Genomic DNA, 97,294 nt, shown 5'->3' with positions numbered 1-97,294 from the left:
ATTGGTCAAAAAGTGGTACTCATTGCCAGTGGTGCTGTCCCAAAAGTGGACTAGGCGTAGCGGCTTGCCGTTGTATTTATTGCAGGCAGCACCGGATAGCTCAATGAGCTCATCCTTAAGGATCCCCTTTTCCATGAGTGCTTCACTCTGATAGGACTTGATAACCTTGTACTTCATATTAACTTTACTCCTGGTAACGAAGTAACACCCCCTGCTGTCCAAATCCCCAAGCCAGCTGTAATCCACGTAGCCACGGTCCACTACCACCACGCTTCCCTTGGAAAAACTGTAACTACCGGCTCGCTGGCTCTCATGTACTTTTCCATCGGTAATCTGCATAAAAACAGGTAGGCAGCCATCATAATCCAAGACAGTGTGCAGCTTTACGGCACCTTTGGTGCTGCGAAACTTTGCCCAGTCAAATACAGATAGACATAAGGGGATGATGCTTGCATCCATCAGATATACTTTACGCTTTAGCTGACCAAGATCTTTGCGAAAATGGGTGTCCTTTTACCAGTGGTACTGCGTAGACCGTTACTAATATCACGAACCGAATCTGCCGAGGAAAAATGACAGAAAAGCATACTGACTAGATGCGTCCAGCTGTTGATCCCTTTCTGATGTTTGTCACTTTTGTGCTTTGAAACCAAATCTTTGAATAATTCGCGGTCGATAAGAGATAAAATCTGACTAAAAACATTTAAATTTATCATGGCGGTGTGTTATAATTTTGCAATTTAAATATAGCAACTTTGCTATATCCAAACACCGCCACTTTTTAAACGTTTAGGACGCAAGTGATGTAAAATATTACTTTTTTTAACCGTTTATGTCAATGCTGCTATAATATATGATTTTTCAGATTCCCTTTTTCCGCTTATGGTTACGACAACAATCTCTGTTCGGGAGAAATGGAAGCAATCAGCAAAAGCGGCGCTACATTCTTGGCTAAGATGAGTCGATGATGAAGTCGAGACATAAAAAAAATACCGAAGCAATATACACTTCGGTATTTTTCGTGAAAAAGAAAAATTACTATTTCAATCTTAGAGGGTTTTGCTATCGCGCAGCATTTTAATGATATTATGCGCTTCAAGCTGTTTGCTGAGCTGTGTATTGATTAAGCTATGAACATTTTGCGAAAGTTCTTCCGATCCTTCAGCCAAAGCTGTTTGATAAGTTGATTTGAAGGCATCTTCTCCCTGCTCACAGGTTTCGAGCAGGCTTCTTTCGTCATCTCCCGTAATATTCACTTTTATCCCCATCCAGGCGCGGAAAAGCTTGCCGCTAAGCATGGTGCTATCCGTCGCCTCTTTGCCTTCAAGCTCAACATAAGGTGTCAACTCGGCAATAAATTCTTCCGATTGTCCGATAAATTTTTGAAATGTTGGTATAAGTTTATCTAAACCATGACTTGTCGCCAGATCAATAGCTTTTTTATAACCCTCGATGCGGTCGTTGTTGATCTTAATAATGTCATTGATGATCTCTGGATTGTTGATGTTGTTTTCCATAATATTGTTATTTGTTATCATTTTGTTTATTCGAAAAACAGCAGGTACCTGGTGATCGTTTGCAGAATCCGAGATTCAGGTATTTAAATCGTGGCCCGTATTTATCCCGTTTTTTATTGTCCGGGAATAAATGGGCCTAAAACTTTCTGCAATTTACCCTTGTTCTTAGAACCGAATACTGTCCTTTAGGCAGCGCAACGAAAACTATGCAACAAAACATTCATGTAGCCATTATCGGGGGTGGACCCAGTGGCCTGTTTATGTACAAGAGATTGGTCGAAAAGAATATAGCCGGTCTCAAAGTATCTATTTTCGAGTCCCGCAAGCAATTGGGGGCAGGGATGCCTTATAGCTACGAAGGTGCTACATCGGAGCATCTAACTAATGTCTCGGATCATGAAATTCCCGCACTGGTTTCGACGATTGAGGATTATGTTCAATCCTTATCGGAGACCACGCTCCGAAGCTATGGCATCGATGTTGACGATTTTAATCGCTACAAAGTGGTACCACGGCTGCTCCTTGGCCGCTATCTGTCGGAGCAGTTTATGCTATTGAAACGGATGGCGGATGGAAAGGGGATAGAAACACAGATTCATCTCGGCAGCCAGGTCAGTGATATCATTGATCTCGATAGCCAGATGCAGGTTAAAATCATGGTGGGCAGCACCGATACCTATATCGTAGACAAGGTTATCATCTGTACCGGACATAAATGGCCAACCAGGTATGAGGGCAATGTAGAACATTATTTTGAATCACCCTATCCGCCGTCAAAGCTCGCCTTAAAAACAGACCATGCAGTAGGCTTACGTGGCGCTTCGCTCACGGCAATCGATGCTATCCGTACACTGGCACGCCACAATGGGTCTTTTGAGGCGCTGGAGACAGGTGAGTTAAGATATCAGATCGACCCGGGAAGTGAAAATTTTAAGTTATTGATGCATACCCGCAGTGGTCTTCTGCCTGCGATCCGATTCCATCAGGAAGAACCTTTCCTAGCCAACAAGCTCTTGATCTCCGAAGAGGAACTCATGCTTAACAGACTTGAAAATGAAGGTTTCGTGTCGTTGGATTTTCTGTTCGATCGTAATTTTAAAGCGCAGTTTAAAGAAAAGGATCCCGACTTTTATGCGATCGTGGAAAAGCTCAGCCTGGAAGACTTTGTAGAAGCAGTACTCAGTTTAAGGGAACAGAAAGATGCCTTCGAGGGATTTCGCCAAGAGCACGAACAAGCGCTGAAATCTATCAGAAGGCGTCAGTCTATCTATTGGAAAGAAGTGCTTTCTGCCTTGAGCTTTACCCTGAATTACCCGGCCAAATATATGTCTGCCGAAGATATGCTGCGTCTAAAAAAAGTACTGATGCCGTTGATTTCCATTGTCATCGCTTTTGTGCCGCAGAGTTCCAGTCGTGAGCTCCTCGCACTACACGATGCTGGTCGGCTGGAAGTGGTCAATGTTGGTACGGACAGTCGGGTTGAACCTGCGAGCGACCGCGGCGCTAACTATTTTTATACCGATGAATCTGGGATAGAAGTAAAAACCTATTATAAGACATTTGTGGACTGTGTAGGACAGCGCCCCTTGAACTTTGAAGAATTTCCTTTCAAGAGTTTAGTCGACAATGGCAATGTCAGTCCAGCTTACCTGCGATTTCGTTCAGTGGAACAGGCCAAAGAACAAATGCTGGCAGGCAACGACCATATGTTTGTAGCTCCGGATGGCGCCATTTTTTTGCAGGTGCCCGGGGTAAAGATAGACGACAGCTTCCGGCTGGTAGACCACAGCGGCAACGCCAGTCAACGTCTTTTCATGATGGCTGTACCTTACATGGGCGGCTATAATCCGGATTATTCGGGCCTAGATTTTTGCGCCGCTACCTCGGCTATTATTGCCAGCAAGATTGCTGAAGGGGGATAAATACGTAAGTTTTTGTTAAAATACGGTAAGATAGTTGGGGCCGGGCGACACGGGATTTAATTTAAGCTCCCTATTGCTATATTTGGCGGCCATCTAAATCATCAGTTGGCATTGTCTTAACTCAATTGTTGAAAAGCATGCCTAAAACTATTTTAAGAAACCTGCAGGTAGGTTTTGGAATTTCACTGTTGATCCTGTTAGCGAGTTCAACGGCTTCTTATGTGAGTATCCGTAAGCAGATCCATAATAGTGCGATGGTCGATCACAGTCGCCGTGTCATGAGCCGTGTCAATAAAATTTTGCAGGATTTACAGAATGCAGAAACGGGCCAGCGCGGCTTCCTGCTGACGGGGATGGATAAGTTTCTCGATCCCTACAAAAATGGTCTTCAGTCTTTGCCTCAATCGCTGAGCCGCGCGCACGATCTTACGGCTGATAACCCAGCGCAGCAGAAGGTGATTGATACCCTGTCAACACTTGTTCAGTCTCGACTAAATCGATTAGAGAATTTGGTGAACATCAAAAAACGAGGTGGTATGATCTCTGTTGCCCAGCTTGAAGAAGGAAAAACCTATATGGACAGTTGCCGTTTGTTGATCAGCAAAATCATAGATAAAGAAGAATCGCTGCTCAATCGACGTTCAGATGAACTTACACGCTCTTCGGGATACACCTCCATATTTGTTTTATTGGCTGCGGCAGTTTCGTTGCTGATTACGCTGTTTTTTTACTTCCGCCTCAGGGCAGATTTCTTTAAGCGTGAGGAGTTGCAGAATGACCTGAAACGAAAAGATGAGGAGATCCAGCGCCGACTGAGTATTACTCAGCGTATAGCACGCGAGATTGCTGCCGGCAATTATGAAATGCAGATTCAGGATGCCGAACAGGACGATCTGGGCAGCTTGACAGGATCCCTCAACGAAATGGCTAGGTCGCTCAAAACATCTTTTGATGAACTCAGTGATAACAATTGGCATCAGGCCGGACTAACCCAGCTGAGCAACCTCTTGATGGGTAATAAACAGCAGGAAGAGCTCACAGCCGTTACGCTCGGCCATCTGACAAAATATGGCAACTGTGTCAATGGTGCCATTTACCTGATGGAACAGGATGAACTTGTCTTAAGGGGGTCCTATGGACTCGAAAATCCCGACCATAATCGCTTCGCTCCAGGAGAAGGCATGGTCGGTCAGGTCTTTAAAGACGAGAAAGAAAAGTTATTTGAAAACCTCGAAAATAGCAGCTATGTTATCAGTTTTGCCAACGGAAAGGTGCAGGTGAACAACCTTTTTATCTTGCCTATTTTTGAGGATAACCAATGTATCGGTGTGATGGAGCTGGGGGCATTACAGCCTTTTTCTTCCATACAGTTGACATTTTTTAGAGATGCAGTGCAAAAGGTAGGTACTACACTTGCGGCGGCGCAGGCCAGACTGGTGGTGCAGAATCTATTGGAAGAAACCCAGGCACAGACCGAAGAGCTGCAGGCACAGCATACCGAATTGGAATCCCTTAATTCGAGCCTCGAAATGCATACGCATAAATTGCAGGCATCGGAGGAGGAACTCCGTGTGCAGCAGGAAGAACTGGTGCAGTCTAACCGTGAATTGGAGGAACGCTCCAAACTGTTGGAAGATAAAAATGTTGAAATTGCCGAACGAAATCAGGAAATTCAGAAAAAGGCGGCAGAGCTTGAGCAAAGTACACGCTATAAGTCTGAGTTTTTGGCCAATATGTCGCATGAACTACGTACACCGCTCAATTCAATTCTGTTACTTTCCCGTTTGATGGCCGAAAATTCGGATGGTAACCTGAATGAAGAGCAGATGGAATCGGCAGCTGTGATCCAAAGTTCGGGAAAGAGCCTGCTGACCTTGATAGATGAGATTCTGGATCTTTCCAAAATAGAGTCCGGAAAAATGGATCTGGATGTACAGCCTGTATATTTTGCCGATATACTGAATGGACTGACGGCTATGTTCGGACCAATCGCCGCGGATAAGCAGCTCGGATTAGAAATGAGCGCCGCGGAGGGTTTGCCGATTCAGCTCGAAACAGACAAGCAGCGCCTGGATCAGATTTTACGTAATCTATTGTCGAATGCCATCAAATTCACAGCCTCGGGTAAGGTTACCTTGCATATTGACCGCGAACAGTCGCAGAGACACCGTATCGTATTTGAAGTGCGCGATACGGGAATAGGAATACCAAAAGACAAGCAGCATCTGATTTTTGAAGCTTTTCAACAGGCTGATGGTTCGACGCGCCGCAAATTTGGGGGCACTGGACTGGGGCTCTCGATCAGTCGGGAACTGGCACGTCTGCTCGGAGGCGAAATCTTGTTGGATAGTGAAGAAAACAAAGGCAGTGTATTCCGCCTTATCCTTCCGGAGCAGATTTCGGGCAACATGCCATCCGTATTTGCTGCGGATTTGCAGCGACCAACGATCGGAGAAACAGACGTTGAAACGCTGGAGCCCGCTGTAGTGGAACAAGATTCACAAGTGGCAGTGCAGGCCGTGGAAAGGATGCCTGAGATTCCTATTCCAGCCGATATTCCTGATGATCGCGATAGCATCGTCGCAGGCGACCGCTTTATCCTGATTGTTGAAGATGATATTGAGTTCGCAAAGATCCTGCTGAAATATACGCGTCAGCAAAACTACAAAGGTATCGTGGTCGTCCGTGGTGATATCGCGGCGGAGATGGTGGCACGTTATATGCCGTTGGCGGTCCTATTGGATATTCAGCTTCCACTTAAAGATGGATGGCAGGTAATGGCTGAGATCAAGGAAAACCCCAAGACTCGTCATATACCCGTGCATATTATGTCTTCTTTACAGGTTAAAAGAGAAAGCCTGCTTCAGGGCGCCATAGACTTTATCAATAAACCGATGGCATTGGAACAGATGGGTGATATGTTCCGTAAAATAGAGGCTGCCCTCACGCGGCATCCCAAAAAAGTACTGATCGTTGAAGAAAATCCCAAACATGCGGCGGCGCTGTCGCTCTTCCTTGAAAGTTTTGACATTGCCTCGGAGATTAAGAGCAATGTAGAAGATAGCATTGTGGCGCTGAGCTCAGACACTGCCGACTGTGTGATCCTTGATATGGGGGTTCCAGACCGTGTTGGCTACGAGACATTGGAGGCTGTGAAACGAAACCAAGGCCTTGAAAATTTGCCGATTATTGTATTTACCGGTAAGAACCTCTCGCAGGTAGAGGAAATGAAATTAAAACGGTATGCGGATTCTATCATTGTAAAAACGGCTAATTCCTATCAGCGTATTTTGGACGAAGTGGGTTTATTTCTACATCTCGTAGAGGAAAATAATGGTCCTTCTACCAAATCGCCGGGTGGACTTGGCTTTTTGCAGGATGTTCTGCAGGGAAAAAAAGTACTTGTAGCGGATGACGACATTCGAAATATTTTCTCGCTAACCAAAGCGCTCGAAAAATATCAGATGACCGTGGTGCCGGCAACGGACGGAAAAGATGCGCTGAAACAGCTGGAAGATAATCCGGATGTGGCGGTGATCCTGATGGACATGATGATGCCCGAAATGGATGGTTACGAAACGATTGCTTCGATACGAAAAGATCAGCGATACGAAAACATGCCCATTATTGCTGTTACAGCCAAATCAATGATGGGGGATAGGGAAAAATGTATTGCCGCAGGAGCGTCTGATTATATATCCAAACCGGTGGATATCGATCAGCTATTGTCTCTCTTGCGCGTATGGCTGTATGAATAATAACGCAATAAATAAGGAGCATGGATAAAAACAAAACCATATTGATCATCGACGATGATCAGAACAATATATTTGCGTTGAAATTGGCTTTGAAGTCAAGAGGTTTTCAGGCGATAGGCAGTCTGTCTGCAGAAGAAGGACTTGCTCAGTTACGGGATCATGGCGGCATAGGTGTTGTGCTCATGGATATGATGATGCCCGAGATAGACGGCTATGAAGCTACCAAGCTGATCCGTGATTCATGGAATGCAAGTGAATTGCCTATCATCGCCGTAACGGCACAAGCTATGACCGGTGATCGTGAAAAATGCCTGTCTGCAGGAGCAAATGGCTATATCTCGAAACCGATCGACATTGAACTGCTTGTGCAGATGATAAGAGAAATAGCAGGATGACCACAGGGAAAAAAATTGTCAGCCAAGAGCAGGTCATGATCCTGATGGAGGATGTGGAGCGTCTCTATGGTTACGACTTTACCCACTATACGAAAGCATCCTTATCGCGGCGGATCAACCAGCTTTGCCTGCTGGATAATTTTGCGAGTTTCGCCGAGCTACGTTATCGTGTTGTCCACGATCCGGAATACGTGCAGCGATTTGTCGAAAAGATGACCGTGAACGTAACCGAAATGTTTCGTGATCCAAGCTTTTTCGCAAATCTTCGCCATGAAATCCTTCCAAAATTGCGTACTTCGCCCTTTATCCGCATCTGGATAGCGGGCTGTGCAACAGGTGAGGAAGCGTACTCGCTGGCAATTTTATTGCAAGAAGAAAATCTATTGCACAAATCATTGATCTATGGCACCGATATCAACCCCTCGGTGCTCGAGCAGGCAAAGAAGGCCGTCATCCCGATGGCAAATCTAAAATCCTATGTCGAAAATTATCAGCTTTCGGGCGGTAAAGCTGATTTTTCAGCGTACTACAGCGCGAATTATAATTGGGTAAAACTCAATTCCACCTTGCGGGAACGTATTGTTTTTGCATCTCACAATCTGGTGAGTGATGCTTCTTTTAATGCTTTTCAGCTGATTCTATGCCGCAATGTGCTGATTTATTTTGATACGCAGCTTCAGGCCAGGGTATTGTCCCTTTTTGATGAAAGCCTCGAAACATTCGGATACCTCGCCTTGGGCAGTCAGGAGACACTGCGCTTTTCTGCGTTGGCACACCGCTATAATCAGGTGGGCAATGAAAAGATATGGCGAAAGGTGAAGTAGACTTGTAGGGGATTTTTACTTGAACTAAATTTAAAAAATAGCCTATTAAAAAAAATAAAGTATCTTAGTAGGATTGGAGGAAAAATGACTAAAATTCTTTTAGTTGATGACCATCGACTTGTGCGAAATGGGATACGCTTGATCATTGATACCCACGACAAGCTCTCGGTGGTAGGTGAGGTCGACAGTGCAGAGGATGCATTGATCTATCTTGAACAAAATGTATTGCCGGATCTGGTTTTAACGGACCTGAATATGCAGGGCATGGATGGTGTAAGTTTCATCCGGATGGCCAAAAAAATATATCCTGATCTTAGGTTTGCTGTGCTTTCCATGATTGAAGATCCGGTTGATGTAGCCGAAGCTTTTCGGAGTGGCGCAGACGGGTATCTATCTAAAGGGGGGGATTATGATGAAATCTTATTTGGATTGTTACGTTTATCTCATGGGCATAAATATCTGATGACCAATTTCGGTCTACGGTTTATGGAAAATTTTGATGTTGAGAATAGCGCGAATGTTGATGTTACTTCACGGCTGTCGCAGTATGAAATCACAGAAAGGGAATTTGCCGTACTGGAACTCATTGCGCAGGGTTTTACCGCTGTGGAAATTGCGGATAAGATCTTTTTGAGCAAACGGACTGTCGAAGGGCACCGTCAGAATCTGATGGACAAAACCAAAAGCAAAAATACAGCCGATCTGATCCGTTTTGCATTTCAGCAAAAACTGCTGAGCTAAATAGCACTGTGAAAAAATAGCCTTTGTTTTGAATCGGGCTTCCATGTAAATGAAAGCCCGATTTTTTTGCGTCTTATGATCGCTTGTGTTTCTAGCATGGAGGCTGGCGAAGATATAGGCCATGTTTTAGTAGGCTGTTGTCTGGATTCTTTTCTACTTCAGCTTTTTCAATTTTACTGTTTTTGTTGATAGGGGTATTACATAGCGATTCAATGGATCTTGGTTTATTCCTTCCACCTCATAATGGCTTTCGGGATTTACATTGAGCAGAATATTTGTGCTGTTATGTTTTGCTTCATTATTGAAGATCAGGGTGACGCTGCGGTCTTTTTGATCGTAATGTAATTCGGCAATTTCTCCGGCATCTGTGGTCAACCAAAGATTTTCTTTTGCCAGGAAGACACGTCCTTTGGAAGCTGTAGTCAGGGCAACCTTGACCTGTTGTTTTTCGGTTTTTAGATTTCCGCTGAAAGCCAGCCAGCCAAATTCGGAATGTTCGACAATGTAGGTTCCCGAATTGACGGCATAACCATAAAAGCCGGTTCCATAATCGCCCGAGATGCCGTCATTGGCCAGTGTGGATGGGTAGGAGTGGAATGCTCCCGGGCCAAAGCCGTCGGCTGTGACATTGGCCAATGCACCCATCATACCTGCATGTCCGATACGGAGCAGGTAGAAATCGTCTGGATGGTCGCGGTAGGCCGTAAGGACGGGAATGGCATTGAGGGCCGAACCATAATGATGCAGCTGCCGCTCGATACGGGAGAGCTTGCCGCCATAGACAAAATCCCAATAACGGCGTGCACTGCCATTGTAACCCCAGTGCGGCACGGTAGGCATGTAAGCAATGATGGCATTGAGCGTCACTTGAGCTTTTTCGTCGAAGCCGAAAAAGCGCGACCAGAGGTATACCTCTTCCTGACCTGTAGAATCCCATGGCATCTCACTCCCGAATGGATAATTGAGGGTTTTCCAATGCTCTGCTCGCTTGCGCATGGCGGCTTCAAGCTTGTCGGCCATCGTTGTTAATCCTTCCTTACGGAGATCATTGAGGACGATAAGGAAGATACTGCCTTCCATTTGACCGAACTGCGCGTAATAAGGCGCTTTTTCGACCATGGCGATACTGGTCTGGTAAGCCCGTTCGAGGTACTTGTCCCAGGTTTCCTCATTGACCAGATTGTTGTAGTTGCGGGCGAGCCTGTACATCACCCAGTGTGCTGCCGCAACATGTGGATAATTGTAGGACCGTCCTATGTCATCGGCTTCCTTTTTGGGCCAGGCAGACCAGGTTTTCCAGTTGATATCCGAACGGTAGGTACCTGCGGGCATTGAATCTGGTTCATAATAAAAAAGGCTTTTGACAACACCATATTTCTTGTCGCCTTCTTTATGCTGGATATGACCGTATAGGGTCTCATTGACAAAACGTTTCAATTTGGCTATTTCCTGTTGATCAGGCTGCAGTACTTGTTTCATCAGGGCGGCAAGCCAGCTTGCTGCTCCGGCTTCATCGCTGAGGCCTGCAAACCAGGCGCTCCTATTTTGGGTGATGGGCTGCTGTTCTTCATAGTCATAGGATATGACAGACGGTGAACGGCCAAAGAGATCCTTGTCATTTTCATACCACTGCTTGGTGGTGAGGAAATGGCCCAGATCCTGTACAACTTCTTTTTCGGATTTGATTACTTTATAGTGGATCGTCTGCGTAATGCCATCCCTGTAGTTGATGGTAAGCCGTGCACGTCCCCAACGGTTGCCCTTCACTTCGTATTCGGTCCATTGCTGAGCTGTGCTTCCTTTTTTTGTCAGGGTCAATGCACCTTTGGGATAGACACTGACACTTTTGACCGCTTTGTTGTGCTTAACAAAAAGTTTGGCGGGATTGTCCATGGGGACAACATATCCGGGAAGTCCAATAGCAACAGGCCTATTGTTTTTCAATAACTCCGATTCAATTTGCCGGATACTTGGCGCGAGGACAAATTTTAAGGCAAAGGTCTTTGAATCATGTGGTTTCAAGAGGGTAGAAGTCGGTGTATTCCATTGTTCTACGCCTTTCCAGTCGGTCTCGGCATAGGCCTTACTGTGGATCATCCATTCATGAAATCCCTCAAAGGTAATACTTCGGGGGGTAGGGTCTGTATTGAGCGGATTGTAGGCTTCAAAACCAGCATTTTTGTAAGGTAATACCAGTAGACTCGGCCCATTGCCATGTAGGCGGTTGACCTGTAGATAACCCGCATCTTGGCCGATATAGGGATCGAAAAAGACATTCTGTGCATGTGCCTGATCGAGGTTTTTCCAATCCATGTTGTTGTTGAAGGGAAGTGGGATACCCAGCGCGCCGATTTCGATGGGATAATCGTTGGGATTTGAAACCTCAAAACTCAGGATCAGATCGCCTCCGTCATCTCGCCAGCTGCGTACAACCTTCAACGGAATATTGTTGAGCGTAGGGCTGATGTCTGCGCTTGCAAGATCGTTTTTTGCCGGATTTATTGGGATGACATGCTTACGGTCTGCCGCCGATGAGTAGGAAGTCCAGGGGGTATCACCCTGACGGCGCAAACTGATATTGATATCACCGATATGAAAAAACTTATTGCGGTCTCTTTTGCTCAGGAGCTCAACAGGCGTATAGTCAAAATCTTTTTCGCCGCCGTTGGGGCGAAAAGAAGATAGCGTCTGCGATGCATTGAGGATAGCTACATGGAGGTTTTTGAGGGTAAAGCTTTTGGCGCCCTCTTCTACACCTAAAGTGGCTTGCTGTGCTTTGACTGCTTTCCATACGGGGTGTTCGTCCTGTTGGCTATATACGCTGCTTGGCAACTGTGTGCATACGAGCGCAAATAGGATCCAATAGCTTTTTTTAAGATTCATTTTTGACATGTTATTGCTCATTTAATACGCCGAAGATCATTGTTCTTACAAAGATGAAGGATTGTACCCTCGATTTATGGGTAGATTTTAACCTTCAATAGCCCATTTTTAACCTATTAGCCCTCAAAATTTGTAATGCGATGATCGAAGTTATAAATTTAATGTTAAATAGACATTTATCGTAGATTTTATTTGTTGTAAAGTTAGTTGAATGGCGATATCGTTTTTTATGTACCAGTAAACTTTGTGTTATCATGAAACATCATTTTTCTTTCGCTATTTTGGTTGCACTGGTTATGTCGCTTACAGGGCTGGTGGCACAGCCGTTGAAACCCTACCAACAGCCTAATGTATTGAATCCACTGTTGCCTGGGTATTTTGCGGACCCGAGCATCAAGAAAATTGCAGATACGTATTATATCTATGCGACCACCGATGGTAATGGTTGGGGAGCAGGGCCATCACAGGTATGGACATCCAGGGATTTTAAGAACTGGACCATTCAACCCATGAACTGGCCCAATACACACTGGTACTGGGCTCCTGATATGACGCAGGGATACGACGGAAGATATTACCTCTATTATAGTCAGCCTGTAGAAATTTTTGGGGCAGTGGCCGACAGCCCCACAGGCCCCTGGGAACCTTTGGTAGCCGGTGGCAAATCGATGATCCCGAACTATATGGTTCCAGGTGTAATTACTCTGGACGGGCAAACCTTTCGGGATGATGATGGTCGCATCTATCTATTTTGGGGAACCTGGGGAATCTACCCCGATCATGGATGTGGGGTGGGGATACTCAACAGGGATATGAAAACGTTCGAAAAAACAGCATTGATTCCTAATACTGTGGCAAAGGACTTTTTTGAGGCGCCCTATATGTTTAAGCGTAAGGGCATCTATTACCTGATGTACTCCTCGGGGCATTGTGAAGATGGTACTTATCGTGTGCAATATGTTAAAAGTAAAATCGGTCCCATGGGACCTTTTGAATATCCATCGGCCAATCCGATATTGATTACAAACGAGGATGGTAGTATTCATGGTCCGGGACATCATAGTATTCTTGAACAGGATAATCGTTATTTCATCGTCTATCACAGGCATAATAACCCACATGCTGGGGGCGGCTTCCACCGTCAGGTTGCCATGGACGAGCTATTCTTTAGGCCTGACGGCGATATTGAGCCGGTGCGGCCCACACATGCTGGTGTGACAGATTTGCTTCCAACAGTTACAGGGCCGGTCGATTTGGCTTTTGGGAAAACGGTGAAGGCCTCCTCTTACTACAATACAGATTTTAGGCCTGCATTCTTAGTCGACAACAACAATGGAACACTATGGCGGGCCAAAAATAATCAAGGACCGGCCTGGGTAGCTATTGACCTGGGTAAGAAGCTGGATATACAGACCATATCCATTCAGTTTGAATACCCGACTTATGCCTATCAATACCGACTCGAAACTTCTGTGGATGGTCTTGCCTGGAAAAGCTTTGTAGATCGCTCGAATAATGACCGTTGGGCAAGTCCTATTGTTGAACATGGCAAAGCTATGGCAAGATATGTTAGATTACATGTATTGAACACGCAAGTGAATGGACTTCCTCGTGGCGTTTGGAACATGAAAGTGTATGCACAAAAGCTTGCGCAACAGACGCTGTGGTCTGCAGCACAAACGATGCCCGTCAAGGAAATAACATTGGGTAATTTAATCCATATCGATGCGGCCAATTACCAGGAGGGGCAACAGGTAAAAGGTATTCAGAATAAAGGGCTACTCGGGGGGATGTTCAGTACAGAACATGCCTTGGCCGTTAAAAATTATCAGGGTAAAAAGGCATTCTTCTTTGATGGAGCTACCGCATTGCGCTCGACTTTCACTGTGCCACAGTCGTTGGCTACAAATAGTTCTTATAGTATTGCGCTATGGGTTAATAATCCGGACATCGCCCGGTTTGAACAGTTGGTTGCCTGGTCGTCGGGGCAGCAGGATCTCAGTAAAGCGATTTTTGGTTATGGTACTGATCCCGGACGTGGGGCCATCACGCATGGCTCCTGGCCTGATTTGGGATATGCATCGGTTCCAGGCGCAAATATATGGCATCATATTGTATTTTCTTTTGACGGCTATCAGGAATCTATTTATGTGGACGGAAAGCTGCAACGCAGGGAAAATAGGATGCTGTTTGTCAGGCCCGGGGATGTTTTTGTCCTGGGAGCTTCGGATGTGCTGGATCAGCATTTTTCGGGCTATGTATCCAGTTTGCAGGTATATAATACGAGCTTGGATGAGGAGGAAGTGGCCAGTTTGGCCAATGAAGTCCCGAAATCGGATTTCTTTGGGCTGCAAACTGACGATTTAAATCTCGGAAAGCTCAGTACTTTGCGGAACCAGGGAACAGCAAAGGATACCTTAGTGGCGCTTGACGATGCGGAGGTGGTGGTAGCGGGAAATAGATTGGCATTGAAAGGTAAGGCTTTTGAAAGTGCGGCGCTAACGGACATTCTTCGTCAGCAGCAGTATACGCTGGATTTTGACTGGTACGACGGCGCTGCCTGGCAGCATGCTTTGTTTGTGCATGATAAAGGAAAAAAGCGCTTTTATCGCAATGGGAAGGCTGAAAAGCGGGTGTTTTCTGAAAAACTGCTGGGGGTAAATAAGACTAGCATTGAACTGGCTTATCCATTTCATTTCTTTCGCGCCTATTCTGGCACCTTAACATCGGATGAGATAAACGCAAAGTTCAGTCAGTGGAAAGCAGGCTTGGCCAATGGGCTGGACGGGTATGTTCCGCAGGTGCTTTCTCCGCCGCACCTGATCAATGCGGATCAGGTATTTGTACAGGTCGAAAAGCAAGCGGGAATGTGGTATCTCTTCCGTTCTGAGGGCGAAAGTTCAGGCTGGAAGCAACAGTCTTACCATCTCTTTAAATCATTCGAACCTGGAAAATCCATCGAAGTTCTGGCAAAGGATGCCTTTGGCCATGTCAGTAAGCCGGTAGTGGAAGGGGTTTCGGCGAAAAGGCCGCAATTGGTACAGCCAGCACACGATGAAAGCTATTCCGCCAAGGATCAGAAAATTCCTTTCTGGGATGGTTATCAATACAGTGAAAGAACCGACAGTACACAGACAGCGCTTTCCTACTTGAATGGAACCTGGAAAATCCAGTCCAAAAATACAAAATGGGGTGATGCAGACCTTCTGGCCCCCTTTGTTTATAAAGAGCTGGAGGGAGATTTCACGCTAGAGGTTAAGATAAGCGATGTGGCAGGCTTGGCCCGCAAAGCACGTACATCAAGTGAAGCCGGTATCATGATTCAACGCGTGGATAGTAAGGATGCCTACATCACCAATTGTATTTTGACGGGATGGAACCTGGGCAATCTTTCGCGGAGCATCGGCCCACAGATTTTTCAGGAAGAGAATACAGGAACCGGCCTAAATTTTTCGCCCTACCTTCAGGTTCAGAAGATCGGTAATTATTTCTTTTTGCGTTGCTCGGGAGATGGCATGGACTGGAAGGATCTTCCCGGAACACCGTTTCTACGCCCCGATCTGAACGGCAAAAGACTGCGCGTCGGACTTTATCAGATTGCCGGTAACAACCAGTTAGGTTATGGTGAATTTGAAAGACTTCGTATCTGGAAGTAAAAATGATATGTCCATAAAAAACGGTATTGAACATTGTTCAATACCGTTTTTTATCGAAAGTTTACTGAAGAAGGATCACTTGGAGTCATTTAGCGCTAAAGAGCTGATCAATGAGTCAGCTTCTTTTTTTTCGATCTGTTTACTGTATGATGCGGTCAGCACTTTATAGCGGATATCCAACACTTTCTCCTGTAAATCATAATCTGTCGTCACTTCCAATACCTTGGTATATTGTCTTTTTTCGGCATCATATCCGAAAGAAAAAAGATCGAGTTCTTTTTTGATACTGCAGCCTTTAAATTAGATGTTTTTCCAGCGATGCCCTATATTGCCGCTCGGATTATACCAGATGATGCAGGAATCAAGGTTCCTTCTGCCCCAGCTAGCTGGAATGGGATGCAGCCCCAGCTTTTTGCGTTGCTCGTTGTAATTGACTCCATATTTTTCGGTAATACATGTTTTGCTGAAATACGACCGCATAGATGGGTAAATGGGCAAGAGTATCACAACGAATGATAATACAATAAATAGGTTCCGAAAAAGGGTTTTGTTCATAAATGGTCTTTTGATGTTGCTAGGCTCGTATATTTTGCACCCGCATTGTATCTGTATACAATGGGTTCCTGTTTTCATTTTAAATATATTAAAAAAATATGGAGTGATCGACCTGTTGTGCGGATTTTCAAAAAAATATAGGGCCTTCTTTTTGTTTTCCAAAAAAGTAAATAGGTGGGGCAAAAACATTCTGAAAAGGTTATTGTTGTAAAAATTAAGGCATAACCTCAGGTAATGAAAATACTTCTTCTAACGATCAGATCTTTTCTCTTTTTGTCCATATTGCTGTTGACAGCCTGTTCGACCTTGATCAACAATGTTCAGGTACATACGTTGACAACAAACTACTGTGCGCCAAATGTGGCCTATACATCAATTCCAATACAGGAAATCGCTGCCTCGGATAGTATCCAGATAAGGAAAATTTTTTCTTACCATGATTTTGTGCTGATCAAATACCTCAATCTTGCAGAACCCATTATCCAGTATTTGGGGACTGCGAATAGTGCTACACTGAAATTGGCGGCAAGGCAAAAGATGACTGAAAGGTACATGCTGTTTGAGACAGAACTGAATGCCATTGCAGCGGAGTTGGACTGTAACGGTGAGCGTATCGATAAGCTCGCAGGATATATAGACGAACTGAATGCGAAAACGCAGACCCGTTTGACGGTGGCTTCTATACTTCTGGGAGCGGTGACAGCGGTTACTGCAACAACGGTCAAAAATGATGGCCTCAACAATGGGTTGAGCATCGCTGGCGGGGTCGGTACCGCCGTATTGGGATTTATGACACTGAACCCAAAAGGCAAAAAGGTCAAGATGCAGCTGCAACGTAATATGCTTGAAAGTATTTGGTATCAAAATAATAAGGCGCAGATCTACCCAAGCTCAGTTTGGGGAATTTTATCCGAGAAAAAATTTAGCAACGCTGAAAACTCGTCACTGATAGAAACAATGCGGCAGCGTTGGCTGCAATATGGTTTGGACGATGAACCGGATAGTCCCCTGCAGCAGCTTTATTTTAAGAATGGTGGAACTTTTGCAGCCGAGGAACTACATGATCTAGCCAATATGCACAATGAATTGCAGGCGACCATACGTTCTATTCAGCAGGATATGCGAAGTTTAATACTGGCCATTCATACACTGGAATGAGGGTAAGGGTTCAATTGGTTAATATTGTACTATTTTCGGCCGTTAAGCAAATTCTTTTTATCTAGGAATACGATTATTCCGTTATTCGTTTATACGGGAATCTCTTCCTCAATAGTGACAGATTGTGATTTTTTAATATTTTTGATGCCTTTCCTATGGAGCCATTCGGTAAAATGATCCGGGTCGTCCGGTATAAAATGGATCACCTTACCATTTTTGAGGAGTAAGGAAAATATACCGCAATTAGCGATGAATTTGATGATTTCATCGGAATGGTGTTTCAATAGCGAAAAATATTCCATTAAGTTTGGTTTTTCTTTAAAAAATAGGTCGGATAAACTATCCAAAATATGCGTTAAATGGCCAATTCAATCGATTGCATAAGTCAATTCAAAGATGTGAAATATTTTTAATATTTCTTCAAAAGATTATAAATTAATGTTGCTTTTTTTTGTTAAACTGTTTTCGCTTGGCTACTTAATCACCGCATTTCTATAGATCTCTCAAAATGATATCTCCAGTAGGTTTCCTGTTTTGATCTCAAGATAGGTTCTGGATCGATATCCAAAAGTAATGGCAATGGTCTTCGATAACAGCTTTTAAACATTTTTACCCTTCTTTTAAATATTCGTTGCAAAGCGATTTTGTTGAAAGCAATAGCTTTGCTTTGTAACCAATTGGCGAAAAGCCAGTTCATTTTAAATAAATGATCCAGTAAATGCAATAGTGAATTTTTAAGGGATGCCACCTGTTAAAGCGAGCTTATTATGTGACCAGATAGCACATAGCGGTGAGCAGATACAGTTAGCATATAAGTAATAAATAACCAATTTGTATAAATAAATAACCAAGTACTCGCCTCAAGGGGCAAAAAGACATTTATCTCAAATAAAGATTATGAACAGAAATTATGTGTCTTCTTTCTTTTGTTTTCCCAAAGAAAGGAATAGGAAAGTGAAATGGTTGTTAATGGCTTCCATTTTAATGGGCATTGGACGACTGTCTGCTCAGGAAAAAGTGATTCATGGAAAGATCATCAGTGATCAAGGAAAACCAATTATTGGGGCATCGATCAAAGTGAAGGATAAAACCCTCAGTACTTCAACAAACGAGAAAGGCGAATTTGTACTCAAACTCAATCCGGGAGAAGTCCTTATTGTATCCAATGTGGGTTATAATCAGGCAGAATATGTAATCGGTAATTCTTCGGAAATCAGTATTCCACTTGTTGCCGCAGAAATTGCAGTGGACGAAGTTGTGGTGGTGGGCTATGGTAAACAGAAGAAGGTCGATCTGACCTCTTCCATCGCTGTTGTGGACACCAAAGATCTGGTGAAAGTACCTGGTGGTACAATTGCTACGCTTCAGAGCGCCGTGCCTGGAGTGCAGGTAACCAATGGCGCTATCCGTATCCGTGGCGTTGGATCCATTAACGGAACCGATCCGCTCTATGTCGTGGATGGGATGATCGGCGGAGCTATGCCGGATGAAAATAATATTGCCAGCATTCAGGTTTTGAAAGATGCCGCATCAAGTGCCATCTATGGTTCCCGTGGGGCCAATGGCGTTATTTTGGTCACCACAAAACGGGGTAAAGCCGGAGAGGTGAAGCTCGATTATAATGCCTTCGCCGGCATCAAAAATATTTCCCATAATATACCTCTGCTGAACGGACAGCAACTGGCCGAATTGATTAATGAGGAAATGTACAATAAGGATCCTTCGCGCAAAGATTATCTGGCCGCGCTGTCTAAACCCTCCGACATCGGGCACGGGTATAATATGATGGACGAATTGCTGCAGACGGGCAATTATCAACGGCATAATCTCTCGGTTTCCGGCGGATCTCAAAACGCCAATTTTCGGCTTAGCGGTATCTATGCGACAGACAAATCCATTATTATTCAAGATAAAAATAAGTATTATGGCGCCCAATTTATCTCTGATTTTACCAAAGGAAAACTCAAGATAGGCGAAACCCTTTCCTTAGGTTACACCCGCCGCAACTGGAGCGACAAAAATATCATCGATGCGCAAAAGTGGTCCTCGACATTACCGCTCTACGATGCCAACAGCAGCACTGGTTTTGCCGGAGCTGGCAATGGAACGGATGTTCAGAGTGCATTGGCAAATGCATACCTCAATAAAAACGTCAATGACAACTTTTCGGTAAACGGCAATGCCTGGGCTACTTATGAGATTATAAAAGGCCTGGTTTACAAATTTAATATGGGGATCGACCTTAGCCGGGTGCGGAATGAGGGGTATATAGGTAACTACTCTGTCGGACAATATCAGAACCATAATCCGGATGAACTCAATATTTCCAGCAGTCAGAATAACCGCTGGTTATTTGAAAACACGCTGACTTATGAAAATAACTTTGGTAAGCATGCGATTTCGGCTTTGGCGGGAATCACTTCAGAAGAATCCCGGTATAATGCTGTCAATGCTGGGGCCCGTGGTTTGCCGAGTCCGGATGTTTTGATCCTTAATTCGGCATCCCTGGCGAGTTCCCGTCTTGTGGGGTCAGGTGTGGGACAGTCTGCCATGTATTCCATGCTGGGACGTGTCAACTATAATTATGATAACCGCTACTTGTTGACATTTAATATGCGACGGGATGGATCGGCCAACTTTAGCAATCAATACCGCTATGGAAACTTTCCTTCGGTATCAGCGGGATGGCGGATCAGTCAGGAATCTTTCATGAAAGCATTTCCTGCGATCAGCGAATTGAAGCTCCGAGCTAGTTACGGGCTTTTGGGTAATTCGGATATTGCACAATATCAGTATCAACGGACAGTTAGTTTCGACCATGTCTGGTATTACCTGAACAATGTGATGGTCACGGGGGCCCTGCCACAGACTCCCTCGAATCCGAATGTAAAATGGGAAAGTCAGTATTCAACTGATCTTGGTCTCGATCTGGAGCTTTTTGATCATAAATTGGCTTTGACAGTTGATTACTATAATAAAAAGACCGAGGACATGCTGATCAATGTACCCATTTCGTTTACCGCAGGCTATGGTAACAACTTTCCCGTGCTGAATGCCGGTAGCATACGGAATCGGGGCTGGGATATCCTGGCTTCCTACAAAGATCAGGTCGGTAATTTTGGCTATCGTATCGGCGCCAATATTTCTTTTGTGAAAAACCGCGTGCTGAGTCTGGGCAACAATAATGAAATTTTATGGGGAAGTATCTCTCCTGGGGGTGAAAACGTCACAAGAACAGCAGTTGGTCGTTCGGTAGGGGAATTTTGGGGCTACACCACCAACGGTTTATATACCAGTCAGGCACAATTGGATGCCGATAAAGCTTTTGCACCCCACGCAGCATTGGGCGATGTACGCTTCAATGACCGAAATGGCGACAAGGTCTTAAATGATCAGGATAAGGATTTTTTGGGAAGCCCAATACCTGATTTTAGTTACGGCTTCAATGCTGATGTAAACTACAACAGTTCGATTGGCACATTTGATCTGTCGATGATGTGGCAGGGAAGTAAAGGAAACGACATCTACAACAATAGCCGCTATTGGGGCGAGGGAATGTACCATTACTACAATAATTTTGCATCGACTCTGGATCGTTATCGTGCGGAGGAGCTTGTCTTCAAAAATCCGGTATCTGGTGAAACTACGGTCTATCCAAAAAATACAGATACTACTATTCCACGCGCTGTACTCGGCGACCCGAATCAAAATTTAAGGGCATCCAACAGGTTTGTGGAGGATGGTTCTTATTTGCGGCTTAAAGTCCTCAACATTGGTTACAGTTTTTCAAGTCCTAGACTTGAACGTTGGAAGATCGACCGACTGCGGTTTTACATAGGCGCAAAAAACCTACTGACCTTTACCAAGTATTCAGGTTATGATCCTGAAGTGGGCTCGGGCGATACACGCTCCAATCTAAGCCGTGGTATCGATGGGCAAACGCCTTGGGGGTTGAGCTTTCCAAATTCAAGAGAGTATTTTATGGGTATTCAATTTACATTCTAATCCCTTATTGACATCATGAATAGAAAATATATAAAACTCGCAGCTGCTGCATTGCTGATACAGTTTTCAAGCTGCAAACCGAATCTGGATCTCTCCAACCCGCAGGAATTGTCGACAGACACCTATTATAAAACAGCAGATCAATTGGAAAATTCGGTCATACCGGCCTACCAAGCGTTAATCGGCCGCACACAGGGTGGATATGCGCGCAGTTTGTATTTCGAGCTTTTGGCTCCTGGGGATGATTACAATCATACCTTCAAATGGGAACCCATGTATCAGGATACCTACAATACCCCTGCGAGCGATGGGATGGCCGCCCAGACCTGGAGAGATTTTTGGAACGGGGTGTTTGCGGCTAATTTAGCCATCGATCGGATTCAGAAGTTTGAAGGCGAAATAGATCAAAATAGAAAGAATAGACTCTTGGGGGAAGCGTATTTTTTGAGAGCACTGAACTATTTGCACCTGAGCATGTTGTTTGGCGAAACCATTCCGCTGATCAATAAACCTGTCGAGACCAACGAAGATTATTATCCGGGCAACGCAGCGGCGGGTGCCGTGTATGCGCTGATCGTGGATGATTTTAAGAAAGCATCGGAATTGTTGCCAACGCGGGCAGCACTCTATGCCGACAGTAAAATGATCGGTCGGGCAACCAAAGGTGCAGCACAGGCTTACCTGGCCAAAACTTATTTGTATAAACCCATCCTCGCAAAAGGACAGGCAGCGGATTTTGCCAATGCTGAGATCCAGTTGAAAAGCGTGATTGATAGCAAGGAGTATCAATTGATGTCTTCCTATAGCGACAATTTTTTGGAGGCGAAAGAAAATAATCAAGAATCTGTGTTCGAGGTACAACTCTACAATGGGCCGGGCTGGCTAGGGGACGATATATCAAGTTCGTGGCGATGGCAGGAAATAGGCATGTTTGATGGTACCGGTGGGGCCTGGTGGAACCTGGCTCCGAATAAAATGGCGCATGATGAATTTGAAGAGGGGGACCCTAGAAAGTTTATGACGCTGTGGTGCGAAAACGGTGCAAAGTTTACACAACTGGACGGTAAGGTGAGCACCTATACAGACTGGATGAAAAACCTGGCAACCAATAAAGATCTCTATGGTACGAGAAAATATTGCCCCGATGTTCAGATTGCGGATTTCGACAATGGCAACAATGACCGGTAAAGATTCCAAAACAGGAAATCTCATCAATTCCGATATGAGCTTTGGTACAATTCATAATCAACGCAATTGTTATTTAAATCTTGATGCCATTTATAAATGAAAGCAATAAAAATAGTGAAAGAGGGACGTGTGGAAATCATGGATATTCCGCAACCGACTGTTAAGGATGGACATGTCCTCGTAAAGGTAGACTATGTTGGATTCTGCGGTTCAGATCTGAATACCTTTCGGGGGTTGAATCCATTGGTCAATTTGCCGGTCATACCAGGGCATGAAATTGGGGCAACGGTCGTGGAATTGGGGACTAATGTGACAACTGATCTTAAGGTTGGTACAAAAGTTACCGTAAATCCGTATTCCAACTGTGGTGTTTGTACCGCATGTAAGAATAATAGGCCCAACGCTTGCCGTTACAACGAGACTATGGGTGTACAGCGCGATGGCGCCATGACCGAATATCTTGTCTTACCTGTTGAAAAGATCATCGCTGGGGGACAGCTTTCATCCAAAGAATTGGCTCTTGTGGAACCTATGAGTGTGGGCTTCCACGCCGTTGACCGAGCATCGGTAACAGACAGCGATATTGTATTGGTATTTGGATGTGGTATGATCGGAGTGGGGGCGATCATTCGGTCAGCATTACGGGGAGCTACAGTCATTGCTGTCGATGTGAGTACTGAAAAGCTCGAACTAGCGAAAAAACTAGGTGCAAAGTATACGATTAATAGCGCTACGGAAGATCTGCTTGCGAGGTTGGATGTGTTGACTCAGTCCATGGGAGCTGATGTTGTTATAGAAGCCGTTGGCCGAAAGGAAACATACCTGGCGGCCATTGCTGCCGCTGCATATACAGGCAGAGTGCTGTATATCGGGTATGCAAAGGAAGCGATTCCTTTTGATACACAGTTTTTTGTCAAAAAGGAACTGGATATCAGCGGGTCGCGCAATGCCACGGCAAAGGATTTTGCTGCGGTAATGAATTACTTGAAAATGAAAACCTGCCCGATCGAAGAACTGATAACGGCTATTTATCGGGCGGAGGATGCACAATTGGCCTTGGAATCATGGTTGAATGATCCCGGACGTGTTTTTAGGCTACTGATCGCGTTTTGACCGAAGCGGCTTTGGTTTTGTGAAAGATCGAATTGAGGGGAGGGTAACTATAAAATATCTTGCTGTTAAATGAAGGATGATGAAACAATATTAAAGCAATATATGTACATTTAGGTGTTCATAGTACAATTTAAATACCTAAAGGAAAAAAATAAACTTCAATGGCAATGCGCAGGAAATTTTTAGCATGTTTCTTCATCATATTGTTTTCACGGGGGCTGTTTGGTAATCCCCAAGATTCTGTTCAGCAGGGATTTGTAGACAAGACGGAACGATTTTTTTAAGAATCGGCTAAAAGGAGTGTCCGGGATTTGGTAATGGACCGTGCAGCCATCCGCCAAAATCGGGTATTGGAGGATATTAAGTTATTGGCGAGCCAATCGCGTTCCTTTCTGCGCAAAGGTTTCGATTCGTTGAACGTGGACCAGGAGCTGAAGGAGCTGATCGTCTTACATGATATTGCAAAAGATGGTGTCTTTGAAAACAAGGGTTCTGCGCAATCATCGCGCAACCTTACAGTGACCTTCAACATCTTGAACGCACTTTCCATAGAGGTAAGGAGTTTAAAACGCGATATGGACCGTTATCAGGATAGGCTCACAAATTATCAGTTGGATCTCGACTCGTTGAGCAATGACCCCGCACTTTTTGTCATCTTTAAGGATTATGAGCTTTAAAAAAGCCTATCAGGCTGGATCACTGGATGATGCCAAAGTTTTGCTTAAGGATGCTGTAGGCAAAGCAAAAGAAGCTTCTGCTTACAGTATAATTCCAGATTGCAATTGTGCGAATGCCAAAAATTACGCACTTAATGCGGTAATCTTTGGAAATAAGGCGTTAAAAACAGCTGATTTGGACAATCTAAAAAAGTGGGCCAAGAAAGCGATGGATATGTCACTGGATGAGATGACAGCCATACCCAATTGCAAATAATTTTGAGCATATTCAATAAACTTTAGGCAGGCTTTGGAAATTTAGGAAATCTTTGCTGAGAGTGCAGCATCGCCGAAATGGATTTAAAAATAGCTAAGTTTATTTGGCGAATAAACAAAAATAAAATACTTAAAACTATTTTACTGAGCTATTGTTCATTAAACCAAAGGTATATAAGGTATACGTCTATTAGAGGATAGTTTTTTGTAAAGGCTAGGTCAATATTGATCTAGCCTTTTTTTTGAATGAGTTAAGAAAGAATCGAGGTAAGTGTAGTTTTTTTTAAGGTAAATTTTTTAATTAGCATGTGATTGTTTAGCTTTGGTATTCCATTAGTCATTATTGTTAATTTATTACCTAAAAATTGTGCAAAGCCAAACTATTATTACTCTACTTATTGTTGGAATAGTCATCAGTAAAACGCTGATAGGCGTACTGATCTACTTTTTAATCCGAAAAAATCGGTTGTTAAAGGTCGAGCAGCTCAAATTGACGACCGCAAACAGTATCCTCAGTGAACAGGCAATTCGTATTCACCATTATAATGAGGAATTAAAAATTGCCGAGAGTTTCAAGACTAAAGTTTTATCGATTGCCTCACATGATCTCAGAGCACCATTTGCATCGGTCGAAATTTTGTTGGCGATTGATGATATTTCTCTAGTTGATAAGGAGGAGCTTAAACTCATCTTTTTAAATCTAAAAGGACAGGTGGTCAGATCGCGTACGATGTTGGAAGAGGTCTTACTATGGACAGAGTCACAACTCCGGGATAAACTTGAAAATACCGAGAACTGTAATATTCGCGATCAAATTGATGCGGTATTGGGGATCTATACGCTAGAAATCCAACGTTTCAATATACAGATCATAAATTCGGTGAATCCGGATTTTTGCGCGGATACACATAAAGGAATTCTCGCTTTTGTGCTAAGAAATGTGATTAGCAACGCCATTAAATATGGACGAGTCGGCGGTAGCATTGTGTTGCAACTGATAGATGATCCGAGCGATCGGTGGGAACTCATCGTCAGCAACGAAGGGGAAGAACTTACGTCGGAAGTCCTCCATAATCTAAATTTTGTCAATAGCTGGGATCGTAAAAAATCTGAGAGCAAAAATGGTGCAGGGTTGGGGATCTCCCTCTGTAAGGATTTGATCAAAAGGATTGATGGAAAAATGCAGTTCGAGAATCAGCATGGTACAGGTGTTTCTGTTCGGATCTCGTTTCCGCGGAAGGCTTATCAGGCTGTCTCTTAATAACAATCTATCTATTGTAAAAGCCCGATATAGATCGGGCTTTTTTTGATGAAAATTTAAATGACAAACTTAGTTTTTCATGAAAGATCGGTTGGTATGAAAGATCCGAAAACCAATTATTTTGCGACTTTTCCAAACGAAACACACATCAAGGGTGTTGAACAAATTTTACTTTTTGATAGCCTCTAGCATAAAAAGTCCTTCAGTCTCGAAAGGGAGTTCAAGAATACGATTTTGTGCATCCATATCGACTTCAATAGAACCAAATCCAACTGCTTCCAATAGTTCGACGTCTTTAGCAGGACGTGGATGTGCACTGATGTCCAATGCCGATTTGATGGCATTGATCTGATCGATAGCGCCCGATGGGCATTCATCGTGCCTTTCGGTACTAAAGACCGTTTTCCCAAAATCGGCATCCAGGTTGATCAGTTTTCCGCCCGGCTTGAGTACACGTTCCATCTCGCGGTAGCATTTTTCAAGATCGGGGATGGTCCACGTCATCAACCTGGTGAAGACGAAGTCAAAGGTGTTGGCTTCAAATTGTAGTACTTGTGCATCCATGACCCGATAGTCTACGCGAAGTTCTAGTTCTTGGCTGACGAGTTTTGCATATTCAATCATCTGCGGGGAGAGGTCAACGGCAGTAACTTCAAAACCGGCAAGGGTCATAATGTTGGCGAAATATCCGGTAGCAGTACCAACCTCAAGTACTTTATTGCCCGCAGTTTGGCTACGGATGGACTTGAAAAACGCTAGCCAGCGTTCGGTCTCCGGCCGGGACCAAGCTTCATCCCTTTCCTTGCGCCAGGAGCTACTACGGTCATTCCAATATGCTGTTATTCTTTTAATCATCGTAATAATGTTAACGGGTACAAATTTATCCATTTTATCAGCAACAATTGCTGGAATTTATGTCATATCTCCGATCAGCTTATTTTGGATTTTTATTCTGCTTGCCTCAGCTGCGAACATAAATATCACCCAGCCGTTGCACCAACGTAGTAATAAATAATAAGCAATACCTGTTGAATATTACACGATGACGTGGGTGATTTTGCTCAGGAAAACAAATTTTTGCTGTTTTTTGATTGTTTCAGTTCATCAATCGTCCGGTTGTATCGATCATAAATGACTTTTTCAGGCTCAAAATTTGGATTAGGTTTCCAATATTCTTCGATCTGAACCGTATTTTCCCTTAAGGTGGTCTTTGAGCTCAGTAGTGTTCCTTTTCCATGGACTTCGTTTATGTCAACAGGGGTGATGGAGGAAAAATGTTTTTCTAGCATTTTCGGGATTTTTCGAAAATTGATGCAATTTTCGAAAATAACGACCTTTTTGCTTGTTTTTATCAAGGGTAAGAGAACTTTCGCTATCCATCCTGGCTTTTCTGACGCGATTTGAAATGCCGGTTGTGTCAGATAAAAGTTGAACTGCGCCTGGTCGTCGCTGTGGTAGTTGCTGTAGATAATGGTCTCGATAATTTCCCAGGAGATAAATTGGGTTGTTTTTAGCAAGGGGATTTGATAGTATAGGCCTTTATGATCGGATGTTACACTTTCCTGTTGGGCAATCTGTCGTGTTATGGTTTTTTCGGATACTCGAAATCCAACGGTCATACCGTACAGGATAATACCTGGAAATAGTATGAAAAGTCCGGAAACGACATAAGCTCCCACAACTTTGCTGTTATGAACCATCATCAATATGATTAAAGCTATTCCGATGCAGATAAACAGCCCAAGTAATAATTTAATGACTAAAAGAGGGTTAAACTTCATTTGCTCAAAGCGCGTGATTTTTAGCTAAATGTACTAAAACTTCTTGATGTTTTAGAAAACGTTTGAGCGTTTTGAAAAGAGGCAGTTCGTTGCTGGTATGTCAATAATTAGTATATTTGCTGCACTAGCGATACATGAAAGCGAAACAATTGATATGGATTCTACTGCCGCTGATGCTCCTGCAGAGCTTCTCGTCGGTATGGCTATGGACTGTTTTTGAATTTAACAGAGATTATATCGCTAAGAATGAGTGTATAAATCGATTCAACGAAAAGGCACTTTCCTGTAGAGGACAATGTATCTTGATGAAGAAAATGCGTGAACATGAGGATAAGGAACAAAAGAACCTGGAATCTCGTATAATCGACGTTGTATTTATCAATAATCAGCAATGTTTTAACCTTGATATCGCTTTTTTTGAAGAAGCGGCTGCGGAGACCTTACTTCCAGCATATCAGGCAAACTATAGCTATAGACCAATTTTCACTATTTTTCACCCACCTTTGGTTTAAGTCATTTTGCTTTTCGTACGGGCTGTCGGCATGTTGACTGATGGCAGGTACTGTCTATTTTCAAAAGATTTAAATCAATACATATGAATTTATATTCCCGTGTCGGGACTGTCGGGGGCGTAATCTTACTGCTACTCGCGTTTTCAGTTACTTTTTCAACTTCATCCTGTACTGCCGACCATTCAAAAAAGAACGGTAAGAATGCTACGGATTTTATCCTGCCTGAGGAGTCCGATCTGGTCTTTATAGCGGATACTGTTTGGGATGTTACCAATTATACCGTATATGCGGATGCCAAACTCAACAATAAATATCATACCATTTATCTGCGTTTAAGAGATACCTCGGGAATTCCGATCAATGACAAATCCCTTGATTTTTATCCAGAAATGAGTATGGGACGTATGAAGCATGGTGGCCCCTTTGAGCATCCCGTCGCGCTCGGCGACGGCTGGTATAGAGGCCCAATGGTTTTTATTATGGCAGATATCCCGCAGATGGGAAAGGGTTGGCAATTACATACGATACGTAGTCACAATCGCATAAAAGATACACTTGCCATCAAGATTCCGGTTACTGCAGTAGCAACCATGCGAACAATGAGCTCAGGAACCAGAGATGATAGTCGCGTATTTATTTCCTGCCTATTGCCTGATAGCGTAAAGCAGGGAAAGCACCCGATCCGATTTTTAATGAATAAAATGGATGGTCATCATTTTCCGGTATTAGATCATTATGTCATTAAACTAAAGACCAATAGGTCTACTACGGAAACGGGGGCTTCGGAAAATTTTGCTGCTGAAAGTACAGGTAATGGTTACTATGAAGGCACTGTTAATTTTTCTATGCCTGGTCGTTGGGAAGTCATTGTCGAACTATGGAAAGAGGGCAAAAAATCAAATCAGGATGATATAAAATATCTAGTGCAGGTCATTTAATACAAACAGAATTTATTTTACCAATATACTTAAACAATAAAAGTGAAAAAGAGAATCAACGTAATTCTAGGCTGTTTCGGTTTTGTAGCTATACTGGCGTGTAGCGGAAATGAGGGTACAAAAGTCAAGAAAGAAGATCGTGCCGAGCAACCTTCCGTAGCTGAGCCTGCGGCCATGCTCGATTATAAAACAGCGGGATCCAAAGGTGTAGGAACCATTACGTCCTTTGAACACAAACCCTTTGATGCGCAGCTTGCAAATAGGGGTGTAGAACTATTTGTGTCGAAATGTGAATGTGCCATAGTTTTGACCGCACATTAGTAGGGCCATCATTGGATGCTGTCATCAAACGTCGTACCCCGGAGTGGATTATGAACATGATGTTAGATCCGGCAACCATGCTGGAGAAAGATGCCGACGCAAAAGTACTTAGCAAGGAATATGGTTCACCAATGATTAGTTTGGGCTTGAAGCAAGAAGAGGCACGTGCCATTTTAGAATATTTGCGTGAACGTAATAGCACAACAAAATAGATCGGATCAATGAAGTTTCAGCGCTGTAGATGGTGGTTTTGTATGACAATGGCTTGGGCAATATGTGTGCAGGCAACCAATCTATTGTGGGCATTTATTGAATTTGAGTGCAATCGCACGTATATCGAGCAAAATCTCTGCGTCAATCGTTTTGAACCGGCAGTGAGCTGCAAAGGTTTCTGTTTCCTCAGCGAAAAGACGGTTGAACAAAAGGATGTGAACAATGTGCTTGCCAAAATGAAGGGGGTGGAAATATTGGTCTTTGTGCAGTATGTGAAGGAAATCTTGCTGTGCTATCCAATAGTACCTGCTGTGAAGACTGTCTATCCGAAAGACTTTGTCTCTGATACCTTCGGAGGTATACTACCTAAAATTTTTAGACCGCCTATCATTTGATTATTCTACAAATATTTTTTTACAGAATAATCATAAAGAAATGGTAATACGAAAAGAGAAACTAGATTTTCTAAAATTAGAAGATATTGATTCCACTTCGAAGGGAATCGTTATTATGCCTATAGCAGCTTTTTTACAAGCTAAAGCAAATCAAAATACGCTCCATCTAAGATCTTTTTATACCCTTTTGTTTATCAAGAGTGGTGAACTGTCTATGGTAGCGGATCAGAGCGTACAGATTATAGCTGCCCATGATATAATCAGCATAAATTCAAATTGTGTGTGTAGTTTTCAGGCAGGTTCGTCTGTAGAAGGATACAGTGTCTTATTTACAGAATCTTTTTTCATGGAAAGGCAGAACACTGCCGTAAGAAACTTCTTTCATTTTTTAAGGAGTAGATGTAAGCACGCTTTTGTGCTCTCGAAAGAAGATATGATCAGTTGTCTACATATAGTAAGTTTGATGGAAACTGCTTATAATTCAGTTAAATTGAGTGCTCACGGTGTATTGAGCCGCTACTTAACCATGTTGCTCCAGATTTTGGGACGGCAAATCGTGGTCGATCATGTAGTTGTAAAGCAGGAGGATGATGACGATAAAATCCGAAGTTTCGAATCTTTGGTTGATAGTCATTATGCGCAGCAGCGTTATCCGTCATTTTATGCAGCGCAATTGAATATATCGATCAACTATCTTAATCGGATTTGTCGAAAAAAAAGATCGACGAGCTGCGGTACTATTATCCGTGGACGCATACTATTGGAGGCCGAGCGATTGCTTTATCATACTTTTAAAACGGTAAAAGAAATTGCCTTTGAACTTGGTTTTGAAAATGTACCATATTTCAGTACATTTTTTAAAGCAAATAAAGGAATGAGTCCTGAGGAGTTTAGGAAAAATTGTTGATGTAAATATCACTAAAAGCCTTTTTCATGTAGTTGAAAAAGGCTTTATGTTTATTTTTTCTTTTCTGATTTTTTCTTACCATCAACAGGTAAATCCAATATAGCCATTAATAATAGATAATAACCTTTTTCCAATCCTATTTTTTGTGCTTTTTGGTGTATAGTGTCCATATCTTTAGTCAATTATTGTTTAAATTCTATTTTGCTATTTGGGTAAACAGAATCAAATGCTGTACCCAAAAGCTTCCCTTGGCCAGTTAACCGTATTTTTAGGGTGTAAATAACGTAGCGCATTCACTTTGTGAAAAAAAAATACGGACTGCTCAAGTATTTAATGCAGTGAACGTATCGGACGTATCCGCAGTGAGATGTAAAAAGTACATGAACGTCATTGCTGTAAAACATTTTCAAGGCCAGTATTGTCATACTTCCAATTAATAATTAAAACAGGTATTTATGAAAAAGATAATTCCATTTGCGCTCATGTCGAGTTTATTGGTGCTCGTGTCGAGCTGTGCAGCAATTGAAGGTATATTTAAAGCTGGTGTATGGTCGGGCATCTTATTGGTTGTTGTCGTAGTCGCTATTGTCATTTGGTTGGTGAGCAAGCTGTTTGGCGGATCAAAATAATGATATGAAATAGGATTTTCACTAATTAGGGACTTATTGTTTTTCGACGAGATATTTCCAGTAACGTTTGGGAACATGTCTTAAGTGAAGCTTCAGGTTTTTGCGTGATTCAATAGAGGTATTCTTAAAATAAGTCTTCCAGAGATGCTGATAATCTTTTTCTTGAGGATCGAGATCCACTTCTAGCTGATATGGATCTTGAACCTCATGTGTATTGTTGTTGGATACCTCCAAGATATTTTTGCGATCATAATGGAAGCCATAGTTTCGCCGTATATCATAAATTAACCAGCACTGGTCGGCAAATCGGTTTTTAAAGAAGTCTACAACCAGGGGAATCACATTGAAATCGGGTTCAACGATGGCTGTGTAGAGATTATCGTTAGACTTGACAAATCGGATAAAAGCCTTCATGCGGTGTCGTTCGCGGCTGATCTTTTTGATCGTCTGATGGATACGGAGTACAGGTGGGTATCCATAATTGCGTATATCCAATTTTCCCCTTCGAAAAAGTTCGATGATCAACCGAAATCCATTGAGCCATTCAGATTGATTATCGGACAAAAAGTTATGATAAAAAATTTTTGTTTCTTGTGCTCCGAGTATCTTTTCCATTCCCACTAAAATGCGCATGGCTTTTTTTACATCAGTATGAACCTGTCGCTTCTCCGAAAAAATATTAATTTCCATAGACTTTTCTGTTGTGGGAATGCTATCAAATTCTTTCCGTTCAAAGGCTTCAAATACACAACAGAGGTATCCGGAATAACTTCCGTCAAAAATATAGTCCATTAGAAAAGTGTTAGCTGTGTATTGGAAGCCGTGACCAGTGTACGCGGGTTACTTTCAAGAATAGATTTTCTGATTTTTTCGGGATAATGGAAGCCTCCTGCTATGCATGTATCTTGGCAAACCATAAAATATTTGGCGCGATTATAGGCAATTCCTATTTTTCGAAGTTGATATTCCTTTAATTTTCCATATTTGCGCGACTGTACAATTTTGTTTGCGGATTGCCTGCCAATACCGGGGATTCGGATAATCCACTCATACGTAGCGCTGTTGATGTCGATGGGAAAGAATTGTGGGTTGCGTAGCGCCCAAGCAAGCTTAGGGTCTATTTCTAGATCGAGATGTTGATGCGTGCTGTTGAGTATTTCATGAAGCGAAAAACCATAAAACCGAAGTAGCCAATCCGTCTGATAAAGTCTGTTTTCACGTACAAGAGGTGGTGATGTCCCAATTTGGGGAAGGTTGGAATCGGTCGCGTTGATGGGAATATAACCCGAATAATAAACCCGTTTGAGATCGTAATCTTTATAGAATGTATTGGCGGCCTGCATAATCTGTAGGTCGCTCTCTGGAGTTGCTCCAATAACCAGCTGTGTACTTTGGCCTGCTGGTACAAACAAGGGTGTTTTCTTCTCTTTTTTTCGATCCTGCCGAAGGTTGAGGATTTCATTTTTAATAATCGCTAGAGGCTCGCGAACGGATTGATGATCCTTTTCGGGAGCAACTAGCTTGAGTCCCTCCTCAGTGGGAATTTCGAGGTTCACACTCATCCGGTCAACATATAGACCTGCTTCTTTTAATAACGATTCACTCGCACCCGGAATGGCCTTGAGATGGATATAACCATTAAACCGTTCTTCCGTCCGAAGTTTCTTGACGACCAACATTAAGCGTTCCATGGTATAGTCGGCAGATTTGAAAATACCCGAACTTAAAAAAAGACCCTCAATATAATTACGACGGTAGAAGTTCATGGTCAATTCGACAATTTCCTTTACCGAAAATGCTGCCCGTTGTACGTCATTGCTTCGTCGGCTCACACAAAATGAACAGTCGTAGATGCAATAATTGGTCATTAAAATTTTTAGCAGGGAGACGCAGCGACCATCTTCGGTGTAGGTATGACAAATGCCACTAGTCGATGAATCACCTATACCACCACTATTTTTTCGTTTACTTCCGCTTGAACTGCAACTTACGTCATATTTAGCGGCATCAGCTAATATTTGCAATTTATCATCAAAACCAAACATGATTTATTCTCTAATATTTTGATGTAAAATTACTAATATTATTAGCATTAAGAGTGCGTAAAATTACTTGATTTGCCTTTTTTTATTCGTACTTTTCCCCTTTCACTACCCAAGATAGCCTGAATTTGCTGAAAAAATAAACGATTTTCTACAGGATACTGTTCCTTAATAAACGACATATTATGGCAGAGAATAATTTAAATAACAAAGAAGCTTTAGATAAGCTTAAAGCAATTGTAGATCAAATCGATGTGGGAACAGTCTGTTCATTCCCAGCTGAATCGGAGTACCCGCATGGGGTTCCAATGAGTAGACAAGAAGTAGACGAAGATGGAGATATTTGGTTTATTTGTTCTGCTGAGAGTGATACCTTTAAGAATATTGCACAGAACCCAAAAGCTTCCTTATTTTATGCGGACCCAAAACACTACACCTTTCTAAGTATAAATGGTAAAGCGAGTCTTTCGCGAGATCAGGAAAGGATAGATCGTTACTGGAACAAAATGATGGAAGGATGGTTTGAGAAAGGTAAGGAGGATCCCAATATCCGATTGTTGCGTGTTACGCCTAAAGATGCTCATTATTGGGATTCAGACTCCAATATGATTGTCAACCTGTTTAAGATGCTAAAAGTTAGACTAACAGGTGAAACGGAAGATATAGGTAAAGAAGGAGATCTGAATATTTAAGTTTCTTAACTGAAGAATTTACAGCAAATACAAGCTCCTCAGCGTTAAAATGAGGAGCTTTTTATCGTAATCAATAAACTGCTTACAGTCTTTACGCGTTTCCTTTAATTACACGCAGAAGCACTGCAATGATAGCGATAACCAAAAGAATATGAATTAGCCCTCCGCCAACAAATCCGCCAAAAAAACTGATTGCCCATATCAGGACCAAAATAATAGCGATAGTATATAATAGATTTCCCATAGTAATGATTATATGTGTTTATTGAATAACAATATTTATCCAGCGATGGTTTACTATTTTTTTTCTTTTTTCCACTTACGGATTCTCCCGACGGCATTTTGATAAGGCGAAGCGGTGTTAAATTGAATCATTCTGCCTAAGGTCCATTTTTCATACCAATTTACACCATAAAGCTGCATGTTTGTCTTTTGCTCAAGGAGTTCCATAATTGTTAAAACAGTTTGATCTAGTTTTGCGCACAAAGTCGTAAAATCGAGGTCGGCATAATCCTGGTAAAATTTTTGAGCAAGTTTGCCTAGCTCATTCCATTTAAAACCAGTCTCCGGAAAATCAACCTCTTTGTCATCTTCACTTTTTTTATTCCATTTGAGAACCAGCTCACCCCAGCCAATTAAATAGGAAATTAGGTTATTTATACTCATTACTGTTCCTTTAGCATGACCCTGGAGTATAAGAAGATTAGTTTGACCGATTGGAATATCGGAAAGTTCACAGACAAGCTTGCTGTAATTTGTACGTATAGCTTGAAGGAGTTCGTCTTTTGTGGTTGGTATAGCCATGGCATAAATGTGAATCATGCATAAGATACAGATTATTATGTAAAATTGAATCGCTCGGGATGGAGTTGTAGAGCAGAACGCGTTCAGAAGCTCGCAATAGACAATGTTTGACAATGCCCTTTGTTTTAGTCTGATAGCTTTTTTGAATATATTACTGGAATTGAAAAAACTAAGCCTTTAAAAGTGTAAAAAATATGGTTTAAGTAGTTTTTTTTGATAAAATTTATTGTTTTATTGTGATCATGTTGTGTTTTATTCTGTTTATAGCGAATATTGTTGTAAGCATTTAAGTGGTGTTTTTCAAGGAAAAAATACTGTATGAAATGTGCTGCCGATGAAATAATAAACTGAAAAATTGATACAAACATGAAAAAGATTTTATTGTTAGTGACTGTGGTTATGTTCGCCGTTACGGGCGCATTCGCTCAGATTCATAAACCTGTAAAATGGACTGTAGCCAGCAAAAAATTGAACAACAAGGAAGCTATGGTTTACGTGAAGGCTACCATTCAAGATGGTTGGCACATTTACTCTCAAAATGTAAAAGACGGAGGACCAATTCCAACATCCTTCAATTTTGGTAAAGCCGCAGATTATGCGTTAGTAGGTAAGACTGCTGAACCAAAACCAAAGATTAAACACGAAGAGGTTTTCAAAATGGATGTGGGATACTTCACAAATGAAGTGATCTTTCAGCAAAAGGTTTCGCTCAACAAAGGAACTGCAACAGTAAAAGGGACAGTGGAATGGCAAGCTTGTGACGCATCACAATGTCTTCCTCCAGATGAATATGCTTTTGCTGTAACGATCAAATAATGTCATAAATAACAGCAATTAACCATCTAAAGCGATTTGGTGCTTGGGATAATTGATAGAAAAAGGAAAAATTAAGAATAAAGGCTAGGTGTGATTACCTGGCCTTTTTGTTTAAAGGGCCTTTTGGTATAAAAAATAGACCCTTTGGTATAATATGTTAAATCTATTTTTTACGGAATTTTAGTTTTGCTTAAATGGATTACACAAATTTACTTCAGCAGGCAGACCTTTTTTTAGTGCAGAGTTATCGCGATAACCACAATCCACAGCTGTGTTTTCACACCATTGATAGGGTTCGTGATATTGTAGATGCAGTAACGACCATAAGTGAAAAATATATCCTGACGGCCGAAGATAAATTCGTCGTAAATTGTGCCGCTTATTTCCAGGATATTGGTTATCTATTTGAAGGGGTAAAAGGAACCCGGCAAAAGAGTATATCGTTAGCGCGTTGTTTTCTACAGGAGCATTTTGTTGTAGAGTCGGTAATAAAAAAAGTTGAAATGTGTATTCTCGCAACAAGGCCCTCGAAAAAACCGGAAAACCTGCTGGAAGAAATAGTTGTGGATGCAGTTTCTTTTCATTTAGGAAGTAAAAGTTTTGTTGATCTTAACCAAAGGATGTATCTGGAGGTAAATTATAGAAAGAATCAGGTGATTGATGAACGTATCTGGTGTGCACTGACCCTTGCCTTCTTGCGAACCCACACGTACTTTACGAAGGAAGCGCGCATATTGAAGGAAAGTATAAAGAAAAATAATATAGCCTATTTTGTGAAGTTGCAAATTACAGGAAAACAGTTATTGGTCTAATGTAATGGTGTGTTTTATGGTAAAAATGATAAAGATAGATCGATTAAAGTTGAAGCATTGTACACTAGTTTGTTTTTTGATCATGGGATTGTTCGGTTTCAAGACCGCATGTTACGGACAAATGGGATTTGGACTTCGGGGTGGTGGTAATATTTCGCGTGCAAGTGGGAATGCGTTTGGCGCCAATAGAATGGGATATCAATTGGGTGGAGATTTGATATTTGGGCTTAATAGCAAGATGGATATTCAAGTTGAACCTAGCTATAATTTAACCCGAATTCGTGTCAATGACAACACAGCCTCCCTTCCTGGAGGTTTGTCCAAAGGGACCCGTTCGCTGAAATATCTCAACACTCCGGTGTACCTTAAAGTTAATTTTACAAGAAAATTTTCCATCCTGGGCGGTCTAGACCTTAATATGTTGCTCAATGACGATGCTTATAAACTTAATGATGGAAAACCAGCGTTCAACAGTCGTACACGGATTGGTTACGCATTAGGGATAGACCTTGGCGCGCTGTATTTTAGATACCGACAGTTCAAAAAGAATAATAAAATCGTAGACAACTGGGATGCACATATTGACCAGTATCAACTGGGATTTAAAGTGCGTTTGTTTTAAGCGAATAGATCCACTGGTAGGTAACCTTTACAGACTTTCCTGTGCTGTAAGCTGAGCCGCTCTGATTTTGCTACATCAGGCGGCTTTAACTTTTTTATTGATTAACCATTTGTTGTGGAGATGTTTATTGCTGGATATCAAGGATATTTCAATATCTTGTGTAGACAAACCAATAGTTCCTTCCGCTAAATTCGGGACGGCAATAAATTATAAACGAATGGATAGAAGAAGTTTTTTTAAGAAAGCCAGTTTAGTTGGCCTGGGCGTATTGGTCAGCAAATTTCCTGTATGGTCAAATACCGTATTTGCCTGGGATAAACCTGTTCACAACATTCCAGAGGAAAAAGGTCTCAGCAGGCAATGGTTTGATTCGCTGTATGAAAAGGGTAAAAAAATTACTTATCGAAAAAGTAAAAATGAGCTTCGGTACATTGGAATGCCTGTGGGTGGTTTACATTCGGGTACGGTCTATATAGGAGGTGATGGTCGGCTATGGTTGTGGCAGATATTTAATACGGCTTACGATGGTGAGCGTGAGGGGATAGAGCCCAAAAATGTACAATGGAACAATGGAAAAGAATTGGTCACTGTGCGGCCGAGGGATGGATCTGCTTATATTGAGCCTGCTATAGCAGACAACCTGCGGACTATGGAACAGGGCTTTGCGATTTCGACCTTAGTCGATGGAAAGCAGGTTATCAAGGAGCTTAGGGAAAACCACTGGGATGAGGTTGCATTTGAAGCAACATATCCAACATGTCGAATAACCTATAGCAGTATCGATTTTCCATTGGATGTGGTGTTGGTCGCCTATTCGCCATTTATTCCTTTAGATCAGGACAATTCTTCGTTGCCACTTACCACAATACATATCGAATTGCAGAACAAGGGCGGCGCGCCAGTCGATGTAACGGTTACGGGCTGGATGGAAAATGGCGTACATAAAGGACGGAAAGATTTTGATACTGTAAACAAACGCTCTTTCCTAGCGGAACATGCCGATACTCAAGTGTTGCTTTTTAGTTGCGATCAGGTTCCTACTCAAGCCATGGAAGCTGGCGACCATGGATCAATGGCTTTTACCTGTATTGATATCGAAGCGCAACCCACGACGAGGTTACAGGAATGGCCTGTAAAACCGCAGGAGGTAAAGGCGGATAGGGTGGATTCGACCGTCGATTTTTCGGATTTGCAAGTAGGTGCCTTTACGGTAAAACGGACAATAAAAGCGAAGGCGACAAGCCAAATTTCTTATGCAATATCTTGGTATTTTAACAATCCACACCCTAAACTGAAACTTCACCTCAAGGATGCGCAATCGGGTTATTGGTATGGTGCCAGGTTTAATAATGCGGCCGAAGTAATCAATTATTATTTGAACAATCGTGAAAAACTCGAGAGCGAAACCATGGCATGGCAGCAAACCTGGAATGATACAACACTGCCTTACTGGTTTATGGATCGCACTTTTGTCAATATAGGCACACTGGCCACAGCAAACACCATGCGTTTTGCTTCGGGAAGATTTTGGGGCTGGGAAGGAGTAGGGGCATGTGCCGGTACCTGTACGCACGTTTGGCAATATGGGCAATCCATGGGCAGGATATTTCCGGATCTTGAACGTAATTTACGTGAAGTGACGGATTTAGGTGTTGGCTTTCAGTCTGATACCGGTGCCATCATCTTTCGTGCTGAATATGAAAAAAGACCAGCTATTGATGGGCAGGCTGGTGTTATTCTACGCTTCTATCGCGATCATCAGATGAGCAGCGATAGCGAATTCCTTAAGCGAAACTGGCCTAAACTTAAGAAGGCAGTTCAATTTGTTCTTGATCAGGATAAAAACAAGGATGGTATGACCGATACGCCAATGGAAAATACACTCGATGCGGTCTGGGAAGGTGAAATTGCCTGGATTGTCGGGTTATGTCTCGCAGCAATACAGGCTGCTGCATTGATGGCGAAGGAAGTAGGTGATAAAACCTTTCAAAAATTGTGTTTGGAATACGTTAGGAAGGGATCTGAAAATATGGATAGCAAACTCTTTAATGGAGAGTATTATATTCATCGTCCCGATATGCTGCAGGGGCGAAAGATGCTAGGCTCTTATAATACCTGTCATATTGACCAGGTGTATGGTCAGGCCTGGTGCAGACAAGTGGACATGCCGGGGGTCAATCGTCAGGAGAATGTTGTGTCTGCATTGAAAGCACTCTGGAAATATAACTTTACCATGGATGTTGGTCCCTATATAAAAACACATCTTGGCGGAAGGCCTTATGCCTTGGCTGGGGAGGGGGGCATGGTCATGAACACTAATCCAAAGAATGAAGACAAGGCTTATGGGGACAATACTACCTGGCAATTAGGTTATTTCCATGAATGCATGAGTGGCTTTGAACATCAGGTCGCGGCACATATGATGGCTGAAGGCATGGTTGACGAAAGTTTAACATTGACAAGGGTGATCCACGATCGCCATCATGCTGCCAAGAGAAATCCTTTTAATGAGATTGAATGCAGCGATCATTATGCACGTGCCATGGCAAGTTATGGAACCTTTATCAGCGCCTGCGGTTTTAGTTATCATGGGCCGAAAGGGCAGATTGGATTTGCCCCTAAGTTAGGAAAAGCAGATTTCAAGGCGCCTTTCACAACAGCAAAAGGATGGGGGACATATGCCCAGAAGCGAAAAACTAAAGGGGTATGTCAGTGTACACTGACCTTGAAATATGGTCAATTGACGCTCAATGAATTTCATCTAGGTGATGCGGATGACCTATCGCTCAATAAAAAACAACTCATTGTAAAGCAAAATGAAAGGTCGATTGAACTGGTTGAGCTGAAACGCACCGATGGGCGTCTGATCCTTAGTTTTAAAAAGCAAGTCATGCTAAAAAATGGAGATACACTAACAATACAATGGCTATGAAAAAATGGATAAATAATTTGCTTCTTTTCATGATGTTTGCTGTGATGGTCGCTTGTGAATCATCGCCACGTCATTTGGGTGATCCGCCGTTAAAACCAGACTGGAAGGATTTATTTTCGCAGCAATTACCTTTGTTAGGTCACCGCAATTGGATATTGATTGTTGATGATGCACGAAGAAGTATTTGCGAAAATGGATAAAGCAGCACAGCTTTTTGGTGTTGTCGTACTGAAGACCGAGTCAACTCTGCCTTACAGTTCCTTGTTTATCGAACTGGACTGCAAGTATTGGGATGCTGATCGTGAACGTATCTTGAGGCAACGTCTTGCTGATCAGGTGAAATGAAACTTATCTTAATCATTGATAAGTTTTTAATGGCATTTGGAAGACTTTTGGTTTAGTGCTTACAATAATAAAGCAACAGTGTTGCATTTAAGTGTTATTGTTTTTACATTTGTGAAAACGAAATTACTATGAGCAGCATTTCCCAAAAAACTAAATTGCCTGTCACCGTTTTAAGTGGATTTTTAGGCGCAGGAAAAACAACACTATTGAATCATATTTTACACAATAAGGAGGGTAAGAAAGTGGCCGTCATTGTGAATGATATGAGTGAAGTGAACATCGATGCACAGGCTGTTGAGCGCGAAAATGTACTTTCGCGAACGGAAGAAAAATTAGTAGAGATGAGCAATGGATGTATTTGTTGTACATTACGGGAGGATTTGATGGTGGAGGTGGAGCGACTAGCGAAAGAAAACCGCTTTGATTATCTTCTTATCGAAAGTACTGGTATTTCGGAGCCTATCCCTGTTGCCCAGACATTCAGTTATGTTGGTAATGATAATGCGATTGACCTGTCTACATTCAGTTATATTGACACCATGGTAACAGTTGTGGACTGTTTCAACTTTGCCAAAGATTTTGGAAGCGCCGACACCTTATTAGATCGGAAATTAACGGATGACGACTATGATAATAGGGCGATCGTAAATCTGTTGACTGATCAGATCGAGTTTGCGAATGTTATCATTCTGAATAAGGCCGATCTGGTATCTGAGGAAACTTTGGGTACCCTGGAGGCTGCAATTGGGCGGCTCAATCCAGGTGCAAAGCGTATCCGTACACAATTTGGACGCGTTGATCCCTGGGAAATTATGGGTACGGGCTCCTTTAATTTTGATGAAGCTTCATCTTCGGCAGGGTGGATCAGGGAACTTGAAAATGAACATACACCCGAAACAGCAGAGTACGGTATTTCATCTTTTGTCTTTCGATCGCAACGGCCCTTCCATCCACAACGACTGCACCATTACCTCAACGAGCGCTATCCGCACAATATCATACGAGCTAAAGGTCTCCTGTGGTTGGCCTCCCGCCCGCATTTGGCCATTAGCTTTAGTCAGGCAGGCGGTAGCGTAAGGTTGGAAAGTGCAGGCTCATGGTGGAGTAGCATGCCCGAAGAGCAGCGTTATCAGTATCCCAGTTATGCCGAAATCAGACCTGAACTTCTTAAACGTTGGCATCCCGAGTGGGAAGATCGAAAAAATGAATTGGTATTTATAGGTCAGGATCTGGATAAAGAAAAATATCTGGCGGAGCTGGAAGAATGCCTGTTGACCGAAGAAGAAGGCGATGACTGGCGTTTTACTTGGTGGAAAGACGAATTTCCTAAAAATATTTAAAACTATTTGCGATCTGCACCGGTTAAAAAAGTAAGTAATGTAGGTTAGATATTGTATTTTTCAAAGGTCAGGGGTTGATTTCCTGGCCTTTTTTATGCTGAATTGTGAGATCTTACCAGGAAACTATGCTGAACCTTTATCAACCCGAACATCTAAAAAAAACAAACTTTTTTTGTGTTATGGTTGTGTTAAGATAGAAAGTTAGCTACGATTAAAAACAGGCGTATGGGTTTGTCAAAATATCGCGAAAAGCGTTCCGCAGGAAAAACACCGGAACCCTTTGGAGGAAGATCAAGCGGAAAGGAGTTGCGTTTCGTCGTGCAGATGCATGATGCTTCGCATCTGCATTATGATTTTCGGCTTGAAATGAACGGGGTGCTCAAAAGTTGGGCGGTTCCCAAGGGGCCATCTATGGACCCATCTATCAAACGCTTGGCCATGATGGTTGAAGATCATCCTTACGATTACCGGAATTTTGAAGGTATCATACCAAAAGGACAGTATGGTGGTGGCACAGTGATCGTGTGGGATGAAGGGAGCTATGAAGCTTTAGCTCCTGAGACAAATGATATTGTAAAAATGGATAAGAATCTTCGACATCAGCTTTATAGCGGAAAGCTCAAATTCAGATTGTTTGGAGAAAAATTGAAGGGAGAATTTGCTTTGGTAAAAGCATATGGAAGAGGGGGGAATGAATGGCTACTGATGAAGTTGGAAGATCAATATGCAACACGCAAGGATGTCATAGCAAAGGATAAATCCGTATTGTCGGGAAAGACGATAACGGAAATTGAAAAATCGCCCGATAAAGTCTATGGACAGCCTGTTGTTAAAAAGAATAGCATATCAAAAAATAAAAGCAAAAAAAGTAGGAATGCTGCTGAAATAATCAGCAACCAGTTGGAAGAAGTGCCTAAAAAGAAAAAGGCTGAGACGCAGAAACAAGCGTATAATATCACCGACTTGCTAAAGAAATTACCGAAGCAGGTCTTTTATACTACGGTGCAGCCCATGCTGGCGACGCTGATCGACAAGCCTTTTGATGATCAAAACTGGGTATACGAGGTGAAATGGGACGGTTATCGTGCTTTGGCCTTTATGAAAAATGGCAAAATAGAACTAAAATCCAGAAATGACAAAAGCTTCAATGAAAAGTTTTATCCAGTATATGATACCCTGAAAAGCATCGCGATCAATGCCATACTCGATGGTGAGATCGTTGTATTGGAAAAAAATGGAACGGCCAATTTTGCGGCCCTACAAAACTGGAGAAGTGAGGCGGATGGCGATTTGGTATATTATGTATTTGATATCCTTTGGTACGATGGAAAAGATCTAAAAGGTCTTTCGCTATTGGACAGAAAAGCGATTTTAAAGGAGGTAATGCCGCAAAACGATTTGATTTTATTGAGTGAACATTTCGATACATCGGGCGTTGGATTTTTGAATGAAGCCAAAAAACTCGGTATAGAGGGGATTATGGCCAAACGCAAGGAAAGCGTTTACCATATACATGAGCGTTCATCTGACTGGTTGAAAATCAAGGCTAATAGGCGTCAGGAGGTTGTTATTGGCGGTTTTACAAAGAACGAAGGCTCCAGCAAACTGTTTAGTAGCCTATTGGTAGGCCTATATGAAGGTAAAAAGCTTATTTATACCGGAAAGGTCGGAACAGGATTCAGTGCAAAATTACAACAAGAGCTGATGGCGCAGTTCAAACCCTTGGTCACAAAAAATAGCCCGTTTGATGACGAACCCGATATCAACAAATCCTCACGATTTAGACCCAGCCCTCCTCATGCCGCTGTCACCTGGCTACATCCCAACCTGGTTTGCGAAGTGAGCTTTACAGAAATGACCGTTGACGGCGTTATGCGACATCCCTCATTTGACGGCATGCGTAACGATAAAAATGCCAAAAAAGTGATTCTGGAAGAAGAACAGTCCGCTATTGATATTCTCGACGAACAATCAAAAGAGGGAGATGGGATGCGAAAAAATAGTAAGAAAGGCAGTTCGGATAAGAAAAACTATAAAACAATGCTAAACCCCAAAGACAAAACCCAGGTTCAGAAGGTAAATGGACATGAGTTAAAATTTACCAACCTCGATAAACTATTTTGGCCTGACGAAAAGATCACCAAGCGCGATTTAATTAATTACTATGAGCAGGCTGCACCTTTTATTTTACCATACCTTAAAGATCGACCACAAAGCATGAATCGATATCCAAATGGTATCAAAGAAGAAGGGTTCTATTTCAAGGATGTTACTGATACAGCACCGGAATGGGCAGAAACCTATCTTTACCAAAGCGAGGCCGATGGCCGTGATCGGCATTATCTGGTCGGAAAAGACGAGGCTACATTGTTATATATGGCTAATCTTGGCTGTATTGAAATGAATCCCTGGAGTAGTACCGTCGGAAAACCGGATAATCCGACCTTTTGTATCATTGATCTGGATCCGGATAAAAATACATTTGATCAGGTTATTGAAACCGCCCAGCTCACCAAACAACTTTTAGATGATATGGCGGTACCTTCGTATTGTAAAACAAGTGGTTCCACTGGACTTCACATATATATACCATTAGGAAATAAATATAATTACGATCAGTCCAAGGAGTTTGCGCATATTATTGTCACCCTGATTCATGCGGAGCTACCCGACTATACCAGCTTAGAGCGAACTGTTCGTGCTCGGAAAGGTAAAATGTATCTTGATTTTCTTCAAAATAGACCACATGCTACCATTGCTGCAGCATATTCAGTACGTCCCAAGCCTGGAGCGACAGTGTCCATGCCATTATATTGGGATGAAGTTAAAAAAGGGTTGAAAATTAGTGATTTCACTTTGTTTAATGCGATTGAAAGAATGCATGAGCTGGGGGATATCTTTAAACCTGTATTGGGGAAAGGGATCGATCTGAAAAAAGTAATTGATACACTCTCAAAAAAATAGTATTGATATAACCTGAATATAGAAACTCATTGACCGATCTATTCGGTGAAATATAAGTAACGAGATTGTCAGAATAATCATTAGTTATTTAGAATAGTTTTAAATAGATAACTTTGGATGTATATTTGGAATGCAGAAAAGCTATACCTTTTAACTGCATACTGATTTTATATTGAACGATTATTGTTAGCTAGATGAATAAAGTAGAACTGTTTGAAAATGAGCGCGCAAGTGGCTATGACCAATTTGTTGAGAGCTGGATTCCTAATTACCATTATTTTTTAGATCAGCTGCCAAAGCTCCTCCGAGAAACTGAAAATAAGGATTTATTGGTGGTAGGATGTGGCACAGGAAATGAAATAGAACGTTTTGTTGACACAGCAGAATCTTGGACAATAACCGGGGTAGATCCGTCGCCTGAGATGATTAGTCAGGCCCTGGAAAAATTTGAAGCGGACGAGAATGTTCATCTTGTCGAAGGTGTGGTAAGTGATTTGGACGAAGAGAAACAATATGGTGCTGCGACGCTTTTGCTTGTATTACACTTTTTAGAAGACAATGGCGAAAAATTAGTTCTGCTCCAAGATATTTCTAAGAGAATGATGTCGCAAGCACCCTTGTTATTATTAGATATTACGGGCAATAAGGAGCAGATTCAACAAAACTTGCAGTTGTTGAGACTTCTTCTGCCCAAGGGGATAGATGAAATACAGGTCGCTCAAAGATTGCGAAGAATCGAGCATGAATTGTTGCATGTCTCGGAAGAACGATTAGCCGAGCTCTGTGAGGAAGCCGGATTTGAACCTCCTGTTCGATTCTTTCAATCATCGATTTATATGGGGTGGATAACCCGAAAAAAAGATATTATTTCCTTTTCTTAGCAAAGGGATTGAAGGAAAGCCCTGCATTAATATAAAACGAAGGATCGGGACTTGCTTCCCATACATAATCGCGCTGGGTTTTGTTTTTTTCAAATACGCGTGCACGAGGTATGGTTTTTAGTCCTGATTTAAGGGTAGCAATAAAAGATCGGCCTAGGTTATGTTCATAAGTCAGACCCGAATTGATCTCCATCTGACTGAAGGTATATACTTTTTCAGCGCCCTGAAAGTTATAGAGGTAGAAGATCGTACTATTTAAATCGGAACCTATTGAAACGCGGCCATTCCGTAAGACCTCTTTTCGAAGGTAGGCTCCTTTAGGTAAGATGACATCAAGTATCATCCCATTGGCAAATTGTTGCTTGTAGGCAAAGGTTGGGAAAACCGGAATAATGGCTGCCGGATCTATAAAGCCGATGAGGCCCACCGCCATTTGAATCTCCCGCGTAGCTTTTAGTACCACAGTAGCAGATAATATCCCATTAATGCGTTCTATTGCTTTTTCACTTCCATTGGCAGCAATCGTTGCGGTATAAAATGCTACTTTGCCCCATAAACGTGAATAACGGGTAAGATTAAGTGATTCGTAATGATAATGATATTGATGGGTTGACTGTATGGTGGATTGTGCGATGGGGTCTAAACGATTGGAGTTGACAGAAGTGAACTGATAGCCAATATTGGTACCCAAGTTCCAGGTTCTGCTCTTTAAAAAATTAATGTTGATACTACCTCCGGCTTGGTACATCGATTCTACTTTTGTTTTAGGTAAATCCTGACCTTGGAGTTTTGATGAATAACTGTATCCTGTATTGGATTCATAGGTCAAATTGAGAACCCGTGTTATGGGGAATTTGTCGGTAACAACAGCCCTCACTTTTTGCTGTACGCTATCTTTAGTCTGTGCGATTGAAGTGGATATACGAAACAATAGTACAAACACTAAAAGTATTTTTTGCATAAATGTATGATTAAAATCATTGTAAGGATAGCCGAAATTTGTAGGTGGGATTTTTTTTTTAGACCAACAGGTCTTGTTTTTATACAAAAGTCCAATTTAGGGGAACAGTGAAAAGGAACGTTAAAAATCATCTCCCAGTTTTTGTATAAAAAAAACAGGTCTTCGTATAAGAGATCGGATTCCTGCCAAGAAAAGCTTTATTTTTGTTATTTAGGTTAAAATCATTCTAATGCATGCAAGACTTCAATAATAGCATTGTTTTAAGGTATTTTACAGAAAATAAATTCAGGCCACTGCGACATGTGTTTTTTCTGATCGGTTTACTGTTGCTCTTTGCAAATGCAAATTCGAGTTCTCATTTTCAAGGGAGTTACCGGTTTTATTTTTCTATTATCCTATGGTTTGTATTCGTCTGCATGTTTTACGCCAATATGTATGTACTGATCCCAAAGTTTTTCTTTAAGGCCAAATATGAGTTATATGTCTTAGCACTGATATTGCTGGTAACAGCCAGTTTGCTGGTAGTCATGTACATTGCAAATTACATCTATTCCATTCATATTCCCGCTATAAAAAAACCGGAGTCGGACTCTATGGGGCTAATCGCCGCATTATTTATCTGTATTCCGATTATTCTGACCACCACGACATTTAAGCTTTTTAAACGTTGGTTGGAAGACAATAAGCGTATTTCTGAACTGAAAAACCTGGCTTTGACCACAGAGCTTGTTTCCTTAAAAAATCAGATTCAGCCACATTTTTTATTCAACATGCTGAACAACGTTAAAGCTTTAATTCGAAAAGATCCGAATATGGCTACCGAGGTCATCATGAAGTTATCAGATTTTCTAAGATATCAGTTGTATGAAAATAACGATGATAAGACACTTCTGAAGTCCGAAATCAACTTTATAAGCAATTTCCTGAAATTGGAGGAAATACGCCGCGATAACTTAAAAACGCGTATATCTTGCCCAATAGAATTGGAAAAAAAAGGTGTATTTCTACCGCCGCATCTATTTACGGCCTTTGTTGAAAACGCGATTAAACATAGTCTCAGCGCCGGTGATGCTGATACTTTCATCACAATCCATTTTTCTGAGACGGATCAGCAGCTTTGTTTTGAATGTGAAAATTCGAAAGATCCCGACAACTCATTTGTCCGAAGCAAATATAGCGGACTGGGATTGGCTAATGCCAAAAGACGACTGGATCTGCTGTATAGAAATGATTATGAACTTTCGGTGTCAACAACTGAGACATTATATAGCGTTAAACTTACTATTCCCTTATGAATTGCATTATTGTAGACGACGAACCCCTGGCTAGGGAGGAAATGAAAAATTTAATCGAAGAAATTTCGTCTATTCAGATAGTCGGTACATTTTCCAATGCGATATCGGCATTGGAATGTATTAAGACAAACCCGGTGGACTTGCTTTTTTTGGATATCGAGATGCCGACGGTCAATGGACTCGATTTTGCACAGTCTCTTCCAAATGACAAGCTGGTTATCCTGACGACTGCCTATGCGCAATATGCACTGAAAAGTTACGAATTGGATGCAATAGATTATCTGCTGAAACCGATTAATAAAGACCGCTTAGCCAAAGCGATCGATAAAGCAATGGCCTATAAAAAATTACTAGCGTTAAAAGAAAACCAAAGTACGGTTGAGAAGGCCAGTGAGGATGCACTTTTTATTAAATCGGATAGGAAATACTATAAAATTGCATTTACTGATATTCGCTTTATAGAAGCACTCAAAGATTATGTGGTTATCTATACCCGGAATAATAAACTGATTACTGCAATGAATTTGAAGACAATTCACCAGAAACTTCCGGTGAGCCTGTTTGCGCGTACCAGCAAATCCTATCTGATTAATTTATCGTTTATTGATTCTTTTGATAACCATACTGTTTACATCGATAAGTTTGAAATCCCGATTGGTGAGATTTATCGAGAATCTTTCTTTAAACAATATACCGGAGGGCTACTTTGATCGAATAGTTATCCTAGGCAACCACAAAGCGATCCAGAAAATCAACTTGGATACCATAACTACGTAGGAAATTTGTCAGATAGTCGACACAACACTCTTCTGTTTCGAACCGGAAAATAGCATCCTCATCATCAAGATCAACCGTGGCATCTTGTACTTGTGGAAGATGAGTTTTGACCAATTGCATCAAAAAATTTTTCTTGTCTTTGGTCTTCACAGAACTTTTAAAAATCAACACTTGCCTAACTTTCATCGCTACTAATTTATTTGCGTTCAAAATCATTTGATTCCCCAATCACCTGAGGTATCCTTACAAATTTATGTTCCTGGTGACACCGGGAAATCGATATTATACGAAAGCATTTAATTTTTATACAAAACAAGATTGAGCAGGCAGTGTACGCATGATGTACATCAAAAATAAATACCAGCGGCTATCAATTCTAAATTTCTACAGAAAGGGGAGGCATCTTTGTCAGGTGTTACAGTTAAGTAGCTTTTTAGTTTTTGAAATATGATTGCAAATTTAGTTATCCTATTTTTAAGCACGATAGTCGCTTTTTGGATCAGCGCTATCTGTGGAGGAGGGGCAAGTCTTATCCTTATACCTCTCTTGAATTTTATGTTACCTTCATCGGTCATTCCTTTCTCGTTGACTATCGGTACATTTACAAGTTCAGTCTCAAGAATAGTCGTTTTTAAACGGCATATCAACTGGAAAATCTTTTTATGGTTTGTGCCGTTTTCCATTCCAGCTGTACTATTGGGGGGATATCTGATTAAATATATCGAACCCTCTTATTTGCAGTTGATTGTCGCGTTTTTCCTTATTGGAAATATCCCCCAATTATTTGGATCAAAAAATGCGGATTTGCCATCGGAAAATAAGTATTCGAAATCTTTTTTGGCAATTATTGGTTTTCTTTCCGGCTTTATTTCGGGAATAACAGGTGCGATTGGGTTGCTGTTTAATCGGTTCTATCTGAGAATGGGCCTTTCCAAAGAAGAGATTATAGCCACCCGTGCCGCAAATGAAGTGTTTTTACATCTCGTAAAGCTTATTATTTATATTATTTTAGGTCTGTATTCTAAGGCAGCCTTGGGACTGGGTTTGGCTATTGCCATAGCAACAATAGTCTCTTCAGTGACAGTCAAATTTATATTGCCCTATGTCAGTGATAAGCTCTTTAAAAAAATAGGTTATGGCGCTATGGTGGTTTCGGGAGCAGTATTGTTGGTCGGTAGTTCGCGTAAGATTGTCGATCAGGATAGTTTGCTGATTAGCTTGGCTCATTCGCCAAATAAAACCGAGCTTACTTTGAGCTGGAGAGAAACAAATCTTGTCTTGGAATATAGTAAAGCTCATGGTCTGGAATTCGAACGATCTATTCACTGGACTGGTCTGCCGCTTCAGCTCCGGCAAAAATACTTTACCCTCAGCAAAAACCATAGGAGTATCCATATCGAAAAGGTTATGCAGTTTAGAAAAGGAGCCAGCTATGAATTTTACGCCCATAAAGAAGGTGTATTGACACGATTAGATTAGTGTTTTTTACGAGCAACATGTTTATTTTTAACGCTAATCCTCCATTATAATTAATACTAATTCTTGGTTAAAATATATAATCCACCTATTTAGTAGTTTATTGAAAAATATTCCTATATTTGAGCCGTAGAAATATTTAGTAGGAAGGATATGGCATTGGAATATTTAGCACAACAGGCACACGAACAACATTTAGATCAGGCTTTTTCGCGTAAAGAACAAATGATGATGCGTGCGTTATGTAGGCTTAAAATGTCTGATCGTGTTTTATATATCGGTGCTCATCCGGACGACGAGAACAATAAATTGTTGACCTTTTTGGCTCAGCATCAGTTGGTCGATACGGCCTATCTTTCCGTGACGCGTGGTGAGGGTGGACAGAATTTTATAGGCACAGAAAAGGGACTGGATCTAGGTGTACTTCGGGTGCAGGAATCACTTGCAGCCCGTGCAATTGAGGGAACAAAACAGTTTTTTACACGTGCTAAGGATTTTGGATTTGCAAAATCTGTCGATGAAACGCTGGCACGATGGGATGAAAACGGTGTACTTGCCGATATGGTTTGGACCATCCGTTATTTTCGCCCTACTGTAATTGTAACACGTTTTTCACCGGGTGTCCCGGACTCACATGGACATCATCAGGCTTCAGCAATTCTAGCGGCAAAGGCTTTTGATCTGGCCGCTGATCCATCAGCTTATATAGAACAGCTCTCCGAATTGGAGCCTTGGAAGGCTCGGCAGCTGTTGTGGAATGTGTATCAGGACAGTGGTGTGAAGGATATCGGTGGAGAAGTAAGGCCTTTGCCAGCATATTTTTCGCTGGATATTCCAGTGAGACACGGCTCTTTGGACTTTCATTATGGTGAGATTGCTGCAGAAAGCCGTAATAGGCATCGTTCTCAGGCCATGGGAAGTCTTGTTCGGCATCAGCCTAGCACCGAATATTTTGAATTATTAAAAGGTACACCGATCAGTTCGGAGAGACAGCCCGCTATTTTTACGCAATATACTGCTCAAGATTCTTATTCACTCGTATTTAATCGCTTGGTGGACGACCTCATTGCAAAATGTGAGTCAGATACAGCAGAACTTGTCTTGGAGCTTGGAACGATTTTATTTTGGATGAGGATTGTTCCCGATGGTCATGTTATCCATGAAAAGCGAGCTGAGGTAGAGCGTCTTCTGCTCGACTTTGCTGGTGTTTCTTTGGAAGTACAGGCTATTGAGGAACTGTGGGTACCAGGGACCGAGGTTAACATGGTCCTGAATGCGCATATCCCATCGGAATCCAATCTACAGCTGACCACGGTGAAAGTTCCATTTATTCGTAACGGAGAGCAAAAAGACTTTACTTTGTCACCTTCGAAGACGATCCATTTAAATGGTCAGCTTCTGGATACGATTTTACCTACTTTTCCAACTTGGCTTAGTGCTGAGGGCGATGCACATAACTATGCGCCGGCGTCGCCTGCTGATGTTGTATTGACACAATTTGGGACTGAATTGTCTGTTCATTTGGAACTGCAGTTTGCCGGCTTACCGATTGCGGTTAAGCTACCTGTAAAACATGCTGCTGGTCCTGTTGCAGTTGCCCCTCCGGTGACAGCAACTTTTGAGTCGGATATCGTGGTGCTCTCTAATGCAACCAAACGTTCAATTGCTTTAGAGCTGCAATCTAATACCCCCGAAGCCTTAGCCATAAAGGTTAAGCTTACGCTACCGGATGGGCTCGATGTATTTCCGAAAGAAATTGAACTCAATATAGCGGGTAATGCAACCGAGAAGCTTAGCTTTGAGTTGAGTTCGCCTGCGCAGCAAGAATATATTCAAGAGATCGGCTTTGAGATTGAGACGGCTACAGGGCGGTATCCGTTCACATCCAGAAGTATTGTTTATCCACATGTTAATCAAGTAACTTACTTTCCCAAGGGCATATTGCGGGTGCTAAATTTACCCGTGAATATTACGGCCCAGAAAGTTGCTTATATTTCGGGGATGAACGATGAACTTGCAGGGAGCTTACGCCAGCTTGTTGGTCATTTGGAGATTATTCCATTTGAGTCAATTGGGGAAATGGATCTCTCAGGCTTTGATGCAGTGGTTTTGGGAATACGAATATACAATAGCCATCCGCTAATTTCGGGATTTCATCAGCTTTTTCGTGACTATGTTGAGCAGGGCGGTGTATTGATAGGGCAGTATAATACGCCGTATGATTTGCATTTGACGGAGGTTGGAGCTTATCCTTTAGTGGTTTCCCCGGAAAGAATTACAGATACGGAAAGCCATATATCATTTTTGAACCCTTCCCATCGCATATTGAACTACCCTAATGTAATCGGACAGTATGATTTTCAAAATTGGGTGCAGGACCGGGCACTTTTTTTACCTCAAAAATGGGCTTCGGATTTTGAACCGATACTGCGTGGGCAAAATGGAGATAATCGTACGGAAGATGGGTTATTGCTACTGCACAAAAAAGGAAAAGGTTATTATATCTATAACAGTCTGTCGCTCTTTCGACAACTGCCAGCAGGAGTAGCAGGGGCATATCGTCTTTTTGCGAATATGTTATCCCTAGCTTCGCGTTAGACCAGAAGCTTGTCGGATAAAAAAATCCCCAGTGCCTATTGACTGCACTGGGGATGGTATCACTGCTATTTTATGTCGATTTTTTTTAATCCTTTTTATGGAAAAAAGACGCTTTGGGAATATCGATCACTTTTGAATCATTGACATTGTACTGAAGTTTTAAAGTGAAACCTCCTCCAGCTTCAAGGAAATCTACAGCAATTGGGTGGTAGCCTGTTTCTAGCGCAATCTGTCCGCTTTTCATAATCGGTGCATGCTGCCCGTCATTATCAACGACAAGCTGATCATGGATCCGCAGGACACCACCATCATCACAAGTAAAATAGAAATTATAGATTCCTTTTTCTTTGACGTAGAGGTATCCTCTTATTTTTGCACCAAAAGAAGGCATTTTGATGGTATCGCTTAGCGCTACATTGTTAATCACTTCCTGACGCACTTCGGGACCCGAAATGGCAGAAGTATTGGTAAAAGTTCCATTGAAAAATGTTGCCGTAAGACCCGGAACCACCGTGCTTTCATCAACTTTTATACCCTTTTTCCAAGTATCATTTTTAAAATCAACCTGATAGAGCTCACTTTTTGCACCCGAAGGCGAGATTGTCGCAAAACGAATAGGGCCTTCTTTTTTAACGACAAGAGAGCCGTTCAGCACTGCGCTTTGCTTTGTTGGAAGACTACCATCGGTGGTATAATGTATTGGATTTTGGGGAAGTTCATTCGAGACTTTTAGTGTAGATTGTCCGTCGACAATTACCTGTGTTTCGGCGAAACCGTTGAGGTCTGGCATACGATACCGTAAACCCATTTTGTTCCAGAGTCCAAAGTGTGCAATCACTCGATTTCTATAGCTATCATACAGGGATTTGTTGGTCCATACGCGTTCCGATAAAGCACTTAAACGTGGGAGGATCATAAACTCTAACCGCGCGGTTGAGGGGATCATTTCTGTCCAGATATTGGCTTGTGCACCTTGGATCAAATGTGCTTTTTGGCTGGATATATCCGAAGGTACCACGCTCATATTGTACACGGCATCTAGGCTGCTTCTATTTGGAAGGTAATCAAAATAAAGCGGATTTGTAGGTGTCATAACGACCCTGTGACCACGGTTAACAGCTTCCATAGGTGCATTTTTTACCCAACCACGCCAGTACATGACCATCATGCTGGTATCGGAACTGCCGTCCAATATTTCATCCCAGCCGATACTCTGTTTATTTTTTGAACGGATAAAATTGTTCACTCTTTTGACGAAATAACCTTGCAGATCATGTAAGTTAGGTATTTGCTTTTCTTTCATAAAAGCCTGCGCAGCTGCTGATTTTGACCAGGAGTCTTTTTCTACCTCGTCGGCACCAATGTGAATATAATGTGATGGGAATAGCTCAATGATTTCGCTTAGTACATTCTCAACAAAAGTATAACTGCTTTCTTTCCAGGGGCTGATCGGTACAGAAAATTGTTTTCCCCAGCCCGCGGACTGACTGTCCAATAGGAGTTCGGGATAGGCCTTTGTAGCTACCATCATATGCCCTGGCATATCTATTTCCGGAATGATTTCTATTTGTCGGCTGCCCGCATAAGCTACAATGTCCCTGATATCCTGTTGTGTATAATAACCGCCATATTCTTCCTCTCCGTTTGTTGTGCGGATCAATTCCTTAGGCAGATTAAAGTCGGGATTTTCCTTGGCTTTCACAAAGCAGGCAGAATCCTGATTGTTATACGTCCGCCAAGCCCCTTGTTCGGTTAGTTTGGGGTATTTTTTGATTTCTATGCGCCAACCTTGATCGTCTGTCAGGTGCAGGTGAAATTTGTTAAACTTGTAGGTTGCAAGTAGATCGATAAATTTATAAATATAATCTTTTGGAAAAAAATGACGGGCTACATCGAGTTCGACACCTCGCCATTGGAAAGCTGGCTCGTCTTTGACCGTTACATAGGGGAGAGCAAGCTTAGCTGTTGTTCCTGAGAGTAAATATAATTGCTGGATTGTCTGTAATCCATAAAATGCACCCTTTTCAGATGCGGCGATGATCTGGATACCTTTTTGATCTATGATCAATTCATACCCCTCATTTGAGAGGCCTTGATTTTTAATCAATTGCAACGTAGCGCTGGCTTTCGTTACGTTTTTTTTGTTCAGTTTCCCGAATAGGGAATGGTCGATCCATCCCGATAATGATTTAGAAGATAGGGCTGGATCAATATAGTAACCCAATTCTTGACCCTTTAGCTGAAAAAGGCCTGGCTTAGCCTCCAATTGCTGCGGAAATGGAATGAGTTGAGGAAGTGCATTTTTTTGTTGCGCAAAATTTAGTGTCGGCAGGTACAGGGCACAGGATAGGAGTAAGGTTGAGAAGATTTTATTCATGAACGTGTTTTTTGTGATTCACAAGTGTTATTAGATTTTGTTGCAATATACCAATATTTCAGGTATTGGTAGGTAATTTTAGTTGATCAATATTCCGTGAGATTATGCACGATATTCCTCTTGGCACTATTATAAATGTTTATTTGACATTTATATATTTATTCTTATCTTTAACTTGAAAATAACCTTTATTTGAATGGACCTATGTTGTGTTTATATCCTGAATATTTTCATTGTATAGTTGTTGTGGTGCTCAATAATTTTGCAAAAAGTTGCAAATGGATTGGGGCGAATGATAGTCGGCAAAGGATCCCATTCAAGAGAACAGGTTGGTGTTGTTAACTTATTTGGTGGTGGCGGAGCTATGAAAAATTTTCTCATTATTATTGTTTTTCTTTGGCAGTTGGCCTATGTTTATGGACAGCCCAACAATGCCCATTTTTTTTCCCTTCAAGATGGCTTAAGCAATCAGCAGGTACTGGATATCGTGCATGACGATGAAGGATTTATGTGGGTAGCCACAGAGCTAGGGCTGAACCGTTATGCGGGTAAGTCTTTTAAATCGTATTATGCCGCCGATAAGCAGGACGGTCAATCGATCAATAGCAATGAAATTAATACGTTGCTGTATGCAGACAGGAAAGTGTATATCGGAACAAGGTCCAATGGGCTGAATGTGCTTGACCTAGGCACAAATAGATTCAGTTATTATACACATGATGCAGCTAATCCAAAATCCATAGCCACGAATGATATTACGGATATGATTGAAGGCAAGGATGGGAAATTGTGGTTAGCGACCTACCATCAAGGGGTGCAGCATTTTGATCCGGTAACGGGAGAATTTAGTCATTTCAATAAAAAGAATTTTCCGGGTCTTCCCGAAAATAGCATTTGGTCTCTGGCCGAAGATCAAAAAAGAATGCTTTACATCGGGCATGTTAACGAAGGTTTAACAATAATGGATCCCATTAGCCATTCTTTGAAAAGACTAACTAATCACAATACCTCCGGACAATTACCAGATAATGAAATTAAAGTTTTGTTTTGTGATCAAGCCGGCAATATGTGGATAGGGACCCGAAAGGGGCTGGCTGTGTATCATCCAGCTTCCGGTAAACTACAGCAGATTTCTTTGGCAGGATTGGCAAAAAATGGAAATGAACCTTTTGTATATGCGATTAAGGAAATTGGCCATACATTGTGGATAGGCGCCGAATCGTCGCAACTCTTTTTATTGCAGCCGAGCTATGGTTATGATAAGCGTATTGAAGCCGTACAGCATGTAGAGCGTTTTGATCTGGGGAAAGGCAATAATACGATGGTTCAGCATATTACTCCCGATCGGTTTGGAAACGTTTGGCTAGCGTTATATGGTGGTGGCTTGGGAGTTGTGAGTCATATAGCCCCCTTCTTTAGTTTCTTTCCATCAGACAATATGCTGCCGGATCGACTGGCAACAGTGAGCAATGTATTGGTGGGGGAAAATCGGACAATACGTTTGGCGACTGAAGGTTCAGGTCTGGTCGAAATGAATGCGGAAGGGCGTTTATTGAGACAGATTACCAAAAAGAATGGTGGGGCAGACGATTTCCTGCTAACAGCTTTTAAGGACCAGCATCAACATGTTTGGCTCGGATTACGTAAAGGTGGAATTGCCGTTCAATATGCTGGATCGTCCGTTTGGAAAACCATTGATTTAGGTGAGCCTGTGACGGAGGTACGCGCGATTTATGAGGACCATTTGGGACAGATCTGGTTTGCAGCACATCAAGGGGTATTTATATATGATGAAGGAAAGGGGCATGTCCAGAAGCTTTTGATCAACAAACCAATGCTTGGCGATTATGCGCCCCGAACGTTGATGGAAGATGGCCAACACAACATGTGGGTCGGAACTTATGGGCAAGGACTCTATGTTTACGATCCTCAGCATAAACTGCTTCGAAAAATGGACAAGGGTAATGGCTTGCAAAATAACACGATTAATCATTTGTTGCGGGATAGAAATAACAATATCTGGGTGGCTACAAATCAAGGACTGGCTGTACAGGAAGCGGGTAAGAAGATTGGTGATCTGTCTCTATTGATGCCTCCGGGAGGGAATGCATGGCTTTTTGTCAATGGACTCGCAGAAGATCAGACCGGAAATATTTGGTGTTCGACCAAATCGGGGATGTTACGCTATGTCCCGAAAGAAAGACGTTTTCTACAATATGACCAGTCTTTCGGTTTGCCTTTGGGAGGTTTTATCAATGCAAGTGTAGGAAAAGACAGTGAAGGTCGACTGTATTTTGGGATGCAGGAAGGAATGTGTTATTTCAACCCAGCCACAATCCCGTCCAATTTACCAACCTCGTCCCTAAGTATTAGCCGATTTATTGTTTTTCGATCCGGAGAGTCCGGTACGCAGGTCGATAAATATCCCTCGCCGACAAAGGCGATTGAACTCAATTATGATGAAAATAGCTTTCGTATCGAACTTGCTGTCATGGACTTTGCTCTAGACGGTTTGGTCGAGTTTGGCTATAAATTGCAAGGGCTTAATAATGACTGGATCTTTCTGGGAAACGAGACCAACCTCGATTTTCGTAATATACCCTACGGTGAACATGAGCTACTGATTCGTACCCGGATGAAAAATGGGCAATGGTCGCAGGACTACCAGCATCTATTGATCAACATTGCGCCACCTTTTTATCTCAGTTTATCCGCCAAGATCGTGTATCTGCTCCTTGTGCTGCTAATTGGATATATTATCATTTCTTTCTATTTCAAAAAAATGAAAGCTGAATCCGAACTAAAACTGAAAGAGCGGCAACATGTGCAGGACGAACAGTTACATGCAGAGCGCCTAAATTTCTATACGCATATAACACACGAGCTACGGACACCTTTGACGTTGATTCTAGGCCCCCTTGACGACCTGTCCCAAGAGCAGCAGCTTACTGAAAAACATCGCGAACTGGTTCAGACGGTACAGAAAAGCGCTAATAGACTCTTCACATTGGTCAACCAGTTGTTGGAATTTAGGAAGGTAGAATCGCAGTTTAAACCCTTTGTACCTGAAGCTGGGTCTTTGGGAGAAATGCTCGTAGATCTTGCCCATAAATATAAAACATTGAATCACAAACCTGGTCTTCGGGTGTTGTCTGAACTCCCTGTGAAGGATTCACGTACGCTATTTGATGCCGAAATCGTACAATTGATCGTCGATAATTTATTGTCGAATGCCTATAAATATACCGAGTCAGGTTATATTAAACTAAGCTTGCATTACGAAGAATCGGATTTGGACCATTGGGCGGTGTTGTCCGTAGAAGATACAGGAGTAGGTATTGACAAAGAAGATATCGGTAGGATTTTTGAAAAGTATTATCAGGTTGCGGGTACAGGTACTCAGGGTACGGGTATTGGTCTGGCCTTGGTGAAAGAACTTGTGGCGATCCATCATGGAAAGATTGATGTGAATAGTACATTTGGTCTTGGTACCACCTTTACAGTAAAATTGAAAACCGATCGATTACCTGTTGAGAATGGCGAGCTGCCTGTTTCTTCGCAACGTCCGCTAGTGCTATTGGTTGAGGATGATCTGGAACTTCGTGAATATCTGGGAAGTACCTTGCAAAGACAGTATGATGTAGTGCTCGCCGAAAATGGAACTGTAGGCTATCAAATGGCGATGGCTAGAGTGCCCGATTTGGTGATCAGTGATATTATGATGCCCGATATGGATGGTTTTCAGCTTGTACAGCAATTGAAACAGGAACGTAGCACAAGTCATATCCCACTGTTGCTATTGACAGCAAAAAACACCGATGCAGACCGACAACGGGGCTATGATCTGGGGATAGACTCCTACCTGATCAAACCAGTTACAGCAGCTTTACTTTTCAAACGTATTGACAATCTATTGAGCCGACAGAAACAGATCAATGAACTGATTTTGGAAAGTTTAAATACAAAATCATCTTTTTCAACTACCAATATAGAACTAGAACAAAAGCCTACGGAGGAACTCTGGCGTGAAAATGAATTTGTTCAGGATTTTATGCAGATCGTCGAACAGCATATGCAGGATGAGGTATTGGATGCTGCTACCCTCGCTGATCGCATGAATATGAGTCAGTCTACCCTTTATCGGAAATTGAAAGGCATCACAGGGAAAAATATCAATCAGCTCGTACGTAAGATACGTATCCATAAGGCGGCAGATCTACTTCGGACCGGGAAGTATAACGTGACTGAAGTGTCATTTATGGTCGGAATCAATAGTGCGATTTATTTTCGGCAATGTTTTAAAGAGGAGTTTGGCCAGCTACCTTCCGAATATCAACGATCCGACAATAAAGCTCGCGTAGTGTATTAAAACAATCCACATCAGATAAGTATGCCCCTACTATTTAAACATAGCTAGGGGCATAGTTTTTTCGTAGATCAGTTTGAAAAAAAACATAAAATATGCCTTAAATATATTTAAAAAACTGTTTTTGACTAAAAAATATATGTTTTTTGACGGATTTGTGTACGATAGAATGCTGCAAAATCGGCTAAGTTTGAGGTATTAATCCAATTATAAATCTAGGTAGGGGTGGCAACGATGCAAAAGAAATAACCAAAGTAGACCGTAGTTTACCATCATATTGTCTTGTCCGGCTAGATTGTATTATTTACTGTTTAATTCGTATTGAAATTTATGAAAAACTTAAAGATTGCTTCTTTTTACACCATGTTGAGCGTGATGCCAACATTGCTGTATGCGCAGGAGAAGGTTACGGGACAAGTTTTCAACAAAGCAAACGAGCCTATCGTTGGTGCGAGTGTACTCCTCCTGGAAGGGGGGAAGGGAACCTCAACAGACAAATCGGGGAAATTTGAGCTGAATGCTAACAAAGGAACGCTCGTCGTGTCATTTGTTGGGTATAAGACTCGTCGAGTTCCATTGGATGGAACAACAAATTTAAAAATCCAGCTCGAGGCAGATGAAAATGTATTGGAGGATGTCGTCGTTGTTGGTTATGGTAAACAGTCCAAACGTAATATTACAGGGGCGGTAAGCAATATTAAATCAGAGGATATTGTACGGTCGTCATCGACGACGACTGCTGGGGCTTTGGCAGGAAAGGTACAGGGGATCTCAGTGCGTGCCAAAGACGCGCGTCCCGGTCGTGGTGCAGCGATCGAAATCCGGAATATGGGCTCGCCTTTATATGTAATTGATGGTGTTGCTTATGGAGGTCAGGAAGGTACTGATTGGGTTGGTACACAGAATGGCTCCGGCGCAGATATCTTCAATTCGCTGAATCTAGAAGATATTGAGAGTATCTCTATTTTGAAAGATGCCGCCGCAGCAGTATATGGATTCCGTGCTTCCAGAGGTGTTGTATTGATTACCACCAAAAAAGGTGCAAAAGGAGAAAGTGCAAAAATCAATATTAATGGCTACCAAGGCTGGCAAAATTTGACACGTTTTCCGACCATGGCAAACGCTAAACAATACACACGTGGATTGGTTGAGGCCGCACAGAATGAAAACCGCGACCCGAGGACGGTATATACGCCCGAGGAGTTGGCGAAATGGCAGGCAGGGACAGAGCCCGGCTACCAAGGCTATGATTATTATGACATGGTGATCCGTAAGAATATTCCACAGCGATACATCAATGCCAATGTTACCGGTGGAAATGAAAAATCCAATTACTTCCTGTCATTGGGCCACCTCAATCAGGATGCAATGATCAAGGATTTCAATTATAAGCGAACCAATTTCCAGGCCAATATGGAAGCTGAGGTACTCAAAGGACTTACTGTCGGGACGCAGATTTCAGGAAGACATGAGGGCACACAGGATGTTGGCTTACCAGGTGGGGATGGATACTTCTCGTCTATTTTGGCTATTATGAAAAATAGGCCGACTGTAGGTCCCTACGCAAATGACAATCCGGAATATATCAATCATACCAATGATTTTCCCTATAACCCGGCTCTCTTTAGTCGCGATATTGCCGGCTATAAAGACAATAAATACCTTGCTGGAAATGTGAATCTCTTTGCGGCCTATAAGACAAATTTTGGTTTGTCGGCAAAAGGAACTGTTTCTTACAACTATACCAACAATAAATTTGAAGGCTTCCAATATACCTATGATGTATATCGGTACGAAAATAATGCCTATAAGCGTACTGGTGGAAGTGATGCTGGCTGGCGTTACGATACCACGAGGGAGATTGTTTCCCGCTTTGCACAGTTCCAGATCGATTATAACAAGCAGATCGGCGATCATACTTTCGCGGGAATGTTAGGCTATGAGCGTTCAGATTGGGACCGGACGTATAAGGCATTGGGCGCAAATCCTTCAAACAATTATATTCCGTTGTTAAGACTGTCGGAGCTCAATAGTTTGGCCGATGAATGGGCTTACGAGGCTCGGGCTGGATATATTGGCCGTATCAATTACAACTACAAGGGCAAGTATCTTCTGGAGGTACTGGGCCGTTATGATGGTTCCTTTAAATATTATGAAGGTAAACGCTGGGGATTGTTTCCAGGAGCATCGGTAGGTTGGCGTATTTCGGATGAAGGGTTCTTTAAACCCTTAAAATCTGTGGTGAGTGACCTTAAAATCCGTGGTTCGATCGGACAAACAGGACTTGAAGAGGGGGTGGGAATGCACGATTACCTTGCCGGGTATAATTGGGCGGCTGGAAGTGCTGTCTTAGACGGAGCTTATGTGCCCGGGGTACAGCCTAGAGGTTTACCAGTTCGCAACCTCTCCTGGGTTAAAAACACCAATTATAACATGGGTATCGATGCGACACTGCTGAAAAATAAGCTGACATTGACGGCCGATATCTTTAAAATTATCCGTACTGGATATCCTGGCAAACGATACGATGTCCTATTACCAGCAGAAATCGGTTATGATCTTCCCAATGAAAACCTCGGTAAGAACGGCTATTATGGAGCCGAAGGTATCATTACCTATACCGATAAGGTCGGTGAGCTTAACTATGTTGTCAGTGGGAATATGACTTTTTCACGTTATCGTGACCTAGAAACCTATAAGCCTCGTTTCAGTAATTCGTGGAATGAATACCGTAACTCGATTGAAGACCGCTGGGGTGGAGTATGGTGGGGATACCAAGTAGTTGGACGATTTCAGTCGGAAGAAGAGATCCGTAACCATCCGATCAATAATGATGGTCAGAACAATAGGACGCAACTTCCTGGTGATCTGATTTATAAAGATGTAAACGGCGATGGGGTTATCAATGATATGGATCAGCGTCCGATCGGTTATCCGACGGGTTGGGCACCGATGATGAGCTTCGGTGGTCGGATAGGACTTGACTGGAAAGGCATCAACTTAAATATTGATCTGGCCGGTGGTGCGGTGCAATCCTGGTTTCAGGATTATGAATTACGTAATGCTTTCCATGGTGGGGGTAATTCTCCAGCTTATCTACTTGAAGATAGATGGCATCGCAAAGACCCTTATGATCCAAACAGCGAATGGATTCCGGGACGCTACCCTGCGATTCGTAACGGCAACTCGGGTCCCAATAGTCGAAATAGTGATTTTTGGTTGACCAATGTACGTTACCTGCGTGTCCGCAACCTGGAGGTTGGATACAATCTGCCAAAAGCATGGATTCAAAAGATAAAGGCCGAAAAAATACGGTTCTATATCAATGCCTCAAACTTGATTTCTTTTGACAATGTCAAAGACTACCAGATTGATCCCGAGATCGAAGCGAGAGCAGCAGTAGTATATCCACAGCAAAGGGTATTTATGGTTGGATTTAATATGACTTTTTAACATGAAACTACGATTTAAACTTACATATATAGGAGTTGCTTTATTGACCTTGTCCTCGTTGAGCAGCTGCAATCACGACGATTGGTTTGACCGGGATTCAAAATCATTGATTACCGATGCACAGCTTTGGAATGACCCAAAACTGTTGACTTCACTCGTCGCCAATTATTACGATAGAATGCCAACGCTACATGGTGTTTTCAATACAGGAGGAATGACTGAATTGGATGATGCCATGTGGTCGGGACATCGCGATCAAAACTGGCGTAATGATTATCAGTTTGGTGACGATTACGGTCGCTATTGGGATTATGGATTGATTCGGGATCTGAATCTTTCCCTCGAAAATATCGATCAGTTCAGTACACAATTGTCTGATGCACAACGCAAGCAGTACAAAGCCGAAATACGCTTCATCCGCGCTTTCGTTTATTTTGAGCTCGTCAAACGCATGGGTGGGGTTCCGATCGTTACAACCCAGCTCATCTATGACTTTAGCGGTGATCCAACACCATTGCAGGTGGCACGTGCCAAGGAGTATGAAGTCTACGATTTTATTTACAAAGAATTGGAAGAGATCAAGGAAGATCTTACCGTCTATAATGCCAGTAAGACCAGAGCCAACAAGTATACAGCATTAGCTTTGGAAAGTCGGGCAATGCTTTATGCGGCGTCCATCGCGAAATATAATAATCTAATGGCCTCACCGATAACGACTGCCGGAGGAGAAGTGGGGATTCCCGCCAATATGGCGACGGGGTATTATACCAAGTCGCTAGCTGCTTCCAAGGAAATTATGAATGGCCCCTATGCACTTTATAATGAGAATGCCGATAAGGGTGCCAATTTTTATGATATGCTCAATAAGAAAACTGGTGCTGAAGTCATCTTTGCCAAGGATTTTGTAACGAGTTTAAAAGTTCACCGCTTTGCTTATGACAATATCGTCAGAAGTCTGACCGAAGACAATGAGTCATCATCGACGATTTCTCCTTCATTGAGTCTTGTAGAAAGTTTTGATTATCTAGACGGTAGCAAAGGCACACTACATGATAAAAACGGCGCAGGAAATTACGTAGCCTACCAAAATATCAACGATATTTTTGCGAATAAAGATGCTCGTTTGTTTGGGACTGTGATTTATCCGGGAACTTCCTTTCGGGGACGTGCTGTGAGTATTCAAGCTGGAGTGGCAACTTGGGGGACGAATGGAGCTTACCAGTTTACAGCAGCGCCACAACTGGGACAGAATTATGCGAGTGGTGGTTTGTGGACCGGCTTTGATGGACCGCTTTATGACGCACAGGACGTCAGCAACACTGGCTTCTATATCCGTAAATTTGTCAGTGATGCGCCGGCAGCCAGTACTCGCGGTACATCAGCTGCTAACTGGTGGCCGTGGTTTCGTCTTGGTGAAATTTATCTCAACGCGTCAGAAGCTGCATTTGAGCTGGGACAGACTGTGGACGCAAGAACTTACGTCAATAAATTACGCGAAAGAGCAGGATTTCCGGCCAATAGCGTTAGTAACCTAACGATGGATATTATCCGGAACGAACGTCGTGTGGAACTTGCTTTCGAAGATCATCGTTACTATGATCTTAAAAGATGGCGTATTGCACATTTGGTGTGGGACGGATCGGAAAATGATCCCAACGCTGTTGTATATGGACTATATGCTTATCGTGTCGTGCGTCCAGGGCATGCCGATGACGGTAAGTATATCTATGAACGGGTAAGACCTGCGCGTTTCAGAAAGGCACGCTTTTTCCGTATGGCCAATTATTATGCGTCCATTAGTCAGGATGTCATTAATAAAAATCCTAAAATAGTTAGAAATCCATTCCATTAATCTAGTTGTACGATGAAAATAAAATTTTTAAGCTTATTGGTAGCTTTTGCAAGCTTACTCGTTGTAGGTTGTAAATATGATAATTTTGAAGCCCCAAAATCAACGCTTTCGGGACGCGTTGTTTATGAAGGAAAGGCGATTGGCGTTCGGAATAATGGGCCTCAATTGGAATTATGGCAGGATGGGTATCCGCTTCGCTCAGCAATACCCGTATATTTTGATCAGGACGGCTCTTTTTCTGTTAGTCTTTTTGATGGCGAATACAAATTGGTGCGGAAAGGAGATTCACCATGGCTACAACAGGCAACCGATACGGTTTTGGTGCAAGTAAAGGGCAATACGACAATTGATGTGCCTGTAACACCCTATTTCACGGTGACAAACGAGTCTTTTCAAAAAAATAATAACAGTATTACTGCTAACTTTACGGTTAATAGAATAGTAGGTATGGCAAATTTGGAGTTTGTGCGACTTTACCTCGGTAAATCTGTTTTAACAGATCAGGTACAACGCGAGCTACGTGTGGATGCCAATTTGGCTAATGTTGCTTTTGGTCAACCGACAAGTATCGTTGGTGAATTGCCGGACAACCTGAAAAACCTCGATTATGTGTTTGCCCGAATAGGGGTGAAAGCTACGGTATCCGGAGAGTACTACTATACGGCAGTTCAAAAAATAGCTTTAAAATAGGTGCTGATGGCAAGTAAAATTGCCGGATTACGAAGCCACGGGATCATATTCCGTGGCTTTTTAAAGATGCAAAAAAAAATGGTCTAATGCTTATTTATTCTACTAAACCTTCATGAAAAAAAACAAAATTTCAATCTTAGTTACCTTATTTTTAATACATGCTACATGCGGTGTTTTTGCTCAGGCTTATCGCAACGGACCTACGGACAAAGATTTTGCAGGTTATTTATTTGCCTATTTCAAAGGTAATGCTGTCGCAGATGAAGCGGTTTGTTTTGCGATCAGCACAGATGGCTATACCTACAGAGCCTTAAATGAAAACCAGCCTATCCTGGATTCGAAGGCGATCAGCAAGACTGGTGGTGTACGGGATCCCCATATCCTCCGTGGCGAAGATGGGAAAACATTTTATATGGTGCTCACCGACATGACCTCCTCCAAAGGCTGGGATTCCAATCGGGGTTTGATCCTGCTAAAATCCGAAGACCTTGTGCATTGGTCTCATCAGGCAATCGATATCCAGCAGCGTTTCAAAGGTCAGGAAGCGTTGAAAAGAGTATGGGCACCACAAACTATATATGACCCTTCGGTCGGTAAATACATGGTGTACTGGTCCATGCAGCACGGAAATGGTCCGGATATCATCTACTATGCCTATGCTAATAAGGAGTTTACAGATTTTGAAAGCGAACCTAAAGTGCTGTTTCTTCCAAAAAATGGTAAATCCTGTATCGATGGCGATATTATTGCAAAGAATGGCTTGTTCTACCTTTTTTACAAAACTGAAGGACATGGAAATGGCATTAAGCTGGCGATAACCGATTCTCTGACTTCGGGAAAATGGATTGAACAGCCGGGTTATAAACAGCAAACCAATGATGCTGTGGAAGGATCCAGTGTCTTTAAACTCAATCAGTCCGATAAATATATCCTTATGTATGATGTCTATGGTAAAGGGAAATACCAATTCTGCACCTCCGAAGACCTTGATCGTTTTAAAGTAATCGACCATCAAATTGACATGGATTTCCATCCACGTCATGGGACCATTATTCCTATTTCAAGACAAGAACTTTTGGACTTGACCTCCAAATGGGGGAAACCCAAAGATATAGAATTCGCATTCAGAAAGAATCCCGTTTTGGATGGCTTTTATGCCGATCCAGATGTACTCTATTCCAATAAAACAAAAAAATACTATATCTATCCAACGAGTGATGGTTTTGATGGCTGGGGGGGCTATTATTTCAAGACCTTTTCGTCTTCCGATCTCAATCAGTGGAAAGATGAAGGGGTGATTTTGGACCTGAAAAAAGATGTTGCCTGGGGACCTCGCAATGCATGGGCACCTACAATAACGGAAAAGAAAGTCAAGAACGATTATAAGTACTATTATTATTTTACAGCAGCGCAAAAGATCGGTGTTGCGGTGGCTGATTTACCTACCGGGCCTTTTAAGGACGCGGGAAAACCGCTGATCGATTTTAAGCCTGAGGGTGTCAATGGCGGGCAGGAGATTGATCCGGCGGTGTTTAACGATCCGAAATCGGGAAAAAGCTATCTGTATTGGGGAAATGGCTATCTGGCTGTTGCTGAACTCAACAAAGATATGGTTTCCATCAAAAAAAATACAGTAAAGGTACTCACTCCGGATAAGACATTCCGCGAAGGTGCCTATGTTGTCTACCGTAAAGGACGCTATTATTTCTTTTGGTCAGAAGATGATACCCGGAGTGAAAATTATCGGGTACGCTATGGAACTGCAACTTCCCCAGATGGACCGATCACAGTTCCGGCTAATAATTTAGTCTTACAAAAAGATCCTGCGAAAGGGATCTATGGCACTGGGCATAATTCGATTTTGCAGATTCCCGGTAAAGACGAATGGTATATTGTTTACCATCGATTCAATTATCCCAAAGGTATTGATATGGGCGACGCAGCAGGATTTAACCGGGAGGTATGCATGGATCGTTTGTATTTTGATGATCAGGGCCATGTGTTGCCTGTTGTTCCAACGCTTTAATCACTTGAACCAAATGCAAAAAGTAAAATGAAGAATCTCATAAAAAAACTATCCGTCTTAGCTGTTTCTATTGGTATGGGCATCAGTGGCCTATACGCACAGGCTGGATTTGGTGAAGCCGAAGCGATCAATTCAGACTGGCGTTTCCATTTGGGTGATATCGAGGGGCAGGTCAGCGCAGAAACGAAGCGTGGAGCCTGGCAGCAGGTCCGTTTGCCCCATGATTGGGGCGTAAAATACCCGCTCAGTCCAAGTTTAGCCAGCGCGACAGGCTATTTACCGGGTGGTATTGGCTGGTATCAAAAACAGCTCCTGATACCTATGGAAGATCAGGGCAAAAAAATATTTATCTATTTTGAGGGCGTATACAACCGAAGCGAGGTGTTTGTCAATGGCAAATCTGTTGGAAAACGCCCCAACGGCTATATATCCTTTTCTTATGATATCACGTCATATATTGAGTTTGGAAAAGAAAATACCATCGCTGTTAAGGTCGACCACAGTAAAAGTGCCGATTCAAGATGGTACACGGGATCGGGCATTTATCGTGACGTTTGGCTTGTAAAGGCCAATCCCTTGCATATCGATCAATGGGGAGTATATGCCTATCCCGAGCTAAAGCAAGGGAAAGGAATGTTAAATACCGAAGTGACCGTTGTCAATAGTACGTCCAACGGCAGTGCGGTTACCGTTGTGCAGGAGTTGATTGACGCCGCAGGGAAAGTTGTCGCTAATAAATCGGAGAAAGTGAAGGTTGATGCTGCTGCTAAAGCGACGATACAGCAGCAATTGACGGTTGCAAACCCTAAATTGTGGAGCTTGGATCAACCCAATCAATATACCTTGCGGACAAGCGTATTGCAAAATGGAAAGCAAATTGATCAGTCGGCAATCAAAACGGGCTTCCGAACTTTTACATTTGATCCAAACAAGGGTTTTGCTTTAAACGGCGAATGGATGAAAGTCAAAGGCGTGTGCCTACATCACGATGCCGGTGTGCTGGGTGCTGAAATGTATACCGAGGTATGGCGTCGGCGGCTGCAGACATTAAAATCTTTGGGTGTCAATGCCATTCGAACCAGTCATAATCCGCAAGCATCCTCGCTTTACACCTTATGTGACGAGTTGGGGCTGTTGGTTATGGATGAGGCATTTGATGAATGGGAATTTCCAAAACGGAAATGGCTGCAGGGCTGGAATGTCGGAACGCCCGGTTTTGAGGGATCGTATGACTTTTTTGAAAGCTGGGGAGAGCAAGATCTTGCAGATATGGTCAAACGGGATCGCAATCACCTCTCGATTTTCGCCTGGAGTATAGGGAATGAAGTGGATTATCCAAATGACCCTTATTCACATCCTGTCCTTAACGGCGAGAAGAAGGAGGGTGGTTTTACACAGGCTTCGTATGGCGGATACAAAAAGGATGCACCAGATGCGATGCGATTGGGTGATATAGCGAAACGCTTGGTTGCGGTTGTGAAAAAATATGATAAAAGCAGAGCTGTTACAGCAGGGCTTGCAGGTGTGGCTATGTCCAACGAAACGGCCTATCCGGGGGCACTCGACATTGCAGGGTACAATTATACCGAAAGTCGTTATCAACTGGATCATCAGCGCTATCCAGCACGCGTGATTTTCGGAAGTGAGAATCGGCACGATCTTCCGGCATGGCTTGCCGTACGCGACAACAAGCATATATTTGGCCAGTTCTTGTGGACGGGTATTGACTATCTCGGAGAGTCGGGGCGTTGGCCTTCACGTGGATTTTATTCGGGACTGCTGGATTTCGCAGGTTTTATTAAACCGAGGGGTTATTACCGCCAATCGCTGTGGTCCGATAAACCAATGGCTTATTTGGGAACCTATCCATTGAAGGGCGCAGCAACGACTACCGATGTTTGGTCTGCGTTGGAATCCGAGCAAGGACAACGGAAAAATGAAGCGCCCTCCATGGATGCCTGGCCAATTTGGAACTATCAGGAGGGACAGCAAATCAGGGTGGTCTGTTACACCAATAGCCCTCAGGCGCGATTGGAGCTCAATGGTAAGGTTGTTGGCGAAGAGAAAAATTACGATGAGAAGACAGGTATCATCTTTTGGGATATTCCCTATGCAGCTGGTAAACTAGAGGTTGTTGGTCTGGACACGAATAAAAAAGAAGTAGTTCGGCACACTATCGAATCCAGTGAACGTCCGGCGGCGATTCAGGCGACGGTGATAGGAGGGAAAGCGATTGAAGGCGGTGGCATTTTGCAGGTTGCCTTGCAAGTGGTGGATAACAAGGGACTTCCTGTGGTCCTTTCGGAAGATGAAATCACCTGTGATATTGCTGGACATGCGCGATTACTGGGTATGGAAGCGGGGAACAATGCAGATATGGGCGACTATACCGATAATAAACAGCGCGTTTATCATGGAAAAATGATCGTGTATGTTCAGGCTTTGGGCAAATCGGGCGATACAATTAATATACGATTTACCTCGCCTTGGTTGACAATGGCAAACGTAACCTATAGCATAAAATAATTAACTCACTTGTCTTTATTGAACTTCTGAACTAAAAAAGCACCGGAAAACTCCGGTGCTTTTTTTATGCCAAAATCTTATAGGATGTCCATTCCACTATTGGAAAAATTACGGTTTTATATATTGCTCACAAAAAATATAAATCGGCCAAAGCCAGTTTGTACTTTGCTGCTACCTATATAAAAATCAACAAGGTTATTTCCTTGAAAGGAAATAACCTTGTTGATTTTTAGCTAATTGTTTATTATATCTTGCTCAATAGAGTAAACAAAGCTTTAGCAGTTTCTTCCGAAGACCCAGGGTTTTGCCCGGTAATGAGATGACCATCTTTGACTACATAACTATGCCAATCTTCCCCTTTGCTGTACTGACCACCCAATTTTACGAGTTCATCTTCCACTAAAAAGGGAACAACATCCGTTAGTTGAACCGCTTCTTCCTCGCTATTTGAAAATCCGGTAACTTTTTTGCCTTTGACTAGTGGCTGACCATTACTATCCTTGACATAGCGAAATACAGCTGGGGCATGGCATACGGCAGCGACAGGTTTGTTGTGGGCCCAAAATGATTCGATCAATGCAATGGATGTCTTATCGTTGGTTAAATCCCACAAAGGTCCATGGCCCCCAGGATAGAAAACAGCATCATAATCCTGCTCATTGATATGATGCAAAGGAATGCTATTTGCCAATTTTACTTGAAGCTCCTTATCGGCATCAAAACGTTTGGTTGCTTCGGTTTGAAAATCCGGGAGTGCACTTTTAGGGTCTATCGGTGGCTGACCACCTTTAGGCGATGCAATTGTCACATCGATTCCTGAATCTTGCAGAACGTAGTAAGGTGCAGCAAATTCTTCTATCCAAAAACCTGTTTTTTCTCCTGTATCTCCCAATTGGTCATGTGATGTCAATACAACCAATACTTTTAATTTGTCTTTTTTCATATTAAATAACCAAGTCTGTTAAAAAATTATATGTTTAAAACGATAGTACAAAGTAGGGGATAAATTGCCAGAGCCCTATGTGATATACATCACAATTTAGCGAATGGTTTTGCTTTTGTGATATAGATCACATTATTTTGCTTGGTATAGCCTGCTCAGTGTTTCGCGGGAAACACCCAGATATGCTGCAATCAAATGTTTGGGAACGAGATTATAGAGTTCTGGATATTGCTGCATGAGTTCCTCGTAGCGGCTTCGGGCATCGTTGTTCAGCAGTGACATTATTCTTTTTTGTAGCCCAATATATCCTTTATTGGAACGCCATCTAAAAAAGGTTTCAACTTCGTGAATTTCCTTACATACTTTTTCACGGTCCTCGTTCGATAAGCAAAGAGTGTCTGCATCGCTGACACAATCTAAATTGACCGTAGCCGGGCCTTGATTATGCAATGCATTATAATCGGAAGCCCACCAGGTTTTTGTGGCGAACTGTAAGATATGCATCTTTTGTTCATCATTGGTGAAATAGGTCTTTAGACAGCCATTTAGCACAAAATACTCTTGTTCCACAAGGTCTCCTTGACGGATAATCATTTGTTTCTTTTTAAAGGAGATCGGTTTAAAAAAAGAAAAGAAGTAGTCGAATTGTTCGTCGTTTAACTGGACGGTCTTGTCGATATGTTGTCTCAGAATTTCACGTTCGGTCATAGCTAACAGTTACTTGATCGATTTAAAATTAAACAAAATCTCACAATGATAGCGAAGGCCTGCATCAAGTTCCCCTCAGATTCAAAATTAAGAAGGGAATAACACTACTTTTACAGGGGTATAACAGGGGGGTAATAGGGATATACCCCTGCTACCCCCCTGTTAACTCCCTGTAATCTCCCTGTAATATATTAAGATAATATCAATTAGATTTTAACTTTTGCCCAAACAAAAAAGGACCTTGAAATACTTTAGCCGCGCTGCTAAATTTCCATGTTTAACCGGTTTAGTGATTTAGAAAAAATGATTTTTTTTTGATTTTATTTTGTTTATACAAAGTTATTTTCTATTTTAGTGTTGCCCATTCAAGGGCACTTTTCATAAAATAGGTTAATAATATGGCTAAAACACCCGGAGTACCCCATGCTTTCGGGTGTTTTTTTTGTTTTTTACCCTTCCGTTGTTCCTTGGATATGTTTAACTAAATTTAAATGCTTAAGAACCTATATCTTGCCTGATTGGCTCATTGGTTAAATATTTCAGTTTTAATATTCTAGAATAATCGCTAGTAATCTCATGATTATGGAAATTTATTTCGCTGTATAACGATTCTGCTACAGTGTTGCTAATTATAATGACTTTGAGTAAGTTTAGGGAAAGAGCCACAGGAAATAAATTATGTCTATTGTTGACAAACAGACTTTAGCAGATTTAAATGTTACCAACAACAGGTATAAGGATATGATTGATTTTTTCGATTGTACAGTTACGGTAGGTGGGCGGGATATGTTGTATAGTTATTTTCTTAAACCTCTTTCCTCTAAATTGGAAATAGAAAGCAGACAGCATTTAATTCTTTTTATGCAAAAAGTTGAGATTTCGGATCTATTGGATAAGTATATGATGCAGGATCTTGAGCAATATTTGTCTCTGCCACAGGAACCCTATTCACCTTCTCGGACTACTTATTACTTGGAAATGGTGTCAACGAATTTTTTTTCTTTGGATTTTAAAAAACGCGAGATACTTGTAAAGCGATCTATTCACGAAATAGCAAAGATTACGGATGGTCTTGCTATTTTATTAGAATATGTAAAATCAGAAGGTCATACTTTAGCTATTCTCAAAGAGTATAGTAAACACATAGATTATGTTTTGGAAGATATCGATCGGGATGAATTTATACAGTTGCTGAATAACAAATTTTCTAAAGAGCTGATGATCAAATACGATTATCTTTTTAGAAATATAAAACGAAATGCAATACGTGAGATTTTCGATGTTTTGTATCATTTGGATGCCTTGTTCAGTGTAGCAAAAAGTATCAAAGGAAAGAATCTTGTATTTCCTCAGATTGAGGAAAAGACAGGGGGAGAGGATATGATCACCATACGTGGAGCTTATAATTTATTTATCGAAGATGCCATTAAAAATGATGTCGAAATCAATAAAGAAAATAACCTTTGGTATTTGACTGGAGCAAATATGACAGGAAAATCTACCTTGTTGAAGACAATTGGAAGCTGTGTTTATCTGGCACATCTTGGTTTTCCGGTTCCAGCAGATGCGATGAAAACAGTGCTTTTTGATGGAATATCGGCGACCATAAATTTAGGTGATAATATAAATGCAGGTGCAAGTCACTTTTTTAACGAAGTATTACGGGTTAAACATTTGGCGGAGTTACTGGCATCCGGTAAGCAAATGTTTATTCTCATGGATGAGCTATTCAAGGGGACAAACCATAGTGATGCTAGTGAAGCAACCCAGGAATTAGTTAACTGTTTGAAAGGATATAAGAACAGTGTATTCTTATTGTCCTCACATATTACAGAAATTTGCCCCATACTGTATAAAGATGGTATTGCGATGAAATATTTAGAGGTTCAGTTGGATGAACAGGAGGGGATTGTCTTTACGTACCGACTTTTGGATGGTGTTGCCGAAGAAAAGTTAGGCATGTGGTTATTGCGTAAAGAACGGGTATTTGAGATTTTAAGGAAATTTGATTTGGGAAGACAAAAAGAATGAGATTATTGTGATATTGATTATATTGTTCCAGTTTTATAGTCTTTGGCAAACTTTTGGTCGAACATAACCAATTGTCTGTATCTTATCGGATTCCGTAGACTTGACAAAGTAATCTAAACCATTTTTTATGATATCCCGTATTCAATTTAGTGTTGTTCTATTTTTTATCTATTTTAACTGCTACTCGCAATCTAAATATGTCAATCCGTTTATCGGTGCGGTTACCAGTGGTGAAAAAGCCGAAACGGGAGGACACGGATTCGGTAAAACTTTTCCAGGAGCAGCAACTCCATTTGGCTTAACACAGATTAGCCCCAACACGATTACCGGTGGAGATAATGGTTCTGGATATAACTACGAGCATACCTCCATCGAAGGATTTGCCTTTACACAAATGAGTGGTATAGGCTGGTACGGTGATCTAGGTAATTTTTTAGTCATGCCGACCACAGGAGAGCTGAAAACTTCGGCAGGCAGTGCCGAACATCCGGAAAAAGGCTACCGCTCTCGTTTTTCCAAAAAAGATGAGAAAGCAGGTGCCGGTTACTATGGCGTGGTGCTTTCAGATTATCATATAAAAGCTGAAATGACCGCTACACCGCATAGCGGTATGCTTCGGTTTACTTTTCCCAAACATAAAAAGTCGCGGATTCAGATCGACTTAGCGCGGCGAGTAGGTGGTACATCTACGGAACAATATGTGAAAGTGGTGGACAACCATACCATCCAAGGATGGATGAAGTGCGCGCCCGAAGGTGGAGGTTGGGGAAATGGTGATGGGAAGGCAAATTATACGGTCTATTTTTATGCCCAATTTAGTAAGCCTTTTACCGATAAAGGAGTATGGAGTTGTACCCTTCCAGAGGGGCAAAAACGGAAATTGGAAGATGTCACAAGTGCCAGTTATCAAGAGATGGTTTCCAAATCTGTCGTCACAAAAAATATCGGCATTATGGAAGGTAAACATTTGGGGTTTTATACCGAATTCCCTACACAAGTAAATGAGCAGGTCTTAATGAAAGCTGGAATTTCATTTGTCAGTATGGAGGGAGCCAAAAATAACCTTGAAACAGAAATCAAAGATTGGAACTTTAACAATGTATTGAAGCAAACGCAGAAACGATGGGATGATGCATTAGGGAAAATCGAGGTTCACGGTGGGACAGAAGACGAGAAAACTGTTTTTTACACAGCTTTGTATCATTCGATGATCGATCCGCGAGATTTCTCGGATGTAGATGGAAAATACGTTGGCGGTGACGGACATATTCACCAAACGAAAGATTTTACCAAGCGAACAGTATTTAGCGGCTGGGATGTTTTTCGAAGTCAGTTTCCTTTGCAAACGATTATTAATCCGACTATCGTAAATGATATGATCAATTCTTTGGTGACATTGGCCGAAGAAAGTAAACAGGATTATTTAGAACGTTGGGAATTTTTGAATGCGTATAGTGGCTGTATGATCGGAAACCCTGCCGTATCAGTTATTACGGACGCCTATATGAAAGGGATATCCAACTTTGATGTAGAAAAAGCTTATAAATATGCGCGACAGACTGTTGAAAAATTTGGAAATGGAGAAAAGGGAACTACAGGAGAAATTTCAACGACATTGGAATACGCTTATACAGAATGGTGCCTGTCTCAATTAGCAAAACGATTAAATAAAACGGCTGATGTGGATTTATATGCTCATCGTGCGCAAAGTTATAGAAATCTCTTTGATCCCACAGTCGGCTGGTTTCGACCGAAAGAACAGGATGGTACATGGAGTAAATGGCCAGAAACGGGCCGCTTAACCCAAAATTATGGCTGTGTTGAGAGCAACCCTTATCAGCAGGGATGGTTTGTCCCTCATGATGTGGATGGACTTGCAGGCCTTTTGGGTGGTAAGCAAAAAACCATCGCGGATCTCAATAGTTTTTTTGAACTCGCTCCGCAAGATATGATGTGGAATAATTATTATAACCATGCCAATGAACCGGTACACCATGCACCCTTTTTGTTTAATCGTTTAGGAGCGCCATGGCTCACGCAAAAATGGACGCGTGAAATTTGTTCACGTGCCTATCATAATTCAGTTTATGGTCTGATAGGTAATGAAGATGTGGGGCAAATGTCAGCATGGTATGTATTGGCGGCATCTGGATTACACCCTATTTGTCCGGGTGACACACGCTATGAGATTACAAGTCCTGTGTTTGATACGATCACCTTTAAACTTGATCCCAAATATTATCCTCGGACACAGTTTGTAATCAAAACAGAAAATAACTCGCCTGAAAATCGCTACATCCAAAAGGCTGAACTTAATGGCGTCTCTTATAATAACTGTTTTATAGATCACAATGAAATTATGCGAGGCGGAACCTTGGTGCTATTTATGGGTAAAGAACCGAATAAAGAATGGGGGGCTCAGTAAAATTGTTGAAAGCAAATAAAATCAAAGTCTCAAGCAAGTATCTGAAAGTCGCATCAGTAAATGTTTTGGCAAAAAAAAAGATGAATTACTTAAAAAAACAACTCTATATCCTGTGTCTATTGGGCGTGTTGGGCCAGGCAAAGCAGAGCTATAGTCAGCAGCTGCCGCTATTTAGCAAAGAAAGCAACAGCCTGTCTGGAGACTGGCTAATAGGAACTCCCCAGGCGAAAGCAGGACTTTTCAAGACGAAAGAAGGTCATTTGGTCTTTTCCAATGGTTTGGTCAGCCGTACATTTACGACTTTTCCAAATGTAGCCAGTATTGGTTTGGATGAATTGACTGGAAATACAGCATTTCTACGGTCGATTCGACCTGAAGCCAGCGTAACAATCGATGGGTTTACCTTTGATGTCGGCGGATTGGAAGGACAGAAAGTACATAATTATTTACTGAAAGAATGGATCCCGAGTTTAAAGGCAAACCCCATGGCTTTTAAATTCCATGACTATAAAATTGAAGATACAAAACCCCGTTTTGGTTGGAAAAAGAGACCAAACTGGATGCCTAAAGATATGCCTTGGCCTGTCCCGGGCAAAGAGCTGACATTTACCTATACATTGGATCAGCAGGCGATCGATGCGCTTGCCGCAAAGAATAAAAGTGACCAAAACAGGGCATTGCTGTTGGAAGATAAATTTCAGCATCTAGATTCCGGATGGAAGTTGATGGTTTCAAAATCACATGAGCGTAATTCCTTTGTCAATGAAGGAAAAGTGGGCGAAATTATGGCACTTGAAAATGCTGCTGTGTTCGCTGAAAGAACAGTTCCTCAAGAGGTAAAGGTACTCGTAGCCAAGATGAATAAAGGTACTTATCAATCCAACGATTGGGGATTGGGTTTTGGACTAAGCCTAACGAATAGTAATCCCAGACTTTATTGGAGAGCAAGCGAAGGCAAGGTTGTTTTTTTTGATGGCAAACGCGATAACGGAACTTTCGAAGTTGGTAAAGTAGATCAGCTATGGTTTAGATATGAAATAGCAGATAAAGAATTATTGGCACAAGCCTCTTTGGACGGACAGCAATGGCGTACTGTTGGTCATCTTCCACTAAAGTCGGGTGACAAGATACAACTGGTTCGTGTCGGAAAAATGGATCCAAACGGCGGGAATAAGGATGGTAAGGCTTCGACAAAGGAAGGGCGCTCCAAAATAGAAGGTTTTTGGGCATACGGTGATTTTCCATCCCAATTTGCAGGCGATCTATCCAGTAAACTTGCTTATATGAAAAACATTACGGTACAGGTTCATTATGATCTTTATGATGACATGCCGATCTTTAGTAAGTGGATTACCGTGCAGAATCAGTCGGACCGGGAAATTGTGGTTAATAGCTTTAAGAGTGAGCAATTGGCTGTATTTGAGCCCGAAAGTTCGGTAGATCATAGAAGCCGTTGGTTATACCCTAATATCACGGTGGAAACAGATTATACATTTGGCGGTATGAGCGATGAAATCGTTTATTCCTCGAGTCTGGAGTGGAAAAAAGACCCGCTATATACGACACAGGTCCACTACGACCGGGAGACACCCTGTCTGTTGGAAGTTGCACCTAAAATGGGACCTGAACAACAGGTTGCTGCCGGTGGAGAATTTGCAAGCTATCGGGTTTGGGAGCTGTTGAACGATAGCTGGGAACGCGAACGTAAGAGCCTTGGATATCGAAAAATGCTGCGCTCCATGGCGCCATGGGCAACTGAAAATCCAATATTGATGCATGTACGGAGTTCGGACAACGAGTCGGTAAAAAAGGCAATTGATCAAGCATCGGAAGTTGGTTTTGAAATGGTGATTATGACCTTTTGGTCTGGATTCAATGCCGAAGATGATTCTCCCGAAAATCTCAAGCGTATGAAGGAGCTTGCTGACTATGCGCATAGCAAAGGAATTGAACTTGGAGGCTATTCGCTCCTGGCTAGTCGGCATATTGATGCTAAAAATGACGTTGTGCTACCTGAAGGCATGCATCCTCGCTTTGGAAGTTCACCCTGTATTGAGAGTGAATGGGGCCAGGCTTACTTCAAAAAGCTGTATAACCTGTATGAAAGTTCGGGATTGGGCGTATTTGAGCACGATGGATCTTATCCTGGAGATTGGTGCTATTCCACCGATCACCCCGGGCATCATAATGAAAAAGACTCACAATGGAATCAGTTTAAACGGATCACTGATTTTTACAAATGGTGCCGTGAAAAGGGAATCTACCTGAATATTCCGGATATGTATTTCTTGAATGGCGGAAACAAAGTCGGGATGGGCTACCGTGAGGCGAACTGGTCGCTTCCGAGGGCACAACAGGAGATTGTGGAAAGACAGAATATCTTTGATGGTACCTGGGCAAAGGCGCCGTCTATGGGCTGGATGTTTGTTCCTTTGGTAGAATATCAAGGTGGAGGCAAAGAGGCAACGATCGAGCCTTTGAAGGATCACCTACCGCATTACGAGCAACGCTTGGCCAATCTATTTGGCGCAGGTGTACAGGCCTGTTATCGTGGGCCACAGCTTTATGACTCCCCAGAAACAAAAAATGTAGTGGCCAAATGGGTGAATTTTTACAAGAAACACCGCGAAGTTTTGGACAGTGATATTATCCATGTAAGACGTCCTGACGGGATGGATTATGATGCTATTTTGCACGTGAATCCGGCGGGGAAAGAAAAAGGATTACTAATGATCTATAATCCATTGGACGAAGCGATAAAACGAAAAATTAAGGTCAACTTATACTATACCGGACTGACAGGAAATGCACAAGTGGTTGAGCAAGATCAGAACAGCAGCATAATACCATTAAATGCAGCCTCGGAAGCGATCTTTGAGGTCAATATACCGGCAAAAAGTCAAACTTGGTTCGACATTAAGTAAGCCGCTCGGCAAACGTTTCGGATCAAGACTTCAATTTTTTAAAGAGTCTTCTCATCACAATGATGAGAAGACTCTTTTTTGGACTTGACTTACATGTTATTTTGTGTGCGACTTTATCTGATTGACAAGAGTTCACCACATGTGTCTTTTCCGATCAGGTTTGTCGTCGTTTATGCAATGGGATAAGCCATGCTATACGTTATTCAATATGGAGCAATTTTTTTTTGCGCTGTTGCGAAGAATGGCGCTTCCATTGGAGAGCCTTTTAAGAATAAGTCAGATAGGATCGCAAAAGAAGAAAACTCGTTTATTGTCAGTTTTGGACTTAATTAAAAAGGTTCTTTTTACTTAACGTCTTTTTTCTCCGGCCATTTTACAAACACGCCCGTTTCAAGTGTAAGTTCACCAGTTGCAGCATTATAACTATCCTTGGATAGGATAGGGATTTCACCGGCTACTTTACTTTGTTCGGGATTATGTGTACGGTTATGGTAAGTCGGCACTTTTTCAAGCTTGACCAATTTACCATTGATGCGTAGATTTTTTTGAACAACGGTTACTTTAGGCAATTTATCGTATCGGATGACATTCAACCCTTCGAGGTCCCGCTGTCTTTGGGCGAAATCAATAAAATACTTGTATTGCTCCAAGAACGATGTGATGTGTTTTTTCATCTGGATCTTTTTACCCGGGAAGGCTAGGGACCCTACATTGACCACTCTTTTAGTGCTTAAATCTTCGACATACATCGTGACCCAGGAATGTTCATAATCGCCCCAGCTGAAATAGGTTTCTTTGGGGTTAATAGTGTCTGGAACGGCTTTGTCTGCGATATAGCCTTCTTTTTTTAGTGTGATGCGATAAGAACCTTTGTGCCAGCCTACGGTATTGCGGACACTGATAAAATCACCCTCCGCATCTGAACTGGCATAATATCCTGTAGTTTTTAAAGCCTTTTTTGTTCGTTCAAACCAACGCGAAAAGATGCCATTAAATTTGATATCTTCTTCTTTACCAGTCTTAACACTGATACCGCCACCGGCAGATTGAATACCACAATATAAAGGCATATTGTTTAGGGATATATTAAAGGGTGAAATGTAAAATGAATAGTGGTCTGGGATGTCATCTTGTACAATAATATCAATGGAAATAGAATGGAAATCATTGACGGCTGAGTCCAATACATAATAGGAATTGGTATGCTGTTTTCATATTTTTTTTAAGCTCCTCTTTGGTTTGGGAAAAGGCTGTGCCACTGAATAAGGTAAGTGGTACGAGCACCGCCAAAATATTTTTTATCAATTTCATAAACAGTTTTAATTGTGTTCACCAATATACTTTTTTTTCTTTTAGCAGTAAAGGGCTGATTAACCGGTCGATTCAAATAGTACAACAGACGAATCGTAAATCATTTTTGGCGAATTGTAAACGGGGGGGAGAATCTCTGACCGAGCACTTTATATTTGGTTCCAAGAAATGCCAAGAACATAGATTGGAGTTTTTTTGAAGTAGGGAGTGAACAGATCTTAATCCGCTAATTCATTGTGCTGTAGGTTTATGTGTGCCATTTTAATTTTAATTGTCATAGTAGATAGTGCCTTATACTTAAGGTGAATGTTTTTCATAGGTAGTAAGCCGTAAAGGACTCCCCGTTCTTGCGGCTTTTTTGTGTCTATTGGCCAGTTATAAGAATCGCTGGCTAGCGTAGTCCTATAGTCAGTTTGCTAGGAGATCTTATATTTCTTGGCTGTTTTAGGCTAGGATAAAAAAAAAAGTCAAAATTTCTTTAGGACGTTTTGTCTTTCCCGTTGTCATCATTGTATAAATGGAGATTTTGGCCGTTAAAAATCCATTTACAATGCAACTACTATGAAATTTTAGCCTATTAATCATTTTTAGCATGGCACTGACTAATAAAATATTCCAACAAAGTGAGATTGAAAGTTTTGAATTCAATCACAAAGTTTTAAAAAACTGTTCATTTATCGATTGTACGATAAAAGGGAAAAGCTTCATGAACTCCATGTTTCGTGATTGTAAGTTCATTCGTTGTACCTTTATAGACTGTAACTTTCAGTCTGTTGTTTTTCAGGAATCTGGGCTTTGGATGGAAAGTACATTCGAAGCGAACGATTTTTCGAAAGCCATTATTGGAAATTTAAAAATTGAAAAGTCCTCCTTTCTTTACAATACATTTGACAAAACAACTTTCGATGGGACAAATTTGGTTCATGTGGTTTTTAAAGGAAAGATCAGTTCTTCATGGTTTTATGGAATTCCTTTTACAGAAGATTTATACTCTACCAATCTTTTTATTCTCAAAAAAGCCAAACCATTAAAAACTCCCTTGATAAATTTCGGTCATGCGGAATTGAAGGACGTTATATTTTCTCGGAGGCTAGATCTCTCCAGTACGGTTTTTCCAAACCAGGAACATCTTAAAATCATCAATAATCCAAGACGTTTTTTTGATAGTTTCCTCAAAAGGTCAAAAGAAGTATTCACGGATAATGAATCGTTAGTTTTCTGTCGGGACTTGGTAGATAATGTCTTGTATAAACCCGAAAATAGGGGTATGCCGATCATATTGGTTGATTTAAATCAATTTTATCCCTCATTGAATGAAAATAGAGATCGTCTTATTGTTGATCTCCTGAAAGCGGGATAATCATATCATTCTATATATAATTGTTAATGCAAAGCCGTTTGGAGTTCCCAGCTCTAGCGGCTTTTTCCCTGTATCCCTGCCGTTGCCATTGTTTGCTCTTGCCAGTGCCTTTGTTCACTCTTGTTCCTCGTAAACGCCTACCTGAGACCTAATGTTTATCTGGTTCACGAGGTAAACACTAGGCGATTCATAGGAATTTGATTGGTTAATTGCAAAAGCAGGGCCGAAGCAGTCCAGTCAAAAGGCAGTGCAAGGGCCATAACTAATGGCGGCGGTTAAAATGCAAGCTGCTGTATCATAGTTTTCTTATATTTTTGTATATATAAGAAAATTAGGTATATTTAATTAATTGTTTAAGATGAACGAATGAAAGATACGAAGTTATTAAAAGGCACTTTACAAACGATTATTCTAAAGCTATTGTCTGGAACGAAAAGAATGTATGGCTATGAAATGACTCAACAAGTAAAACTCTTAACCGGAGGAGAGTTTATTCTGACTGAGGGAGCGCTCTACCCTGCATTACATAAGCTAGAAGCGGAAGGACTCCTGGATACAGCAATAGAAGTAGTCGATGGAAGAGCAAGAAAATATTACTCCCTGACAGTGAAGGGAAAAAAAGCTCAGGTAAGTAAAATGAAAGATGCGTTGACCTTTGTGGAGAAGTTACAGGTTATCTTGAACACTAAACCAATTGTATCATGACAGAAAAGAAATTGACCAAAGCGGAATTAGGTATTCTGATGGATTTTATTCGTTCTAAAGGATATCGTTATGTTGATGTTCAACTTGAAATTCTGGATCACTTTGCTTGTAAGGTAGAGGAACTCATGTCTTCAGATGCCGGTATATATTTCAATCGAGCCATTGATCTCGCTTATGCCAGTTTTGGAGCGGCAGGTTTTGGAAACATTGCCGCTAGCTATGAATTGAATCTGCAACGTAAACAGATCAATAAATTTCCTGCTGATTTTTTACAATTCGTCAAGCATTGGCATAGTGCAATTTATATCGTGTACTTCACATTGTTCTATTATTTTGTGCCGCTCGATGCAGATGCTTTTTGGACCGGATTAAAATTAGGGATGATCGGTACACTCGTTTTTTATATTCCAGTATACTTATTGCGGCATCGGCCTAGAGGGAGCAAATACTGCGTTTATCGCAATTATCTTGGTTTAACGATACCGATTATGGTTTTGATCATCGGGTTGGTTTCTTCTGAATGGATCGTTAATTATATTCCTTTAGCTTTGTATCGTGTTGTTATTCTTATTTTTATGTATGTTGGATTAGGAATTTTGTATATATTTGAAAAGAATCTAAAGGCCATTGTCCGACGGGTAGATGAGATCGAAGTGCTGCACCAGAGCTGACGATTAATTTTTTAAATTATGAAATATCTTTTCCTGTTGTTACTAAGCATTTGTTTTTTGTCCAGCTGTGACAAAGAAGATATTGACTTTGACTCCACGGAGGTCGGTGGTGGAACAATGGCTAAAAGGTATCAATTTGAAGGGCGTTCCGTCGGGTTTTCGGTTAGCCAGATTTACGTGGATGGTACCACAAATAAAAACTTCTATTTGGGGACAGTTTGGGGATTAAAAGATACCACACCGCAACTAAAACTAACTTCCCTTCGTAACTATTATAAACCTTTCAAAAGCACAATTTCTTCTACACAACCCACTTTATCTCCCATTCATATTATTCCTGGATTTGATGCTGTGCGAGCTTTCGCGAAGAAAAGCAAGGGGGAACCGGCTGTTTTGAAGCAATCATCGGTAGGGGCATTTTTCGATTATAGGGCAATACGTTACCATCTTAATAATAGCCCTGACGTAGATAGTGTACTCAAATTGGTCCGTCACCATGATTCCACCACGATAAAAAGAGCTAATAGCCTGTTGTTGCGTCGAGAACATATTACATTTAGTCTCCATGCGGATCTGAAAGACTATGAACAGGCTTTTAATAGGGATGCACTTGGGAAGTTAAAAAATACAGGTTATAATCCCTACTATGTTTCCTCAGTCAACTATGGTACACACTCAATCATGATGGGAGAAAGTGATTTTCCACGAGGAGATCTTAAAAATGTATTGGAAAAATTGCTGTACAATCAATTTCTGACGAAAACCGACGAAACGGTATTAAAAGGGTCCGACGTATTGGTTTATCTGCGCGGTGGACGTCAAACAAGTTTTATTAGACGCGCGACAGGTCTGGATGAAATTAAAAAACTTGTCGTTGATTATAAAAATGAACTTGAACTGCAACAGAATAGCTTTGATTATCCCATTAGCTATAGTCTAGGAGGCCTTAATTCCCATGGGCACCTGAAATTCTGGTACTCTTATGATTTTCTCGTCCGTGAGGAAAAAGAGTAATTTTTATTTAAACATATAGATAATTAAAGGGTATTTTTTACATTTGGGCTATTGTCGCAAACGGCATAATAGTGCTGTTTTTTGTCTATCTATTTTAAACAGGGCATAACCATTAGCCTTTTTGCTTCAATACCATTATTAGCTAAAAACAATTATTAAAGAAGAACTATGGAAGAAACAATTAAGACATTGATCTACGTTCACGCATTTTTTGGTGGGATAGGATTGATTACCGGCCTGATAAGTGTGGCTGTAAAAAAGGGGGGAGCAGGGCACAAGAAAATGGGGATTATATTTTCCTATGCGATGGTGATTAGTTCTTTAATTTCGCTTGTTATTGCGAGGATGCCGGGCCACGAAAACACATTTTTATTTTTGATCGGTATCTTTACCATCTATCTCATTCTAGCAGGTAATCGCGCATTGACTTTACGCAGTAAAATTAAACAACAGGCCGATTGGAAAGACAAACTGATTTCCGCCACGATGCTACTTGTATCGGTCGGTATGTTATGTCTTGGTCTAATTGGATTGGTACAACAGGTGGCAAATTCTGTTTTATATGTCTTTTTTGGTGGTTTTGGTGCATTTATGAGTATTCGGGATTTTCAGCTGTTTAAAAGTTTCAAAGAAAAGAAAAATGCCTGGCTGGTCAGTCACTTGGGCCGTATGGTAGGCGCATTGATCGCGTCGGTGACAGCATTTTTAGTTGCTGGGATTCAGCTTGGTTCAACGCTGGTTTGGATTATGCCAACTATTGTTGGCACCGTGTATATCATCTATTCCAATCGAGCATTGAACAAAAGTAAAGTACTTCGTACGGATTTGCATTAATCTAGCGAGTTCAAATCAAGCATTAAAAAGGCCTAAGTAAAAAACTTAGGCCTTTTTAATGCTTGATTTGATGCAGATGAATCGTTGTCAGGAGGCATTTTTTATGACTTTTTTTTACGTTGATTTTTGATCCAATTCAATGCAATAGCACTTGGTTCACGCGATGCCGAAAGGCTTGTATTGTGATCTAATAAAGGAAATAAGCAATATTCGAAGGGCTTTCCCTGTGCTTTCAGTGCATTGATATGTTCAATCGATAAGCCTACAGGTATTTGGATATCTTTGGATCCAAAAAGCCAGAGTCCTGGAGTTGTTATCGTTTTAAGTGATGTCATCGGATCGGTATTTGTAAACTGATAGCGATCTGGATCATTCGCTACATGTTGTCGGGCATCGGCTTCCGTATGTTTATCCCAAAAATCTTTTTTTCCATTTGTAAAGAACTGGAAGCGGAGCTGCTCACGGGCAGGGATAACTGCTCCACTGTACAATACAAAAAAGTCGACCAAAGGATTTTGGTTAGTCGCTAAGGGAATGATCCATCCCGCTTGGCTGAATCCCAGTAGCCCTACAGGAATGTTCGTTTTCCCTAGTTGTTGATGGAATGCTTTTACTGCCGCTTGTGCATCTTTAGCGAGCAGGTGGAGGTTGGCAGAATCGATATTATTGGTACCGACCTCAGGGCCAGCATAGGTCCCCTCAGATTTTCCTACTCCGCGCTTGTCATAAGTAAATACGGCAATACCGTTTTGGGCTAAATATGAGGCAAAATCCATCATTCTTTTCTCTTGTCCAGAACCATGTATGAGGACAATGGCAGCATGGGCACGCCGAGGCTGAAGTATGGTTCCTGCCAGGTTAATACCCTCACTCTTAAATACAATATCTTTTGTAGACCAGTCTAAAGATTGCGCTTTTGTATGCTGTGCAAAAAGAACGCAATAAATGGCGATGAGAAAAGTTAGCGTACTAAATGTAATCCGCTGTAAGGGAGAATAGTTCGTCAAGGAATAGTCTAATGGATAAGTTTTAGGCATAATTAATTCGGTGTTAAATTTACTTTTGTCTAAAGTAATGGGTTTAATTCTAAAAAGTGTGCGTTTTTCGGTAGACTGTGGATTTGAATCGGTAAATCGTACTATTTTCGTTGTAAATGGCGGACTAAAATTCTCTCGAATCCTCTGCTTGGCATTTCGCAGATACACTATGTCCATTCCTGAAAAAAGTTTACAAAAGGTCTAATACAGCTCTTACTTTACGGTTGGTCTTATACGGCTCTTGCTTCACAGTTGGTTTTATACGGGGGGCTATATTTTGTGGGTAGAAACTAGCGATCAAATTTACTTTTGATCCGTTTTATAATCGTTATTTCTACGGAACTTATTCGGTCTTTATTCGCTTTCATCCGAATGAAGTCCGAATGAGGTCCCTATAAAGTCCGTATTAGCTCCCTGAAAATTAAGAAAGTTTGTGGGAAATAAAATAGCGATGGAATAAGATTCGTTAACAGTGTTTTAAGTTTTTCTTTCGTGTTGTATAACGTAATATATCCTTTATCAAAAGTTAACATCTGAAAATTATTTTTGAGCTGAATGAAGCGATTGTTCCTTTGGTAGTTTTCCTTAAGGAAAACTCAGCAAGTAAGAAAAACTCAGCAAGGACAACCATAAATCTTATGAAAGAATAATATGCAAATTTTCTGCAACATGATTCCTCTCTTAGGGGAAACCGATCTTAGTACTGGACTTCTTATTGTTTTTGCCCTTTGTTTATTTGCCGTTGTGGCCTTTGAATTTGTCAATGGCTTTCATGATACCGCGAATGCTGTTGCAACGGTAATTTATACCAAAGCACTTAAACCAATTGTAGCCATTCCTTGGTCTGGCTTTTGGAATTTTCTAGGTGTTTTTGCAGGTGGGATCGCAGTTGCTATGGGAATACTTAAATTGGTGCCTCTCGATACCTTAATGGCACTACCTGTTTCGGTAGGCGCTTGCCTGGTCCTTGCTGTATTATTAGCGGCTATTATCTGGAATTTGGGGACCTGGTATTTTGGTATTCCATGTTCGAGTTCACATACTTTGATTGGTGCTCTTATCGGGGCTGGTATAGGCTTCACCTGGTATTATGGTGGCAGTGGTGTCAATTGGCATAAGGCCGAGGAAATTGGTCTTTCTTTGATTCTCTCACCTTTGATTGGTTTTGGTTTAGCAGTGTTATTGATGCTCTTTTTAAAGCATGTCGTCCGTTATAAAGCACTTTTTCACATCCCACAGGGAGAAGATGACAGACCTCCCTTGTTAGTACGCGGTATTCTTATACTGACCTGTACATTGGTCAGTTTTTTTCACGGTAGCAACGATGGACAAAAAGGTGTAGGACTGTTTATGTTGATCTTAATTGCATTTCTGCCTGCTCGTTTTTCAATCAACCATTCCGTACCAGATGCGGCTGTCATTAAAACGCTCGATCAAACGGAAATCGTGTTACAGAGAATTGCTTCCAGTAATGTCGCTCAGGGAACGATGTTTGTGCAAGTCAATCAGGAGATTGAGCAAGTCAAGTTGCATTTGATGGATAAAAGTGTAACGGATAAAGCCGGTACTTTTAAATTCAGAAAAGAGGTTGAAGGTTTAGTTAAATCCATTGCTACATTAGAGAGCAGTAAACAGATCGATATCAATCCTGAAAATCGATTGGAGCTTAATCGTAAGTTGGGCGAATTGAAACATCTTACGGACTTTGCACCGATCTGGGTGATCTTAACTATTTCAATCGCCTTAGGTCTTGGGACAATGATCGGTTGGAAACGTATTGTAGTAACGATTGGTGAAAAAATAGGAAATGAACATTTAAGTTATGCTCAAGGAGCCTCAAGCGAGATTGTTGCTGCTTCGACAATTGGTATCAGTACCGTATTGGGTTTGCCGGTTAGTACAACGCATGTGCTTTCAAGTGGTATTGCCGGTTCAATGGTCGCTTCTGGAGGAAAGAGCAATCTGAATAAAGGGACACTCAAAAGTATCGGTCTTGCCTGGGTACTTACCTTACCCGTGTCAATTGGCTTGGCATTATTACTATTTGTATTCTTCCATCTTTTTATTTAGTTGATTGTTATCTGAATGTTTTTGTCATCCATTGCATTTGTACACATGGCTATTGACAGGTAAATATTAAAAACTTAAAAAATGAAACAAATTCTTGTTGCCTCCGATTTTTCAATCAATGCAAGTCATGCTTTGCGTTACGCCTTGTCTTTGGCTTCTCGTTTGAATATGGAAGTTGCTGTTGTACATGCCATACACCCGACAGAAGGGATCAACAACAGTACTTATAACGCGATCTTTATAGAAGATTATTACGCTAGAAAACGTGCTGCTTTGCAAGAATGGACTGATCAGGTGGTCCAGGAAAATAAATACAATGACCTCAAAGTGCGAACCGTTGTTGAAGTAGGTTATCTGCGTAATGTAGTCACAAAGTATGTTGAATATACGGATGTTTCTTTTTTGGTGATGGGAATTACCGGGGCGACAGGCATTAAAGAAATTGTCGGTAGTAATGCGAGTATGGCTGTGACAAAATTGCGTATTCCGACCTTGATTGTACCTCCTGAAAGTAATCTGTCGGTTATTCCAGTCATTACATTGGCAACGGATTATAAAACAACAAAATTGTCTGTTCGTGATGTCAAAGCGCTCAATCGTATTTTAAAACTTTCAGACCCCAAGAAGTTGGAAATTCTACACGTCTCAGAAAGGGATTTGGACGAAAAGCTGGTGCGTAATGGCGAGAAAAAAATGCGTCAGTTGCTTCCTAACGTAGATATCAACTTTAATTATGTGGATGAGGATGATACACGGCCATCACATGCGATCATTGACTTTGTTGAAAACAATCAGACCGATATTCTGTGTTTGGTCAAACGCAACCATAATATGATTTACCGTTTATTTGCAAGTAGTACGGTGAATGAAGTTTTGAACCGATCAGTTAAAGCGATTTTGGTTTTGCATGAATAATCTGAATGGAAACTTTTTTTACGCTATATATCAGGCCGTTTTGGATTTTCCAAGCGGCTTTTTTCTTGACTTTACCAATGCTGCAGAACGTGTTAGCGCGGAAAATTCGAGTTGTCTGATCCATTGTTTAAGTCCCAATTTTCGGAATCGCTAAATTGAACAAACGGTTGCGTTTTGATCAGAGTTGCCAATGCTGATAATTCTCGTTATTATCGTAAGGTTATAGTCTGTTCGTAAGCAGATTGACTATCGTTTGTTCGTTTATAAAATAAGAAAATTGTGAAAAAATATCTATTTCTTGCAGGTATTCAGGTAATGTCAGCGTTAGGGCTATCGGCTCAAACGACAAGTTCAAATGTACCATTACAGCTATTGGGTACCCGGAGTTGGATCCGTGTAGACATGAAGGATAATCAACCGAGCATATCCGGAGCGAAAGTCTTTTGGGCAAAAACGAATAAGAAACCGCAGACAGCCAATGCGATATTGGCAGAAGGTGTCAAACGTTATTATATTCAGCAGGTAGAGCCTGAAACGACCTATTATATCTGGGTAGAATCTGCTACAGGAAAATCCTTGGCAAATGGAAAAGTGTATACGAGCAAGAGATGGCAGCTGGATAATACTGAACTCGATGAAGAGCGAAAGAATCCAAGTTCAAGAGCAGTTCCTGTTGGTATGGAAGTTTATTGGCAGGATGAATTTAACGATCAATTACTTAATCGGAATAAATGGACGACCAACTATTTTTCATCCTTGAATTATCTGAATGCAAAATCCAAGGATGAAATGTTGCATGATCGTTTGCCACAACCCGCTTATACTTTAAATGGATCAGCGATCAATCTGTATGTCAATGATACTATTCCCAAACGGATTTTTACAGCGGGTGGCAACCAGAAGATTTCATCCATCCAAACCTACGATTGGAAGTCCAATGAAAATTTATTGGACAACAGCAAAGGTGGGTACTTTGAAGTTAAGGTAAGACGTAACCGACAGGGGAATCCCAAGGGAACAAATACAGCTTTTTGGTTTGATTCACCTGGACCAGATATTCGTTATTATCTTCAAGAAGGATCCGAAGTCGACGGAATTGAAGGCATTCGCCCCAAGGGACAGCTTTTTGAAATCGACGTTTTCGAATATATTACGGCTCAGTTTGTGATACATGGACATGTTGATCAAAAAGGGGTATTTCAACGTAACCTTGCTACACATATTGCAGAGGGGTATGAACATGTCGGACAATGGGTAACACATGGGGTATTGTGGACACCCACAAGTATTAAACATTATATCAATGGAGATCTGATCAAAGAATATACGAATAAAAATCAGATTTATTCACCCAACCACTTTTTGAACGTATTTCTTGGAGCCTATGGATCTGAAGGCGGAGTCAATATGGAGGTCGATTATATTCGGGCGTATAACTGGCCTTTAAAAGATGGTAATGAATTGCCTAATCCAGATTTTGAGGGTAAGTCTGGCCTTGCACCTTGGGAAGGAGCAGCGGTCATCGAAGAAGGGCGCGGCGAAAAGGGGAGTAAAGCGGTGGTACTTGCGCCGGGTCAAAAAATAGAGCAATATGTTTATTTGGATCCCCAACAAGACTTCAAACTTGTCTATTGGAGTAAAGGAGACAAAGTGCAGGTGGAAGTCGATGATGTCACTGTCGTAACAGGAAAGTTGTCGAATTTAAAGACGTTAATACCTGATTTAGAAAAGAAAGGTGGAAAGCAGGAGCTTGATTTTGTTACTGGCAAGGAGATTAATCCGAATAAAAAAATTGTTCGGATCGGATTTACCAATGTAGGAAAAGGAAATGCATTTTTGGATAATATCACGTTGAAAAAAAGATCGTTATAATGCGGTTTTCTTAATAAATATTGGCTCCATGTATATCACGTAGGAGCCATTTTTATGTTTTTTTATGTGGTAAATGTTTCTTTTGATATGCTGAAGGTGACATATTTGTCTGTTTTTTGAAGAAATGAGAGAAAGTAGCGGAGTCCTCAAAACCCAATTCAATCAGGGTAGTCTTGATTGGATTGGGCCCCAAACTCAGCAGGTGCATAGCTTCCTTTAATAAACGATTATGAATCAGTTTGAGGGGGCTAGTCTCCATGTATTGCTGTGTTTGCATCCAAAGACTTTTTGCAGTTATATTCAGTAAATTTGCGTAATAAGCGACATGGTGTTCTTGTTTATAATGAAGTTCTACTAATTCAAGAAAACGATTCAGGATGGCTGGATAAGCGTATGGTGCTAAATTATCGATGTGGTTGATTAAGGAGTGGTTAATCTCTAGTAAGCTAGTTGCCAAACGTGATAAAATGAGTGATAATGGTGGCTGATAGCGATAGAGTTCATTACGGATCTTATCGAATTCATAGCGGAGCGTTTCAAATTCATATGGCGTGACCTGAAGTATCGGATAATCTTTAAGGAGTTTTATGTTGATTGAAAGCGCATGACATAATTTTTCAAAATTTTGCCAGGGAATTCTAAAATGATAAACAGCGGTTTCTTTGAAAAAATAGAAAGAACTTGACTGACCGGGGAACATTAGATGAATTTGATAACCCATTATATTATGTTGCCCCTGATCAATCTCACGGCGACCTCCGCTCGAATGTATTAAGATAAGGGTCACCACTTCTTTGCTTTTGAGCATATGGTAGGTGTGTACCCTGATATTCCGCATGCGATATAAAAAACCGAGATGCTCTACCTCGTCGTCGCATGTTGTTATGTTTGCAGCATTAAACATAGTTATTTTGGTCTGGGGAGGTGTTAAGTGTACGATTTGTTTTATTGAGTTTTTACGATTCTTATTTAACGATTATAGGGATATTCCTGTACCCAATGAAACTTGCGCTGTATTAATTCGAACGCTTGCACGTCTTGTTTAATAAGTTTAATGTGCGCTGTATGGTCATCAAAGGTTTTTGTCAGAAGAATATTTCCGTCAGAGTTGATCTGATAATCAAATTGATAATTGTTTAGGGTAATTTTCTTACCGGGGGCATCAATAACAACGCTCTCCCTTTGTGGGGTATAGTCTGTGTTACGTATTAAGACCTTGTTGTTATCAATTTCGAAAACAATAAGTCGCCAATCTTCAGGGATTGATTTACCTTGTGTTCCCGCTTGTTCAATACGGTAGATTCCATAGAGTGGTGACTTCGTTAGGTACTCAGCTATCATTTTTTTTGTACTTAATATGCCCATGCCCTGTTGCACCATAAAGAGCAGTAACACCACCAATTTGGCGATAAACAAGCTTTTTCTTTTCCAGCTTTTGTTGAATAGGGGTTGTTGGAAAGGGAGTAACTGTACAGGTTTTCCTGAAATAAAAATTGCGAACAATGCTTTTAAGTAGGGAAGCAGTAGAAATATGGAAAGTAGCAGGAGTGCTGTAGAGACCATTTTAACGGGGACGTCATAAAAATAGTTGACGGCCATAATATTGATACTGGTCGCAACCGTAATTAGTGCACCAGCAACCACCGTTTTTCTGAAAAGCAATAAGCCCGATAATATTTCTACTGAACCAATAAGTATATTGTAGCCTTGAGAGTAACCAATATAGGTCCATGCCAGCCCCATAGGAGAATACTCGCTCAATGGCTGTAGAAGTTGTGTTAACCTCGGCGGTTGCATTTGCATATAGAAGACTTTGTACAGTCCATAGTTAATAAGCATAAAAGCAACATAATAGCGAATTGCTGTGGTTAACCAATAGAAAAGGATTGTATAGCTGGCTCTTCTTCGATCCAATATGGACCATAAAGCCGCCCCAACTAATGCCAGCAGGAATAGGATCAATAAGGATATCCAGGCATAGGAGGTATCTCCACTTCCGTTGATGAAGATGCTGTGGTCGTAAGAATAGCCCAATATATTTTCTGCAAACCAGGGAGTCAACCTTTGCATGAAATGAGTAAGAGGGATGCTGATATATCCATATAACGGATAAGTACCGTTATTAAAAACAAGAATAAAGGACAAAATGAAAATAAAGGAATATCGAAAACCTAATTTTCTAAAGGCAGGCCACCGTTCTGGAGCGTTTTCGTTAAGAATATGCATAATTAAAGTTTACTGTATTTAAGTTAATATTTTTTGGTAAAATAGATCGATTATTTATTGAAATAAATAATCGATTAAATAGTAAATAATCATTACGATGTATTTGAACAGAAGTTTTTATCTTGCTCTTAAAAAATAAGAATCATGGACAAGATCAAAGAATATTTTGAATCGCTCGTTGTCATGAATGATACGGACTGGGAAGTATTTTCCGCTAAGCTTGTTAAGATGGAGTTTCCAAAAAAATCACTGATTTTGGAAATCGGAAAAACTGAACAGTATTTATCTTTTATTGAAAAAGGAATTGTACGTTTCAATATCCCAAAACTGGACTATGATTTTACTTTTGGATTTGCTTTCGAAAACTCTTTTGTAAGTGGGTACGATTCCTTCTTGACGCAGCAGCCTTCATCGTATCATCTCGAGGCAATAACAGATTGTATTTTATGGCGGATATCGTTTGAGGATCTCCATGCGGTATATCAAACAACAACGGTTGGGAACCTAATTGGTCGGAAAGCGGTTGAGGACATTTTTCTAAAAAAAATGAAACGGGAACTGACGCTACTTGAAGATTCGGCAAAAACCAGGTATATCAATTTGATGCGTGAGCAACCTGAACTGATTCGCAACATTCCCTTAAAATATCTGGCTTCTTATATTGGTATTAGACCGCAATCGTTAAGCCGGATCAGGAAAGAAATTTATTAACAAATGTTCATTGATAACAAAAGGAAGGGCACCTATTTTTGTTATAAAAAAGATGAAACCATTTTTTGTTTTAATTGTCGTTTGCATTATTTCCAATCTCATCCTATTGCTGCTGAAGGGGGAGATGGATATTCTTTTAGCGGGTAAAGTTGGATTGGCAGTGATGCTGTTGTTCACTGCATTGGGACACCTACTTTATACCAAAGGAATGATGTTGATGCTATCCGACTTCGTTCCATTTAAAAAAGAAATGATCTATGGAACCGGTTTAATGGAATTCATGGCTGCAATTGGGCTATTTGTCCCGCAGGTGAGCCGCATAACGGGAATCCTTTTAATTGTCTTCTTTCTACTGGTATTACCTACAAATATTCGGGCAAACTTAAGGCGTATCAATTACGAGACGGCTACTTTTGATGACGCCGGTCCAAACTATTTGTGGTTTCGTATTCCGTTTCAAATCTTGCTGATCGCCTGGACCTATTATTTTGTGGTGCGTTAAAGTAGTTTTCTTAACTAAAGCATAGCAATAAATTAACATAGTGTTGTTTAGTTTTATTTAACATTTTTTTATTTTTGCTAAACTTTTAGATTGAATAGAATGAAAGAAGCCATCAAGATGGTCGTATTTGATATGGCAGGTACGACAGTGAACGAAAATAATATTGTTTATAAGACACTTAGAAATGCAATAAATACGGTAGGGGGATACGAACTGACATTAACAGAGGTATTGGCCCATGCTGCAGGTAAGGAGAAGCTACAGGCAATTAAGACTGTACTCAAAAATAGTTTGGATGTTGATGATGATGAATTGGCTCAACGGATGTTTACTTTGTTTTTGAAAGACTTGGAACATGCTTATGAAGTCGAGGAAATTTACCCTAATGCGAATGCGGAAGAACTATTTGCAATCTTGAAAGAGCGGGATATCTTGCGTGTGCTCAATACGGGCTATGATCGTAAGACAGCCGAATCACTTTTGAAGAAGCTTAATTGGAAAGTTGGCAAAGATGTAGATGCTTTAATTACTGCTTCTGATGTACCTCGAAACAGACCTTATCCAGATATGATTGATCTGGCCATGCAAAAATTTGAAATTACCGATTCGAGTGTGGTGATGAAAATTGGAGATTCCATCATCGATATACAGGAGGGGCAACAAGCGGGTTGTGCTTTGAGTATTGGTATAACAACAGGTGCACATGATGCGGCTCAACTCAGATCGGCAAATCCAGATTATGTGATTAATGATCTACTGGAGATTGTTGAAATACTTGAAAAGAAGAATATATCCAATACAGTCGTCTAGTCTTTGACGCAGTTTAATAAAAAAGCGGGTATTTCCTACAAGAAATACCCGCTTTTGATTGTGATATGATCCACATGTTATTGCATTTGTATGCCTTCCATTGAATTCTGGTTTTTGTTTTTCTTAAACATATTCATATCCATTTTTCCAAAACGGTAAGAAAGGTTCAATTTGATCAACTGTGGATTTGACAGTCGATAATAGGTTTGAGAGAATCCTTCACCCGATGAAACAATGGTATTGCCACGTGTTCTGAAAATATCGTTGATGGCCAATGTTGCTGAGGCAGCCTGATTTTTCAAGAAGCTTTTCTTGATGGCAAAGTCGATACCATAGAATGGTTTGATATAGCCTTGTGAAGAGCTTTGCGCCTGGTTCATTGGTGGACCGAATGTTTGACCCTGTGTCACTGGCATATTTGTTTTGCCTTGATATTCAAAGGCTAGCTGTAGATTCCAGTTTTTCTGTAGGTTGAATGTATTGTTCAGTTTTCCAAATACTGTCCACATACCTTCCGAAGGCGTTTTCTCATCCACCTCAATTTTGGAATTGTAGAAGTTGAGGTCTGCAGTCAGATCCCACCATTTTTTGAGATTATTGGTATAAGTAAATTCTGCCCCATAATTCTTGCTGGAATTGGCATTGATATAGGTATTAATGAAATCCATTTTGTTCGTTACCGGATTGAGTTCCTGTGTCAGGTAACGTGTAATTAGATTGTTTGTGCGTTTATAGTATACTGTTGCCAAAAATGTACCTTTTCCATGTGTACGGCTGTAGGAAAGTTCGCCGGATGTTGTGAATTCAGGAACAAGGTCAGGGTTCCCGCGTGTAATATTCAAGCTATCCGTGTAATCAACAAATGGGATGAGTTGAAAGAAGTTTGGACGGTTGACACGACGGGTTACGCTCATCTGTATTTGGTCTTTTTCGGTTAGCTTTTTGCTCAAGAACAAAGAAGGAAATAAGCTCAGGGGATACTTGTTGTGGAACTTTTCGTTTGTATTCAAAAGTTCACCGTCGTACGTTGAACTTTCTGCGCGCAGCCCAATTTTATAGGATACCCAGTCCTTGAGGTTTCCTCCAAGTGAGGCATAGGCTGCGTAGACGCTGTTTTTATTGTTATAGTTAGCTGATGCTGCGGTTATATTCTCAAAATCATCTTCGCCTACTGCTTTTAAGGAATTATTGTTGAGATTTTTGAGTTTATTGATCTGTGCACGCACACCAGTTTCGAGTTTCATGCCATTTTTGAATGGTTTGACATAATCTGCCTGCACAGTCATGAACTTATTATCACCGGAACCGATGTTCTTTTGAATCTGAGTTCCGCTGATTTCGCTGCTTGCATTGCGGTAATTGGTGGTGTATAAACCATTGGATGTGTTGCTGCCGCCGAAATAATTGAAATCCACAGACAATTCCTCGCCTTCAGTTTTGAATTTTTGAACAAGACCTGCCTGCAACCCCCGTGGTTTAAAGCTTCTTTCAGACTCGGAAATCCGATCGCTGCGTGATTCGCTATTGCCAGAGGTGGTTAAGATCGACGAGTTCTCATTCGGCTTAAATTTACCCTGAACCAATACGCCGGCTACAGATAGCGTTGTTTTGGGACTTAAGTCGTAATCTACGCCGAGCCGGCCAAAAGTAATCATACCTTTTGTTTTGCCTTCAATATCTTGATCTACTGTTGATTCTATGCCATTAATTGTACTTGTACGGTGGCTGTCGCCCTCGGTGTTGGTCCGCATGCGCATATTCATTCCCGTCAGTGAGATATTGAATTTATTTCGACGCAGATTTAAACTACCCATAAAGTTGGTTCCACCAAAGCGGTCTCCACCTAAGGTGACCATACCATTGTATCCAGCTTTCTTATTTTTCTTCAGGATAATGTTGAGGATACCGGCCATACTTCCGGAAGCGTCGTATTTGGCAGATGGATTTGTGATAATTTCGATTTTATCGATCACA

The 97,294-nt window shown here is 41.5% G+C and carries 76 protein-coding genes and 1 pseudogene (1 of these 77 only partly in view); 54 read left to right on the top strand and 23 right to left on the bottom strand.

What is annotated here, in order from left to right:
• From L1283_RS06995 to L1283_RS06985, 3 genes and pseudogenes are all read right to left on the bottom strand, one after another.
• A pseudogene (locus tag L1283_RS06995) lies at window positions 1-465 on the bottom strand (transposase); the annotation flags it as partial.
• Between the two features lie 11 nt (window positions 466-476).
• Complete coding sequence (locus L1283_RS06990) at window positions 477-716, bottom strand: DUF4372 domain-containing protein (protein ID WP_145327922.1); 240 nt, start codon at window positions 714-716, stop codon at window positions 477-479.
• A gap of 333 nt (window positions 717-1,049) precedes the next feature.
• Complete coding sequence (locus L1283_RS06985) at window positions 1,050-1,517, bottom strand: PA2169 family four-helix-bundle protein (RefSeq protein WP_075994905.1); 468 nt, start codon at window positions 1,515-1,517, stop codon at window positions 1,050-1,052.
• Between the two features lie 206 nt (window positions 1,518-1,723).
• On the opposite strand from L1283_RS06985, the gene L1283_RS06980 reads away from it, so the two are divergent.
• From L1283_RS06980 to L1283_RS06960, 5 genes are all read left to right on the top strand, one after another.
• Window positions 1,724-3,439 carry an FAD/NAD(P)-binding protein gene (locus L1283_RS06980; protein WP_429625982.1) on the top strand — a complete coding sequence of 572 codons (1,716 nt, stop codon included), beginning with the start codon at window positions 1,724-1,726 and terminating at the stop codon, window positions 3,437-3,439.
• A gap of 137 nt (window positions 3,440-3,576) precedes the next feature.
• A complete protein-coding gene (locus tag L1283_RS06975) occupies window positions 3,577-7,197 on the top strand; it encodes a response regulator (RefSeq protein WP_429625981.1) in 3,621 nt (1,206 codons plus the stop codon).
• A gap of 20 nt (window positions 7,198-7,217) precedes the next feature.
• On the top strand, window positions 7,218-7,592 hold the full coding sequence (locus L1283_RS06970) for a response regulator (RefSeq protein ID WP_088162353.1): 375 nt from the start codon (window positions 7,218-7,220) through the stop codon (window positions 7,590-7,592).
• Window positions 7,589-8,416, top strand: a complete 828-nt coding sequence (locus L1283_RS06965) for a CheR family methyltransferase (RefSeq protein WP_312352608.1) — start codon at window positions 7,589-7,591, stop codon at window positions 8,414-8,416. The genes L1283_RS06970 and L1283_RS06965 overlap by 4 nt, the downstream gene beginning before the upstream one ends.
• A gap of 84 nt (window positions 8,417-8,500) precedes the next feature.
• Window positions 8,501-9,157, top strand: coding sequence for a response regulator transcription factor (locus L1283_RS06960; protein WP_312352607.1), 657 nt, complete (start codon window positions 8,501-8,503; stop codon window positions 9,155-9,157).
• Window positions 9,158-9,310: 153 nt separating this feature from the next.
• On the opposite strand, the gene L1283_RS06955 is transcribed toward L1283_RS06960, so the two are convergent.
• Entirely contained in the window at window positions 9,311-12,040 is a 2,730-nt protein-coding gene (locus L1283_RS06955; protein WP_312352606.1) for a DUF5695 domain-containing protein, read from the bottom strand.
• A 254-nt stretch (window positions 12,041-12,294) separates the two neighbouring features.
• Here L1283_RS06955 and L1283_RS06950 point away from each other — a divergent pair, with 254 nt between their 5' ends.
• On the top strand, window positions 12,295-15,696 hold the full coding sequence (locus tag L1283_RS06950; RefSeq protein WP_312352605.1) for a family 43 glycosylhydrolase: 3,402 nt from the start codon (window positions 12,295-12,297) through the stop codon (window positions 15,694-15,696).
• A 75-nt stretch (window positions 15,697-15,771) separates the two neighbouring features.
• Here the strand turns inward: L1283_RS06950 and L1283_RS06945 are convergent, their stop codons facing one another.
• Both L1283_RS06945 and L1283_RS06940 read right to left on the bottom strand, forming a co-directional pair.
• Window positions 15,772-15,915 (bottom strand): hypothetical protein, encoded by a 144-nt coding sequence (locus L1283_RS06945; protein WP_429625980.1) that lies wholly within the window; start codon window positions 15,913-15,915, stop codon window positions 15,772-15,774.
• A gap of 81 nt (window positions 15,916-15,996) precedes the next feature.
• Window positions 15,997-16,251 (bottom strand): hypothetical protein, encoded by a 255-nt coding sequence (locus L1283_RS06940; RefSeq protein WP_429625979.1) that lies wholly within the window; start codon window positions 16,249-16,251, stop codon window positions 15,997-15,999.
• A gap of 234 nt (window positions 16,252-16,485) precedes the next feature.
• Here L1283_RS06940 and L1283_RS06935 point away from each other — a divergent pair, with 234 nt between their 5' ends.
• A complete protein-coding gene (locus tag L1283_RS06935) occupies window positions 16,486-17,409 on the top strand; it encodes a hypothetical protein (RefSeq protein ID WP_248932091.1) in 924 nt (307 codons plus the stop codon).
• Between the two features lie 89 nt (window positions 17,410-17,498).
• Here the strand turns inward: L1283_RS06935 and L1283_RS06930 are convergent, their stop codons facing one another.
• Entirely contained in the window at window positions 17,499-17,711 is a 213-nt protein-coding gene (locus tag L1283_RS06930) for a hypothetical protein (protein WP_075993573.1), read from the bottom strand.
• A gap of 595 nt (window positions 17,712-18,306) precedes the next feature.
• Between L1283_RS06930 and L1283_RS06925 the strand changes: the two genes are divergently transcribed.
• The 6 genes from L1283_RS06925 to L1283_RS06900 all read left to right on the top strand — a co-directional run bounded on the left by L1283_RS06925 (window position 18,307) and on the right by L1283_RS06900 (window position 25,908).
• Window positions 18,307-21,414, top strand: coding sequence for a SusC/RagA family TonB-linked outer membrane protein (locus tag L1283_RS06925; RefSeq protein ID WP_429625978.1), 3,108 nt, complete (start codon window positions 18,307-18,309; stop codon window positions 21,412-21,414).
• Between the two features lie 15 nt (window positions 21,415-21,429).
• The gene (locus L1283_RS06920) at window positions 21,430-22,602 is read left to right on the top strand and encodes a RagB/SusD family nutrient uptake outer membrane protein (protein WP_286848877.1); all 1,173 of its coding nucleotides are present in this window, start codon (window positions 21,430-21,432) and stop codon (window positions 22,600-22,602) included.
• 96 nt (window positions 22,603-22,698) lie between these two features.
• Window positions 22,699-23,715: a zinc-binding alcohol dehydrogenase family protein gene (locus L1283_RS06915; RefSeq protein ID WP_075993549.1), complete on the top strand. Its 1,017-nt coding sequence runs from the start codon at window positions 22,699-22,701 to the stop codon at window positions 23,713-23,715.
• 317 nt (window positions 23,716-24,032) lie between these two features.
• Complete coding sequence (locus L1283_RS06910) at window positions 24,033-24,392, top strand: hypothetical protein (RefSeq protein ID WP_429625977.1); 360 nt, start codon at window positions 24,033-24,035, stop codon at window positions 24,390-24,392.
• Complete coding sequence (locus L1283_RS06905; RefSeq protein ID WP_244294452.1) at window positions 24,382-24,648, top strand: hypothetical protein; 267 nt, start codon at window positions 24,382-24,384, stop codon at window positions 24,646-24,648. Before L1283_RS06910 ends, L1283_RS06905 begins: the two co-directional genes overlap by 11 nt.
• Before the next feature lie 366 nt (window positions 24,649-25,014).
• Window positions 25,015-25,908, top strand: coding sequence for a sensor histidine kinase (locus tag L1283_RS06900; protein WP_286734692.1), 894 nt, complete (start codon window positions 25,015-25,017; stop codon window positions 25,906-25,908).
• Between the two features lie 168 nt (window positions 25,909-26,076).
• Here the strand turns inward: L1283_RS06900 and L1283_RS06895 are convergent, their stop codons facing one another.
• Together L1283_RS06895 and L1283_RS06890 are read right to left on the bottom strand one after the other, a co-directional pair.
• A complete protein-coding gene (locus L1283_RS06895; RefSeq protein WP_429625976.1) occupies window positions 26,077-26,763 on the bottom strand; it encodes a class I SAM-dependent methyltransferase in 687 nt (228 codons plus the stop codon).
• 206 nt (window positions 26,764-26,969) lie between these two features.
• Complete coding sequence (locus L1283_RS06890) at window positions 26,970-27,611, bottom strand: hypothetical protein (protein ID WP_429625975.1); 642 nt, start codon at window positions 27,609-27,611, stop codon at window positions 26,970-26,972.
• A 212-nt stretch (window positions 27,612-27,823) separates the two neighbouring features.
• Between L1283_RS06890 and L1283_RS06885 the strand changes: the two genes are divergently transcribed.
• From L1283_RS06885 to L1283_RS06855, 7 genes are all read left to right on the top strand, one after another.
• Window positions 27,824-28,201 (top strand): hypothetical protein, encoded by a 378-nt coding sequence (locus L1283_RS06885; protein WP_145327904.1) that lies wholly within the window; start codon window positions 27,824-27,826, stop codon window positions 28,199-28,201.
• 83 nt (window positions 28,202-28,284) lie between these two features.
• Window positions 28,285-29,139, top strand: a complete 855-nt coding sequence (locus L1283_RS06880) for a FixH family protein (protein WP_429625974.1) — start codon at window positions 28,285-28,287, stop codon at window positions 29,137-29,139.
• Between the two features lie 42 nt (window positions 29,140-29,181).
• Complete coding sequence (locus tag L1283_RS06875; RefSeq protein ID WP_429625973.1) at window positions 29,182-29,460, top strand: hypothetical protein; 279 nt, start codon at window positions 29,182-29,184, stop codon at window positions 29,458-29,460.
• Window positions 29,433-29,672 (top strand): hypothetical protein, encoded by a 240-nt coding sequence (locus tag L1283_RS06870; protein ID WP_429625972.1) that lies wholly within the window; start codon window positions 29,433-29,435, stop codon window positions 29,670-29,672. Before L1283_RS06875 ends, L1283_RS06870 begins: the two co-directional genes overlap by 28 nt.
• A 48-nt stretch (window positions 29,673-29,720) precedes the next feature.
• Window positions 29,721-30,068 (top strand): hypothetical protein, encoded by a 348-nt coding sequence (locus L1283_RS06865; protein WP_145327902.1) that lies wholly within the window; start codon window positions 29,721-29,723, stop codon window positions 30,066-30,068.
• A 40-nt stretch (window positions 30,069-30,108) separates the two neighbouring features.
• A complete protein-coding gene (locus L1283_RS06860) occupies window positions 30,109-30,975 on the top strand; it encodes a helix-turn-helix domain-containing protein (protein WP_429625971.1) in 867 nt (288 codons plus the stop codon).
• A 455-nt stretch (window positions 30,976-31,430) separates the two neighbouring features.
• Window positions 31,431-31,604, top strand: coding sequence for a hypothetical protein (locus L1283_RS06855; RefSeq protein WP_167512259.1), 174 nt, complete (start codon window positions 31,431-31,433; stop codon window positions 31,602-31,604).
• A 33-nt stretch (window positions 31,605-31,637) separates the two neighbouring features.
• Here L1283_RS06855 and L1283_RS06850 read toward each other — a convergent pair whose 3' ends face one another.
• Window positions 31,638-32,396, bottom strand: a complete 759-nt coding sequence (locus tag L1283_RS06850) for a TIGR03915 family putative DNA repair protein (protein WP_145327900.1) — start codon at window positions 32,394-32,396, stop codon at window positions 31,638-31,640.
• Window positions 32,396-33,649 carry a putative DNA modification/repair radical SAM protein gene (locus L1283_RS06845; RefSeq protein WP_075993537.1) on the bottom strand — a complete coding sequence of 418 codons (1,254 nt, stop codon included), beginning with the start codon at window positions 33,647-33,649 and terminating at the stop codon, window positions 32,396-32,398. Before L1283_RS06845 ends, L1283_RS06850 begins: the two co-directional genes overlap by 1 nt.
• Window positions 33,650-33,831: 182 nt before the next feature.
• On the opposite strand from L1283_RS06845, the gene L1283_RS06840 reads away from it, so the two are divergent.
• Window positions 33,832-34,338 carry a pyridoxamine 5'-phosphate oxidase family protein gene (locus L1283_RS06840; RefSeq protein WP_088162323.1) on the top strand — a complete coding sequence of 169 codons (507 nt, stop codon included), beginning with the start codon at window positions 33,832-33,834 and terminating at the stop codon, window positions 34,336-34,338.
• A 91-nt stretch (window positions 34,339-34,429) separates the two neighbouring features.
• Here L1283_RS06840 and L1283_RS06835 read toward each other — a convergent pair whose 3' ends face one another.
• Together L1283_RS06835 and L1283_RS06830 are read right to left on the bottom strand one after the other, a co-directional pair.
• Window positions 34,430-34,582, bottom strand: a complete 153-nt coding sequence (locus L1283_RS06835) for a lmo0937 family membrane protein (protein ID WP_429625970.1) — start codon at window positions 34,580-34,582, stop codon at window positions 34,430-34,432.
• 53 nt (window positions 34,583-34,635) lie between these two features.
• The gene (locus tag L1283_RS06830) at window positions 34,636-35,160 is read right to left on the bottom strand and encodes a ClbS/DfsB family four-helix bundle protein (RefSeq protein WP_333886028.1); all 525 of its coding nucleotides are present in this window, start codon (window positions 35,158-35,160) and stop codon (window positions 34,636-34,638) included.
• Between the two features lie 348 nt (window positions 35,161-35,508).
• Here L1283_RS06830 and L1283_RS06825 point away from each other — a divergent pair, with 348 nt between their 5' ends.
• The 9 genes from L1283_RS06825 to L1283_RS06785 all read left to right on the top strand — a co-directional run bounded on the left by L1283_RS06825 (window position 35,509) and on the right by L1283_RS06785 (window position 45,854).
• Window positions 35,509-35,958 (top strand): protein-disulfide reductase DsbD N-terminal domain-containing protein, encoded by a 450-nt coding sequence (locus L1283_RS06825; protein WP_120332457.1) that lies wholly within the window; start codon window positions 35,509-35,511, stop codon window positions 35,956-35,958.
• 194 nt (window positions 35,959-36,152) lie between these two features.
• Window positions 36,153-36,770 carry a hypothetical protein gene (locus tag L1283_RS06820; RefSeq protein ID WP_120332458.1) on the top strand — a complete coding sequence of 206 codons (618 nt, stop codon included), beginning with the start codon at window positions 36,153-36,155 and terminating at the stop codon, window positions 36,768-36,770.
• Window positions 36,771-36,795: 25 nt separating this feature from the next.
• Window positions 36,796-37,392, top strand: a complete 597-nt coding sequence (locus L1283_RS06815; protein ID WP_208734205.1) for an outer membrane beta-barrel protein — start codon at window positions 36,796-36,798, stop codon at window positions 37,390-37,392.
• A gap of 217 nt (window positions 37,393-37,609) precedes the next feature.
• Window positions 37,610-40,324, top strand: coding sequence for a GH116 family glycosyl hydrolase (locus tag L1283_RS06810; RefSeq protein ID WP_429625969.1), 2,715 nt, complete (start codon window positions 37,610-37,612; stop codon window positions 40,322-40,324).
• Complete coding sequence (locus L1283_RS06805) at window positions 40,321-40,524, top strand: hypothetical protein (RefSeq protein WP_429625968.1); 204 nt, start codon at window positions 40,321-40,323, stop codon at window positions 40,522-40,524. The genes L1283_RS06810 and L1283_RS06805 overlap by 4 nt, the downstream gene beginning before the upstream one ends.
• The gene (locus L1283_RS06800) at window positions 40,517-40,669 is read left to right on the top strand and encodes a hypothetical protein (protein WP_429625967.1); all 153 of its coding nucleotides are present in this window, start codon (window positions 40,517-40,519) and stop codon (window positions 40,667-40,669) included. The genes L1283_RS06805 and L1283_RS06800 overlap by 8 nt, the downstream gene beginning before the upstream one ends.
• Before the next feature lie 128 nt (window positions 40,670-40,797).
• The gene (locus L1283_RS06795; RefSeq protein WP_333886024.1) at window positions 40,798-42,009 is read left to right on the top strand and encodes a GTP-binding protein; all 1,212 of its coding nucleotides are present in this window, start codon (window positions 40,798-40,800) and stop codon (window positions 42,007-42,009) included.
• A 225-nt stretch (window positions 42,010-42,234) separates the two neighbouring features.
• Window positions 42,235-44,973, top strand: a complete 2,739-nt coding sequence (gene ligD, locus L1283_RS06790; protein ID WP_429625966.1) for a DNA ligase D — start codon at window positions 42,235-42,237, stop codon at window positions 44,971-44,973.
• A gap of 194 nt (window positions 44,974-45,167) precedes the next feature.
• Complete coding sequence (locus tag L1283_RS06785) at window positions 45,168-45,854, top strand: class I SAM-dependent methyltransferase (protein ID WP_120332463.1); 687 nt, start codon at window positions 45,168-45,170, stop codon at window positions 45,852-45,854.
• Here L1283_RS06785 and L1283_RS06780 read toward each other — a convergent pair.
• Window positions 45,838-46,815: a hypothetical protein gene (locus L1283_RS06780; RefSeq protein ID WP_429625965.1), complete on the bottom strand. Its 978-nt coding sequence runs from the start codon at window positions 46,813-46,815 to the stop codon at window positions 45,838-45,840. The genes L1283_RS06785 and L1283_RS06780 overlap by 17 nt on opposite strands.
• 233 nt (window positions 46,816-47,048) lie before the next feature.
• Here L1283_RS06780 and L1283_RS06775 point away from each other — a divergent pair, with 233 nt between their 5' ends.
• Window positions 47,049-48,110, top strand: coding sequence for a sensor histidine kinase (locus L1283_RS06775; protein WP_070568077.1), 1,062 nt, complete (start codon window positions 47,049-47,051; stop codon window positions 48,108-48,110).
• Window positions 48,107-48,820 (top strand): LytR/AlgR family response regulator transcription factor, encoded by a 714-nt coding sequence (locus tag L1283_RS06770; protein WP_088162316.1) that lies wholly within the window; start codon window positions 48,107-48,109, stop codon window positions 48,818-48,820. Before L1283_RS06775 ends, L1283_RS06770 begins: the two co-directional genes overlap by 4 nt.
• A gap of 13 nt (window positions 48,821-48,833) precedes the next feature.
• On the opposite strand, the gene L1283_RS06765 is transcribed toward L1283_RS06770, so the two are convergent.
• Entirely contained in the window at window positions 48,834-49,073 is a 240-nt protein-coding gene (locus tag L1283_RS06765) for a hypothetical protein (RefSeq protein WP_139145043.1), read from the bottom strand.
• 261 nt (window positions 49,074-49,334) lie between these two features.
• Here L1283_RS06765 and L1283_RS06760 point away from each other — a divergent pair, with 261 nt between their 5' ends.
• Window positions 49,335-50,366: a sulfite exporter TauE/SafE family protein gene (locus L1283_RS06760; protein ID WP_429625964.1), complete on the top strand. Its 1,032-nt coding sequence runs from the start codon at window positions 49,335-49,337 to the stop codon at window positions 50,364-50,366.
• A 150-nt stretch (window positions 50,367-50,516) separates the two neighbouring features.
• Entirely contained in the window at window positions 50,517-52,961 is a 2,445-nt protein-coding gene (locus L1283_RS06755; RefSeq protein ID WP_429625963.1) for a PIG-L family deacetylase, read from the top strand.
• A gap of 85 nt (window positions 52,962-53,046) precedes the next feature.
• On the opposite strand, the gene L1283_RS06750 is transcribed toward L1283_RS06755, so the two are convergent.
• A complete protein-coding gene (locus tag L1283_RS06750) occupies window positions 53,047-55,338 on the bottom strand; it encodes a family 20 glycosylhydrolase (RefSeq protein ID WP_429625962.1) in 2,292 nt (763 codons plus the stop codon).
• A 262-nt stretch (window positions 55,339-55,600) separates the two neighbouring features.
• Here L1283_RS06750 and L1283_RS06745 point away from each other — a divergent pair, with 262 nt between their 5' ends.
• The 6 genes from L1283_RS06745 (at window position 55,601) to L1283_RS06720 (ending at window position 70,251) form a co-directional block, all read left to right on the top strand.
• Window positions 55,601-59,707 (top strand): hybrid sensor histidine kinase/response regulator transcription factor, encoded by a 4,107-nt coding sequence (locus L1283_RS06745; RefSeq protein WP_429625961.1) that lies wholly within the window; start codon window positions 55,601-55,603, stop codon window positions 59,705-59,707.
• Between the two features lie 327 nt (window positions 59,708-60,034).
• Entirely contained in the window at window positions 60,035-63,157 is a 3,123-nt protein-coding gene (locus L1283_RS06740) for a SusC/RagA family TonB-linked outer membrane protein (protein ID WP_145327889.1), read from the top strand.
• Between the two features lies 1 nt (window position 63,158).
• Window positions 63,159-65,009 (top strand): RagB/SusD family nutrient uptake outer membrane protein, encoded by a 1,851-nt coding sequence (locus L1283_RS06735; RefSeq protein WP_145327888.1) that lies wholly within the window; start codon window positions 63,159-63,161, stop codon window positions 65,007-65,009.
• Between the two features lie 12 nt (window positions 65,010-65,021).
• Entirely contained in the window at window positions 65,022-65,699 is a 678-nt protein-coding gene (locus L1283_RS06730; protein WP_145327887.1) for a DUF3823 domain-containing protein, read from the top strand.
• Between the two features lie 112 nt (window positions 65,700-65,811).
• On the top strand, window positions 65,812-67,725 hold the full coding sequence (locus L1283_RS06725) for a family 43 glycosylhydrolase (protein WP_145327886.1): 1,914 nt from the start codon (window positions 65,812-65,814) through the stop codon (window positions 67,723-67,725).
• Between the two features lie 27 nt (window positions 67,726-67,752).
• Window positions 67,753-70,251, top strand: coding sequence for a sugar-binding domain-containing protein (locus tag L1283_RS06720; RefSeq protein ID WP_208734201.1), 2,499 nt, complete (start codon window positions 67,753-67,755; stop codon window positions 70,249-70,251).
• A 244-nt stretch (window positions 70,252-70,495) separates the two neighbouring features.
• On the opposite strand, the gene L1283_RS06715 is transcribed toward L1283_RS06720, so the two are convergent.
• Both L1283_RS06715 and L1283_RS06710 read right to left on the bottom strand, forming a co-directional pair.
• Entirely contained in the window at window positions 70,496-71,194 is a 699-nt protein-coding gene (locus tag L1283_RS06715) for a type 1 glutamine amidotransferase domain-containing protein (RefSeq protein ID WP_145327885.1), read from the bottom strand.
• Window positions 71,195-71,326: 132 nt separating this feature from the next.
• Window positions 71,327-71,902, bottom strand: coding sequence for a Crp/Fnr family transcriptional regulator (locus L1283_RS06710; protein WP_088162307.1), 576 nt, complete (start codon window positions 71,900-71,902; stop codon window positions 71,327-71,329).
• 678 nt (window positions 71,903-72,580) lie between these two features.
• Between L1283_RS06710 and L1283_RS06705 the strand changes: the two genes are divergently transcribed.
• From L1283_RS06705 to L1283_RS06695, 3 genes are all read left to right on the top strand, one after another.
• Window positions 72,581-73,933 carry a MutS-related protein gene (locus L1283_RS06705; RefSeq protein WP_145327884.1) on the top strand — a complete coding sequence of 451 codons (1,353 nt, stop codon included), beginning with the start codon at window positions 72,581-72,583 and terminating at the stop codon, window positions 73,931-73,933.
• A gap of 127 nt (window positions 73,934-74,060) precedes the next feature.
• Window positions 74,061-76,358: a GH92 family glycosyl hydrolase gene (locus tag L1283_RS06700; protein WP_145327883.1), complete on the top strand. Its 2,298-nt coding sequence runs from the start codon at window positions 74,061-74,063 to the stop codon at window positions 76,356-76,358.
• An 80-nt stretch (window positions 76,359-76,438) separates the two neighbouring features.
• Window positions 76,439-79,282 carry a hypothetical protein gene (locus tag L1283_RS06695; RefSeq protein ID WP_429625960.1) on the top strand — a complete coding sequence of 948 codons (2,844 nt, stop codon included), beginning with the start codon at window positions 76,439-76,441 and terminating at the stop codon, window positions 79,280-79,282.
• Window positions 79,283-79,626: 344 nt separating this feature from the next.
• Here L1283_RS06695 and L1283_RS06690 read toward each other — a convergent pair whose 3' ends face one another.
• Window positions 79,627-80,352, bottom strand: a complete 726-nt coding sequence (locus L1283_RS06690; RefSeq protein ID WP_244294451.1) for a hypothetical protein — start codon at window positions 80,350-80,352, stop codon at window positions 79,627-79,629.
• 833 nt (window positions 80,353-81,185) lie between these two features.
• Between L1283_RS06690 and L1283_RS06685 the strand changes: the two genes are divergently transcribed.
• The 5 genes from L1283_RS06685 to L1283_RS06665 all read left to right on the top strand — a co-directional run bounded on the left by L1283_RS06685 (window position 81,186) and on the right by L1283_RS06665 (window position 85,177).
• Complete coding sequence (locus tag L1283_RS06685) at window positions 81,186-81,953, top strand: pentapeptide repeat-containing protein (protein ID WP_075993511.1); 768 nt, start codon at window positions 81,186-81,188, stop codon at window positions 81,951-81,953.
• Window positions 81,954-82,319: 366 nt separating this feature from the next.
• On the top strand, window positions 82,320-82,658 hold the full coding sequence (locus tag L1283_RS06680) for a PadR family transcriptional regulator (RefSeq protein WP_075993510.1): 339 nt from the start codon (window positions 82,320-82,322) through the stop codon (window positions 82,656-82,658).
• Window positions 82,655-83,329, top strand: coding sequence for a hypothetical protein (locus L1283_RS06675; protein WP_088162302.1), 675 nt, complete (start codon window positions 82,655-82,657; stop codon window positions 83,327-83,329). Before L1283_RS06680 ends, L1283_RS06675 begins: the two co-directional genes overlap by 4 nt.
• Before the next feature lie 18 nt (window positions 83,330-83,347).
• Window positions 83,348-84,343 (top strand): hypothetical protein, encoded by a 996-nt coding sequence (locus tag L1283_RS06670; protein WP_145327881.1) that lies wholly within the window; start codon window positions 83,348-83,350, stop codon window positions 84,341-84,343.
• Between the two features lie 168 nt (window positions 84,344-84,511).
• On the top strand, window positions 84,512-85,177 hold the full coding sequence (locus tag L1283_RS06665) for a hypothetical protein (RefSeq protein WP_120332516.1): 666 nt from the start codon (window positions 84,512-84,514) through the stop codon (window positions 85,175-85,177).
• A gap of 101 nt (window positions 85,178-85,278) precedes the next feature.
• Here the strand turns inward: L1283_RS06665 and L1283_RS06660 are convergent, their stop codons facing one another.
• A complete protein-coding gene (locus L1283_RS06660; RefSeq protein ID WP_312353038.1) occupies window positions 85,279-86,391 on the bottom strand; it encodes an alpha/beta hydrolase family protein in 1,113 nt (370 codons plus the stop codon).
• Window positions 86,392-86,883: 492 nt separating this feature from the next.
• On the opposite strand from L1283_RS06660, the gene L1283_RS06655 reads away from it, so the two are divergent.
• The 3 genes from L1283_RS06655 (at window position 86,884) to L1283_RS06645 (ending at window position 91,071) form a co-directional block, all read left to right on the top strand.
• Window positions 86,884-88,284: an inorganic phosphate transporter gene (locus L1283_RS06655; protein WP_075993506.1), complete on the top strand. Its 1,401-nt coding sequence runs from the start codon at window positions 86,884-86,886 to the stop codon at window positions 88,282-88,284.
• 81 nt (window positions 88,285-88,365) lie between these two features.
• On the top strand, window positions 88,366-89,199 hold the full coding sequence (locus tag L1283_RS06650) for a universal stress protein (protein ID WP_145327879.1): 834 nt from the start codon (window positions 88,366-88,368) through the stop codon (window positions 89,197-89,199).
• Between the two features lie 279 nt (window positions 89,200-89,478).
• Window positions 89,479-91,071 carry a family 16 glycosylhydrolase gene (locus L1283_RS06645; protein WP_429625959.1) on the top strand — a complete coding sequence of 531 codons (1,593 nt, stop codon included), beginning with the start codon at window positions 89,479-89,481 and terminating at the stop codon, window positions 91,069-91,071.
• 52 nt (window positions 91,072-91,123) lie between these two features.
• Here L1283_RS06645 and L1283_RS06640 read toward each other — a convergent pair whose 3' ends face one another.
• Both L1283_RS06640 and L1283_RS06635 read right to left on the bottom strand, forming a co-directional pair.
• Window positions 91,124-91,975, bottom strand: a complete 852-nt coding sequence (locus L1283_RS06640) for a helix-turn-helix domain-containing protein (RefSeq protein ID WP_145327878.1) — start codon at window positions 91,973-91,975, stop codon at window positions 91,124-91,126.
• A 65-nt stretch (window positions 91,976-92,040) separates the two neighbouring features.
• Window positions 92,041-93,297: a hypothetical protein gene (locus L1283_RS06635; protein ID WP_145327877.1), complete on the bottom strand. Its 1,257-nt coding sequence runs from the start codon at window positions 93,295-93,297 to the stop codon at window positions 92,041-92,043.
• Between the two features lie 144 nt (window positions 93,298-93,441).
• Between L1283_RS06635 and L1283_RS06630 the strand changes: the two genes are divergently transcribed.
• From L1283_RS06630 to L1283_RS06620, 3 genes are all read left to right on the top strand, one after another.
• A complete protein-coding gene (locus tag L1283_RS06630; protein ID WP_153845763.1) occupies window positions 93,442-94,008 on the top strand; it encodes a Crp/Fnr family transcriptional regulator in 567 nt (188 codons plus the stop codon).
• A 52-nt stretch (window positions 94,009-94,060) separates the two neighbouring features.
• The gene (locus tag L1283_RS06625) at window positions 94,061-94,510 is read left to right on the top strand and encodes a DoxX family protein (protein ID WP_145327875.1); all 450 of its coding nucleotides are present in this window, start codon (window positions 94,061-94,063) and stop codon (window positions 94,508-94,510) included.
• 99 nt (window positions 94,511-94,609) lie between these two features.
• Entirely contained in the window at window positions 94,610-95,320 is a 711-nt protein-coding gene (locus L1283_RS06620; RefSeq protein WP_145327874.1) for an HAD family hydrolase, read from the top strand.
• Window positions 95,321-95,397: 77 nt separating this feature from the next.
• On the opposite strand, the gene L1283_RS06615 is transcribed toward L1283_RS06620, so the two are convergent.
• Window positions 95,398-97,294: the 3' portion of an outer membrane beta-barrel family protein gene (locus L1283_RS06615; RefSeq protein ID WP_145327873.1), read on the bottom strand. The gene runs 635 nt beyond the window's last position; 1,897 of the gene's 2,532 nt are visible here — the last part of the coding sequence; its start codon lies beyond the right edge, outside the window; it ends in the stop codon at window positions 95,398-95,400.

The organism is Sphingobacterium sp. HSC-15S19 (assembly GCF_050433745.1).
GTDB classification, from domain to species: domain Bacteria; phylum Bacteroidota; class Bacteroidia; order Sphingobacteriales; family Sphingobacteriaceae; genus Sphingobacterium; species Sphingobacterium siyangense.
The sequence above is the reverse complement of the archived record's forward strand: the minus strand, read 5'-3'. Positions and strand labels throughout refer to the sequence as shown.

What these genes read in the sequence shown, in the direction of transcription:
- L1283_RS06990 (WP_145327922.1), bottom strand. Translation starts at nt 716, where the DNA reads ATGATAAATTTAAATGTTTTTAGTCAGATTTTATCTCTTATCGACCGC.
- L1283_RS06985 (WP_075994905.1), bottom strand. Translation starts at nt 1,517, where the DNA reads ATGGAAAACAACATCAACAATCCAGAGATCATCAATGACATTATTAAG.
- L1283_RS06980 (WP_429625982.1), top strand. Translation starts at nt 1,724, where the DNA reads ATGCAACAAAACATTCATGTAGCCATTATCGGGGGTGGACCCAGTGGC.
- L1283_RS06975 (WP_429625981.1), top strand. Translation starts at nt 3,577, where the DNA reads ATGCCTAAAACTATTTTAAGAAACCTGCAGGTAGGTTTTGGAATTTCA.
- L1283_RS06970 (WP_088162353.1), top strand. Translation starts at nt 7,218, where the DNA reads ATGGATAAAAACAAAACCATATTGATCATCGACGATGATCAGAACAAT.
- L1283_RS06965 (WP_312352608.1), top strand. Translation starts at nt 7,589, where the DNA reads ATGACCACAGGGAAAAAAATTGTCAGCCAAGAGCAGGTCATGATCCTG.
- L1283_RS06960 (WP_312352607.1), top strand. Translation starts at nt 8,501, where the DNA reads ATGACTAAAATTCTTTTAGTTGATGACCATCGACTTGTGCGAAATGGG.
- L1283_RS06955 (WP_312352606.1), bottom strand. Translation starts at nt 12,040, where the DNA reads ATGAATCTTAAAAAAAGCTATTGGATCCTATTTGCGCTCGTATGCACA.
- L1283_RS06950 (WP_312352605.1), top strand. Translation starts at nt 12,295, where the DNA reads ATGAAACATCATTTTTCTTTCGCTATTTTGGTTGCACTGGTTATGTCG.
- L1283_RS06940 (WP_429625979.1), bottom strand. Translation starts at nt 16,251, where the DNA reads ATGAACAAAACCCTTTTTCGGAACCTATTTATTGTATTATCATTCGTT.
- L1283_RS06935 (WP_248932091.1), top strand. Translation starts at nt 16,486, where the DNA reads ATGAAAATACTTCTTCTAACGATCAGATCTTTTCTCTTTTTGTCCATA.
- L1283_RS06930 (WP_075993573.1), bottom strand. Translation starts at nt 17,711, where the DNA reads ATGGAATATTTTTCGCTATTGAAACACCATTCCGATGAAATCATCAAA.
- L1283_RS06925 (WP_429625978.1), top strand. Translation starts at nt 18,307, where the DNA reads ATGAACAGAAATTATGTGTCTTCTTTCTTTTGTTTTCCCAAAGAAAGG.
- L1283_RS06920 (WP_286848877.1), top strand. Translation starts at nt 21,430, where the DNA reads ATGAATAGAAAATATATAAAACTCGCAGCTGCTGCATTGCTGATACAG.
- L1283_RS06915 (WP_075993549.1), top strand. Translation starts at nt 22,699, where the DNA reads ATGAAAGCAATAAAAATAGTGAAAGAGGGACGTGTGGAAATCATGGAT.
- L1283_RS06910 (WP_429625977.1), top strand. Translation starts at nt 24,033, where the DNA reads ATGGACCGTGCAGCCATCCGCCAAAATCGGGTATTGGAGGATATTAAG.
- L1283_RS06905 (WP_244294452.1), top strand. Translation starts at nt 24,382, where the DNA reads ATGAGCTTTAAAAAAGCCTATCAGGCTGGATCACTGGATGATGCCAAA.
- L1283_RS06895 (WP_429625976.1), bottom strand. Translation starts at nt 26,763, where the DNA reads ATGATTAAAAGAATAACAGCATATTGGAATGACCGTAGTAGCTCCTGG.
- L1283_RS06890 (WP_429625975.1), bottom strand. Translation starts at nt 27,611, where the DNA reads ATGATGGTTCATAACAGCAAAGTTGTGGGAGCTTATGTCGTTTCCGGA.
- L1283_RS06885 (WP_145327904.1), top strand. Translation starts at nt 27,824, where the DNA reads ATGAAAGCGAAACAATTGATATGGATTCTACTGCCGCTGATGCTCCTG.
- L1283_RS06880 (WP_429625974.1), top strand. Translation starts at nt 28,285, where the DNA reads ATGAATTTATATTCCCGTGTCGGGACTGTCGGGGGCGTAATCTTACTG.
- L1283_RS06870 (WP_429625972.1), top strand. Translation starts at nt 29,433, where the DNA reads ATGTGCCATAGTTTTGACCGCACATTAGTAGGGCCATCATTGGATGCT.
- L1283_RS06865 (WP_145327902.1), top strand. Translation starts at nt 29,721, where the DNA reads ATGGCTTGGGCAATATGTGTGCAGGCAACCAATCTATTGTGGGCATTT.
- L1283_RS06860 (WP_429625971.1), top strand. Translation starts at nt 30,109, where the DNA reads ATGGTAATACGAAAAGAGAAACTAGATTTTCTAAAATTAGAAGATATT.
- L1283_RS06855 (WP_167512259.1), top strand. Translation starts at nt 31,431, where the DNA reads ATGAAAAAGATAATTCCATTTGCGCTCATGTCGAGTTTATTGGTGCTC.
- L1283_RS06850 (WP_145327900.1), bottom strand. Translation starts at nt 32,396, where the DNA reads ATGGACTATATTTTTGACGGAAGTTATTCCGGATACCTCTGTTGTGTA.
- L1283_RS06845 (WP_075993537.1), bottom strand. Translation starts at nt 33,649, where the DNA reads ATGTTTGGTTTTGATGATAAATTGCAAATATTAGCTGATGCCGCTAAA.
- L1283_RS06840 (WP_088162323.1), top strand. Translation starts at nt 33,832, where the DNA reads ATGGCAGAGAATAATTTAAATAACAAAGAAGCTTTAGATAAGCTTAAA.
- L1283_RS06835 (WP_429625970.1), bottom strand. Translation starts at nt 34,582, where the DNA reads ATGGGAAATCTATTATATACTATCGCTATTATTTTGGTCCTGATATGG.
- L1283_RS06830 (WP_333886028.1), bottom strand. Translation starts at nt 35,160, where the DNA reads ATGATTCACATTTATGCCATGGCTATACCAACCACAAAAGACGAACTC.
- L1283_RS06825 (WP_120332457.1), top strand. Translation starts at nt 35,509, where the DNA reads ATGAAAAAGATTTTATTGTTAGTGACTGTGGTTATGTTCGCCGTTACG.
- L1283_RS06820 (WP_120332458.1), top strand. Translation starts at nt 36,153, where the DNA reads ATGGATTACACAAATTTACTTCAGCAGGCAGACCTTTTTTTAGTGCAG.
- L1283_RS06815 (WP_208734205.1), top strand. Translation starts at nt 36,796, where the DNA reads ATGATAAAGATAGATCGATTAAAGTTGAAGCATTGTACACTAGTTTGT.
- L1283_RS06810 (WP_429625969.1), top strand. Translation starts at nt 37,610, where the DNA reads ATGGATAGAAGAAGTTTTTTTAAGAAAGCCAGTTTAGTTGGCCTGGGC.
- L1283_RS06805 (WP_429625968.1), top strand. Translation starts at nt 40,321, where the DNA reads ATGAAAAAATGGATAAATAATTTGCTTCTTTTCATGATGTTTGCTGTG.
- L1283_RS06800 (WP_429625967.1), top strand. Translation starts at nt 40,517, where the DNA reads ATGGATAAAGCAGCACAGCTTTTTGGTGTTGTCGTACTGAAGACCGAG.
- L1283_RS06795 (WP_333886024.1), top strand. Translation starts at nt 40,798, where the DNA reads ATGAGCAGCATTTCCCAAAAAACTAAATTGCCTGTCACCGTTTTAAGT.
- ligD (WP_429625966.1), top strand. Translation starts at nt 42,235, where the DNA reads ATGGGTTTGTCAAAATATCGCGAAAAGCGTTCCGCAGGAAAAACACCG.
- L1283_RS06785 (WP_120332463.1), top strand. Translation starts at nt 45,168, where the DNA reads ATGAATAAAGTAGAACTGTTTGAAAATGAGCGCGCAAGTGGCTATGAC.
- L1283_RS06780 (WP_429625965.1), bottom strand. Translation starts at nt 46,815, where the DNA reads ATGCAAAAAATACTTTTAGTGTTTGTACTATTGTTTCGTATATCCACT.
- L1283_RS06775 (WP_070568077.1), top strand. Translation starts at nt 47,049, where the DNA reads ATGCAAGACTTCAATAATAGCATTGTTTTAAGGTATTTTACAGAAAAT.
- L1283_RS06770 (WP_088162316.1), top strand. Translation starts at nt 48,107, where the DNA reads ATGAATTGCATTATTGTAGACGACGAACCCCTGGCTAGGGAGGAAATG.
- L1283_RS06765 (WP_139145043.1), bottom strand. Translation starts at nt 49,073, where the DNA reads ATGAAAGTTAGGCAAGTGTTGATTTTTAAAAGTTCTGTGAAGACCAAA.
- L1283_RS06760 (WP_429625964.1), top strand. Translation starts at nt 49,335, where the DNA reads ATGATTGCAAATTTAGTTATCCTATTTTTAAGCACGATAGTCGCTTTT.
- L1283_RS06755 (WP_429625963.1), top strand. Translation starts at nt 50,517, where the DNA reads ATGGCATTGGAATATTTAGCACAACAGGCACACGAACAACATTTAGAT.
- L1283_RS06750 (WP_429625962.1), bottom strand. Translation starts at nt 55,338, where the DNA reads ATGAATAAAATCTTCTCAACCTTACTCCTATCCTGTGCCCTGTACCTG.
- L1283_RS06740 (WP_145327889.1), top strand. Translation starts at nt 60,035, where the DNA reads ATGAAAAACTTAAAGATTGCTTCTTTTTACACCATGTTGAGCGTGATG.
- L1283_RS06735 (WP_145327888.1), top strand. Translation starts at nt 63,159, where the DNA reads ATGAAACTACGATTTAAACTTACATATATAGGAGTTGCTTTATTGACC.
- L1283_RS06730 (WP_145327887.1), top strand. Translation starts at nt 65,022, where the DNA reads ATGAAAATAAAATTTTTAAGCTTATTGGTAGCTTTTGCAAGCTTACTC.
- L1283_RS06725 (WP_145327886.1), top strand. Translation starts at nt 65,812, where the DNA reads ATGAAAAAAAACAAAATTTCAATCTTAGTTACCTTATTTTTAATACAT.
- L1283_RS06720 (WP_208734201.1), top strand. Translation starts at nt 67,753, where the DNA reads ATGAAGAATCTCATAAAAAAACTATCCGTCTTAGCTGTTTCTATTGGT.
- L1283_RS06715 (WP_145327885.1), bottom strand. Translation starts at nt 71,194, where the DNA reads ATGAAAAAAGACAAATTAAAAGTATTGGTTGTATTGACATCACATGAC.
- L1283_RS06710 (WP_088162307.1), bottom strand. Translation starts at nt 71,902, where the DNA reads ATGACCGAACGTGAAATTCTGAGACAACATATCGACAAGACCGTCCAG.
- L1283_RS06705 (WP_145327884.1), top strand. Translation starts at nt 72,581, where the DNA reads ATGTCTATTGTTGACAAACAGACTTTAGCAGATTTAAATGTTACCAAC.
- L1283_RS06700 (WP_145327883.1), top strand. Translation starts at nt 74,061, where the DNA reads ATGATATCCCGTATTCAATTTAGTGTTGTTCTATTTTTTATCTATTTT.
- L1283_RS06695 (WP_429625960.1), top strand. Translation starts at nt 76,439, where the DNA reads ATGAATTACTTAAAAAAACAACTCTATATCCTGTGTCTATTGGGCGTG.
- L1283_RS06690 (WP_244294451.1), bottom strand. Translation starts at nt 80,352, where the DNA reads ATGCCTTTATATTGTGGTATTCAATCTGCCGGTGGCGGTATCAGTGTT.
- L1283_RS06685 (WP_075993511.1), top strand. Translation starts at nt 81,186, where the DNA reads ATGGCACTGACTAATAAAATATTCCAACAAAGTGAGATTGAAAGTTTT.
- L1283_RS06680 (WP_075993510.1), top strand. Translation starts at nt 82,320, where the DNA reads ATGAAAGATACGAAGTTATTAAAAGGCACTTTACAAACGATTATTCTA.
- L1283_RS06675 (WP_088162302.1), top strand. Translation starts at nt 82,655, where the DNA reads ATGACAGAAAAGAAATTGACCAAAGCGGAATTAGGTATTCTGATGGAT.
- L1283_RS06670 (WP_145327881.1), top strand. Translation starts at nt 83,348, where the DNA reads ATGAAATATCTTTTCCTGTTGTTACTAAGCATTTGTTTTTTGTCCAGC.
- L1283_RS06665 (WP_120332516.1), top strand. Translation starts at nt 84,512, where the DNA reads ATGGAAGAAACAATTAAGACATTGATCTACGTTCACGCATTTTTTGGT.
- L1283_RS06660 (WP_312353038.1), bottom strand. Translation starts at nt 86,391, where the DNA reads ATGGACATAGTGTATCTGCGAAATGCCAAGCAGAGGATTCGAGAGAAT.
- L1283_RS06655 (WP_075993506.1), top strand. Translation starts at nt 86,884, where the DNA reads ATGATTCCTCTCTTAGGGGAAACCGATCTTAGTACTGGACTTCTTATT.
- L1283_RS06650 (WP_145327879.1), top strand. Translation starts at nt 88,366, where the DNA reads ATGAAACAAATTCTTGTTGCCTCCGATTTTTCAATCAATGCAAGTCAT.
- L1283_RS06640 (WP_145327878.1), bottom strand. Translation starts at nt 91,975, where the DNA reads ATGTTTAATGCTGCAAACATAACAACATGCGACGACGAGGTAGAGCAT.
- L1283_RS06635 (WP_145327877.1), bottom strand. Translation starts at nt 93,297, where the DNA reads ATGCATATTCTTAACGAAAACGCTCCAGAACGGTGGCCTGCCTTTAGA.
- L1283_RS06630 (WP_153845763.1), top strand. Translation starts at nt 93,442, where the DNA reads ATGGACAAGATCAAAGAATATTTTGAATCGCTCGTTGTCATGAATGAT.
- L1283_RS06625 (WP_145327875.1), top strand. Translation starts at nt 94,061, where the DNA reads ATGAAACCATTTTTTGTTTTAATTGTCGTTTGCATTATTTCCAATCTC.
- L1283_RS06620 (WP_145327874.1), top strand. Translation starts at nt 94,610, where the DNA reads ATGAAAGAAGCCATCAAGATGGTCGTATTTGATATGGCAGGTACGACA.